General features: G+C 59.2%; 71 protein-coding genes, 1 rRNA gene, 2 pseudogenes and 1 riboswitch. Of the genes and pseudogenes, 23 read left to right on the top strand and 51 right to left on the bottom strand.

Annotated features, from left to right (window positions below; genetic code table 11):
• From BR71_RS14485 to flgB, 14 genes are all read right to left on the bottom strand, one after another.
• Positions 1-130, bottom strand: a 16S ribosomal RNA gene (locus BR71_RS14485); the annotation flags it as partial.
• 285 nt (positions 131-415) lie between these two features.
• The gene (locus BR71_RS14490; protein WP_043638877.1) at positions 416-1,321 is read right to left on the bottom strand and encodes an ion channel; all 906 of its coding nucleotides are present in this window, start codon (positions 1,319-1,321) and stop codon (positions 416-418) included.
• Between the two features lie 158 nt (positions 1,322-1,479).
• Positions 1,480-2,517 (bottom strand): hypothetical protein, encoded by a 1,038-nt coding sequence (locus tag BR71_RS14495; RefSeq protein WP_043638881.1) that lies wholly within the window; start codon positions 2,515-2,517, stop codon positions 1,480-1,482.
• Positions 2,518-2,528: 11 nt separating this feature from the next.
• Positions 2,529-3,437: a flagellar hook-associated protein FlgL gene (gene flgL / locus BR71_RS14500; protein ID WP_043638884.1), complete on the bottom strand. Its 909-nt coding sequence runs from the start codon at positions 3,435-3,437 to the stop codon at positions 2,529-2,531.
• Between the two features lie 10 nt (positions 3,438-3,447).
• Positions 3,448-4,815, bottom strand: a complete 1,368-nt coding sequence (gene flgK, locus BR71_RS14505; protein ID WP_043638888.1) for a flagellar hook-associated protein FlgK — start codon at positions 4,813-4,815, stop codon at positions 3,448-3,450.
• Between the two features lie 8 nt (positions 4,816-4,823).
• A complete protein-coding gene (locus tag BR71_RS14510) occupies positions 4,824-5,270 on the bottom strand; it encodes a hypothetical protein (protein WP_043594405.1) in 447 nt (148 codons plus the stop codon).
• The gene (locus BR71_RS14515; protein WP_208854882.1) at positions 5,270-6,370 is read right to left on the bottom strand and encodes a flagellar basal body P-ring protein FlgI; all 1,101 of its coding nucleotides are present in this window, start codon (positions 6,368-6,370) and stop codon (positions 5,270-5,272) included. Before BR71_RS14515 ends, BR71_RS14510 begins: the two co-directional genes overlap by 1 nt.
• Before the next feature lie 119 nt (positions 6,371-6,489).
• Entirely contained in the window at positions 6,490-7,140 is a 651-nt protein-coding gene (gene flgH, locus BR71_RS14520) for a flagellar basal body L-ring protein FlgH (RefSeq protein WP_043638891.1), read from the bottom strand.
• Entirely contained in the window at positions 7,137-7,925 is a 789-nt protein-coding gene (flgG, locus tag BR71_RS14525) for a flagellar basal-body rod protein FlgG (protein WP_081862679.1), read from the bottom strand. The genes flgH and flgG overlap by 4 nt, the downstream gene beginning before the upstream one ends.
• Positions 7,926-7,989: 64 nt before the next feature.
• Positions 7,990-8,721 carry a flagellar basal body rod protein FlgF gene (locus tag BR71_RS14530; RefSeq protein WP_043638898.1) on the bottom strand — a complete coding sequence of 244 codons (732 nt, stop codon included), beginning with the start codon at positions 8,719-8,721 and terminating at the stop codon, positions 7,990-7,992.
• A gap of 16 nt (positions 8,722-8,737) precedes the next feature.
• Entirely contained in the window at positions 8,738-9,916 is a 1,179-nt protein-coding gene (locus BR71_RS14535) for a flagellar hook protein FlgE (protein ID WP_043638901.1), read from the bottom strand.
• A 37-nt stretch (positions 9,917-9,953) separates the two neighbouring features.
• Complete coding sequence (locus tag BR71_RS14540) at positions 9,954-10,640, bottom strand: flagellar hook capping FlgD N-terminal domain-containing protein (RefSeq protein ID WP_043638905.1); 687 nt, start codon at positions 10,638-10,640, stop codon at positions 9,954-9,956.
• Entirely contained in the window at positions 10,637-11,062 is a 426-nt protein-coding gene (gene flgC / locus BR71_RS14545) for a flagellar basal body rod protein FlgC (protein ID WP_019102950.1), read from the bottom strand. The genes BR71_RS14540 and flgC overlap by 4 nt, the downstream gene beginning before the upstream one ends.
• 3 nt (positions 11,063-11,065) lie before the next feature.
• Positions 11,066-11,425 carry a flagellar basal body rod protein FlgB gene (gene flgB, locus BR71_RS14550; protein ID WP_039755772.1) on the bottom strand — a complete coding sequence of 120 codons (360 nt, stop codon included), beginning with the start codon at positions 11,423-11,425 and terminating at the stop codon, positions 11,066-11,068.
• 135 nt (positions 11,426-11,560) lie between these two features.
• Here flgB and flgA point away from each other — a divergent pair, with 135 nt between their 5' ends.
• Positions 11,561-12,277, top strand: coding sequence for a flagellar basal body P-ring formation chaperone FlgA (flgA, locus tag BR71_RS14555; RefSeq protein ID WP_052370597.1), 717 nt, complete (start codon positions 11,561-11,563; stop codon positions 12,275-12,277).
• 61 nt (positions 12,278-12,338) lie between these two features.
• Here flgA and BR71_RS14560 read toward each other — a convergent pair whose 3' ends face one another.
• Positions 12,339-13,043, bottom strand: a complete 705-nt coding sequence (locus BR71_RS14560; RefSeq protein WP_043638908.1) for a glutathione S-transferase N-terminal domain-containing protein — start codon at positions 13,041-13,043, stop codon at positions 12,339-12,341.
• 270 nt (positions 13,044-13,313) lie between these two features.
• Here BR71_RS14560 and BR71_RS14565 point away from each other — a divergent pair, with 270 nt between their 5' ends.
• Both BR71_RS14565 and BR71_RS14570 read left to right on the top strand, forming a co-directional pair.
• Positions 13,314-14,642 carry a methyl-accepting chemotaxis protein gene (locus BR71_RS14565; protein WP_043639012.1) on the top strand — a complete coding sequence of 443 codons (1,329 nt, stop codon included), beginning with the start codon at positions 13,314-13,316 and terminating at the stop codon, positions 14,640-14,642.
• An 84-nt stretch (positions 14,643-14,726) separates the two neighbouring features.
• The gene (locus tag BR71_RS14570; RefSeq protein WP_052370599.1) at positions 14,727-15,926 is read left to right on the top strand and encodes an NnrS family protein; all 1,200 of its coding nucleotides are present in this window, start codon (positions 14,727-14,729) and stop codon (positions 15,924-15,926) included.
• A 9-nt stretch (positions 15,927-15,935) separates the two neighbouring features.
• Here BR71_RS14570 and BR71_RS14575 read toward each other — a convergent pair whose 3' ends face one another.
• Entirely contained in the window at positions 15,936-17,141 is a 1,206-nt protein-coding gene (locus BR71_RS14575) for an EAL domain-containing response regulator (RefSeq protein ID WP_081862680.1), read from the bottom strand.
• A 339-nt stretch (positions 17,142-17,480) separates the two neighbouring features.
• On the opposite strand from BR71_RS14575, the gene BR71_RS14580 reads away from it, so the two are divergent.
• From BR71_RS14580 to BR71_RS24220, 7 genes are all read left to right on the top strand, one after another.
• Positions 17,481-19,067, top strand: a complete 1,587-nt coding sequence (locus BR71_RS14580) for a methyl-accepting chemotaxis protein (protein WP_043638917.1) — start codon at positions 17,481-17,483, stop codon at positions 19,065-19,067.
• A 545-nt stretch (positions 19,068-19,612) separates the two neighbouring features.
• Positions 19,613-19,786: riboswitch (M-box (ykoK) riboswitch) on the top strand.
• An 82-nt stretch (positions 19,787-19,868) separates the two neighbouring features.
• Positions 19,869-20,891 (top strand): magnesium transporter, encoded by a 1,023-nt coding sequence (locus BR71_RS14585; RefSeq protein WP_043638919.1) that lies wholly within the window; start codon positions 19,869-19,871, stop codon positions 20,889-20,891.
• Positions 20,892-21,158: 267 nt separating this feature from the next.
• Entirely contained in the window at positions 21,159-22,019 is an 861-nt protein-coding gene (locus BR71_RS23020; protein WP_052370602.1) for a hypothetical protein, read from the top strand.
• Positions 22,020-22,670: 651 nt separating this feature from the next.
• The gene (locus tag BR71_RS14595; protein WP_162179220.1) at positions 22,671-22,928 is read left to right on the top strand and encodes an RNA-dependent RNA polymerase family protein; all 258 of its coding nucleotides are present in this window, start codon (positions 22,671-22,673) and stop codon (positions 22,926-22,928) included.
• A 60-nt stretch (positions 22,929-22,988) separates the two neighbouring features.
• Entirely contained in the window at positions 22,989-23,708 is a 720-nt protein-coding gene (locus BR71_RS14600) for a helix-turn-helix domain-containing protein (RefSeq protein ID WP_043638926.1), read from the top strand.
• A gap of 155 nt (positions 23,709-23,863) precedes the next feature.
• Positions 23,864-24,556 (top strand): Crp/Fnr family transcriptional regulator, encoded by a 693-nt coding sequence (locus tag BR71_RS14605; RefSeq protein ID WP_043638930.1) that lies wholly within the window; start codon positions 23,864-23,866, stop codon positions 24,554-24,556.
• A gap of 337 nt (positions 24,557-24,893) precedes the next feature.
• On the top strand, positions 24,894-25,100 hold the full coding sequence (locus tag BR71_RS24220; protein ID WP_156038993.1) for a hypothetical protein: 207 nt from the start codon (positions 24,894-24,896) through the stop codon (positions 25,098-25,100).
• A gap of 222 nt (positions 25,101-25,322) precedes the next feature.
• On the opposite strand, the gene galE is transcribed toward BR71_RS24220, so the two are convergent.
• The 9 genes from galE to BR71_RS14645 form a co-directional block, all read right to left on the bottom strand.
• Positions 25,323-26,339 (bottom strand): UDP-glucose 4-epimerase GalE, encoded by a 1,017-nt coding sequence (gene galE / locus BR71_RS23655; RefSeq protein ID WP_081862681.1) that lies wholly within the window; start codon positions 26,337-26,339, stop codon positions 25,323-25,325.
• 55 nt (positions 26,340-26,394) lie between these two features.
• A complete protein-coding gene (locus BR71_RS14610; RefSeq protein WP_156038994.1) occupies positions 26,395-27,237 on the bottom strand; it encodes an endo alpha-1,4 polygalactosaminidase in 843 nt (280 codons plus the stop codon).
• Positions 27,238-27,272: 35 nt separating this feature from the next.
• Positions 27,273-28,643: an exopolysaccharide Pel transporter PelG gene (gene pelG, locus BR71_RS14615; RefSeq protein ID WP_043638934.1), complete on the bottom strand. Its 1,371-nt coding sequence runs from the start codon at positions 28,641-28,643 to the stop codon at positions 27,273-27,275.
• A gap of 11 nt (positions 28,644-28,654) precedes the next feature.
• Positions 28,655-30,184 carry a GT4 family glycosyltransferase PelF gene (gene pelF / locus BR71_RS14620; protein WP_208854883.1) on the bottom strand — a complete coding sequence of 510 codons (1,530 nt, stop codon included), beginning with the start codon at positions 30,182-30,184 and terminating at the stop codon, positions 28,655-28,657.
• A gap of 8 nt (positions 30,185-30,192) precedes the next feature.
• Positions 30,193-31,254 carry a hypothetical protein gene (locus BR71_RS14625; protein ID WP_162179221.1) on the bottom strand — a complete coding sequence of 354 codons (1,062 nt, stop codon included), beginning with the start codon at positions 31,252-31,254 and terminating at the stop codon, positions 30,193-30,195.
• Positions 31,193-32,641, bottom strand: a complete 1,449-nt coding sequence (locus tag BR71_RS14630; protein ID WP_162179222.1) for a PelD GGDEF domain-containing protein — start codon at positions 32,639-32,641, stop codon at positions 31,193-31,195. The genes BR71_RS14625 and BR71_RS14630 overlap by 62 nt, the downstream gene beginning before the upstream one ends.
• 11 nt (positions 32,642-32,652) lie before the next feature.
• Positions 32,653-33,186, bottom strand: a complete 534-nt coding sequence (locus tag BR71_RS14635) for a hypothetical protein (RefSeq protein WP_052370608.1) — start codon at positions 33,184-33,186, stop codon at positions 32,653-32,655.
• A 73-nt stretch (positions 33,187-33,259) separates the two neighbouring features.
• Positions 33,260-37,156 (bottom strand): tetratricopeptide repeat protein, encoded by a 3,897-nt coding sequence (locus BR71_RS14640; protein ID WP_043638940.1) that lies wholly within the window; start codon positions 37,154-37,156, stop codon positions 33,260-33,262.
• Complete coding sequence (locus BR71_RS14645; RefSeq protein WP_156038996.1) at positions 37,149-39,911, bottom strand: bifunctional glycoside hydrolase/polysaccharide deacetylase family protein; 2,763 nt, start codon at positions 39,909-39,911, stop codon at positions 37,149-37,151. The genes BR71_RS14640 and BR71_RS14645 overlap by 8 nt, the downstream gene beginning before the upstream one ends.
• A 530-nt stretch (positions 39,912-40,441) precedes the next feature.
• Between BR71_RS14645 and BR71_RS23660 the strand changes: the two are divergent.
• Both BR71_RS23660 and BR71_RS14655 read left to right on the top strand, forming a co-directional pair.
• A pseudogene (locus BR71_RS23660) lies at positions 40,442-40,870 on the top strand (transposase); the annotation flags it as partial.
• A gap of 377 nt (positions 40,871-41,247) precedes the next feature.
• Positions 41,248-41,784: a ferritin-like domain-containing protein gene (locus BR71_RS14655; protein WP_043638943.1), complete on the top strand. Its 537-nt coding sequence runs from the start codon at positions 41,248-41,250 to the stop codon at positions 41,782-41,784.
• 71 nt (positions 41,785-41,855) lie between these two features.
• On the opposite strand, the gene BR71_RS14660 is transcribed toward BR71_RS14655, so the two are convergent.
• From BR71_RS14660 to BR71_RS14680, 5 genes are all read right to left on the bottom strand, one after another.
• The gene (locus BR71_RS14660; protein ID WP_043638946.1) at positions 41,856-42,218 is read right to left on the bottom strand and encodes a hypothetical protein; all 363 of its coding nucleotides are present in this window, start codon (positions 42,216-42,218) and stop codon (positions 41,856-41,858) included.
• A gap of 96 nt (positions 42,219-42,314) precedes the next feature.
• Positions 42,315-43,514, bottom strand: coding sequence for an SAM-dependent methyltransferase (locus tag BR71_RS14665; protein ID WP_043638950.1), 1,200 nt, complete (start codon positions 43,512-43,514; stop codon positions 42,315-42,317).
• Positions 43,515-43,827: 313 nt separating this feature from the next.
• Positions 43,828-44,469 (bottom strand): hypothetical protein, encoded by a 642-nt coding sequence (locus BR71_RS24225; RefSeq protein ID WP_156038997.1) that lies wholly within the window; start codon positions 44,467-44,469, stop codon positions 43,828-43,830.
• Positions 44,470-44,512: 43 nt separating this feature from the next.
• Positions 44,513-45,355, bottom strand: coding sequence for a BON domain-containing protein (locus tag BR71_RS14675; RefSeq protein ID WP_043638959.1), 843 nt, complete (start codon positions 45,353-45,355; stop codon positions 44,513-44,515).
• A gap of 75 nt (positions 45,356-45,430) precedes the next feature.
• Positions 45,431-45,730 (bottom strand): CsbD family protein, encoded by a 300-nt coding sequence (locus BR71_RS14680; protein ID WP_081862684.1) that lies wholly within the window; start codon positions 45,728-45,730, stop codon positions 45,431-45,433.
• A 224-nt stretch (positions 45,731-45,954) separates the two neighbouring features.
• Between BR71_RS14680 and BR71_RS14685 the strand changes: the two genes are divergently transcribed.
• The 3 genes from BR71_RS14685 to BR71_RS14690 all read left to right on the top strand — a co-directional run bounded on the left by BR71_RS14685 (position 45,955) and on the right by BR71_RS14690 (position 46,963).
• The gene (locus BR71_RS14685; RefSeq protein ID WP_043638962.1) at positions 45,955-46,365 is read left to right on the top strand and encodes a PRC-barrel domain-containing protein; all 411 of its coding nucleotides are present in this window, start codon (positions 45,955-45,957) and stop codon (positions 46,363-46,365) included.
• A 191-nt stretch (positions 46,366-46,556) separates the two neighbouring features.
• Positions 46,557-46,655: a lmo0937 family membrane protein gene (locus tag BR71_RS24230; protein ID WP_244269642.1), complete on the top strand. Its 99-nt coding sequence runs from the start codon at positions 46,557-46,559 to the stop codon at positions 46,653-46,655.
• A gap of 104 nt (positions 46,656-46,759) precedes the next feature.
• Entirely contained in the window at positions 46,760-46,963 is a 204-nt protein-coding gene (locus tag BR71_RS14690) for a glycine zipper 2TM domain-containing protein (RefSeq protein WP_043638965.1), read from the top strand.
• A 111-nt stretch (positions 46,964-47,074) separates the two neighbouring features.
• Here BR71_RS14690 and BR71_RS24815 read toward each other — a convergent pair whose 3' ends face one another.
• Genes BR71_RS24815 through BR71_RS24825 form a run of 3 tightly spaced genes read right to left on the bottom strand, consistent with a single transcriptional unit; the run spans position 47,075 to position 49,780 of the window.
• Entirely contained in the window at positions 47,075-47,992 is a 918-nt protein-coding gene (locus BR71_RS24815; protein ID WP_244269643.1) for a hypothetical protein, read from the bottom strand.
• Between the two features lie 8 nt (positions 47,993-48,000).
• Entirely contained in the window at positions 48,001-48,294 is a 294-nt protein-coding gene (locus BR71_RS24820; RefSeq protein WP_425265947.1) for an aconitase family protein, read from the bottom strand.
• The gene (locus BR71_RS24825) at positions 48,185-49,780 is read right to left on the bottom strand and encodes an aconitase family protein (protein WP_244269644.1); all 1,596 of its coding nucleotides are present in this window, start codon (positions 49,778-49,780) and stop codon (positions 48,185-48,187) included. Before BR71_RS24825 ends, BR71_RS24820 begins: the two co-directional genes overlap by 110 nt.
• Positions 49,781-50,037: 257 nt before the next feature.
• On the opposite strand from BR71_RS24825, the gene BR71_RS14700 reads away from it, so the two are divergent.
• The gene (locus tag BR71_RS14700; RefSeq protein WP_208854884.1) at positions 50,038-50,694 is read left to right on the top strand and encodes a BON domain-containing protein; all 657 of its coding nucleotides are present in this window, start codon (positions 50,038-50,040) and stop codon (positions 50,692-50,694) included.
• A gap of 51 nt (positions 50,695-50,745) precedes the next feature.
• A complete protein-coding gene (locus BR71_RS14705) occupies positions 50,746-51,249 on the top strand; it encodes a hypothetical protein (protein WP_043638968.1) in 504 nt (167 codons plus the stop codon).
• Between the two features lie 688 nt (positions 51,250-51,937).
• Here the strand turns inward: BR71_RS14705 and BR71_RS14710 are convergent.
• Positions 51,938-54,796 carry an adenosylcobalamin-dependent ribonucleoside-diphosphate reductase gene (locus tag BR71_RS14710; RefSeq protein WP_043638973.1) on the bottom strand — a complete coding sequence of 953 codons (2,859 nt, stop codon included), beginning with the start codon at positions 54,794-54,796 and terminating at the stop codon, positions 51,938-51,940.
• Positions 54,797-55,037: 241 nt separating this feature from the next.
• Positions 55,038-58,358, bottom strand: coding sequence for a DUF748 domain-containing protein (locus BR71_RS14715; RefSeq protein ID WP_081862685.1), 3,321 nt, complete (start codon positions 58,356-58,358; stop codon positions 55,038-55,040).
• Between the two features lie 403 nt (positions 58,359-58,761).
• Here BR71_RS14715 and BR71_RS14720 point away from each other — a divergent pair, with 403 nt between their 5' ends.
• The gene (locus BR71_RS14720; protein WP_019103796.1) at positions 58,762-60,102 is read left to right on the top strand and encodes a glutamine synthetase family protein; all 1,341 of its coding nucleotides are present in this window, start codon (positions 58,762-58,764) and stop codon (positions 60,100-60,102) included.
• Between the two features lie 300 nt (positions 60,103-60,402).
• On the top strand, positions 60,403-61,134 hold the full coding sequence (locus BR71_RS14725) for a transglutaminase domain-containing protein (RefSeq protein WP_043638981.1): 732 nt from the start codon (positions 60,403-60,405) through the stop codon (positions 61,132-61,134).
• 17 nt (positions 61,135-61,151) lie between these two features.
• Here BR71_RS14725 and BR71_RS14730 read toward each other — a convergent pair whose 3' ends face one another.
• Positions 61,152-61,970: a class I SAM-dependent methyltransferase gene (locus BR71_RS14730; protein ID WP_043638984.1), complete on the bottom strand. Its 819-nt coding sequence runs from the start codon at positions 61,968-61,970 to the stop codon at positions 61,152-61,154.
• 336 nt (positions 61,971-62,306) lie between these two features.
• On the opposite strand from BR71_RS14730, the gene sph reads away from it, so the two are divergent.
• Positions 62,307-63,824 (top strand): sphingomyelin phosphodiesterase, encoded by a 1,518-nt coding sequence (gene sph / locus BR71_RS14740; protein WP_052370610.1) that lies wholly within the window; start codon positions 62,307-62,309, stop codon positions 63,822-63,824.
• A gap of 47 nt (positions 63,825-63,871) precedes the next feature.
• Here the strand turns inward: sph and BR71_RS14745 are convergent, their stop codons facing one another.
• The 5 genes from BR71_RS14745 to BR71_RS14765 form a co-directional block, all read right to left on the bottom strand.
• Positions 63,872-64,276, bottom strand: a complete 405-nt coding sequence (locus tag BR71_RS14745) for a DUF3995 domain-containing protein (RefSeq protein WP_043638989.1) — start codon at positions 64,274-64,276, stop codon at positions 63,872-63,874.
• A gap of 245 nt (positions 64,277-64,521) precedes the next feature.
• The gene (gene pta, locus BR71_RS14750) at positions 64,522-66,606 is read right to left on the bottom strand and encodes a phosphate acetyltransferase (protein ID WP_043638991.1); all 2,085 of its coding nucleotides are present in this window, start codon (positions 66,604-66,606) and stop codon (positions 64,522-64,524) included.
• A 115-nt stretch (positions 66,607-66,721) separates the two neighbouring features.
• A complete protein-coding gene (locus BR71_RS14755; protein ID WP_043638994.1) occupies positions 66,722-67,915 on the bottom strand; it encodes an acetate/propionate family kinase in 1,194 nt (397 codons plus the stop codon).
• A 92-nt stretch (positions 67,916-68,007) separates the two neighbouring features.
• Positions 68,008-68,799: a pyruvate formate-lyase-activating protein gene (gene pflA, locus BR71_RS14760; protein ID WP_081862687.1), complete on the bottom strand. Its 792-nt coding sequence runs from the start codon at positions 68,797-68,799 to the stop codon at positions 68,008-68,010.
• A gap of 631 nt (positions 68,800-69,430) precedes the next feature.
• Positions 69,431-70,105, bottom strand: a complete 675-nt coding sequence (locus BR71_RS14765; RefSeq protein WP_043638997.1) for a M24 family metallopeptidase — start codon at positions 70,103-70,105, stop codon at positions 69,431-69,433.
• 305 nt (positions 70,106-70,410) lie between these two features.
• Here BR71_RS14765 and BR71_RS25005 point away from each other — a divergent pair, with 305 nt between their 5' ends.
• Entirely contained in the window at positions 70,411-70,533 is a 123-nt protein-coding gene (locus tag BR71_RS25005) for a hypothetical protein (RefSeq protein WP_279625745.1), read from the top strand.
• 599 nt (positions 70,534-71,132) lie between these two features.
• On the opposite strand, the gene BR71_RS23665 is transcribed toward BR71_RS25005, so the two are convergent.
• The 5 genes from BR71_RS23665 to BR71_RS24235 all read right to left on the bottom strand — a co-directional run bounded on the left by BR71_RS23665 (position 71,133) and on the right by BR71_RS24235 (position 76,566).
• Positions 71,133-72,017 (bottom strand): ETX/MTX2 family pore-forming toxin, encoded by an 885-nt coding sequence (locus tag BR71_RS23665; protein WP_081862688.1) that lies wholly within the window; start codon positions 72,015-72,017, stop codon positions 71,133-71,135.
• A gap of 401 nt (positions 72,018-72,418) precedes the next feature.
• Positions 72,419-72,553, bottom strand: a complete 135-nt coding sequence (locus BR71_RS24830; RefSeq protein WP_219909614.1) for a VOC family protein — start codon at positions 72,551-72,553, stop codon at positions 72,419-72,421.
• Between the two features lie 194 nt (positions 72,554-72,747).
• Positions 72,748-75,006: a formate C-acetyltransferase gene (gene pflB / locus BR71_RS14770; protein WP_019102858.1), complete on the bottom strand. Its 2,259-nt coding sequence runs from the start codon at positions 75,004-75,006 to the stop codon at positions 72,748-72,750.
• A 227-nt stretch (positions 75,007-75,233) separates the two neighbouring features.
• Positions 75,234-76,061, bottom strand: a complete 828-nt coding sequence (locus BR71_RS14775) for a formate/nitrite transporter family protein (protein ID WP_052370612.1) — start codon at positions 76,059-76,061, stop codon at positions 75,234-75,236.
• Positions 76,062-76,374: 313 nt separating this feature from the next.
• Complete coding sequence (locus tag BR71_RS24235; RefSeq protein WP_156038998.1) at positions 76,375-76,566, bottom strand: hypothetical protein; 192 nt, start codon at positions 76,564-76,566, stop codon at positions 76,375-76,377.
• A 735-nt stretch (positions 76,567-77,301) separates the two neighbouring features.
• Between BR71_RS24235 and BR71_RS14780 the strand changes: the two genes are divergently transcribed.
• Both BR71_RS14780 and BR71_RS14785 read left to right on the top strand, forming a co-directional pair.
• On the top strand, positions 77,302-78,591 hold the full coding sequence (locus BR71_RS14780; protein ID WP_043639058.1) for an HAAAP family serine/threonine permease: 1,290 nt from the start codon (positions 77,302-77,304) through the stop codon (positions 78,589-78,591).
• A 73-nt stretch (positions 78,592-78,664) separates the two neighbouring features.
• Positions 78,665-80,065: an L-serine ammonia-lyase gene (locus BR71_RS14785; RefSeq protein ID WP_019102854.1), complete on the top strand. Its 1,401-nt coding sequence runs from the start codon at positions 78,665-78,667 to the stop codon at positions 80,063-80,065.
• Positions 80,066-80,133: 68 nt separating this feature from the next.
• On the opposite strand, the gene BR71_RS14790 is transcribed toward BR71_RS14785, so the two are convergent.
• The 5 genes and pseudogenes from BR71_RS14790 to BR71_RS14810 all read right to left on the bottom strand — a co-directional run.
• A complete protein-coding gene (locus tag BR71_RS14790) occupies positions 80,134-80,937 on the bottom strand; it encodes an anti-sigma factor family protein (protein WP_052370614.1) in 804 nt (267 codons plus the stop codon).
• Positions 80,934-81,452, bottom strand: a complete 519-nt coding sequence (locus tag BR71_RS14795) for an RNA polymerase sigma factor (RefSeq protein WP_052370616.1) — start codon at positions 81,450-81,452, stop codon at positions 80,934-80,936. Before BR71_RS14795 ends, BR71_RS14790 begins: the two co-directional genes overlap by 4 nt.
• Positions 81,449-82,435 carry a YncE family protein gene (locus BR71_RS14800; RefSeq protein WP_043638999.1) on the bottom strand — a complete coding sequence of 329 codons (987 nt, stop codon included), beginning with the start codon at positions 82,433-82,435 and terminating at the stop codon, positions 81,449-81,451. The genes BR71_RS14795 and BR71_RS14800 overlap by 4 nt, the downstream gene beginning before the upstream one ends.
• Complete coding sequence (locus tag BR71_RS14805) at positions 82,422-82,781, bottom strand: COG4315 family predicted lipoprotein (RefSeq protein WP_043639001.1); 360 nt, start codon at positions 82,779-82,781, stop codon at positions 82,422-82,424. Before BR71_RS14805 ends, BR71_RS14800 begins: the two co-directional genes overlap by 14 nt.
• 381 nt (positions 82,782-83,162) lie before the next feature.
• Positions 83,163-83,495 (bottom strand): annotated as a pseudogene (locus BR71_RS14810) (ABC transporter ATP-binding protein); the annotation flags it as partial.

Consider the following 83,495-nt stretch of genomic DNA (forward strand, 5'->3'; position numbering starts at 1 on the left):
GGTACATTCCGATGCATTACTCACCCGTTCGCCACTCGTCAGCGGTGCAAGCACCCTGTTACCGTTCGACTTGCATGTGTAAAGCATGCCGCCAGCGTTCAATCTGAGCCAGGATCAAACTCTTCAGTTCAATTCCAAGCAAATTTTCTGGCACGCAAGATCAAAGAAACATCGAGACATTTCTCGTCTTGCAGTGCAAGTGTTTGGTCATCGACCGAGCACTTACACCTATCGGTTATTCGTTCTGTTAAAGATCGGTGCGGACCGCTGCGTTTCGTTTCCGTCGCTGCGTTGTCTGCTGAGGAGGCGAACTATACGTCACGCCCCTAAACCCGTCAACACCTTTCTACACAAAAAACCACCGCTTTCAGCTAAGTCATTGAATCTCAATAACACCGCCAACAACTGCAAGCGCTCAGCCTGAGCCAAACCGGTCGGAACCCGGCGGCAGCGGCCTCACTTCCTGCAGCTTCTGGTAGTCAACATGATCGTTTTCTTCCGCGTCGGTATAGATCAGATCGGCGAAAGCATGGTTCCAGCGGATGTCCTGATGCGAAAAGGTATGGCGCGCCACCATCGGTTGGACGGTAGTTTCGTCGATCCCGTTGATGGACAGAATCAGCTGCGCGCGAACAGCCGCCAACGATTCGGCGTCGTGCCCATATAAGGGACTCCCCTCCTCCAGCTTGTGCACCAACGTCCAGCCGAGCACGAACATAGGATGCTCGTCTCGCACCAGCTCCAAGTCATGAAGCTTGCGGAAGCTCACGCCTTCTGCGCTGACTTCATGCTGCAACAAGCGCAAGCGGGCGCTGGCGTCGATGATCACATTATTTCTGGCATTGGCCGCGCGCAGCATCAGCGCGGGTTTGCCGTCCAACAAGCGCACAACTGGACTATGGGTAAAAACGATACGCGCCCTGGGCCGCGAAAAGCGGGCGAAGGTGACGCCGGTGATCAGCGCGATGCTCATCATGCCAATGAAGATTTCCAGCATCGAAACCCAGTGGGCGTACAGGCTTTGCGGATGCATATCGCCATAGCCCACAGTGGCCAGCGTTTCGACACTAAAGAAGAAGGCGCCAAGGAAACCCGGCGGATATTGATTAGCGATGCCGCCCGCCTTCGCCTGGTAGAGGCCGGCGAACAATAGATTCAGCGCGATGAAAGCAGCGGCGATGAAAAGATAGAAGCGCGGCCAGCTGATGGTCATGCAGAAATGGTAGAGGTCTTGCAGGGAGTGGCGGGGCACGCTGTGAAGATAGACGCTGCGGCCCCCTACCTCTACGCGCCGAGCCGGCTTGTTACCGCGGGAAGTCATGAATGGCCAACCCGTTCTTGAGGTGGGAATGGCTGATTGTGTGAAGATCGCGAACCGGAGTCAATGCCCCCGGCAATCGCCGGCGCCCTTGGAACGCGCGCTGTCCGCCGGGCATCGCCTCTATATATTGCCAAGCGCGGCGGACATGAAACGCTCCCCTAGCTCAGCGACAACAGGGACACCACCCGGTAGCGGCTGACGCCGATCAGGGCCGGCACCAACTCATAGAAGTTGCGATATCCATCCGGCTGATTCAGACGGGCGTTGAAGTCGGAAACGAACTGGCTAGCCCAGCTCTGTTCATTCATATGCGACAACTGCTCGATGGAGTGTTGCGCCTCTGCGATCGCGCCATTGATGGCCGCGCGGGTTTGCTGTAGTTGGCCGATGGAGCGCACCACGCTTTGCAAAGCCTGACGCACTTGGGCGTGATCGTTTACCTTCCAGCGCTCCGGCTGAAAAGCCTCGGCCTCGGGCTGTAGTTTAAGCCGCTGCGGAATGCCGCCGGGGAAACGAATGCCCCCGCCGCGCACGGTCATGCGCTCGCTGAGCGCCTCCCATTGCGATTCCGGCACACTGAACGCCAGTTGCCCATCTTCATTCAGCTCAGCGCGCACGCCGCTGGCGGCGAGACCGCGATTGAAGCGACGCAGAATATCTTCTTCGCCGGACGCTCCGCCCACTTGCACCGACGCCGGTGCTACACCGGACTCTCCGGTGGAGAAGACCAGGGTTTCCGCTTGCCCGCCGGACAAGGCCGCTAGTTCCAAGCCTTTGACGGTGAAGCTCTGGCGCGCGTCGGCGGCCAGATGGAAGCGCAACTGTCCGTCCAGGCTGCCGCCGCTAACGGTCTGGCGCTTGCGCCACTGTTCGTTGAGTTGCTCCAACTGGCGCTGCAAATCGCCTTGATTCAGCTGGCGCTGAGTCAGTTCGCGGCTGAGCCCGGACTTAACGCCTTCCAGCTGATCGATCAGACCATCGACAAAGGACAATGCCTGCTGCGCCGAGGTCAGCTGCTCGTTGAGCTGAGCGCTATAGCGCCAACCCGAGGCCGGTGCGCCGCGCACTTGCGCGGCCGGTTGCGCCTGCGACGCGGGCGCGCGTTCAATCACGCTGGCGGCGGCAACCGCGCCGGCGTCCTTGCCCCAGCGTTTGCCGCTTTGTTTGACGTTGACGGAGGAAATCGGAGTGTTCATGCCGCTCTCGATCAAATCACGTCAAACAAAGACAACTGGCTGACGCGGCCATAGGCTTTTTGGCTGGCTTGCAGCGCCATGGTGTAGCCGTTCATTTGAATGAAAGCGTCGGCGTAATCCAGGCTGCCCAACTTGGTCATGGTCTGTTTATTGGACAGGCTGACGTTATCGTGATTGAGCGCCAGCGTTTTCATGATGTTCTGCGTGCCGCCCAGTTGGGCGATCTTGCTGGAGATGCCTTCCAGCGCCTTGTCGCTGGCGTTCATCGCGCTGCGGATGTAAGCGGCGACGGTTGGATCCTTATTGTCCAGCGCGGGGTCTTCCAGCCGGCTTATGGTTTTGTCCAGCTGATTGAGGATGTCCGCCATGTTTTCCAGGGTGACGTTAGAGGCTTGGGTAATGCCGTCGCCCACCACCACTTGCTGCTTATCCGTGTTGCCGGTAAAGCTGTAGCGGCTGCCCGCCGGCTTAGTCTCGTCGTAAGCGAGGGCCGCCACAGCCGGCTTGGAGCCGGAGAACATGTAGCGGCCTTCGGCATCCTTGGTATTAGCCGAGTAGAACAGGCTTTCGCGCAGGCTGCGCAGCGGCGTCGCCATCGCCTTGAGATCGTCCTCCGGCGGGTTGTTGGCGGCCGCGGTCAGCAGGTCCTTGGCGTCGCGGATGTCCAGGCTAATGCTATCCAGGATGGATTCGTTCTTGGACAGCGCGGAGCTGAGCGCGCCGATGTTTTGCTGATACTGGTCCAGCGCGGCTTCTTCACGCTGCAAGCGCAACAGGCGCACGCTGGCGATGGGGTCGTCCGACGGGGCCAGCAGCCGATCGCCGCTGGACATGCGCTGCAGCAACTCGGCCAGCGCGGAGTTGCTGGTCTGCATCGCCAATTGCATGGTGGACAGGTATTGATTGCTGGAAACGCGCATGCTGTCTTCCTTACAAGATGGACAAGGTGCTTTCGAACAGCTGGTTCGCCACGCTGATCACCTTCATATTGGCCTGGTACATTTTCTGGAACTCCAGCAGGTTCATCGCCTCTTCATCGCGATTGACGCCGCTGGTATTGTGCCAACTCTTTTCCGCTTCGGCGCGGATCACCTTGGCGCTTTCCAGACCGGATTTGTTCTGTTTGCTGCTAACCGCCAACTTGCCCACCATTTGCGAGTAAGCGTCGCCAATGGTGACGGCGCCGACGCCGGGCATGGTGATCTTTTGCTGTTGCAGTCCGATCACCGCCAGCAGGTTGCTATTGTCGCCGGGCTTGGCCGGATCGCCGGAGAAGCCCAATTCGACGGAGGTGATGCCGCTGGTTTTCAAAATGCCGTTGACGCCGGAAGCGTCGTAGACGAATAGCGGCTTACCCGGTTGGCCGTTGCTGTCGTAGCCCAGCGCCAACTGGTCGTTGATGCGCTGAGCCACTTCGCTGGCCAGGGTTTTCACCTGGGCGCGCATCGGGCGCACCGTCTGCAGCTCGTATTGATTCAGCCCGCCCAGCTGGCCGCCGAGGCCGTCGCCGGCCAGGGTGTATTTGTCCTTGGCGAAGTTCAGCGTCAGCACTTGGCTGCCGTCCGGCTGGCTGGTATTGCTCAACGTGGCCGCCTGGGTGTCCGCCACCAGCGGCAGGCCGCTCTTCAGGCTGACGTTTTTGCTGCCGTCCGGCTGCGACACCACCCGCACTTCCACCAGAGTCGACAGCGCATCGATCTGACGGTCGCGCTCATCCTCCAAGCCGGAGGTATTGGTACCGACGGCCTTGCCGGCCGCGATCTTGGCGTTGAGATCGGCGATATTGGACGTTGAACTGTTGATCTGCGTGACCGTGGCGGAGCGTTGCTCAGCGATGGCGGCCAGTTGCGAGCCGAACACTTTATCCAGATTGTTGAAACGCTGAGCCAAGGCTTCGGCGCTTCGGATCACCGGGTCGCGCATCGCGTCGCCTGACAGGCTGGCGGCGCTGAGCGCCTGAAAAAACTGATCAAAGCCGGCGGACAGGCTGCTGCCGTCGCGGCCCATCACCTGCTCCAACTGGCCGAAGTAAGGATTCTGCGCCACCAGCTCGCCCTGATTGGAAGCCGCCTGCCAAAGTTGCAGGTTCTTGAAATCGTCGTTGAAGCGGCGCACCGCGTTGACCACCACGCCGGAGCCGGCGCTGTATGGGTCGCCGCTGCCGGGCATCAGCGCGGTCAAGACCACGCCCTGACGCGAGTAGCCCGGGGTCATCTGGTTGGCGATGTTCTGGCTGACGGCGTTCAGCGCGGCCTGGGAGGCGACGGCGCCGGTCAGCGCGTTGTCTATCATGCGCATGGCGGTTCTTACCTTTTATTCAGCGGCAGCAGGGGCGGAGCGAAAGCGGCCAGGCCCTGCGCGTCCGGCAGCGGGCCGGGGATCTGTTTATCGCTTGCGACCGGCGCGCCGCCGTTCTTAAGGTGAATATTGCCGCCCTGCTCCGGCAGCAGTTGCCGCAGGATGGCGTTGGCCACGCCGAACACTCGCTGTTTAGCCAACTGGTCCGCCACCGCGCCGTCGGCGAAATCCATCATGTCGCCGTTGATGGAGTTGGCGAAGATGCTGTCTTCGCCGGCGATCTCGCGCGTGGTTTTGCGGATCTGCTTGAACATCTCGCGGACAAACTGGGCCTCGAATTGCTCCGCTGCGGCGCCGGCCTTGCGACGATATTCCGGCGAGGCCGGCTGCACCGCCGGCTCGTCCTTGGCGTCGGCCGGCATCGCCAGCGCGGCTTGTATTTTGTTGCTTTCCATCAGATCACCACCAGTTCGCCGTCGATTGCGCCGGCCTGATCCAGCGCTTGCAGTATCGCCATGATGTCGTCCGGCGTGGCGCCGGTGCTGTTCACGGTGTCGATGATGGCACGCAGGCTGGCGCCGGCCGGCCACTGGAACATGCGGCCGGAGCCTTGATCCACGTTGACGGTGGAGTTGGGCACGGTCGTGGTCTGGCCGTTGCTGAACGGTCCGGGCTGGCTGACGCTGGGGCTTTCCGAGATCACCACGCGCAGGCTGCCGTGGGACACCGCCGCCGGACGCACGGTGACGCCCTGGCTGATCACCACGGTGCCGGTACGCGAGTTGAACACCACTCGCGGCACTTCGCTGCCCACGCCGACGTTCACTCGTTCCAGCCGCGCGACGAAGGCGACGCGCTCGGTGGGATCCAGCGGCGCGCGCACCTGGATGGTGGTGGCGTTGCGCGTGCTGGCCACCCGGCCGAAGCTGGCGTTGATGGCCTTGACGATATTGGTGGCGGTTTCGAAATTAGGCCGGCGCAGGCTGAGACGCACGCTGTCGCCTTCTTCGAAATCGCTGGGAATTTCGCGTTCGATCGACGCGCCGTTGGGGACGCGGCCGGAGGTGGGCGTGTTGACGGTGACGCTGGAACCGCTCTTGCCCTGGGCGGACACGCCGCCCACCACCACATTGCCCTGGGCCAAGGCGTAGATTTCACCGTTGGCCGCCTTCAGTTGGGTCAGCAGCAAGGTGCCGCCGCGCAGGCTCTTGGCGTCGCCTAGCGAGGATACGGTGACGTCTATGGTCTGGCCGCGCCCATAGCCCGGCGGCAGGCTGGCGCTAACCATCACCGCCGCCACGTTCTTGACCTTGGTATCGGTGCGTTCCGGCATTTTCAGGCCGAACTGCTTGAGCATATTGGCCACGGATTGGCCGGAGAATTTGACCTGGGAGTTGTCGCCGGTGCCGTCCAGACCCACCACGATGCCGTAGCCGATCAACTGGTTTTCGCGGATGCCCTCCACCGTCACCAGATTGCGCAAGGGCTGCGCCGTCGCCAGCGTCGCCGTCAGCAGCAGCGTCCATCCCATTATTTGCTTGATAAAACCGTGCATGATCCGCCCTGAATGATTCTGTGATTGCGCATGCTCGCCCCAAGGGCCGCACACGCGAACGGCGGACGCCTGTCAGCGCCCGCCTGTTGTCCCGCCCGGGCTGCTCGCCGCCCCGCCACTCAGAACGGCATCAGCGGGCTGGCGAAGAACTTCATCAACCAGCCGGGCTCGTTGGCGTCCGACAAGGCTCCGCGCCCGGAATAGCCGATGCGGGCGTTGGCGATGCGCAGCGAGGACACGCGGTTGTCGGTGTCTATGTCTTCCACCCGCACATAGCCGGCCAGACGCAGGAATTCCTCGCCCTGGTTCAGCACCAGCTGCTTTTCGCCCTTCACTTCCAGCAGACCGTTGCCCAGCACCTTGTGCACGACTACGGTCAGCGCGCCGGACAACATGTTCTGCTGAGTAGAGGTGGAGGAGCCGTTGAAGTCGCGGCCGGCGTCCACGCCTACTTGCGCGCGGAAGGTGGTATTGCCCAGCAGCGACGGTGCGATGTTGGCACCGGATTTCTTGCCGAAGCTGGTGCCGGCCTTCTTGCTGGCCTGAGTGGTTTCTTCCAGCACCACGGTCAGCACGTCGCCGGGACGGAAAGCCCGGCTGTCCGAAGTCAGCGATTGCGCGCCCGCCACGGTAAACACGCCGCCGCCCTTGCCGCGCTGCGGCTGCTGCAGCAATTCCGGCAAGGCGAATTCCTGCGTGGTCCGCGGCGGGATCGGCTGCGCGCAGCCGGCCAGCAGCAGCGCGAACAAGCTCAGGGCCAGCAGCTTCATCGGGCCGACTGCGCCAGGTACTGCATCATATTGTCGGCGGCGCTCAGCACCTTGGTGTTCATCTCGTAAGTGCGCTGCGCGGCGATCATGTCCACCATTTCCTCCACCACCTGGACGTTGGAACCCTCCAGCGAACCCTGCTTGAGCTTGCCCAAGGAGCCGGAGCCCGGCGCGTCGGTGGTGGCTTCGCCACTGGCGGCGGTTTTCTGGAACAGGTTATCGCCCAGCGCCAACAGGCCGGCCGGATTGACGAAGCTGGCCAGTTCGATCTGACCAGCGGTTTCCAGCGTGCTGCCGCTACCGCGGGTGTAGCTGACGGCGCCGGTTTCGCTGATGGTCACCGAGGAGGCGTCGGCCGGGATGGTGATGGACGGCTCCAGCGGCAGGCCCTGCGGGGTGACGATGGCGCCCTGGTCGTTGCGCTGCAGCTGGCCGGCGCGGGTGTAGCCGGTTTCGCCGTTGCTCATTTTCACTTGCAAAAAGCCCTGACCGACGATGGCCAGATCCAAGGACTGATTGGTTGTGGTCAGCGAGCCCGGGGTAAACACTTTTTGAGTGCCCACCAAGCGGGTGCCGTTACCCAGCTGCACGCCCAGCGGCGCGGTGTTGTCTTGGTCGGTCTTGCCGCCCGGCTGACGGTCCACTTGGTAGAACAGGTCTTCGAACACCATGCGGTCGCGCTTGAAGCCGACGGTGTTGACGTTGGCGAGGTTGTTGGCGATGGCGGTCAGACGCGCGTCCTGCGCCTGAATGCCGGTCTTGCTCACCCACATTGCTGGATTCATGTTTCGATTCCCCGATGGTTTGCCCCGTCGGCCTTGGCCGCGGCGCTGTTATTGGAATGCCGGATCAGGCGCGCACCAGGCGGTTGCCCGCCTCCACCATGTCGCTGGCGGAGTTGAACAAGCGCATCTGCATTTCAAAATTGCGGTTCAGCGTCATGGTGGCCACCATCTCCTCCACCGCGGACACATTGCTGCGCTCCAGATGCTCGCCCTGCACCTTGACGGTGTCGTCGGCGGCCAGCGCGCCACCCTGGCGGCTGACCACCAGGCCGTTGGCGTCCTTGGCGATGTCCTGCGGCAGCGGCTTGACCAGCTTGAGCTTGTCTATGGGCTGCATTTCGCTTTCGCCGGCGGCCAGTACCGAGATCACGCCGTCGCTGCCTATGTGCAACTTGACGTAGTCCGGCGGCAAGGTAATCTGCCCGCCGTCGCCCAGCACCGGATGGCCGTTGACGCTCAACTTGCCGTCCACATCCGCCACCATGGCGCCGGCGCGGGTGTAGGCCTCGTTGCCGTCCGGCCCCTGCACGGCGAAGAAACCGTCGCCCTTCACCGCCACGTCCAGATCGCGCCCCGTCTCCACCACCGCGCCGCTGCGCACATCCACCGCGTTGGCGCCGTTCTGGCTCAGGTGACGGGCGTCGTAGCCGTAGCCGGGCACGGTCTGACTGGTGCTGACGCCGATGTCGGCTCGGAAACCGCCGGTTTCGGCGTTGGCGATATTGTTGGCGTGAATCTGCTGCGCCTTGAGCATGCGGTCGGCGCCGCTCATCGCGGTGTAGATCAGTGCGTCCATTTACTCTTGCTCCGCCTTACACCGCCTGCATCAGCGCCTGAATGGTCTGGTTTTCGGTGGAAATCACCTTGGTGTTGGCCTGGTAATTGCGCTGCGCGGTCATCAGATCCACCAGTTCGGAGGTCATGTCCACATTGGACTGCTCCAGGGTGAAAGCCAGCAAATTGCCGGACAGGCCTGCGCCCGGGCGCGAGTAGACCGCGGTGCCGGAGCCGGCGGTTTCCACCCAGCTGGTCTGCGAGGTGGCTTGCAGCGCGGATTCGTTAGGGAAGTTGGCGATGGCCAAGGTGCCCACCACCTGCTTCTGGCCGTTGCTGTAAGCCGCCACCACGTCGCCGTTGTCGTTCAGGCTGGTGCCAGTCATCGAGCCGGACGCGTAGCCGTTGCTGGCGTTCAGGGTCTGGCTGCTTTCGCCGGCAAACTGGGTGGTGCCGGTGTAATCCAGGTTCACCGCCAGCGGGGAGGCGCCGGGAGGCGTCCCCAGGTCCAGCGCCACCGGCGCGGTGGGGCTGGTCAGCTTGCCGTCGGTGTCGAATGTGAGCGTTGCGGTGGTGGGCTGATCCTTGCCGTCCAGCGTGTAGTGCACGGTGATGGTGTTCGGCCCGGTCTTGCAGAAGTACTGGGTCAGGTTGAGCTTATTGCCCAGGGAATCGTAAACCGTGGACACCGCCGAGCTGTTGAAGGTGTTCTGCGACTTGTCGAACGGCACGGTCTGCACACTCCAACCGGCCGACATATTGCCGACGTATTGCAGCTTGTCGCTGGCCTTGGCCGGGATGTTGCCGTTGGGGATCTTGATGTCCCCAAAGGCGCCCAGCGCATTGCCGTCGGCCTTGCCGTAGCCCTGTACGCGACGGTTGAATCCGTCCACCAGGTAGCCATCCTTGTCCGCGGTGAAGATGCCGACGCGCGAATAAGCCATGCCGCCGTTCAGATCGCGGCTGACGAAGAAGCCGCGGCCGTCGATGGCGGCGTCCAACGGACGGCCGGTGCGCACGGTGTTGCCGTTGCGCGCCATGTTCTGACTGTGGCCGACCACTTCCACCCCCATCGGCTGCGCGCCGGCGTAGGCCGCGGAAAAACTGGTGCGGCTGGACTTGAAGCCGTAGGTGCCGGTGTTGGCGATGTTGTTACTGATATTGCCCAGTTGGTTGTTGACGGCGTTGATGCCGGACAAAGCAATGTCGAAACTCATGGTCGCTCCAAAGTTTTAGGTGTCTTGAATCGGCGCTTCAGGCCTGGGTCTTGCCCAGCAAACGAGTAATGGCGGAAGCGGGGAATTCGCCCAGGCCGGCCAGTGTCAGCGTAGGCTCGCCGCCGTTGATGGGCAGGCGCACGCCGGACACGGTAGCCTGCATTTCAAGCCCGGCCTTGGACTTGGACGCAGTGCGCACTTCCAGTTTGTAATCGCCGTCCACCAGGCCGTGCTTGCTTGGGTCCACGCTGAAATCGAACTCGCCTGCAGGACGCTTGCCCAGCTCGATCACGGTCTCCTTGCCCCCCGCATCGGTCAGCACCAGCGACACCTGCTGCTCTTCGCCGGACAGGGTCACGCGGCCGGACAAGGCGTCCTTGCCGCTCAGGTGCGCCTGATCGGCCTGCACCAGCACCTGGCGTCCCACTTGCGAGCCCAGCGACACGCCCTGCAGCTCGCGCAACATCAGCGCGTTGCCCTGCAGTTGCTTGAGCATGTCGGCGGAGCTCTTCATCTGGCTCATCTGCGCCAGTTGGCTGACGAACTGCGAAGCGTCGGTGGGGTCCAGCGGGTTCTGGTTCTGGATCTGAGCCAGCAGCAGCTTCATGAACATATCGTCCATGCCGGGATTTTGTCCGGCGGCCGGCGCCACGCCCGGAGGATTGGCGCCGTTGGAGGCGGCGGACTGGTTCTGCTGTCCGTTTTGCGCGGCGTTCACGCTCATGCGTTGTCTCCCAGTTTCAGCAGGTCCTGCTGCATGCCCTTGACTCGGGCCAGCACTTCCACATTGGTCTGGAACGCGCGCGAGGCCGACAGCATGTCGGTCATCTCTTCCACCGCGTTCACATTGGAATAGAAAACATTGCCGTCGGCGTCGGCCAGCGGATTGCCCGGTTCGTGCGCCTTGCGCACCGGCTCCTGGTTCTGCACCACGTCCAACACCCCCACGCTGGCGCCTCGCCAGCCGTCGAAGCCGTCGCCGCCGCGGTACTGAGTGGCGAACACCGGCTTGCGGGAACGATAGGCGGCCTGCTCGCTGCCGGCGGCGGTATCTGCGTTGGCCAGGTTGCTGGCCACCGTGTTGAGACGCACCGTCTGCGCCGTCATGGCGGAGCCGGCGATGCGGGAAATATCGCGAAAGGACATGGCTTACTGACCTGCTATCACTTTGGCCAGCCCGCGGAACTTCATGTTCAGGAAGGCGAGGCTGGTCTGGAATTCGGAAACGTTCTGCGCGAACTCGGCCTGCTCCACGCCCAGTTCCACGGTATTGCCGTCGCGCGCGGGATGGTTGGGCAGCCGGTATTGCAATTCACCGGACGGCGAATCCAGCGGAAACGCCGCGTCGTCCGCCGAAGCGGCCAAGGCTGTTTTGAAGTCGATGTCTCGCGCCTGATAGCCGGGCGTGTTCTCGTTGGCGATGTTGGACGCCAGAATGCGGGTGCGCTCCGCCCTCAACTGCAAGGCAGCAGGGTGGACGCTCAATGCCTTATCAAGGTGCAAACCCATTGCCTAGACCCATGCGGTTCTCTACCATGTTTAAACATCGGCTATCTAATTCACATTAAATGGCCGCTCGATTGAAAAGCGATACTAATAACCGCACCCTCTCGCGTATACGGGATAATTACCAAGTCATCTTTAATGGGAATTTTCACACCCCCTCGGCATCAAGCCGCGCCGCTATTGGCTGCGCTGCTCATTCTGACCAGCGTTCCGGCGCTGGCGACCCCCTATCCGGCCGCCGCCGCGGTGGAGCAGACCGCGCGCGCGCTGCTGCTGAAAAAACTGGAAAAAGCCGGCCTGGAAGCGGCCCGCGTCAACGTCAAAGCACTGCCGCCGCGCGGCTTCAACGCCCCGCCCTGCCCCGAACCGGTGCGCGTCGCCGCGCTGGATGAACGCGCGCCCAGCCGCATGCGGCTGCAGGCGCGCTGCGACGCCGCCGGCTGGGACGCGGAATTCATCGTCCGCGCCGAGATCAGCGCCCGCGTGGCGGTGGCGGCGCGCGACATCCCGGCGCGCAGCCTGCTGGACGCCGGCGACATAGAATGGCAGGAGCGCCCGGTGCTGGACCCGGCCGACATGGTGGGCGCCAAGACCAAGCTGGAAGGCTTGAGCAACCGCACCGCGCTGCGCCAGGGCCAGCCGCTGCGGCTCAAGGCGCTGGAAGCCAGCCTGCTGGTCAAGCGCGGCGAAGAAGTGCGCATCGTGGCGCGCCATAGCGGCATCGAGGTAGTCGCCGCCGGCGAGGCGCTGGGCAACGGCCGCCAGGGCGAAATCATCCGCGTGCGCAACAGCGCCACCGGCAAGGTGATCCGCGCCCGCGCCAGTCAGCCGGGCGAGGTCAACCCGGTGGACTAAACACGAGAAAAGCCCCAAACAGGGGCTTTTTCTTGCGAGGGCGAACGCCCCTGGAAACGGCTTACGATCTTGCAGGAATCGTCAGCCCGCGCTGCACCGCCGGCCGCGCCAGGAAGGCGTCCAATACGCGCGTTACCTGCGGGAAGTCCGCAATCGACACCAGTTCGCCGGCCTCGTAAAAACCAATCAGATTGCGCACCCAGGGGAAGATGGCGATGTCGGCGATGCCGTACTCCTCGCCCATCACCCACTGGCGGCCGCTCAAGCGTTGATCCAGCACCGCCAGCAGGCGGCGTGCCTCGTTCACGTAACGGTCGCGCGGACGTTTGTCTTCGTAATCCTTGCCGGCGAACTTATGAAAGAAGCCCACCTGTCCAAACATCGGACCAATCCCGCCCATCTGGAACATCAGCCACTGTATGGCCTCGTAGCGCGCGGCGGGATCGGATGGCAACAGCCGGCCGCTCTTCTCCGCCAGATACAGCAGGATGGCGCCGGATTCGAACAAGGCTAGCGGCTTTCCGCCCGGGCCGGCCGGATCGAGAATGGCGGGAATCTTGTTATTGGGGTTCAGCGACAGGAATTCCGGCGACAACTGATCGTTGCTGTCGAAGCTGACCAGATGCGCCTCGTAAGGCAGGCCGGTTTCTTCCAGCATGATGGACGCCTTGACTCCGTTGGGCGTGGTCAGCGAATACAGTTGGATACGGTCCGGATATTGCGCCGGCCATTTTCGGGTAATGGGAAAGGCGGATAAATCACTCATACGCGCTCCATGAGTTGGCGGGTGGCTTGCGCGCCCATGATAAGCCCGGTTTTTGCATTTGTCTTAAATCAGCCATTAATCAATGGCGAGACCTTGTTGACGCCACGGCTGGATACACCGTTCATCCGTGTCCATGGCTAACGCCGCCCAGCGATAAAACATTCATGCAAAAATAAATTTCTCTTCCAAATGATATGGAATGTATTAGTTTGAAATGAGCTTGGCGTGCTCCACTGGCACTCCTGGATGGCAATTACTATGGAGGCAGCCATGCCCTTTTTTTCTGGAAAACTCAAGGAGCAGCTCAACGAGCTGACCGGCCAGCTGGACGACCTGCGCGGCATGCTGTCCGCCATCGACCGTTCGATGGCGATGATACAGTTCACTCCCGACGGCATCGTCACCAACGTCAACGAGAACTTCCTGCGCACCATGGCTTACCAGCGCGAGGAAGTCATCGGCAAGCACCATCGGATATTCTGCGACAAGAACTACGTATCCAGTCCCGCTTACGCCGAGTTCTGGCAAAAACTGAAGCGCGGCGAACCGGTCAACGGCCGCTTCAGCCGCTTTGCGAAGAACGGCGAGGAAATCTGGCTGGAAGCCAGCTACACACCGATACTGTCCAGCGACGGCCAGGTCTGCGGCGTGGTCAAGGTGGCGTCCGATATCTCCGAACAAGTGCACAGAGAGCAAAACGATCAGGCCATCCGCCTGGCCATCAGCCGCTCCATGGCTCAGATCGAGTTTGATCTGGACGGCAACATCCAGGACGCCAACGAGAATTTCCTCAACACCTTCGGTTATACGCTGGCTGAAATCCGCGGCAGGCACCACCGCATGCTCTGCGACGCCGACTACGCCGCCAGCCCCGACTACGCGGAGTTCTGGCGCCAGTTGCGCCAGGGCAAGTTTTTCCAGGGCCAGTTCAAGCGCCTGAGCAAAAACGGGCAAACCATCTGGCTGGAGGCGACTTACAACCCGGTATACGACCTTAACGGCAAGCCGGTGCGGGTGGTCAAGTTCGCCCAGGACATCACCCGTCGGGTACAGCAACTGCAGGCCCAGGCGGAAAACGCTCAATCGGCGGTGGAAGTCTCGGTCAACACCGAACAACTATCGGTCAAGGGCAGCGCGGTGCTGGAACAGGCCGCCACCGAAATCACCAAAGTGGCGTCCAGCGTGGAAAGCTCCTCCATCATCATCACCAAGCTGGGCGACAGCTCCGGTCAGATCGGCACCATCATCAGCACCATCAGCGAGATCGCCGACCAAACCAATCTCTTGGCCTTGAACGCGGCGATCGAGGCGGCGCGCGCCGGCGAGATGGGCCGCGGCTTCGCCGTGGTGGCCGATGAGGTGCGCAAGCTGGCCGAGCGCACCAGCCAATCCACCGGCGAGATATCCGGCATCGTGCGCAGCATCCAGGAGGACTCCAAGTCCGCCATTTCCTCCATGCAACAGGTGCGCGGCCTGGCCGACACCAGCCTGCAGTTGTCCGAACAGGCGCGCGATTCCATCGCCGAGATCCGCGCCGGCGCCAAGGAAGTGGTGCAAGTGGTGCGCGATGTATCGGAGCTGCTGCAGCAGCGGGCTTGAGCCGGGAAAGCCTTGATCCAAATCATGTCCGCGCCGGCCCCGGCGCGGCGATACTGAGGCGCCCACGCCTTTCCCGAGTTCGCGATGAAACACCCCCGCCCCGCGGCGATGCTGGTTCAGGCGCCGCATCGCGCCGCCTTCCTCCCCGGCATGCTGTTCGCCATCCTGCTGTTGGCCGCCTGGAGCGCCGAACTGGTCAGCCGCCTGCTCGGCGTCCACGCCGCGCTGGCGGTGCCCTCTTCGCTTGCCCACGGCTTCCTGATGCTGTTCGGTTTCTTCCCGCTGTTCATGACGGGCTTTCTCTTCACCGCCGGCCCGCGCTGGCTGGGCGTGGAACAGCCCGGCCGCATCGTCTTCGTCGGCGTGCCGGCGCTGATGGTCGGCGGGCTGCTGTTGTGGTTGGCCGGACTGTGGCGGGGCATGGCCTGGACGCTGACCGGGCACGCCTTGTACACACTGGGCTTCAGCGGCCTGGCGCTGACTTTCGCTTGCCTGCTGCTGGCCAGCCCGCAGCAGGACCGCCGCCACGCCTGCGCGGTGCTGGCCGCCCTGCTCTGCGGCACCCTGGCGTTGCTGGCCGGCGCTTACTGGCTGATCTTTCAGGATGGTCAGGCCTGGCTGTGGATGTGCAATCTGGCCTTGTGGGGTTTTCTGTTGCCCGTGTTCCTCACCGTCTGCCACCGCATGCTGCCCTTCTTCTCCGCCAACGCGTTGCCGCAGCATCAGCCCTGGCGGCCGGGCTGGCTGCTAGCCGCCATGCTGGCCGGCTCCCTGGGCCATGGCCTGCTGGACGGCTTCGGCCTGCCCAGTTGGCCGCTGGACGCGGCGCTGGCCGTACTGTTCGCCTATGTCAGCTGGCGTTGGCGGCTGGCGGCCGCGCTGCGGGTGCGGCTGCTGGGCATGTTACATCTGGCTTTCGCCTGGCTGCCTATCGCTTTCGGCCTGTACGCGCTCAACGGCTGGCTGGCTTCCCCGCGCCTGGCGCTGGCGGCGTTGCACGCCGTCACCGTCGGCTTCTTTCTGACCATGATGATCGCCTTTGTGTCGCGCGTGACGCTGGGCCACTCCGGCCAGCCTTTGCAAGCCGGCCCCGGCTTGTGGCGGCTCTATCTGGCCGCGCACTGGTTGGCGCTGACCCGGGTAGCCACTGAAATGCTGCCCGGCGTCTGGTCCGGCTGGCTGTACGGCGCGGCGGCCATGGGCTGGCTGTTGACGCTGGCGGCCTGGGGCCGCGCTTTCATGCCCAGCTACTGGCGGCGGCGAGCCGACGGCAAACCGGGTTGATCCTCTGAACTAACCTTGTCCGCGTCGACGCAAATACTCGGGCACTTCGTCTGCCGGCATCGGCCAGCCCAGCAGATAGCCCTGTACGTAATCCACCCCCAAGCGCAGCATCAATCGCAAATCCGTCTCTTCGCCAATGCCTTCCGCCACAACTTGGATATTGCGGTCCTTGGCCAGCCGGATGGTGGATTCAAGGATTTCTCTCGCCACGCTGTCGCCGGCAGCGCCGGCCACCAGCGCGCGGTCTATCTTGATCGTGCTGACCGGCAGCTCGCGCAGATATTCCAAACCGTTGTAACCGCAGCCCACATCGTCCAAGGAAACGCGAAAACCGGCCATGCGCAGCCGTATCACGTTTTCCAGCGCCTGATAGATGTTTTTGAGCCGCTGGGTTTCAGTCAGCTCCAGCGTCAACAAGGCCGGGGCCATGCCCAATTCTTCGGCCGCCTCGGCCAGGCTGGACGGTAGTTCAGGGTTACAGAACTGGCTGGCGGTGAGGTTGATCGAGACCCTCAAACCGGACAAGGCCATTTGCCCGCTCCAACGACGATAATCTTCCGCCGCCAAGCGGAAAATAGCGAAAAACAAGTCCTCGTCCAGGCCATAATGCTCCAGACCGGGCAAAAACGCGGACGGCTCCAGCAAGCCCAACTCGGGATGATGCCAGCGCGCCAGCGCCTCCACCCCCATCACTCTCAACAAACCCGGGTCCGCCTGCGGCTGATACCAGGGCAGGATTTCTCCACGCCGCAGCGCCCGCTCCAGCTCCTGCCGATCAAACCTCGGCGTAACGCCGTCCCATGCAGGCTTCCGCGCCACCGTCTGCCACAGCTTGCATAATTGCTCCATGGACAAAGGGGTGTTCAAGCTGCCTATCACCGGCAGATTGTGAAACGCCGCCACGCGATAAGCGCCCATCAGCATGTCCTTGGACAGCGAGCTGTTGAACACGATGGGCGGCACCGCTTGCAAGTCGGCCAGATGACGCAGCAGCAGGATGCCGTCCATTCCCGGCATGTTGAGGTCGCTGATCATCAAATCATAGCGATGCCGCTTGAGCTGTTCGAGCGCGCCGGCGCCGTCGCACGCCTCATCGATGCGCTCGATTCCCACATGGCGCAAAGCCTGGCTCAGGGCGCAGCGTTGCACGTCGTGATCGTCCACGATCAAGACCCGCATCGGCGCCGGGCAGGGTTTGGAGCTTATAGATTCCATGGCATGTTCTCTGTCCCAGTTGGAGCGCTATTCTCCTCAGCCGGCTCCAGCGAAAGAAATAGGAAGATGCTGAATCTGCCATGAAATTTTCAGACATGGATTTTCACTTTTATCAAAACCGCATCAAACTTTGCCGCATGACGCTGCGCTTTTGTTCTATATCACCATTGGGGGCCACCAAGGCGAAACTTCATCTCAATCAATCAAATAGCGCGGCGAAGAACGGATTTCGCCTGGGTTGACCCGAATTGAATGATCACCACCGGCGCCGCTGGCGGACCGTCACGCCGACCCGCCTCCCGCGCCGTTTTCCGGCTACGTCAAGCAGGAGGTCCGGCAATGAGAAGCAACCTTCCCGTGGATGGCACCGAGGTATTCTTGCTGCCCCACCGTCCCATCGTCACCAAGACCGATCTAAAAGGCCAGATCACTTACGCCAATCGCGCCTTCATCGACATTAGCGGTTTCAGCGAAGAAGAGCTGATTGGGCAGCCGCACAATATCGTGCGCCACCCGGACATGCCTCAAGCCGCTTTCGACGACTTATGGACCACCATCAAGTCCGGCCGCCCATGGAAGGGACTGGTCAAGAATCGCACCAAGCAAGGGCATTTCTACTGGGTGGAAGCCTACGTCACGCCGATCTGCGAAGGCGGCCGGCCAGTGGGTTATATGTCGGTGCGCAGCGCGCCGTCCAAACAACAGACCATCGACGCCGAACAACTTTACGCCCGTGTCCGCGAGCGCCGCCAAGCGTTTCCAGAAACTCGTCACGCCGCCCCGCCGGCAACCGCCTGGCTTTTACTATGCGCGCAATTGCCCTCCGCGGCCCTGATCCTGAGCGGCGCGGCTAGCGACGGCGCCTTGCGCCTGACGCTGCTGGCGCTGGCGGCGGCATGGACCTTGGCCGCCGCCTACTTGGCCGGGCGTTGGCTGGCACGGCCGATAGACGCGGCGCGGCACGCGCTGATGCGGCTGGCCGAAGGCGACTTCAGTACCCAGATACCGGCCTCCGGCCCGCGCGAACCCCGCGCGGTGCTGGATGAAATGGAAACCTTGCGCATCCATTTGCGCGCCATTCTCGCCGATGTCGTCGCCGGCGCCGAGGACGTCAGCGAGGCCGCCACAGCCACCCACGCCGAAGCCGAATCGTTGAACGCCCGCGGTGAAACCACTTTGGAGGGCATCACCCGGGTGGCGGCCGCCTTGCAGCAGCTGTCCGTGTCGGTCAACGAGATTTCGCAGTCCACCCGCACCGGCGCCGAGTTCGCAGACCAAGCAACCGAGCTGGCCAGCCAGGGCGAAGCTCAGATGAGCGACACCCGTCAGGCGGCTCAGGCGGTGGTCAGCGAGGTGTCCTGCACGCGCGACATCATCATCAAGCTGGAGCAATCGGTGGAATCGATCAACACCGTCACCGGCGTGATCAAGGACATCGCCAACCAGACCAATCTATTAGCCTTGAACGCGGCGATAGAAGCGGCGCGCGCCGGCGAGCAAGGCCGCGGTTTCGCCGTGGTGGCCGACGAAGTGCGCAAGCTGGCGGAACGCACCGCCGGCAACACGCTGGAGATCGAACAATCGGTGTCCTTCCTGCGCGAACGCTCGCAGGAGGCGCTGGAAGAAGTGAAGGCCGCGGTGAACAAAGTCCACACCGCCGAGGAAACCATACAAGCGGCCGCCCAAGGGCTGGAGGCAATCCGCAACGCCAATGAGAAGGTGGCGGAGTCGTCCTCCAGCGTGGCCAATATGCTGCAACAACAGTCGTCCGCTTCCACCGAAGTGGCTCAGAACATGGAAACCATGAGCACGCTCACCGAACAAAACAGCCACAGCATTGCCGCTACCCTGCAAGTGGCGCAGAAGCTGCAGACCACCGCCAGCGATTTGCGCCGCCTGGTCAGCCAATTTGAAAAACACATGTAATTGGCATCAGACCTGCGGCCGCATGGCATGTTTGTGGAAAATTTCCATGCAAACCAGTTTTATTACACAAACTGTGAAAAATTACGGAACTACTTGATAACCATTCTTTCATAACCGTTATTCGTCGCGGCGCTATTGCACTGCACCATGACACCCGTCGCGACGAAGACGGCGCAGGCAGGCGGCGCACGCCGCCCGCCCGCGCTCCCTATAAAGCATGTTCAAAGTCTCTTGAGCAGGAACGAGATAAGGCAATGTGGCTGAAGAAGCGGAATGTACATGCGGTACATCAGCATTTCGGTCTCACCGTGCCATGTCTCACGAAGCGCGGCTGGCATTGAACAGGTTCTAAACCGTGGTTCTACAAAACAGGGAGGTGATCATCCAGTAAAACCGCGCCCAACGCGACGCGCCGCCACTAGAGCGGTGTCGAGTCCGGCGCAGGAACCGCCCGGCAGCAAGCCCGGCCTTCCATTCAGAGCCGCATACATGATCCAGCCCAAGCCGCCACACGGCCTGCGGGCAAAAATCAACGGTTCTCAGATGCAGTGTCTCGTTCGGCGAGGCTCCTATGCAAACACAGGTCACTGATCTGACGACGTCGAGAGACGCCCAAGGTTAGGACAGGCTTTATCGGATTAAGGTATAGCCCAAAGTGACTTCCCGCATGCAAGCGGGATACGTTGCATAGTGCCAAAACTTAGACGCGGAGATAGCTTTTCTGCACTCTCTCTTCTGGTTTACGCCCCCATTGTGACAACTGTTTGTGGTTATAAAACAGCTAACGGGGAATACCTCAAAATGTCTTTTGCAAGCATCACCCTGCCTACCGCTCAGGCAAACGAAGTCAATCTGAAAGAAACCGTCGCCTCCTACATGAGCGACTCGCTGATCACCCTCAGCCGCGACATGAAAGTCAGCGAAGCGCGCGAGCACATGCTCAAACAGCTGCGCGACGAAGACATTCCCGCCCAGATTTTCGTCATAGACGGCAGCCGCTTCCTGCATGGTCAGCTCTCGGTCAAGCGCCTGCTGACCGAAACGGACCTGAATCTGTCGGTTTCCGCGCTGATGGGCCCCACCTCCTTTGTCGTCGAGCCTAACCAACAGCGCCGCGACATCGTGCCGGAGCTGATAGACAAGGGCGTGGATCTCGCGCCGGTGGTCAGCGGCGGCAAACTGCTGGGCGCCCTCTACGAAAAGGAAATCGCCGCGCTGATCCGCGACGAAGGCACCGACGACGCTCAACGCCAGGGCGCCAGCCTGCCGCTGGAAACCTCCTACCTGGAAAGCTCCCCATGGAGCTTGTGGAAAAAGCGCCTGCCCTGGCTGTTGCTGCTGTTCTTCGCGGAAGCCTACACCAGCACCATCCTGCAAGTGTTTGAAGAACAGCTGGAAGCCGCCATCGCGCTGGCCTTCTTCATCCCGCTACTGATCGGCACCGGCGGCAACAGCGGTACCCAGATCACCTCCACCCTGGTGCGCGCGATGGCGATGGGCGAAGTCAGCCTGCGCAACATCGGCACGGTATTGCGCAAAGAGGTGACCACGTCCTTCATGATCGCGCTGGCCATCGGCATGGTGGCCTGGATACGGGCCTGGATGCTGGGGGTGGGCAACGAAGTGGCCTTGGTGGTGTGTCTGACGCTAATCGCCATCACCATCTGGAGCGCCATCGTCTCCTCCATCATTCCGATGCTGCTGAAGAAAATGCGCATCGACCCGGCCGTGGTGTCGGCGCCTTTCATCGCCACCTTCATCGACGGCACCGGTCTGGTGATTTACTTCAACATCGCCATGCTGGTGATTTCCGACCTGGCCTAAGCGCCCCCCTTCCGGCGCGCTACCACGCGCCGCCGCAAACCGCGCCCGCCAAGCCCATCCTCTGGATGAGGACTTGCCGGGCGCGCACCGTATGTGCGCGAGACTTTGAACACGCACTTAGGCCAGTTTGTCCGCTTCGTGGTTTTTATCACGCTGCCGCCAAGTTGTTCTTAGCGATTCAGCATGCTAGTGTCCTGATAAATTTAAATAATCAAGGCATACGCCAGCACCTCATTTCATCGCAACGCCACTTAAACGGCCTCTTTCATGACCCATTCAAACCGTAACCGCTTCGCCGCCACGCTGGCGCTGGCTGCCGCGCTGCCGCTGGCGGTCCACGCCGAAACCTTCGACCTGGGCGCCATCCTCAAGGACGGCATCAAGAAGGCGCTGCAGAAAGACCCCGCCGCGGACGGCGCCGCAGTCCCGCTTACCCCCGGCGTCTACGACGGCTCCGACAAACAGTTCGAACGCACGCTGACCATACGCCCCAACGGCAAGTTCGAACTGGAAGTCATGCAAAAAGGCAAACCCGGCCAACTGCGCTCCGGTTCCGGCAGGGGGCAATTGCAGGCCAATGGCGGGCAGTGGCGCTATAGCGAGGGCATCTGCACGATGAGCGTGCAGCCCCAAACAGCCGCAGTGCAAGTGCAGATGGACCGCTGCGCCAGCACCTTTGGCGATGTGCCCTTCGACGGCGTTTATCGCCAGGCCAAAACCGCCGCTGGCGCCCAAGCCGGCGCCGGCAAGAACAAGGCCCTGGCGGCGCAGCTGAGCTGCCACAATCTCAATCTGAGCGACAACGGCGTCGCCAAACTGCTGGCCGCCGCCACCGGCTCAACGCCCAACCAGGTATGGGAACATGAGCTGGCCTTGCCCAGCGGCTATGACTACGGCGATTTGCCGATTCGCTCGGCGCAGTTGTCCGAGGCGGACGGCGGTTTCCTGGCCCTGTTCGTGGACGGCGACGCCGCCGCCATCAAGAGCGCGATCAAGAAAACCCAGCGCAAAAGCAGCAGCGCGGCGATGTTGAGCAAGGTGGGCGAAAGCTATCCCTTCCCGGGAAAACCCAACGGCCTGCCCTATGTGCTGTGCCGGAGCAAGGCGGTTCAACACGGGCTGTATTGACGCTTGCTCCAAACGACAATGGCCCCGGCAAACGCCGGGGCCATTTGTGGGTGACAGCATAAGCTGCGACTCAACACTTATAAAAATCAAAACCTTATGAACACCCTAACCAGCATAAGCTGCGACTAATTGCCGGCAAAAGCTGCGATTTTCACCTGCAATTTACGCATAAGTTGCGATTTTCCCCACAATATAGAGTGACACGCTCCAAAAATTCATAAGTCATTGATTTTACAAGTGTAATTTATGAAAAATATCCCTGTAACCGTCTTGGAGAGAATTCTAGTTACTAGCAATAGAAGGCAGGGCTACCTTTCTCGTACGGCCCAGGCAAGTATGCGCCCAACAAAACCTCACTCCCACTGGTAAGCGAGAATTGTATGTGGTGTCTCTTGATCTCAAATCCTTCTTTGACCAAGTCGATTCCGTAGCGCTAAGGCGCGAGCTCGTGCGGCTTGAAACAGCTCATCGGCTGAAATTTGGCCTGCCCGAACGATTGGCTCCGGACGAGCAGTTCTGGGAGTATGTTGAGCGTATCTTCAGTTGGCACTGGCGCCATGATGAACACGCGCATACGCCACTGATAAAGGAAACCAATCAGAGAATGGCCTGCCACTGGGTTTGCCGCAGGGCCTAGTTGCTTCAGGATTCTTGGCCAACGCCTACCTGATTGGATTGGACCAACGCCTGAACCAGGTTTCGCTCGACGGTGAAATGCTCGATGGAGAAATTAAGCTCGTAGACTATTGTCGCTATGTCGATGATATCCGTTTAGTAGTAGAGGCACCGAGCCGCTACAACGGACAAGCGCCTGATCTCCTCCTGAAGAGTGTTTGCGAATATGTGCAGACGCATCTGCAGGCCCAGTATGTTCGACAGCGTACAGATGTCAAGCCTGAAAAGTTATAACCTCAAATAACATGGCATGACACCATCCGCACATTCAAGAGCCATTTGCCGGAGATGCTGATGATTAGCACGTCAAATCCGCGAGGGAATCTATTGTTGGCCTCCTTGCCCGAAGCGGAGTGGTTACGCTGGGAGCACAAGCTGGAACCCATCGCTATGCCTCTGGGCCTAGTGCTGTACGAATCCGGGAGAACCATGACCCACGTCTACTTCCCCTGCTCCTCCATCGTGTCGCTGCTGTTTGTGACCGAGAGTGGCGCGTCGGCGGAAATTGCCGTTGTCGGCAACGAGGGCATTATCGGCATCTCTCTATTCATGGGCGGAGAATCCACGCCGAGTCGAGCAGTGGTGCAAAGCGCAGGAGAAGGGTACCGGCTCAAAGCACAGGCCATGAAAGAAGAATTCGACCTCGGCGGTCCGGTGTTGCACTTGCTGCTGCGCTACACTCAGGCCCTGATTACCCAAATGACCCAAACAGCAGTTTGCAACCGCCACCACTCGCTTGACCAGCAACTGTGCCGCTGGCTCCTGCTTAGCCTGGACCGCTTGCAAGGCAATGAATTGATTATGACTCAGGAACTGATCGCAAACATGCTGGGAGTCCGTCGCGAGGGGGTTACCGAAGCCGCGCTCAAACTACAACATGCCGGATTGATTCGCTATACCCGTGGCCATATCACGATTCTCGACCGGGCCGGGCTGGAGGGCCGTACCTGCGAATGCTATGCCGTGGTCAAAAATGAGTATGACCGCCTGCTGCCCAATTGCCTCGCCACCTGAACTACGCAGAATGTTCTCTTGAGTACGCTGGCAGACAGTCGGCCAACACTGCGAGCGGTAGCCTCGGTATCTTGATGCGCAGGAAACGTTAGCCATACGCACCATCGGTCAGCACTCGTCGGCAAGAGGGTGTCCATCATGCACCGGAGCACGCCGTGCCAGCTATCCAGAACCACTTAATAGAGTTATTGCCACGTACTGATCAGTTGCATCTGCTTGAACATTGCAAACTAGTCGAGCTGACGCTATCTGAAATCCTATGCGCCGCTGGCGACAAAACCCGCTACGTCTACTTCCCTACTGGGTGCTTCATTTCCCAGGTGGCTCAGGTTGAGGGACAATTGCGGCTGGAAGTGGGCATGGTGGGCACGGAAGGCATGCTCGGTTCGCAACTGGCACTGGGTCAGGTTACCGAACCTCTGCATGCCTTAGTGCAAGGGTCGGGAGCAGTGCTACGCATGAGTGCCAGTGCATTCAGCCAGGAGTTGCTGCGCAGCAAGGCACTACAGCGCATGCTTAACCGTTACCTATATGTACAGATGCTGCAATTGGCCACCTCGTCTAGTTGCATGCGCTTTCATCAGATCGACCAGCGTCTGGCCCGTTGGTTGCTCATGAGCCAGGACCGCGTGCATTCGGATAGTTTTCATGTAACCCATGAATTTCTTTCCATCATGCTTGGTGTACGCCGGGTCGGCGTCACCATGGCAGCCGGCTTGTTGCAGCGGAGCGGACTGATCGAGTACCACCGTGGTACGCTGACGGTACGTGATCGCAGCGGACTGGAGGCTTCAGCCTGCAGTTGCTACGCGAGAAATTGCCACACCTATCAAAGCATCATGCATTAGCCCCTCCGCAATCTTGTGTGCGTCTGCGTACAGAAACTGATGCCTGATGACATAAGACTCCTTAACGGTGAGACTGAGTATTCGCATTAACTCAGTGAGTTCTGGCATTATTTAATAGGGCAGGATTGCCTACAGAAGCGGGGACAGTCCAAGCATCTATAGCCAAGCATTCAATCAGTCATAATTTTTGAATCTATTTTTATTTCTAATTCAGAATTATGTTAGCCAGAGTACAGAGGTGGTGCGGGAATAGAGCAATACTGTTTAGGTGCTGAACTCAGATCGCCATCGATGTGTTTTTGGTACAACCTTCTTTTACCACGCCAAAGGAATTATCATGTCACCCGAAAATACCAACCCCAGCAATGCCCACAAGGCTGCAGCAACAGAGCATAAGGCTTGCGCAGACCTTCATCTGAAGGCTGCCGACCATCATGACAGTAAAAAATTGGATGAGGCAAAAGCCAATTCTGCCAAAGCTTTGCAAAGTAGTGAGCTGGCACACAAACAATCCAAGAACGCTAGCGACTGCTCCACAAAATGATGTCATTTTTTTAATGACATAATTTCTGACTGATTCAGTCTTTAAAAAGCCCGCACTTGCGGGCTTTTTACTTGTATATTTATTTTGCCATGGATGCAGCATTAACACGAACCCCTGACGACCCTCAAAGCCAAGCAGATGCCTTGCAGCCGGAGCGCCTGCAAGAAATTGCTTTTTTCCACAGGGTAGGTTTTCAGCCCCTCCCTAACCATTTGCAGATCATCAATCCAGATAACCAGACGGATTATCCTGCTGCCAACGCCAGCTGTCCCGACACATTTCCTCTAGATTACGCTCGGCTTTCCAACCAAGGCGCTGCTCTGCAGCCGCAGGATTGGCATAACAACAAGCAATATCACCACTACGCCTCTCAACTATGCGATAAGGAATGTTACGACCGCAAGCTTTGGAAAAAGCATGGATAGTTTGCAAGACCGAATAACCCTGCCCAGTACCTAGGTTGAGGGTAACAACTTCTGGCTCGCCAGTGAATATATCTAGGGCCTTGACATGAGCAATTGCTAAGTCCACGACATGAATATAGTCACGCACTCCTGTGCCATCAATAGTAGGATAGTCGTCACCATAGACCTTGAGTTCAGCTAAATTCCCCACAGCTACTTGGCTAATATATGGCATCAGATTATTTGGGACACCATTGGGATCCTCGCCAATCATTCCACTCTCATGCGCACCGACAGGATTGAAGTAGCGTAAAAGGGCAACTCGCCAGCCTACTTCGCTCCTCGCCACATCACGCAAAATATTCTCCACCATTAGCTTACTCTGGCCATACGGATTGCCCGGTCCTAGAGGGCAATCCTCCAACAAGGCCACACCACCGGCATCTTTGTACACGGTTGCCGAAGAACTAAACACTATACAATGTACACCCGCAGTCTGCATCGACTCTAGCAGGCTCAGTGTGCCACTAACATTATTTTGATAGTAACGCAAAGGATTCGATATCGACTCGCTCACTGATTTGAGCGCAGCAAAATGGATTACTCCATCAATTGAATGACTAGAAAAAATTTTCTGCAATACTGCCTTGTCAGCAATGTCCGCATGATAAAATTGAATTTTGTGACCCGATATCTGCTCAACGCGTTTAAGGGCTTCGAGTTTACTATTTATCAAGTTATCAATAGCAATAACCTGATGGCCTGCCGAAAATAATTCCACCATGGTGTGAGATCCAATATATCCAGCAGCACCAGTAACAAGAATATTAGCCATTAATAATTATCCAAAAGAAATTCGTCATCAGATACTATAAAAACCATCATTAACACTAGGGTAACGACGCCGGATTTATCACCCTAAGCCCACCGTCCGTCACATAAGGAATCAGGCCCAACTTACGTATCTGAAGTATAGTCAATTTTGCACAAGACACATCCGCAGGTGGACAATAGTCAATAGCAATCACCGGCACTCCGTAGCTTTTCACCATCTTGACCTGCGCCAATAACCATTCCCTGCCGTCAGCCGGCACATCGACATAACTCTGCTTTGCTTCGCTCCAGCCTTTGAATAAGGACTCGAATGCAACGGCGTAGACTTGCTCATGCACCTTGGGCAGCAGCTCAAAGCCACGATTCAAAATCAGCCTGGCTTGCGGGTAGTTGCGATGAATCGACTGTATGATCGCTACCAAACCCTGCTGATAGCGCTGCCTATCTTCATCATTTCTCGAAACCAGTTGATAGGAGTCCAGCGTGTCGAGAAAAAAACCTTGATAGCCCGCTCGCCACAAAGGCGCAATGATGCGGCTGACAATGAACTCTGCCCACCCTACAGCGCTGCTATCAATGACTTCCGACTGCCATTCCTGATTACGCCCTACAATCCAACTTTTAGGAATATCCCGGAAGTAAGGCCGTGAATGCATCACCTCCCCCACGCTGACATAAGCCAGCCATCGTGTGCTACCGGCATCGCCTCTGGGATCAAAACCATTATCTGGTTCAATAACAGCCATATCAAAACGAGACAGCAATGCGGTTTGAGGAGCTTTGCCGTAGTAAAAGGCAATGCTCCATGGCGGCGCATCAGACTCGGCGGCTTGACATAACCCAGCACACATCAAGCCAATAGCGCCGGACAAGCAACGCAGAAATAAGTTATTTTTCATCAGATAGATACAAAAGATATGTCTTATCAAATATACTACTGCTTCATATAAGTCTCGTACTCCAGTGAATCAAAACAATGATCCAATAGATGCACAGACACCAATACCACCAAAAGCAAGGCAGCCGCAAAACCGTAGCCATAGGCATTGGGGCCAATCAACAAAGTTAGCCATGTAAATAGCCCGTTCATCAATACGAATGATGCAACCAAAAAAAACACCACTAAGCGTTTGTCTAGATAAAAGAAGATATTCAGGATCCCGAGAAAAAGCACTTGCAAACTGGCTGATATCACGTCAATTCGCATAAGCGGCACATACAACACAGAAATACCAAGAAATTGCAACAACTTATCGCCAAATGAAAAAATCAGCAGCGTCACCAGCGCCTGTATCTTCAATATTTCGTATAAGCCAGTACGCACACTGTTCACCATCATATCTCGACACTCATGAATGCGTTTAAGCGTGCCGCCATTGCGCACTGAGTTATAAAAATCATCATAATGTTCAACGAAATCAGTTTCGATTCTGAGTAGAAAAACCGCCATACCCGGAATAACGCACAAGTAGGAAATGAATACCGGCATATCATATATCACCGACTCGTACAAAGGGCCGATCACCCTTTGGCCGGTTGCCGGCGCATACCAGAACATGATTTTATCCAGCCAGATGCCGAGATTGAACAAGACGCCGACAAACATCAGGCTAGGATAGGAGAACTGACGGTCAAATACTTGCCAAGAGAGATAATCCGTTGCTGTGTAATTGCGATGAATTAGGCAGACCATGCCGACAAGCAATACCGCATGACCAGCAACAAAGCCTGCAAGCAAACCTTCCAGGCCAAAAGCGCTTAGCCGCAAGGCCAGCAAAACGACAATAGCATAGCCAATAAAGAAAATTACCAGAATTGCCTTGTATTGCTTGATACTGGTCAGGAAAATGACACTAATCCAGAGATTGCTGATAATGACAAAGCCAATCAGCATCAGCAGCCTATACAAAACAGATTCGCCGCGAAATAGCGTGAGCGCCAATGCCAGACCTATTAATCCAGTCGCTATCGTTGTCAAAAATGTCACGGCATTGAAGTTCGGCAAGACAGCATTGAACTGTCTTTCGAACAAACGATCAGACACAAAGCGGGTAAACGATAACTGCAACACACCGGTAACGATCAAACTAAATGCTATCAGATAAGTGACCGACATCTGGAACTGCACAATTTGCACATGTGATCGAGCCATGCTCAGGCTGAATATCCCGATCAGCAGCATGCCTATCGTTGAGAGGATTAGTGGTCCTGCGCTGATAGCGCCCGCATAAGCATAAGCGGCCAAAGTGCTGCTCAAATTATCGTGCCGCAATATTTTCCGCAGCTCAAAACCTATCCCGGCCATACTTGATCTCCTTATTCATCAACCGCATCCGGAAGAGCGAGTAATCGATGATAAAGCTGGCGATAACTTTCCTCCATCAAAGCACTGGTGTAATAGCGCTCCGTTCGAGCAATGCCTGCTTGTTGAGCGCTTTTCCACTCCTGCGGCTGATTCAATAATTCCAAGATGGCTTGAGCAAGCTGCTCAGGATTCGCGATCTGCACTACGCGACCGGCCCGGCCAAGCGCGCGATCCTCTTCGGACAGTCCTTCAATCAGCTGCCGGCAAGATCCGACATCTGTACTGATTACCGGCACACCCGCGGCATAGGCTTCCAAAATAACCAATGGCAAAGCTTCGCTAATCGAACTAAGCGCTACCAACCCTATCTTCGGCAACAATTCGTCCACATTGCAAAAACCCATAAATTTCAGATTTTTCTCCATACCAAGACTGCTCACCAAATCGCGACACTCTTGAGCGTATTCAGGATCTTCGCTTTCAGGTCCAACAATCCACCCTTGCAATTGTGGAAGCTGACGGCTTGCAATAAAAACCGCACGAATAAAGGTCTTGATATCCTTGATGGGTACCACCCTGCCGATGAGTGCCACCACAAAAGGCACGCTTGAGGGTCGCAAATCGCGCAAAGGAGAAAATCGCTCAACCGGTATCCCATTCGGAATATTTCGGGTCTTGTACTCCGGAGCGCCATCCGCCAGCTGGCGCAATCTGTTTCCCTCGTACAGCGCCGTAATTTCAGAAGCCGCGTCGTAACACACTCGCCCCAAGGCATGAAAGAATTGAATCCACAAATCCTGAAAATAACCGACTTGAGAGATGTCTTTTTCGAACACGCCGCGATTGTCCCGAATCCACTCGCTTTGCAGCAAGTCAATTTTTCGCTCTTTAGTGTAAATCCCATGCTCAGATACCAATAATGGGCGATGCGAGCGATGGTGCAACAATGCTCCCAAAAAGCCGGCGTATCCGGTCGAGACCGTATGATATATACGCGCAGGTATTAAATTTTCACATATGCGAGCCAGCTGCCATATCGGCTTATGCATAATGCGCACAGTCCAGAAATAATCCGTAAATGATGGATCACGGCAGTGTTTTTCATAGCTAGCCGAGATATATTCCCAAGAATGGCGGCCACGCAGAAATTGTTGCTCGCTCAGCGCTCTGCTCTCAGAGAGCATTGGAATAATCTGGCGCACCATTTTTCCGATGTAGGCCAAATTATGATTATTCCTGAATGCATCATGCATTTTAGAAAGCTGGGCATTATCCAAGGCTTCCTCCCCCATGCCATGCAACAGCGCTGGCTGAACAAAGTCGTAGAGGTAGTGTTCCTCGAAGTGAACAACATTATCTGGCAGCTTGTAATATTGCTGACCATAATCGCTGCGCTGACTGCCAATAAAAACAATGGCGAAGGTAAACTCTGGATAAGCTCGAATGATCTGATTTACCCACGCCGATACGCCTCCCCTGACGTAGGGGAATGTGCCTTCGAGCAGCAGGGCGATATCGGCAGACTTGGCTGTTGGTTGCATATTTACACTCATGTTAACCAGTACCGTGACACATGCTGAATGGAGGTCATATTGATTCCTTCACCCAGCATATTTAATAGATTTCTCAACTGAGCATAATCCTGTTTCAAATATGCAACTTCCGCCTGCCAAGGCAACAAGCGACTTTCCGGGAAATTATTTCGAAGTGCCTGAGCAAAACAAACCTTGCTCTCTTCAATATTACTGTGCAGCAATGCGCAACGCCCTAGCAAATACCACATAGCCGCAATTTCTTGGCTATACTGCAAAGCCAAACGGGCGTATCTTTCCACGCATTCCAGCGTGAAGCTACGCACTTCGCCCCTTACTAAATTCTGATAAATTAACTCCCAGTACAGCTCAGCCAATCGTGTACAAATATCGGCTCTCAAACCATCTTCGTCGGCCTGATCCAACTGCCCCCGGGCAGCAACTATTTTCCGCGTAATGCTTTTCTCTGCGCTATCGACCACGCCGTAAGCAAGCAAGCGCACTTCTTCAACGGGATCCGATAGCAAATCATGCTGTAGATCGCCGATAATATAAGACGGCATGAATTGCATCGAAACCAACGCGGACAAGCGGTCCTCATCCGAAACATCTGTATTTTTCAGACGAGATCTCAGGTGACTGCCGGAGCCATGATTGACACTGGAGGCCAAGTGACTGATGTATTCGGCTGGCTCCACCTGGTCCAGGCTAACAGAGTGCGAAAATTGCTTGAATAGTGCAGGCACTAGAAAATAGGCGAAAAAAAACAGCAAGACGCCCACTATGGGCATGAACAAGCAAAGAGAAAATACATGTAAAAATTGTTGTATCCTGTACCCAGTGAAATCAATGGGCATAGCAAAAACCACGCTGCCAGCAGAAAGCGATGCCGCTAATATCTGCCATAAAACAATCATCAACAGACTATTTGGCATATCCGACGAGGTAATGGACAGCACAATAACGTGCCATTGCACAAAAATAGCCAACAGCCCGAATAAAAGAGCAAAGATAAACTTAACCATGATGCTGGCAATGCTGGAGAAGTTTCTGCAGACCATGCCCGGGATCATCACCATCAACCATTTTGCTGCGTATAATCAACGCGTTATCCAGATCAATAGCAAACTGCTCTTTCAATACATCCCGAAAACGCTCCAAATACCCTTCCACACCCTCTGCAGGCGTTAATGGCATCAACACGATCATTACGTGGCGACCTTCGATCTCGGGAGTCCAGATTGAATCAAGCGCGCGCCGTAAACGCATGGCTTGGTTAAACAATAGTTCACCTTCATCGCCGGATGGAAACGCCAGCCCCAGCATCGCGCTTTGTATTCCATACAGGCTTTTTAAGCGGCTCAGACGCCCCAACTCCAGCGAAAACGAATAAGGGCAGTCAGGTAATAAGTTGCGCACCACGTCCACCGTCGCTTTGTGGTTAACGCCAAAAGCATAGTAGTTCAGTAGGGCTAATAATAATTGCAAGTTATCGAAATTAAGCGCAAGAAAAGGCATCCTGGAGATGACCAGTACACCAAGCATCTGTTCAGAGGCATCGACGATAGGGGCGCAAGCCAAATATTGATCTTTTGCTTCTTCATCTTCCAAGTCTTTAAGATGCGATAACTCCTGATAAACCAGGCAATGACGCAACACTGGCGAATACGAATCCAGCTCAAAATCATGGCCGACATACGCGACAGACTGAGCAACGATCATGCCATCTCGCACGGGATAGATCGCCGCGACTTCAATTTGACAAGTCAACGCGACAAACTCAAGCATGCTCTGTGCATTAGGCAGCAGCTGTTGCTCCGCATCACTGGCTGGCGCGGCCAGTGCACGAAGGTGCTCAATGGCATCACGGAAGGTGGTAGGCCTGGACAGAAAATCATTCTCCAGCTTGGCATGTGAAATCCGGAGCAAGTAGTGATTATTGGTAATGGAAACCAGCCTATCCCGCAGATAGGCATTTATGCTTTTTTCGCTAATCGCGCGGCTTGCCCACAAATCGCAAAAGTGACCCACCACCACCACTTGCGTGAATCCGCCAACAAAAAGCATGGTCGGGAAAGCGCCTCCCGCATGTTGCCGGTAGAAAAACTCCCACGCCGCAAAAAGGCATATTCCCGATACCACGCCTAATAAGGCCCCGTAGCGCAGCGCCACGATGGTCGGCAACAACCATATCCACGGAAACGGGTTATCCAACAGCAAGGGATCGCCTGGCTGAAGAATATAAAACAGGCCAATAACCAGCAGCATGATCAAGACAACCTCAAACAGCAGCGCAGGCCGCCCAGCATGAGGAATCAGCAGCCGACCAAACAAGCGGGAAATACCCTGCGGATCCGATTGCCTGGCATTCCGCTTGCCCACCCAGCCAGCGCTTGACGGTGTCTTGCGATCCGAGAGTTCCGCCGGCCCCGGCGACCTGTCTTGTGACTTGGCTTCTGTTAGCACGTTCGCCACTCCTATTTCTGCGCGAGCGGCGCCAACAGTTGCTGGATCAGCGTCTGCCCTACCCCAGCCAGGCTGGAGCGGCTCCATCCACTACGACTGCCCGTCGCGCTCCAGACCACCTTGCCGCTGTTCAGGTCAAGCACGTCAAAGGTCACGCCAGCAACCGGCTCGCCGTCCACACCCACCTTGTAGCGCCACTCTTGCACCGCCCCGCCAAGGGCGTAGCGAGCCCCGCTCTTGCGAGCCCAGTCCAGCGACTGAGCTCGGGCCTGCCGGCGGTCGGTGTCGGATTCAATATCCGCGGTATCCACCTCCGCCTCATAATTTCTTAAATCAACAAATCCCTGCTGGAGCATAATGCTCTGGGCGATGCTGCTCGCTCGGGCGCCGGCATCGGGCGTTTCCGTAAAATTCGCCATGGGCAGCAACACCCACGACTGTCCTTTGGCAAACGTTGGAACTTGACTGGTGTTGATCGTGGAACATCCTGCCAACACCAGTACCACCAGGGATAACACCCGCTTCCACATAAATGCAATTTTCATAGCCTTGCCCTTCGTTCACTCGACGATGTTCGAATACACCTGAAGACGGCGACTTAATCTCGCCACGCCACACTTAGTAAAACATCCGGTACGACACGCCCACCTGTGTCGATGCCGCATTTCTTCCAACCGCCGGCTCATGGGAAAAGTACAGCCTTGCCTGATCATTGCCCGCCACAGGGCCCGACATGCCGATGCTGGCCTCGGGACGCCAGCCCACCGCGCTCTGATGCACGATGCCGGCATCCATGAAGGGCCGCCAGCTGCGCCAATATGGGTGGGGCTCATCCCTTGGGTTGTGGGCCGTCATGAGTTGATCCAGCCCCAAACCCATCATCAAGCCGAACTGCGTGGCATTAGTAGGCATGAAATAAGAAGTCTGCGGCGCGCGGCCTGGGGGCAACAATACGGACAGCGAAGGAATCTGACTGTCGCTAGACGCGTATGCGCTGCGTTCGCCAACCAGACGGATGCTCCAATCTGGATAAGTGCTTCTGATCCGATAACCGACATTGCCGGACAAAGTCCACCCTGTGCCCAGGAAGCTGCCGTCTTGGGCATGGAAGCGGTCCAACTCATAACTGCCACTCCAGAACCATCTGGCATCCTTGCTCATATCCAAGCCCAGCCGCAGCATGTCCTTGGTGCCTGCGGCATTCAGTTCAGCCGAATTGTTGGCGTATTGCCGGATGCCGGCATTGAACGTGATGCCCAACGCGCCGTCGCGGTTGAACTCGCCATAAAGACTGGCGGTGCCAAACGAATTCAGCGCTTGTCTTGTGCCGAGCGTTATGGCGAGTCGGCGTTCAGACGTCACATCGCTGACGGTCAGATTCAACATCCGATCGTGAGAAGGAATCCAGGCTAGCTGGGTCGCGCTACTGAGATGTTGCGCACTGTCCGTGGCTTTGAGCCCCAGCCCATAGCGAGAAGTGAGTGGAACACTGCCGATCAGGACGTAATCCAGAGAATCCACCGGGCTATGCTTAGCGGCGATGATGTCCGCGCCGAACGACGGGGGGTCCCTCAGCAACAGATCCGACATGGTCTGATGTGCGGCATCATTATCCGGAGCGCCCTCATGGGCATCGAAGGCCAACGTTTGCGCCTGCGGGACGCGCCCGATCCGATCCAGTGCCTCGATGGCACTTCTTATCGGAATGGATCCATCGCCGCCATCCAGAATACGCGATAGCGTGTCCCGGTCATTATCCGCAATGGCCAGCGTTGCCCTGGCATCCGCCGGCCGCAGCAACCAGCGAGCGTATTGCCGCGTGAGCCAGGCGCGGGCAAGTTCGTTGTATTCCCCGCTTACCGCCCACGCCAACATCGTCTCCCTGGCAACTGCTCTCAGGGCAGGCTTTCGCGGTGCAGCGTCGGCTGGCGGCGCGCCTTTTTCGTTTTCCTCCGACCCCAAGGCCTGTATCAGCGTACTGTCCAGCAGGGTTTCAGCCAATTGAGCGGGCTGCCCGCCATCCCGTTTCAGCAAACTAGCCAGCAGATTCCGAGAATAGTCTCCTCCAGCAAAGCTCTGCGACAGCCGCACCCGGGCGGCCTGCGTCTCCAGCTGCGCCGCCGGCTTTGGCGGGGTTTTGCCGTCATCACCGGCATATCCCTGCTGATCGATGTTTGGCTTGTCACCGGAGGCGCCATCGCGGCTTTTCGCTTGCAGTTCGCGCCAGACTTTGCTCCGGAGCGTCCATGCCACCATGGAATGGCCCGCAGCGTCCTCAGCCTCAGCCAACGACAGCGTCCACAAAGGATCGTCATCCGCCAGCGTCGACTGCCGACGCAAGAAGCTCAGCGCGCTGGCCGCATGACCAAGCCGCAATTCGCCGGCACCATACGCTCCCCAGTAGGTGGAGTCCTCCTGGGCCTGCCCCCGCCAGCGATGTAATGCTGCAGTCAATTCATCGTTGCGTCCAAAATCTACCAACATCCACAGGTATTGCACTCGGATTTCATCGGTCACGTCCGCTTGCCGCACGGCTCTCCGCAAATCAGCCAGCGCGCCTTTCCAGTATTGACGCTGGCGATAATACTCGGCCCGCGCCGCCAGCAAGGCGCTTGAATGACTCAGCATGGACGCTTGCTCCAGCGTCAGCTTGTGCAACAGGTTTCGAATGCGCGGCCACGCCGCCGCCGCCGTATAGTTTGTCAATGCCAAGAGCAAAGCGGCTTCAGAGCCATTCTTCCGGAACTCCAACTCGGCGATGCGTCCGGCATCCAGAGGATAATCTTGATAGGAATAGATCATCCCGTGCAGGTCGGCATCTGTGGCCAGCCCGGTGGCTATCAGTCGCTCATTGCCCAAATCGACATCCTGCCTGCGCTGCGTCAGTTGGGCCAATTGAGCGTAGGTGCGCCAAAAAGCGGCCGCATCCGCCTTCTCCTGCTTGATATCCCGCGCCGCAGTCAGCGCATCTAGCGCTGCGGAAAAATCGCCATGCCGGTATTCTAGATTTGCGATATGCATGGCGTAGCCCGGAGTCGGGCCAAACTCGGACTGCAGCGTCTGGTAGGTCGCCAGCGCCTTGCCATCCTGCCCAACGCGCTCGGCCACTTCGGCCAGCTTCTCCAGCATAGGTCTGCGCATGGAGCCAGCTGCGTTCTGCTGCAGATATGTCAAGGCTTCGTCAGGCCTGCCCAAGCGCTCTAGAGTGTCTACCACAGCAACTTTCTGCGACAAATCCGCCGATTTGGCCCTCGCCGCGTGCATTTGCGCAGCCAAATAAGCCTGGTCGTCATGCAATTGCGGAGCCAGAGTCAATACATTTTGCCAAGCGGCATCATTGTCTGTGCCGCGAGCAACCTGCAGCCAGGCGCGTAGAGCCAAGTCGGGATGATTGTTCCATTGTGCGACCTGCGCCAGACGCTTTGTCCACACCTCCATGTTGAAATGGCGCCCCAAGGCTTGCTGAGCGATGCTTTGGGCATCGTTAAGCTGGCCGCTTTCAATAAATGCCTGGTATGCCAGTTCAAGGTCGCTTTCAAGCCCGCCGGTTTGCTGCGCAGGCGCCGCCGAAGGGGACGGAGTCGGCCTCTTGGCCGTGCCCAGCTTATGGGCGCTTTGCGCACGCTGGGCTGGCTCGGCCTCGCGCCGGGGCGTCGCTGCGCCGCCGGTATGCAATACCAATTGCGTCAAAGCCTTAGCGTAACGCGTGGACAAGTCCGGGCGACCGCATTGACGGGCCTGATCCAGCAACACGCGCAAGCTTGCAGGATCATTCATCATGGCTGCGCCGCGACGATCACCTTCCGCGCACGCTTGGGCGATTTTCCCAGCCGATGCCAGCACTTTCAGCCCGGCGATGAAATTGCGACGCTTATCTTCCAGTGTCGCCGCATGTTCAAATGCGGCAAAAAAAGCCTGGGCGGACTGCTCATACGCGCGTTGCGATAAGGCCAGCTTGCCTATTTTTTCCTGCCACAGCATCGCATGGCCAGGATCCCGCCCCGCCAGGCGATGGTAATAGGTCAGCATCACATCCGCGGCGCCGGCGGCAGTCGCCTGGGTGGCAAGCCTCGTCATAACCTGCGCATCCCATTCATAGCGCAGAGTGCGCTGCAATAGCACGCGGTATGACGCCATATACATTTCGCGGCGCTTGTCCTGCGGCGATACGGCATAAGCCATTTGTTCTGCGGCATCTACTTGCAGCAATAGCGCCCGTTGACGTTCTTCGCCGCTGCCGACCCGGGCTAGATTGTTTGCCGCGCTCATGGCGGCCTCCCAACGCCCCAGTCGCAAATGCTGCGAGGCCAGCAGCTCAAGATAGGATGGCTCGTCCGGCCTGACCCGCAACCAGGCTTCCAAATAAGCCACCGACAGCTCGCTGGGCGGACGGGACATCAAATCATAGGCCCGCACACCGCCGCGCGGATATGCGGCCACTAGCGCCAAGATCACGCCCACGCCGATGAAAATGGACAACCAGAGTGGGCAAAGCCGCTCTCGCTTGCTACTCATGCGTCACCCTGATTAAATGATAAGAAACCGGATGCGCCGGCGCAGCCGCCACGGAAAATCGCAGCTGGCCGTTTTTGTCCAGTCTGGTTTTGACTGGCTGGCCGTCCACTAAGACCTTGCAACCCGCAGCATTGGCCACCACGACATCCGCTTTGTAGTAACCCCCGAACTCAAATTGGATTCCATGGGCATCGCGCTGGAATCCCCGCACAAAACCTGCGGCTGCGCTAATGTAAGGAGCCTTGCCCGCTCCATTCAGAACAAACCGGGCCTCATCACTTGCCATGTGCACATAAAGCCCTCCCGGACCTGGCACATAACCGCTGACGCCAGATGCTGTCAGCACATCGGGTGCCCCCTTTCCCGGCCAGCGCAGCTGGCGCAAACTTGAACCTGAACGCACTAACCAGCCGTCGCCATCGCGGGCAACAACCACTCGTCTCCAGTCCAGAACCCGCCGGATATAGTCCGTAGTGTAAATCGGAAAAACTGCCTGCTTCAGCGCCCCTTCATACACATTGATCAAGGCCTTGAGCGATGCCAACTTGGTGCCTGAATACATGTGGTAGTAAATATTGATGGCCTTGAAGCGCAACGGGCTATCCGTGAGCGAAAAGGTTTCAAGCACCCGATCGAAGCCGTAGAAAGGACCGCGCCAATCGTTGGTATAAACATTTTCATCCATGATTGCAGCATAGACCTGAAACTCATCAGGACCATTGCCCTTGGCCACCCCATACGGCGCGATATTGGACCAACTCTTATTGCTGTGAGTGATGTTGGTATCGCCCCCGTTGATGTTTAACGCGCCAGCCTGATGAGCAAGGCGCAATGCGAAAGGGGACGCCGCCGCATTGCCCGGCCACTGAACGACCGCCACGCGTTTTCCACTCGGGGCAAGGTTGCTGTTGATGTAATCGATGGAGCCCTGAATCTCCCTATTCAGATCAAATTCGTAGTGAGGGATATTCAACGCAAAATCGCCATCGCTGCCTTTCCCTTTGCCGTGGAGGCGCTTTCCGCGCTCATCGATCATTTCCATCATGAAAGGATGGGAAAAGGTATGCGTGCCAATTTCCACATTGGGCAAGGCGAACATATGGCGGGCGATTTGCTCCAGACGGGGAGATAAATTGGGGTACAAGCCCGCCTTGCCGACTTCACCTTCGATAACAGACAAAGTGGTAGGAATGGGAAACCTCTTGAACACCTGGTCGTACAATGCCTGCGCGCCATAATCCGGGCCGGGAAATTCGGCTCGGGAGGCGAAACCATCGCCATCCACATGCACAAACATCAGGCGACGGCCATTCTCCGTGGTGACATCCGGCATCGGCATCACGGGCAGCGACAAGGCCCGAGTCAAAAACTCAATAGGCTGAATCACCCAGCGCATCTGCTGATTATCAGGCAGACTGGCCAATCCATATGGATCAAGGGTGTATCCACCCCATGGCAGGATGGCCGCAGCGTCAACCGTGTAATTGCCCGCAGCTAGACGCAGCAGCGACTGGCCTTCCGCAAGCACGCGTATATTCGGCACATTGCGTATGTCCGCGGGCGGCATGATTTCAAACCCCAACATCGCGGCCTTACCGACAATGCGCGGCTGAACATCCAGAGGACGCGGCACGGCAACCAGCGCCAGGCCGAGTTTTTGCGCGCTGCGATGATCAACCACAAAACCGAACTGTCCCAGCACGGCCACCGGCATGCCTTCCGCCATCCGGGCCAGCAACCAGCGTCGCCACGCATCCGGCTTTTTGACGACATTGTCTATCCTCACCACGATGCCCGCATAGCGATCCGTGCCAATGCGACTAGGCAAGGGTTTGTTCACGTCGGCGTACTGGATGTCATACCCGAGGTAATTCAAAGGCATCGACACGTCCCGCACTGCCGCCACCCGGTCCAGCGGCTCCCCTTCCCCTGGGCTGTGCACGATCAGCACCTTGCGCGGCATCACTTCAAGGCGGCCCATCCCGACGATGGAAAAAGCGGGATCCGCGACGTAGGGCATCAGCCCTTCACGCCTGATCCGCTCAGCCGTCTCGCGGCGACAGGCCTTGTCCGCGGCACGGCAATAATCAATGACCACAATAGGCAAGCCGCTGCGGTTTTTCAGGGAATCGATGCGGGCGAGGAGATCGCTGCGCATCGGGTCCGCTACAGACAACGCTTGCGAACCCACATCGCTCGGGCGGTACAAGCCATCGACAACAAGAGCCTGCAATTTGCCCGGCAGGCGTTCTGCGAGCGCAAGATGGTTTTTCAGAACCAGACGGACGTCCGGATAATTCTGGAGAATGGCGTCGACCAGCCGTTCCAGACGGACATCCGCGGCATCAGAGGCATCAGAGGCAGCGGACAGCGCGGCGCCATCATCCAGTAGAAAACCCCGATAGCCTTTTTGCCACAAGGGTTGCAGTTGCTGCCGCAGCCATTGCTCATCTGGTTGAGATGAATCCGTGGCCAAGCTGCGCAAATCAAGCCTGGCAAACCAGACAGTATGAGGTGCAAGATCTTGCGCCGGAATGGGCGACCTCTGTGGATCAATTACAACGACATCAAATGCCTGCAGTTCGTCAACAGGTACATCAGCACCGTAGTACAACGCCATATTTAATGATTTCGTACTCAGATTTTCAGATATTGCCGTTTCAGACAAAAATGGCCCTAAAACCATAAATAAAGCAAAGGTTTTAAAATAACCCAAGTATCGGTGCAGACTAAATTTTGTGGCGTAATCAACCATGAATCACTTCTCTCCCATCTGCGTCCTTGTTCACATCCAACTCATCATTGGATACGGCTACCGATCACGTACCCTACACGGGGGGTTTTTCATACATGAACTTTAGTTCCGCTTTATATCAAAACCCAGTTTGCCATTGACATATTTTTGCAAGGCCCGTCATGCCAATGTTTGCAAAAATGAGCAAATATTGTTCTTCTTCAGAAAGAATAGACCAAGCTTTATGTTTGGAAAGCAAACTACCATCAAACAACACATTGTGTAAAGTTAATTAATTGTTTCTTTACAATAGAACACCAGGACCAATTTCTCAAGAAAATGCTTTATGGGTACTCAGGAGAAGGGAAGGGAGGAACAAGTTTCCGCCTTCTCGTAAGTTGGATTCATCCCTGATCTATCCAGGACACCACATAGGCCCCCATCAAGCCGGTTTTGACGGACTGCCAGATCAGCGTCCTGGACTCCCCCGGCAGACTTACCCGGCTCCTGTAGGCATTCCCATCTTATAAATTGAGTATATAAAGATGCCAATGGACACACCGCGTTTCACCCCAGAATTTAAAGAAGAAGCCGTCAAACAAGTCACCGAGCGCGGCTACTCGGTGGCCGAGATTTCCGCTTGGCTTGGGGTTTCCCGCCATAGCCTGTACAAGTGGGTGAAAGCCGTCACCCCGGACAACTCGGAGAGGCAAGCGACGGAACTGATCAAGGCCAAGAGCGAGATCCTTTGCCTGAAGGCGCATGCCAAAAAAGACGCCAGGTTACTGACACTTCGCGACTCCTGGCGGGCTAGTGGAGGGTGTATGGATCGCACCGGATGCTGGGTTGGTCTGTGCGAAATCGGCAAGGCGTGTGGCAAGCACCGTGTCGCCAGAATCATGAGGCAACACCGAATCAAGGCTCAGCGCGGCCATAAAGCCCCACGGCCCATTACAGGGCACCCCTCTTTGTTGGCCCCAACCATCCGAACCGTGAATTCACAACATCACAGCCTGACCAAGCCTGGGTGACGGACATTAGTGTGCCGCAGCAAGCGGCGTAAGAGATGAGAGTACGCCCCCTCGCCATCGGCTTACAGGAGCGGGTGGCAAACCACCATGAGCGGCTTGGGTCACAACCCACGGTCGTGAGCGTCATGGAAAAGGCGTCGTAAAGACGTCAGGTCTGGATTATGGAAGACGAACAACCGTGAACTGCCGTTCAAGTGTCGAAAGTACTCATATGACATCAGAAGCGGGGGTGATGTTGCCCCGCGATCAGTCAGGATGACTATTTATCATTTCACTAACCAGACCGTTGCAAAGGTTTTTGATCTGATAATCAAGGAGTTTTGCTGATGAAAAACGAAAAAGACAACTCCACCAGCAGTGCCGAACAAGACATGAGCAGCAATGCTGCCAAAAAAATGACTGATGGTGCGGTAACACAAGGCTATCGAGGTGAGCGTCACAAATTGATTGCCTTGCTCAATGCCGCCCTGGCCTCCGAGCTGGTCTGCTTTCTTCGCTATACCCGCTTCTATTACACGGTGGGTGGATTATCCAATACCGCATTGAAAGCCGAGTTCATGCAGCATGCCCGGGAAGAGATGCCGCATGCCAACATGCTGGCAGAGCGTATTGTTCAGCTCAATGGCAAGCCTGATTTTGATCCGGAAAACCTACTGAATAATGCGCATAGCCAGTATAATGACACCGACAAGATCCAGGCCATGATCAAGGCCAATCTGGTGGCAGAACGCATTGCCATCGAATCCTATCGCAAAATGATTCAGGAATTGAAGGACAGCGATCCCACCACCAGCTTGTTGCTGACAACGATTCTGTCGCAGGAAGAAGAGCATGCAGAAGAAATGCGCAGCCTGCTGGATTGACAACATGATGCCGTATCAAGATAAAAGTCCGCGCCATGCGGACTTTTATCTTGATACAAGGTGGAGATGCTTCAGCAACGGCGATGAAAATAAGCAGGCACACCGTGTTGATTAGCCGGTGAGGCCGGCTGCGTCACCAACTGGTCAAACAGCATGCATACTCCGCGGGTAGCACCGCTCTCGTGGGCAAGCATGATCTGAAACAGCTGGACAATTGTCTCCTCACTTAGCTTGCCAATGTGCCGGGATGCGACACCCGCACTGATGCAATGAAAAATGGCGCGGCCATTGCCATCCAGCTCCCGAACATCATCAATGGTAAAGCGCATGGGTACATGGGCTGAACCCATCATCAGCCAGTAACCGGCTAGCGTTACGCCTTGGTGGCTGCCTTTCAGGGTCAGAATCTGGTGCAGGATTTCATCTTCAGACATGGTCGCTCCCGTTTCGCTAAAGGGTCATGTTTGGCTGCAGCATGCTGTAACGCTAACTAGCCGCGCAGGGCTGTGGTCGTATTGTTGCAAAGACACTCATTCGTACATGTACTGGCGGGACCACGCCAAGGTATCGGCAGGACGTCCTGCGGGCTGACACAGAATCTGGTAAATGCTGACTACATCGTTACGGAAGGCATAGGCACACCCGGCCAGATAAATGCGCCAGATACGGTAGCGTTCCTCGCCGATTTCCTGGCGGATGCTGCTGCTGTTCTTCTCGTAATTCTGCGACCACAGGCTGAGGGTCAAGGCATAGTGACGGCGCAGGTTTTCTACATCCAGCACCTCCAGACCGCCCTGCTGCATGGAGCTTAGCGTGGTGCCGATATGGGGCAGCTGACCGCCGGGGAAAACATATTTGTCGATGAAATTGCCGGCACCGAATGGTGCATCCCGCTGACGGGTGCTGACCGAGGTGATGCCGTGGTTCAGTGCCAGCCCATCAGGACTGAGCAGATTCACTATCTGCCGGAAGTAGTCGGCCAGCCCCTTGATGCCGACGTGTTCAAACATCCCGACACTGGTAATCCGGTCAAAACTGCCGGATACATCGCGATAATCCATCAGCCTGATTTCTACCCTATCCTGCACGCCGGCCTGGTTTACCCGGTGCGTGGCTTCTTCAAACTGCTGTTGTGACAGGGTAACACCCAGGCACCTGGCACCGAATTGCCGTGCCGCCCGGATGACCAGCGCACCCCAGCCACAGCCGATATCCAGCAAGGTATGCCCGCTTTGCAGCCTCACCTTGGTGAGGATATGGTCGATTTTCTTGATTTGTGCTGCCGCCAGTGTTTCATCACCTTCGGGAAAATAAGCGCAGGAGTACACCATTTCCGGTTCCAGCCACTGTGCGTAAAAGTGGTTGGACACGTCGTAGTGGTACTGAATGGCCTGGCGATCGGCCCAACGATTATGCTGAAACAGCAGCCCGGCCAGCCGCTGCAAGGGATAGGGCTTGCCACGGCGGGCCAGGGAATGCGCCATCTTAATGATGTCCTCCAGTTTGCCGTCGATGTCGACCAGGCCCCGGACATACGCTTCGCCCAGATGGTCCAGCCGCGGGGAAAGCAAGTAGCGCAAGCCGGCGGCCTTACGGATGTGCATGGTCACCAATGGCTGCTCGAACTGGCCGAAATCAATGGCCTGGCCATTGCAGACCAGGCGCGCCGGCAAGGGGCTGTGCTGCCGTAGCTGGCAGGCCAGGCGTTCTATGCGTTGTTGCCAGATCATGCTGTATGTCCTTGCAGAAGGAGCTGGCCTACTCGGCCAGCCAGGGTTGCGAGATGCAAAGCGACCGGCCTGCGGCAGCAGCAAGCCGTGCTGGATTCAGGGTTCTGCACCTGGGCGATGCCTGAGCTCATCCGTTGTGGGCGGCCGCTGCGGGAGCATGGCATGTTCCGGCTTGTCTGGCACAGCAGCTGCACCGGCCTGCCCGGCGGGTTTGCGTATGGGTTCGGCATGGCCATCAGCGGGTCTGGCCGGGTGTGGGGGCGGCTCCGCAGAGCGGGCACGATTTGGCTGATCCGCGTTCATCGGGTGCTTGTTATCCGGCATGGCTGGCGCTGCATGGCGCGCAGTGTCTGGCATGGGCCGGAGCGACGGACGCGGCTGCGCATCGGGAGTGGCGAGTCCGGGAGGATCGCGGTCGGTACCGTGCTGTCTTGCTTGCTGATGCTCCAGCGTTGACTGCTGCTTGAGCGAATGCGGATAGCGGTTGCCGCCATACTGTTTCTGATAGTCGGGCAGCGGACTGGCTGGCTGGCGGTACAGATTTCCTGTTCCACTGCTGCCAATCCGGGTGTTTGCGACTCCAGCCGGCCCCCCAGTGCTGGTCCCAGGGCGGCGCTTCATTGGCGCTCCTGCCCTGAAAATAGGCCGGGCGATGATGGTAATAACGCAAGGGAATGCGCCAGATGAACACGGGCACCCGGTCTGCCGCCATCGGTGTCCATGGCCCGTTATACCAGTTGCTGTAATACCAGCCATCTTCATGGAACACCCAGTAACGGCCGCCATAGAAAAAGTAGTTGAGCTGCTGCGCAGGGTCGTAATACACCGGGTAACCCGGAATGAGGATCAGGGAAGGATAACTGCTGATGCTGATGTCAAGACGGGTTTGCGCTTGCAGGGTGGTACTGGGCCCAAGCAGCAGCGACAGGGAAATGCCAACCAGTATGTAGCGCATGGTGTTTGCTCCTGATCCCGTCCCGGCGATCCGATGATGATGGCTATTGACCAGACAAAGACAAGGCGGACGCATCTACCTGCCTGACGCCGCGCACGTTCTTGCTTAGTTCAATCGCCAGCGCGCGCTCGGCTTTGCTGCCCAGCCGGCCGCTCAGTGCCACCACGCCATGACGTGTCTTGACGTTGATGCTGGAGCTTTCAACATGGCTGGAGTACAGCAGGCTGGATTTCACCTTGGTGGTGATCCAGCTGTCCGAGATGCTTTGCTCGGCATGCTGGCTGGAATTTTTCACTGACTCGGCCAGCGTAGGTTTGACAGTGCTGATCTGTAGCTGATTGTCTACCGACACCACACCACGGGTGCTGCTTGCCATGCGGCTGGCCGCCTGGCTGGCACTGGCGCTATTGGCTGTTCCCTGCAAGCTGACCTTGCCCAGCTTGGTATGCACCGTCACAGCAAGCCCATCGGCGTACTTGCTCCACAGCAGTTTGGATCTGACTGCTGCGGAAATGGTGGCATCGTCGGTCAATTCGCCATAGCTGCGGGCGGCGCTGGACTTGCTCGGCACAAAATCGCTGTTGACTTGCAGTTGGTTGTCCACGCTGGTGACGCCAGCGACAGCCAGGGCAATTTCTTTGGCCAGCTCCTTTTTCACCCCTTCCTCCACCGTACCGGTCAGCGTGACCTTGCCTTCATGCACCAGCACCCGGATGTCCTGATCGCGCAGCGATGGATTCAGGGTGTAAGTAGTGGATAGCTGGCTTTCCTGGCGTGCATCTTTTAAGTCCTGATTGCTTGCTGCCGCCTGAGCCGGGTTGTAGTTAAGCAGCGCAAGGCAGGCGACCAGGGTGGCGGGCAGCATCTGGCGGGGTAGGGTTTTCATGGTGCAGTTCTCCGGTATCGGTAGTGGCAAGACAAAGGCCAGGCACAGCGCGGCCGTGAAAATGACATCCCGCGCCTATTTGAGCTTGTCCAGAAAATGCTTTACCTGACGCTCGGCTTCTTCACGCGTAATGGCATAGCGCTGCTGGATCAGCCCGATCAATTTCTGCGCCTGGCCTTCGGCACGCAGCAGTTCGTCGTCGGTCAATTTGCCCCAGACAACCTTGGCCGCACCCACATGCTCCTTCCATTTGCCTTTCAGTTCATCGACGCTGGGGAAATGAAAGCTAGCGTCCTGCTTACTGATCTCGACCGAGACCTCTACCGCGCTCTGTTTGGCGGCAAGGGTTTTGTCCTGCTCGGCTGACTTGTCCATGAAACTCTCCTTGGTGATGGGTCTGCAGCCAGACTAGGACTTGCCCGCCAGGCCGATCTGTACGCCAGCGCACACCTCGGCAATATGTTGTGCCGGTGGATTTATCGGTCTTCGGTGTGCTGCCGAACAGTGCAGTGCTAATGGCTGGCGTAAACCGGAGCAGTAGCCAGCAATCCCTTTGGCTACGACAGAAGCAAGCCGTGCTTCGGTTTAAGGAGAAGGTGATGAACCAGATGCAGCTCAATACGGATGGCAGCAATCGCACCAGCAGCAACACCGGCGGGCCAGGACCCTATCTGATGGGTGCAAACACGCTGATAGGTGACGCTGTTTTGAATCAACAAGGCGAGGGGCTGGGTGACATCAAGGAAATCATGCTGAATGTCAGCAGCGGCCAGGTGGCGTATGCCGTGCTGGCGTTTGGCGGCTTCATGGGGCTGGGCGAAAAGCTGTTTGCCGTGCCGTGGCAAGCGCTGGTGCTGGACCCCATCAACAAGCGTTTCATGCTCAACATCAGCAAGGAGCGCTTTATCCACGCGCCAGGCTTTGATAAGGACCAGTGGCCAGACATGGCCGACCCGGCCTGGTCCAGTATCGTCCATGACTTCTACGGTACCGACCTGTACAGCGAATAAGAGCGGCTAACAAAATAGCGTAGTACCCCTGAAGCCAGGCGCGCCGACGCAGCAGGGGTTTTGTTAGCGGACCCAAGTACTGGCAGGTGTGGGTCTGGCGGGTGCATTGCCATCCGCCTTGTGCCGCCTGCCTGTTTGCAGGAGTGTCATCATGTTGGAAACAATTGCAGTGATTCTGTTTTTGCCTGGGCATGGTCACTTCCTACACCATGGGTGGGCTGATCCACCTGTTGTTGCTGTTGATGCTGATCGTGGTGGTGGCGCGTATCTTGCAAGGGCGTCGCATCTAGCCTTGCTACATCAAAGCCCCCACCAACGGGTGGAGGGCTGATGCCAGAGCCAGCCGACGCCAGCAACTGCGCGTTGCCGGCAGAGCGGGCTCAAGGAGAGATTCATGCGTGCAGTGCGAAACGGATTTTGCGCAGTCATGCTGCTGGCCGGACTGGCTGGCTGTTCTTCAATGTCGGAACGCGGCAAGGATACGGCCATCGGTGCCGGCGTGGGCGCTGGCGTGGGTGCCATCCTTACCGGTGGCAGTGCGGCGGGCACGGTGGGTGGTGCTGCCGTAGGTGGCGTGATTGGCCATGAGGTGAAGTGAAAGCACTGCCGGCACGGGCTGATCGCTGCTTGTGCTGATGGCACGTCACTTCATCCACCATCCGCCTACCCCATGGGCAAGCTTGCTATGCGTTGCCGAGGCCCGGAGTCTCTACAAGGGTTTGTCAGCGGCTCTTAACAGGCTGCGCAACACGAAGGGCATCCCGCCATGGCGGCAGTAGTCCACTTCGGTTGCGGTATCTACCCGCAACAACAAAGTACAGCGTCGGCAAGTACCATCGGGGTAGTCGATATACAGTTGTACCGGCTGTGCCGGAAGCAGTGTATTTTCCAGCCCCTCCAGCGTGAACAATTCCCTGCCAGTCAGCCCAAGCGACGCGATGCAGTCCCCTGCCATGAATTGCAGCGGCAACACCCCCATGCCCACCAGATTGGCACGGTGGATGCGCTCGAAGCATTCTGCAATGACCGCACGCACACCAGGCAGTGCCGTTCCTGTCGCCGCCCAGTCCCGGCTTGACCCGCTACCATATTCCTTGCCGGCAATAATCAGCAATGCCACCTGCTCCGCCTGATAACGCCGGGCAATATCATGGATGAAGCCTTGCTGGCCATCCGGCTGGTGCAGGGTCATGCCACCGGTGACCGGCCTGCCGTCTGCAGCCGGTAGCAACATCAGGTTGCGTATCCTGATATTGGCAAAAGTGCCACGTACCATGACTTCGTGATTACCCCGGTGCGAGCCGTAGCTGTTGAAGTCTGCGGGCGTAATGCCCAGTTGCTGCAGATAGAGGACAGCACAGGAGTCTGTGGTAATACTGCCTGCCGGGCTGATGTGATCGGTGGTGACCGAATCACCAAACAGCGCCAGCACCCTGGCCTGCCGTATTGCCTGCCGTGGCGGCGGTACATCTAGCGCTACCGCATCAAGAAAGGGCGGACGGGCAATATAACTGGAAGGTGGCCAGCTGTAGGACTGCTGCGGGTTGAGCGGCAGCGCCTGCCACAAGGAGGCGTCAGGCACTTGATACAAGCGTGGATAGCTTGCCGGGTCTTCCGCATCACGCATGGCGCTGTCTATTTCCTGCTGGCTTGGCCACAGCATGGACAAATAGACGGCATTGCTTGTGCGTCCTGGCCAAGTGGCTCGCTGCCCAGGTCGATGCCTATCCGTCCGGCAAGGGAAAAAGCCACGACCAGCGGTGGACTCATCAGGAAGTTGGCGCGTAGCGCCGGATGAATACGCGCTTCGAAATTGCGATTACCGGACAACACGGCGGCACAGACAAGATCCCCCTGGACAATCTCCTGTTCCAGTACCGTGTCCAGCGGCCCCGAATTGCCAATGCAGGTGGTACAGCCATAGGCCACCAGTTGAAACCCCAGCTGCGCCAGTGGTTCCAGCAAGTCGGCGCGGTGCAGGTAGTCTGCGTACCACTTGCGAGCCGGGGGCCAGCGAGGTCTTGATGTGGCTCGGCACTTTCAAGCCCAGTGCCACCGCCTTGCGCGCCAGCAGGCCGGCCGTCAGCATGCTGCCTGGATGCGAGGTATTGGTGCAGGAGGTGATGGCAGCAATCACGATGTCGCCATGCGTCAGTTGCCTGGTTTGCGCCGGGTGCGGCGACCTATCGCTGGCCACCCCGCCCTTGCCAAACCCACCCTGCTCGACTGGGGCAAACAGCGTGCTCATGAAACTTTGCTTCAACTGACGCAGCGAGATGCGATCCTGCGGCCGGCGCGAGCCAGCCAAGCAGGGCTCGATGTCTGCCAGGTTGACGTTGATGATGCGGCTGTAGTCGATCTCGCCCAGGCATGGCATGCCGAACATCTGCTGCACCTGGAAATAGGCCTGAAAAGCAGCCACCTGCTCGCGGTCCCTGCCGGTGGCAATCAGGTAGGCCACGGTTTGATGATCGGGTGGGAAATACGCCACGGTGGCACCATACTCCGGGGCCATATTGGCAATAGTGGCGAGGTCCGGCACGGTGAGCCGAGCGGCCCCGTGCCCAAAGAATTCGACAAAAGCACCCACCACACCCGACTTGCGCAGCAGCGCGGTCAGGGTGAGAACCACATCCGTGGCAGTCACCCCCGCCGGCAAGTGTCCGTGCAGATGCACGCCCACCACGTCGGGCTGCAACAAGAACACCGGCAGTCCCAGCATGGCAGACTCCGCCTCGACCCCGCCTACACCCCAGCCCAGCACGCCCAGCCCGTTGATCATGGTGGTATGTGAATCGGTGCCAACCAGCGTATCGGGAAAGTAAATTCGATCATCTCGGCTCAGACCTGGTGCCAGATACTCCAGATTCACCTGATGAACAATGCCGCGTCCGGGTGGTGTGACCTGCAGATTGGCAAAGGCGTGCTGACTCCATTTGATGAAACGGTAGCGTTCGGCATTGCGCTGATATTCCAGCAGCAGGTTGCGCTGCAAGGCATCGGCTTCGCGGAAGAAATCCACCTGTACCGAATGATCCACCACCAGATGCACCGGTATCTTCGGCGTGATCAGCGCGGGCGACCTTCCCAGGCGAATGGTGGCATCGCGCATGGCCGCCAGATCGCACAGCAAGGGCAGGCCGGTGAAGTCCTGCAGCAGGATACGCGCCACCACGAAAGGGATTTCCGTATTACGCTCCACTTGCGGCTGCCAGCTGGCCAACTGGCGCACATGGGCCTCGGTCACCCGCCCGCCATCCAGATTACGCAGCAGCGATTCCAGCATGATCCGCAAGGACACCGGCAGCCGCGCGATGGCACCAAAGCCCTGCTGTTGCAGCAAAGGCAGGGCGTAGTACAAACCGACCTGCCCCTGTCCGAAGGAGAATTCGCGTAAATAGCTGGCACTGTGCATGGTGTGGCCTCCTGCAAGGAGTGTTGCGTTTCCATGCTGGCCGCCGGATGGCGCTGGCCAAGCAGGAAGTGGCATCGTGTCAGCTGCATGCCGCATATTCTGTGCGCAAGCATACATAGCCGACAGCCCCTGCCCTTGCAGCCCGGCGACCATTGGCCAGCACGGCATGCAAACGATGCCTCCTGTGTGCGCTAGCCAACAGACCGATCTGCGTGTTCGGCTCAGCCTTTACTCGTCTCATACAAAGGAGTGACGTCATGATCAAGAATGATTCCCAGTTGCAAAGTGATGTCCTGGCCGAACTGAAATGGGACCCAGCGGTCACCGCTACCCACATCGGAGTGGAAGCCAATCAGGGCGTCATTACCCTGAGCGGCCATGTCGCCAACTTTGCCGAGAAGTGGGCCGCTGAAAAAGCCACCCAGCGTGTGGTTGGTGTGCAGGCGATTGCAGTAGAGATCGCCGTTGATCTGCCCGGATCGGACAAACGCAGTGATGCCGATGTATCGCGCGCAGCAGCCAATGCCTTGCAGTTGATGGAAGGAAGCTGCGGCAAATCCATCAAGGTGATGGTGGAGAACGGCTGGGTCACCTTATCCGGTGATGTGGAGTGGGACTTCCAGCGCAAGGCCGCCATCCGCTTGCTCCGGCATGTCAGCGGAGTGACTGGAGTCAGCAGCACCATCAACATCCGCCCGAAGCTGCAGATGCTAGCGGTGAAAGACGAAGTGGAAGCGGCACTGAAGCGCCGCGCCATTGCCGACATCAACAGCATTACCGTCAGTATCGATGGCCCGGACATCACCCTGGGCGGCACAGTCCATAGCTGGTCTGAACGCGCACTGGCCAATCATGCTGCAGCCTGCCTGCCAGGGGTGCGGAATGTCATCGACAACATCCGCGTTGTCATCTGAACCCACCAACGGCGGCATTGTCTTGTTGCCCGGCCATGGAGGACATGCATCATGGAACATGAAAAATCATCGGTTTATGTTTACAACACCCACCAGGAGGCGGAGGAGGCCATCCGAGTTCTCAGTCGTTCTGGTTTTGATGTGAAAAAGCTTTCTTTGATCGGAAAGGGTTATCACAGCGAGGAATTCCCGGTCGGGTTTTATAGCACCGGCGACAAAATCAAAACCTGGGGCGGCATCGGTGCGTTCTGGGGAGGTTTGTGGAGCTTGTTGCTGGCACCGGCTGTGTTCATGATCCCGGGGCTGGGCCTGCTGGCCATGGCCGGGCCGGTGGTGACCGCGCTAGTTGGCGGGGTGGAAGGTGCCGTCATCATTGGCGGATTGTCCGCCGTGGGCGCTGCGCTCACCCGCATCGGTGTCAGCGGCGAGGAAGCTATCAAGTATGAGTCAGCGCTCAAGGCAGACAAGTATGTGTTGATGGTACATGGCTCGCTGGAAGACATTGCCAAGGCGCACTCTGTTCTGGCGAATCAGACGAGTTGGCAAACTGCCTGAAACAAGCATTAACCGTATGCCTTGCGCTCCAGTGGTACTGGCCGCAGGGCATTTCTTGCTTTCGCCCAATGCCGACTCATGGTCGTGCAAACTAGCCTGATCCTATGCAGCTCACCATCGGCAGCCCGCCCACTTTATTCCTTCCCCTTGTGACAGGAGTAGCAGTTCCAGGTGCAATACTTCTGCCAGTACCTTGCTGCATTCTTTGGACAACAGAGCCTGCAGGCACCATTGAAGGCATAAGAAAAAATATTCTCGCGACTCCTTGAGTTGAGCAGAAAGCCAACATCCGCATTTCCTCCAGCCTCACGGCCGTCCTCGGATACCGTGGGCGAATAATGAAGTCCTGCTTAACTAGGCATACTATCTGGACCAGCAATACATTTTTGTAACATCAAAGAAAACATTTTCTCATGATGATCAACACATACCGGTCCGGTTGGACATCAAGAAGAGCGCAACAACAACCAATCATCTCCTTGAGCATCTTGGCAACAAGGCTACCTTTTTTTGGCATGGCGCACCTTGTCAACTAGCCACGAGTGGAAAAGCCTACCTCATCAAACCGGGTTCCAATCCCCAATACACTGGAGTTACAGTTCGGGAAGGACATTTATCTCCTTAAGTGGCAAAGTCGCAGCTTATGCTGTCACTCACAACCATTGTCGTCAATCAACCCGTCTCAAGCTCAACCGCAAGCGCCTACGTGACCGCAGGCGGTGCAAAACTCGCAGCCATCCTTCTTGATCAAGGCGTGGTTGCCGCACTCCGGGCAGGGCTTGCCCGGCACCTGTTTCAAGGCGGCGCTGGCTTCCGGGCTGAACAGGTCGCTTTGCTCAGGCACCATCACTCCCATCTCTTCCAGCGGCACGCCCTCCTCGGTCAACACCCCCAGCATCGCGTAGCGATGGATGATCAGTTGCGCCAGATAGGCGACGGTGGACGGCCAGCTCTGCGACTTCTCCACGCCGGGGATGCGGGCGAAGAAATCGCCCTGCGGCTCGGCGTAGCTCAGCAGCTTCCGCAACTTGAGGCCGATCCAGGCCGGGTCTATCACCCGCATGTCCAGGCTCAGCATCTTGCACAGGCCGTCCAGCTCTCGCGGGTAAGCGCCGGCCAGCCACATCGAATACGGTCGGCGCTGGCCGTTGGGCAGCACCAGTTCCTTGATGAAGAGCACAAAGTCGTCGCCGGTTTGCGGGTTGCTGACGTCCACCGACCAACTCATGGTGCCGTCGGTTCCGGATTTAGGCTCCTTGCGCGCGAACAGCGCGTCCATCACCGGCGTCGGCTCGTTTTGATCCGCCGGCAACGCCCCTAGTTGCTCGACGCGGTGGCGCACCACCTGGCCCAGGGCCGCCGAGGCCGAGGTGGCGTAGACGGTGCGCTCGCCCAGATCGAACACATAGCGTTTGTCGCCGTTGGTGTGCGACAACGCATCCAGCTTGGCGGCCAGCCAGCCGTGATCGCGGCAACGCATGTCCATGGATAGGGTTTTAGCCACCGCGCCCAGCCCGCGTTGTTCCTCGGTGGCGTTGACCCAGCATTCAAACGGCGACACTCGGCCGTTCTCCACATGGCCCACCACCACGGCGAAGTCGCCGGCGTCCCCTTCCACCATGAACGTCCACGACGGGTTGCCTTCCTTTAGCTTGGGCCGGTTAGGCCACTTCAAGCTGGACAAGGCCGGCGTCGGCGCGGTGTTGAGCACCACGCGGCGGTCCGGATCGCCGTCGCCGCTGCCGGACAAGTCCTGCGGCGTGGCGGCGCTGGGCTTGGCCGGCTCCACCGACAACACCGAACCCAGCACGCTGTTGGGCCGGTAGGTGGTAATCCCTTTCAGTCCGGCGCGCCAGGCTTCCAGATACAGGCTTTCGAAATCGTCGAACGGATAATCGCCCGGCACGTTCACCGTCTTGGAGATGGCGGTGTCGATATAGGGCGCCACCGCCGCCACCATGCGCATATGGTCCAGCGCGCTCATTTCCAACGCGGAGACGAAGTAGTCCGGCAGGGCGTTGGTGTCCCCGCCCTGCATCCGGTAGACGCGGTAGGCGTGGTCTTCCACCAGATATTCCTGCTGGCTGCCGTCGGCCATGCGCTTCTTGCGGGTGTAGAACCAGGAGAACGGCGGCTCGATGCCGTTCGAGGCATTGTCGGCGAAGGCCAGCGAAATGGTGCCGGTGGGCGCGATGGACAAGAGGTGCGAGTTGCGAATGCCATGCTTGCGGATGCGCGCCTTGATCGCCTCCGGCAAGCGGCTGGCGCAGTGCGGAGCGGCCAGGTAAGCGTCGGCGTCGAACAGCGGAAAACCGCCTTTCTCGATGGCGAGATCGACGGAGGCGTCGTAGGCGGCGTCGCGCATCGCCTCGGAAATGCGGCTGGCGAAACGGCGGCCCTCCTCGCTGTCATAGCGTATTTTCAGCATGATCAGCGCGTCGCCCAGGCCGGTGAAGCCCAGGCCGACGCGGCGCTTGGCCTGGGCCTCGCGCTGCTGCTCCTCCAGCGGCCACACGGTCAGGTCCAGCACATTGTCCAGCATGCGCACCGACATGCGCACCACTTTCTCGAAGCTCTTGAAATCAAAGCTGGGCTTATCGCCAAACGGCTGGCGCACATGGCGGCACAAATTGATGGAGCCCAGGTCGCAGCAGCCGTAATCCGGCAGCGGCTGCTCGCCGCAGGGGTTGGTGGACTCAATCACCTCGCAATAGGACAGATTGTTGTCCTGGTTGATGCGGGTCATGAACAGCACGCCCGGCTCGGCGTGGTCGTAGGTGGAAGCCATGATCTGCCGCCACAGCTCACGCGCCGGCACGGCGCGGTAGACCCACAGGCCGTCCTCGCGCTGGTAGCTGCCGGGGAAGGCGTCGGACGAGGGCTCCACCGCGTGGGTCAGTTCCCAGGCGGCGTCCGCTTCCACGGCGCGCATGAAGTCGTCGGACACGCCCACCGAGATGTTGAAATTGCGCAAATCGCCCTGGTCCTTGGCGTGGATGAATTCCTCCACGTCCGGATGAGAAATATCCAGCACCCCCATCTGCGCGCCGCGACGCGCGCCGGCGGACTCCACCGTCTCGCAGCTGCGGTCGAACACCCGCATATAGGACACCGGGCCGGACGCGCGGCTGTTGGTGCCCTTGACCCGCGCGCCCTTGGGGCGGATGCGCGAGAAGTTGTAGCCGACGCCGCCGCCGCGGCGCATGGTTTCCGCGGCCTGCAGCAGCGCCTCGTAAATGCCCACCTTGCCGTTTTCGGTTTCGGACACCGAATCGCCCACCGGCTGCACAAAGCAATTGATCAAGGTGGCGCGCAAATCGGTGCCGGCGGCGGAATTGATGCGGCCGCCGGGAATAAAGCCGTTTTCCAGCGCTTGATAGAACAGCGGCTCGAAACGCGCAGGGTCGCTTTCCAGCGCCGCCAGCGCCTTGGCCACGCGCAGGCGCACTTCGCTCACGCTGTGTTCGCCGTTCTTGGCGTATTTTTCCAGCAATACCTCGCGGGAGATATCCTGCTCGGTCATGGCGGCGATGTTTTCCTGCTTCATGGTTCCCGGTTCCTCTTGAATTGCGGCCTGCGGCGGCCAGGGCGGCCCCCTTCCAGCATGCAATGGACCGTGTGAGCCGCAAAAGGTTTCGACACGTCCAATACGCAACATCTGGAAAAGAAAAACGGCGTATTACACTATATGTAGTTACGCCGTTCGTTGACACATATCAAGCGCTATTCCACCCCGCCGCCGTTTTTCCCTATTGTCATGGGCAAAAACACGACGCGCGGCCGTCGCCTCACGGCGTCTTCAGTTTCACCTCCAGCGGCACGCCGTCGCGGCCGGCGGAGACCTTGACCGGCTCGCCCAACTGGATGCGTTCCTGCAGGGCCGGGTCGGTCTTGATCATGGCCGCGCGCGCATTGGCGGCGCGTTGCTTGGCCAATTGCTGCAGGCTGGCGTCGGTGATGTTCTGCGCGGCGATCAACTCGTCCCGCAGCAGCTTGCCCAAGGCCGCTCCGGACGGTCCGCCCGGCTTCAGCGTGTGGCCCAGCAGCTTGAAACGGCCGATCTGCTTGCCGTACACCGATTTCACCGCGGACAGGATTTCGCCGTCCTGCATGTCCGGCTGCGGCAGCGGCTCGCCGGCGCCCAGCTGATGACCGGCGGCGGCGAAGATCGCCAGATCGGTTTGCGCGCGCGCCATCTCCTTGCGGTCCGCGTTGGCGTTGTAGCCGCCGCTGATCGACAGCATCAGCTTGGGCCGCTTCACCATCAGCCCGGCCACCTTGACCAGCTTCTCGCGCTCCGGCGGCGTCACATTGGCCTCACCGGCCACGAAGCGGATATCGTCGAAGCCCTCGCCGCCCAGCAAGGCGCCCAATGCGCGGAACGGCGCGGTCACCACCTTGGTCACCACGTTGACGATGGTTTTCCAGATGATCTTGCCGTAGCTGAACTGCGGATCGTCCAGGCTGCCGGCCACCGGCAAATCCAGATCGATGCGTTTATCGCTGTCCTCCAAAATAGCCACCGCCAGCCGCAACGGCAGCCGCGGGCCCTTGTACTCGCTGTCCGGCAGCTCGTCGCCCAGTTGCAGGGAATCAATCACCACCCGGTTCTCGCCCTTGAGCTGGCGTTGCTCCAGCAGGTAGCGCAGATCCACCGACAAGCGGCCGTCCTTGACCTGCCAGCCGGCGAAGTTCATCGAATACGGGTTCAGCGTGCCCATGGAGATATTGCGGAAGGCCAGCGTGATGTCGGTGTTGTCGGTGGGCGCCAGCGGCGACAGCGCGCCGCGCACCTTGACGTCGCCAAACTGGTCCACGTCGCCGTCCAGCGTGATGTTGCCGCGCCGATTGGCGCGGGTGGACAGGTTCTGGATGGAGCCTCGCAGATTGTGCATATCGGTGGCGAAGTCCGGTTTCATGCCGTGGTCGGCGAACTGCACCCGGCCTCCCTGCACGTGAATGGACTTCACCTCCACCAACGGCAGCGGCCCCGGCTTAGCCTTGGGCGCGGCCGGCTTGGCGCCCCCTTGGCCGGCAAACAGCCGGGCCACGTTGAGCTCGCGTTTCTCGTCCAGCACTAGTCGCCCCGCCGGCGCTTGCAGCCGCACATCGTTAATCGCCACTTTCAGCGGCATGCCTTGGGCGCTGAGGCCGCGTACTTGCAGATCGCGCCAGCCCAGCAAGGGCAATTTTTCGCCCGGCTCGTACACCGCCAGCCGCGCCACGCCGGCTGAGCCGCCGACACGCCAGCCGCGGGCGCCAAAATCCAGGTTCAAATCCGCCGACAGCGCGCCGCCGCCAAAACGCAGCGGCGTGCCGCTCAAGGCGTAGGGCGCCAACGGCGCCAGCTGCACCCCGTCAGCGCGCAACTTGCCCTTGAGCGCTCCGGCGGAGGCGTCGATATCGGCCTTGGCCGCCAGCTTGCCGCCGTTGAGCTTGCCGGCCAGGTCCACCGCCAGCCGCTGGCCGTCGTCCACTTCCACCATGCCGCCCAGGCCGGACAAGGCCACGCTCACCGGCTTGGGCAGGCCGCGGTCGGTCCAGCTCAACTGGCTGTCGCGCAACTCCATTTCCGGATAAGAGAATTTCCAGGCCGGCGCCGCCTCGCTCTGAGCGCGCGTCGGCGCGGGGACCGGTTTGGCACGGCTGGCGGACTCGAACAAGCGGGCCAGATTGATCTGGCCGGCGCGGTCGCGCTCCACCTTGGCCTCAAGGCCGCTCAGCGTCAGCTTGCCCGGCTCGATGCGGCGGCCTTGTTGCAATAACTGGCTGGACGCCAGTTCCGCGCTGGCCAGGCTCAAAACCGGTTCCGCGCCTTGCGCGCCCAGCTTGAGCTCGTCCAGCCGCGCCAGCATGCCCGTCAGCGCGAAGCCATGGTCCGGCGACAAGGCGAAGCGGCCGGACAACAGCGGCAGCTTGGCCTCCAGCGCCAGCGGCTGGCGGAAACCCTGATCGGCGTAGCTCACGCGCCAGTTGCGCAGCTTAATCGCCTCGATGTTCACCAACCACGGCAGCGGCGCTTCCGCCGGCTGAGGCTTGGCGACGGCCGGCGCGGCCGGAATCGCCTTTTGCCAATCCACCGTTCCGTCGCGGTCGCGCCCGGCCATCGCCAGGCCTTGGTCCAGCTCGATGGACTGCACTTTCAACATTGAACGCGCCAAGTCCAGCGCGCCGCCTTCGACGCGGACTTCCGGAATCGTCAGTTCGCTGCGGCCGCCCGGCGCTTTCAACGCGAAGCGCAGCAGGCTGGCGCGGAACGGCGACACCGTCAGCTCCGGCGTTTTGCCGGACATTTCAAAATGGTAGCGCGCCGACACGGACAAACGGCCTTCCGGCGCGGCGGTGTTGAAATGCGGCTGCACATAAGGCCAGATCGAGGCCAGCGGCAGCTCCGCCATCTGCGCCTCGCCGTCGGACTTCAGCGGTTGCAGATTGATGCTGCCCTTCCAGTTGAAACGGGTGCCGTCGGTCAAGGCCGCCTGCATCGTGTAGCTGCCGTTTTCCGGCAGCGTGGACAGGTCCACCAGCGATAGATTGAGCGGCACCATGGTAAAGCGCTCGTCGCCGCCCAGCCGGTCCGACAACTGCGCCTGGCCGTTGCGGATGTTCAAGGCCTTGATCAACAGCCGCGGCAGCTTGTCCGATCCGCCTTCGGGCTTGGCCGGCCCGGCGGCGTCGGCGACGAAATGGGCCCAGTTCCACTGACCGGCACGGTTGCGCGCCAAGGCCAGCCTCGGTTCGTCCAAGGAAAACTCCTGAGCCTGCCAGCGGCCGATCAGTAGCATGGACGGGTCCAGGTTCAGATACGCCCGCTTCACCGCGAACAGCGGCCGGCCGTCGCCCTCGCTCAGCTTGAGATCCCTCACCTCCAGCGACATGTCCCAAGGTGTGATCTTCACCTTGCCCATGCTCAGGGTGCGGCCTATGCCCTGCGCCCATTTGGAGGCCGCGTCGCTGATCATGCCCGGCGCCAGCCAGCCCAGGAACCCCCAGAACAAGGCCAACAACACAATGGGGACCGCCGCCCAGCGCAGCCAGCGGCGGCGCGGTTTCGGCGATGGCGAGTTGGAATCTGAAGCGGGTCTTATCTGTTCGGTATCGTTTTCCATATCGTCTAATTCTAATACTCATAAAGAGGTCTTAACAGTCCCCGTGGCAGATTTCCCTGTTGCCGCAAACCAACAGCTGGCCAACATTCAGTCAATAATCATTGCGAATGTCCACGCGCCGGTACTAGCATGCATTCGTTCAAAATATTGAACATTTCGAACCAAGAACGATCAATCCCATTCAAACCGGCATTGGCCGTTTTATCAAATCAGAGAGGAGCACCCGGATTGCCGATCCATCAATGGGCCCGATTCCAGCCCCGTCCCGCCTGCCCGCGCAGCCCCGGCTGCCGCACACTGGACCGTAGATTATTTTTAGTACAAGCGCAGCGGCCGCATACCTTGCGGCACAACGCCCAGCGCGACAGCAGCTCGGGCGCGCACACATGACAACAGAGGGTTTATGAATAACGCAGAACAAATCAACAAATGGTTGGACGACAATCGCATCACCGAAGTGGAATGCCTGATCCCGGACATGACCGGGCTCGCCCGCGGCAAAATCGTGCCGCGCCATAAATACAATCCGGCCGAAGGCCTGCGCCTGCCGGAAGCCGTGCTCTCCATGACCGTGACCGGGGATTACCCGGACCAGGACTTCACCTCCATCGCCGATCCCGACATGCGGCTGATCCCGGACGCCAGCACGCTGCGCCCAGTGCCGTGGAACCTGGAGCCCACCGCCCAGATCATCCACGATTGCGCCTTTTTCGACGGCCGCCCGGTGGACCTGGCGCCGCGCAACGTGCTCAAGCGCATCCTCAAACTGTACGAAGACGAAGGCCTCAAAGCCGTGGTGGCGCCGGAAATGGAGTTCTACCTAGTGGAAATCCAGCCGGACGAAGACATCCCGCTGCGCCCGCCGGTAGGCCGCACCAAACGCACCGAAGCGGGCATGCAGAGCTTCTCCATCGACGCTGTCAACGAATACGACGGCATCTTCGACGTGATGTACGACTGGTGCGAGGCCCAGGGGCTGGCACTGGACACTCTGATCCACGAAATGGGCACCGCCCAGATGGAAATCAATCTGGACCACGGCGACCCGCTGGCGCTGGCGGACCAGGTCTTCCTGTTCAAACGCACCGTGCGCGAAGTGGCGATCCGCAACAATATGTACGCCACCTTCATGGCCAAGCCGATGCAGGGCCAGCCCGGCAGCGCCATGCACCTGCACCAGAGCGTGGTGGACAAGGACAGCGGCAAAAACATCTTCAGCCTGAAGGACGGCCAGCCCTCGCAGAAATTCTTCCATTTCATCGGCGGTCTGCAAAACTATCTGCCGCCGGCCATGCCCTTCTTCGCGCCCTATGTGAACTCCTACCGCCGGCTGAGCCGCTACACCTCGGCGCCGATCAACCTGTCCTGGGGCTACGACAACCGCACCTGCGGTCTGCGCGTGCCGCACTCGGACCCTCAGGCGCGGCGGGTGGAAAACCGTCTGGCCGGCGTCGACGTCAACCCCTATCTGGCCATCGCCGCCAGCCTGGCTTGCGGTTACCTGGGCATGAAACAGGGCTTGATGCCGTCCGAACCGCTGACCGGCAGCGCCTACGAGCAGCCTCACCAACTTCCGCGCCACCTGGACGACGCCATCGACATGCTGCTCAAGTGCGAACCGCTGACCAACCTGTTCGGCGAACACTTCATCCGCACTTACAGCGCCATCAAGGAAGCCGAGTACCGGGAGTACTTTGACGTGATCAGCCCGTGGGAGCGTCGCTTCCTGCTGCTGCACGTTTGATCGGCGCTTAGCGCGTTTCTTAGAGCCTGTTCTAAAGTCTCGCGAGCAAGGGCGAGACAAGGCGAAAACCGCTGAGAAAGCGGAATGGTCAAGTGGTACATGAGCATTTCGAAGCGGCACTCACCGTGTCACGCCTCACGAAGCGCAGCAGATTATGAACAGACTCTTAGGCGCAGAACGCTCGCCGCCGGCCTCTCTTCCGGGCTGGCGGCTTTTCCGCCCCGGCGTCATCAAACTGTGCATTGACAATCCCCGCCCCAGAATATTCAATATGGCTAACCTAGGCCGATAGAGCATTCCATGCACCCAAGCCACCAGCCAGACCCCGTCCGCCCAGCGCCTCGCACCGGGCTGAGCCTGAGCGAAACCCTGCGCCAGGTGCAACGCGACGCCTCCCCCGACAACGACCACGACTACTGCCGCGCCTTGCACGACTTCGTGCGCGGCCATGTGCGCTTCGGCTTCACCAGCCAGTTTGAAACCGTCACGCCGGAGCGCACGCTGGCCTTGGGACGCGGCCATTGCAACGCCCAGGGCGACCTGCTGCGCGCGCTGCTGACCACTGCCGGCATCCCGGCGCGGCTGCGCTTCGTGCGGCTGGACAAACGCATCCTCCGCCACGCCGTGCCCGCCCCGGTCTACCTGTGCCTGCCGGAACACCTGTTCCACGGCCTGGTGCAAGCGCGGCTGGACGGCCGCTGGCTGCACAGCGACAGCTATCTGTTCGATCCCGATGGCTTCGAGCGTCAATACGCGCGCCTGCTCGCCTCCGGCCTGCCGCGCGGCTATGGACTGCGCCTGGGCGCGGACTGCCGCTGGAACGCGAACGCCGACAGCTTCTCCCAAGCCAGCGCCGACGACCTCCACGACGACGACCCGGTCTACGACAGCCTGGCCATCGCGCTACAGGAAGAAGCCGGCAACAACACCTTGCTGGGCCTGCATTTCAACCAATGGCTGAAACTGGCGCCCCCGCCGCTGCGCCGCCGCGGCGAACGCTATCTGAACAGCCGGCTGCACCCCGCCGGGTAATCCGGCCGGCGCGGCCGCTATGACGACACGCCGCCCGCGGCCTCCGGCTTGCTCGCCCAAGTAGCGATGAAGGCCGGCAGATAACCGTCGATGACGAAGCGCGGCGTCGGCTGCATCTCCTCGTGGAAACCCGCCAACAAAAAACCGGACTCCAACTGGCCGCCTATCTGCTCGGCCAGACTATGGCCGAACACCAGCGCCTCGCCGCCAGCCCGTTTGGCGGCCAACGCCGCCGGCTCCAGATCGCGCAGATCGGAATACGGCGCTGGGTAGCGCGGCCGAATCAGACCCTGACGCGCATACGCCGGGTCGCGGTCGCCGATAAAAGCCGCCGGATTGAAAAAACTACTGAGCAAGCGCCCGCCCGGGCACAACACCCTGAAGCACTCGCGCCACACCGGACGCACGTCCGGCACGTAGAGATTGGAAATCGGGTGGAACACGCAGTCGAAGCCGGCGTCGGCGAAGCGCGACAAATCGCGCATATCGCCCTGCTCCGTCGTCAGCGTCAGCCCTTCGCGCCGCGCCACCAACCGATCGCGCTCCAGTTGCTGCTCGGAGGCGTCGAACACTGTGACCACCGCCCCTGCCGCCGCCAATAGCGGGCCCTGCTGACCGCCGCCGCTGGCCAGGCACAGAATACGCCAGCCGGTCACCTGATCCAGCCAGCCGGCTGGCAGCGGTCCCGGCGTCAGCCGCGCCTGATGATCGCCGGCGCGCGCGGCGGCGATGGCGGCGGCGTCCACTGGTTGCGACCACGGGCCGGCCTGCTCGGCCTGGCGATCCCAGGCGGCCTGATTATGCGAAAAAATATCGAGGGAAGCGTGTTCCAACATGGGGAATCCTGTTCTATTCAGAGCATTGGAAACACCCAGCCAAAGCCGCATCCATAAGGAAATGGACGGCTCCCATGGGGGAGCGAAGACGAAGCATGACAACGAAAGAAACGGCAATGCGGCAAACGGCCCAGGCTGGGCAAACGATTGACGGGCATTACAGCTTCATTCCGGCGCGCTCCTATCGGGAAAGGGGAAGACTCGCATCCGCGCAAACGGACGGACGCCGAAGTGTCGGCGCGGTGGAGATTCTACGCCAGATCAAATTTAAATGACATAGCAATTCCGTAAACCAGGCCATTCAAGCTTTGCGCTCCCCCACCCCTTGGAGACATGATGAACGCTTGTCTGGCACTTTGCGCCGCGCTGCTGGCCGCTCCCGCGCTCGCCGCCTACCCCGACGATCTCAAGCTGACCACCTGGAACGCCATGTTGCTGCCGCAGTCGCTCTATCCCAACTACGGCCAGGAACAACGCGCACGCCTGATCGCCGCCGCGCCCATCCTGCGGCAGCAGGACGTGGCGGTGTTTCAGGAGCTTCAGGACAACAGCAGTTCCGAGGCGCTGCTGCAAGGCCTGAAAGCGCGATTCCCGCACCAAACCCCGGTGATAGGCCGCAGCCAAAACGGCTGGGACGGCACCGAGGGCTGGGACGGCGCCAGGCCGGAAGACGGCGGCGTCGCCATCGTCAGCCGCTGGCCCATCGTGGAAAAGCGGCAGTATTTGTTCCGCAACGCCGGCTGCAGCTGGGATCAATACGCACTCAAGGGCTTCGCCTACGCCAAGCTGCAAGTGGGCGGCCAGTACTATCACGTACTGGGCACTCATCTTCAATCGGAGGACAGCGGCTGCAAAGACCACGCCGCCGTGCGCCAGGCCCAGCTGCGCGAAATCGCCGATTGGCTGCGCGCGCGGCGGCTGCCCAAGGACGAAATGGTGTTGATAGCCGGCGACATGAACGTGGACCGCCGCAAGCCGGCGGAATACCGCGCGATGCTGGACATCCTGCAGGCCAATGAACCCCGCTACGCCGGCGTCGCAGACAGCTTCGACACTGCCCGCAACGGCTTGGCGCTGGAACGCTATGGCGCGCGCGGCGGCGACGCGCCGGAATACCTGGACTACATCCTGACGCTGAAAGCCCACCGCCAGCCGGCGGCCTGGCACAATCTGGCGCTGGACGCGCCGTCACCGCAGTGGACGGTGCAATCCGTCGGCAAGCACACCTATGCCTATACCGACTACAGCGACCACTACCCGGTGCAAGCCTTTGCCTGGGCGGACGCCGCCACCCCCACGCAATCCTATACCGACCAGGCAGGCAGCTACCGCCAGGTGGGCTTGCAAAGCCTGGGCAACGGCCAATGGCTGCAAAGCGCCGCCTCCAACGACGGCTGGCTGAAGGCCAGCCCCGGCAATGGCCCCACAGCGCGCTTCAACCTATCCAACAACTTCGCCATGCGCGACAACGGCTGCCTGCGCTCCGGCGACTACCTGCGGGTGGAGCGGGCGGACCGCCCCGGGTGGTTCTGGACCTGGTGGGGCGGCCTGGACGCCAATCAATACGCCTATTACACCAAGCAAGGCCCGCTCAATGCCTCCTCGGAGCTGCGCTTGCAGATCCAGGATCGGCCGGACGGCTGCCTGCGGGACGGCGATATTGTCAGCTTCAAGGACTGGGCGAGGCAGAACGACTACTATCTGACCGCCTGGAACGGCGGCGCCCACGATGGACAACTGTATTTATGGCAGCCCAATATCGGCCCGCGAGAACGCTTCCGCGTCAGCATCACGCGCCAGCCGCAGCGGCAGGACTGGAAAGCGCAGCTGCTTTATAAAAACAGCAAGCGCTGATGAGAACCACGGATAGCGGGCGGCTCGCGCCGCCCGCTTTTCACTGCTTACCAGGCCAGGAACAGCAAGGACGCGCCCAGCAGCAGGCACAAGGGGGAATAGAAACGAGTGTCGTTGCGGGCGAAGCGGCTATCGCGAACGCTCTTGAACAAACCGACATAGCGGAATTCGCCGATGCCGCGCAACAGCAATGCGGCCGCCAGCGCCAGCAAACCCCAACGCACGGTCTCCATTTGCCAGAAGCGGGTCAAATGACCATGCAGCGCAACCGCCAGCGCCGACAAGGCCAGTACGCCGGCCACCGCGAAAGTGCCGCCGCGGGAAGGCTGGAACAAGGGCTTGCCGTCCACCTCGGGCACGGCCGCGCCCATTCCTACAGTGCCCCCCAGGGCCCAGTAGCAATGGATCAGACTGATAATCAGAAAAACAGTAATCAAAAACAGGCTCAGCATAAGCAGGTTCCCTTTCTAATTAAATGTTTATCGGAAGTTCAACCTCCCTTTGATTATAACACAATCCCATCTGCATTGATCTACCGCCAAAAAACGGCAACGCCGGACAAAGCCCGCGCGCTCTCGATAAGCTTTAAACAAAACAGCCCCCGACGCAAAACGCCGGGGGCTGTTTTTGGATTACGCTCGGATCACGCGGGGCTGGAGCCGCTTAGCGCGTGTTGACTTAGCGCGTAAACAGGCTCTTACTGCGCCTCCGCCTGGATCGCCGTCAGGGCGATGGTGTAGACGATGTCGTCCACCAGCGCGCCGCGCGACAGATCGTTGACCGGCTTGCGCAGGCCTTGCAGCATCGGGCCCACCGACACCACGCCGGCGGAGCGCTGTACCGCCTTGTAAGTGGTGTTGCCGGTGTTGAGATCCGGGAACACGAAGACGTTGGCGCGGCCGGCCACTTCGCTGTCCGGCGCCTTTTGGCGGCCTACGGACTCCACGCTGGCGGCGTCGTACTGCATCGGGCCGTCAATCATCAGATCCGGGCGCTTTTCCTTGGCGATGCGGGTGGCTTCGCGCACTTTCTCCACGTCCGAACCGCTGCCGGAAGTGCCGGTGGAGTAAGAGATCATCGCCACGCGCGGGCTCAGGCCGAAGGCGCGAGCGGAATCGGCGGACTGGATGGCGATGTCCGCCAGCTGTTCCGCGTTCGGGTCCGGGTTCACCGCGCAATCGCCGTAAACCAGCACCTGATCCGGCATCAACATGAAGAAGATGCTGGACACGATGCTGGCGCCCGGCGCGGTCTTGATCAGTTGCAACGCCGGACGGATGGTGTTGGCGGTGGTGTGCACCGCGCCGGATACCAGGCCGTCCACCTCGTTCAGGGCCAGCATCATGGTGCCGATCACCACGCTGTCTTCCAGTTGCTCTTCCGCCTGCTGCGCGGTCAGCCCCTTGCTCTTGCGCATTTCCATCATCGGCGCCACGTAGCGGCCGGCGGCCTCTTTCGGGGCCAGGATTTCAATGTCGGCCGGCAGCGTCACGCCCTGGGCTTCCGCCACCTGACGGATGCGCTCCGGTTCGCCAATCAGCACGCAGCGGGCGATGCCCTTCTCGTGGCAGATGGCGGCGGCCTGGATGGTGCGCGGCTCGTCGCCTTCCGGCAGCACGATGCGCTTTTGCGAGCGGCGCGCGCTCTCGATCAGACGATGACGGAAGGCCGGCGGCGGCAGGCGCACTTCGCGCGGCTCGCCGATCTTCTGCACCAGCACCGCGGTGTCGATGCGCTCGGCCACGAAGTCGATCATCGCCTGCATGCGCTCGGCGTCTTCCATCGCCACGTGGCGGTCCAGATTGGCCAGCATGGTGCTGGTCTCATAGGTGTCGCGCTCGGTGGACAGAATGGTCAGGCCGGCTTGGCGCGCGGACTGGATCAGCGGCAGGATGCTGCCGGAAACCGGTTCGCCGCAGGTCAGCAGCAGGCCGGCCAGCGGCACGCCGCGCAGCATGGCCAGCGAGGTGGCCAACACCACGTCGCTGCGGTCGCCCGGCGTCACCACCAGGGTGCCCGGCAGCAGGCGTTCGGCCATCTTCTCCACGGTGCGGGCCGCCACCACGGTTTCGCGCATGCGCGCCTGCTCGATCTGGCCGGCGTGTTCAATCTTCAAGCCCAGCGCGCTGACCACGTCCAGCACGCGCGGCGCGTCAAGTTTGGCGTCGTACGGCACGCAACCCAGCAGCGGCGTGGCGCAGCCCAGCTCCGCCAGCTCGGCGCGCAGGCCGGCCAGATTGCCGCACTCCGCGCCGCGATTCAGCAGCAGGCCGGCCAGTTTGCCGTTGCCGTCTGCGCCAAACTGACGCTGCACCAGTTGCACGCATTCGGCGATGTCGCGCGCGCCGCGGCCGGCGCCGGACAGCACCAGCAGCAGTTCCGCGGACAGGCTGCCGGCCATTTCCGCGTTCAGGCGAATGGCGGTTTGCGCGTCGCTGTCCGGCACCAGGCCTTCAACGATCAGCACGTCGTGATTGTCGCGCGCCTGTTCCGCCAGGCGCACCACGTCCTCCATCAAGGTGGCCAGCTCGCCTTCGCGCAGCATGGCTTGAGCGCGGGCGAAGGGGATGGACGCCGGCGCGTCGATATTGCACAGCTGGCGGGCAAAGTGGCTGGACAGCTCGGCGCCCACGCTGGCGGGCTGTGCGATGGGCTTGACGAAGCCCACCTTGATGCCGTCGCGCTCCAGCGCGTGCACCAGGCCCAGGGTCATGGAGGTCAGCCCGGCGTCCGAACCATAGGAAGCCAGGAAAAACACTCGTTTCGGTTGTTGCGATGTCATGAGTTTTACTTTCGACGCGCGCGCCGCCGCAAGGCGGCCCGGCGTTCAGAATCAGGCGGCGGCCGACGGAGCGCCGGCCGCGCGATACAGACGCGGCTTGCGCCGCGAGACCCGATCAGATACCGGCCAGGTCGGCGGTATCCTTGGCGATCATCCACTCTTCGTTGGTGGCCATCACCAGCGCGGTGGTAGTGCCCGGCTGGCTGATCACGCCGGTGTTGCCGCGCACGGCGCGTTCGTTGGCGGCCGCATCCACGGCGAAGCCCAGCACCTTCATGTGGTTCAGGGTTTTTTCGCGCAGCAGGCTGGAGTTTTCGCCGATGCCGCCGGTGAACACCAGGGCGTCGATGCGGTCCAGCGAGGTGGCCAGGCCGCCCAGCAGGCGAGCCAGACGGTGGGCGAACATGTCCAGCGCCAGTTGCGCGTCCACATTGCCTTCCGCCGCCGCTTCTTCCAGAGCGCGGCAGTCGCTGGACACGCCGGAAATGCCCAACAGGCCGCTCTGCTTGTTCAGCAGATTGTCGATGCCGTCCAGATCCAGGCCTTCCTTGCGGGCGATGAACGTCACCGCGGCCGGGTCGATATCGCCGGAACGGGTGCCCATGATCAGGCCTTCCAGCGGGGTCATGCCCATGGTGGTGTCCATGCACTTGCCGTTCTTCACCGCGGAAGCGGAAGCGCCGTTGCCCAGGTGGGCGATCAGGATGCCGTGATTAGCCGGATCCAGCTTCAGCTCGGCCACGGTTTCGCCGGCGATGAAGCGGTGGCTGGTGCCGTGCATGCCGTAGCGGCGCACGCCGTATTCTTTGTAGAAACGCTGCGGCACGGCGTACATATAGGCCGGCTTGGGCATGGTCTGATGGAAGGCGGTGTCGAACACCACAACCTGCGGCAGCTTGGGGAAGGCTTTCTGCGCGGCGCGGATGCCCACCAGGTGGCCCGGATTGTGCAACGGCGCCAGCGCGCAGCATTCTTCGATGCCGGCCAGCACTTCGTCGGTGATCAGCGCGGACGCCTGGAAGCGCTCGCCGCCGTGAACGATGCGGTGGCCAATGGCAACCACGCTGTCCAGCCACTCATGCTCGCCCATGAAACGGGTCAGCGCTTCCATCGCCTCGGCGTGGCTGCCGCCGTTCAGCGACTCCGTCTTCTTGCCTTCCGCGGTTTTGAAAATGATGCGCGAATCCGCCAGACCCAGGCACTCGGCCAGGCCGGACAGCAGCGGCTCGCTGGAGCCCTTGGGCAGCAACGCGAACTTCAGCGAGGAACTGCCACAGTTGATCACCAGAATTTCAGAAGATGTCGTCATAATATATCAGCGATTCATGATAAATAATTCGATAAACAAGCAGCGCCGCTCCGGGCGACGCTGCCAGCCAAAAACCACAGGCCGGAAGGCGCTCAAGTCACCTTCAAACCTTTACAGGAAAACAACTCGCGGGCACGTTTGACCTGCTCCGGCGTGGGAATCGGCGTATCCGCCAACTGGTATTCCATGCCCAGCTTCTGCCATTTGTCCATGCCCAACTGATGGAAGGGCAACACCTCAACCCGCTCCACCACACTGCCCAGGCCGGCAACGAAATCCGCCAGCCTGCTGATGTCCTCGTCGCCGTCGGTCACACCCGGCACCAGCACGTAACGCACCCACATTTTCTTGCCCAGCCGTTGCAGGCGACGGGCAAAGTCCAGCGTCGGCTGCAAGGGCTGGCCTGTCAGCGCGTGATAGCGCTCCGGGTCCGAATGCTTGATGTCCAGCATCACCAGGTCCACCGCGTCGAACCACTCGTCGCTCACCCGCTCGTGCAAAAAGCCCTGAGTGTCCAAGGCCGTGTGCAGGCCGAAGCGGCGCTTGGCCTCGCGGAACAGCTCGCCCACGAAACCGTCTTGCATCAGCGGCTCGCCGCCGGACACCGTCACGCCGCCGGCGAACTTCAAAAAGCGCGCATACGGTTCCAGCTCCGCCATCGCCTGCTCCACCGTGACCTGGCGGCCGTTGTGCAGCTTCCAGGTATCCGGGTTATGGCAGTATAGGCAGCGGAACTGGCAGCCCGAGGTGAAGAAGACAAAGCGCATGCCAGGCCCGTCCACCCCGGCCCCGCTCTCCGTGGAATGCAGGTAACCCACCACGGATTCGGGAGACATGGCGTGTTCTTGCGGGACCGTGTCCACGGCGGTTTGGGTATCTGGCATGCGTTTGTGCTCCTATGGCCGACAGAGGCCGGCCCTTAACAGGCCGCCTTTTAAAGCATAGTGCGCGGTTCCGAACGGGGCCTATCCCCAAACGCCTAGAGCCGAACACAAATGTTATTTTACGAACACATTTTATATTCTAAAACGAAAATATGTGTTTGATACAGGTCAAAAGCGTACATTGTGATGTGCGCACGCCACATCGCCCCGCTCACCCTCCCCGGCAAACCCTTGATTTACGTGGAGTTCCAGTTAAAACAGTCGTTAGTTTTACCTTGCACTGCAATATTTCCGCTCGTTCGCGAACATCGTCATAACACCCCGTCAGCATAAACCCGGCCCAGCAAGCGCCGGACCGCAACTGAGCTGGATCAAACCACGGCCCGTTTTTGCAAATATCATTATCGGCAGCCGTCATACCAAAGACATGCCATGCCCGCCGGACAACCGCCATGGAGAGGCGCCAATGAAATGGCCGCCCCCAATTCGGTGTGGGGCGCCGGCATAGCGGAGGAAGAAATGCGTTATCCGGGAGCGCAGCGAGAGGAATAACGATTGGCGGGGGGGCGTTTGGGTGTTGAATCCGCAGCGCGGAGGCCAGAGTGGGCGGCTCGCCGCCGCCCGCCGTGGATCAGGACTCGATCACCAACAAGTCTTCATAGAACGCGCCAAACTCGCCGGACGGATCGGCAATCTGGATTTCCAGAATCCACAAACCCGTGTCCGGGCATTGGGCGAAATCGCCCAGGCTGCCAGCCTTATAAATGGAGTGCGGAAAGTCCGACACCCGGTGGCCCTTGATGTCCAGGTTCAGCCGCCAGCCCATCTGCTCCGCACGCTCCGCCGCGTACTGGTACAAGGCCGGGCCGGCCAGGCGCTCGCGCCGCCACTTGTCCGCCACCTCCTGCCACAGCTGGCGCGCCGCCCCGGCACAGGCCTGCTTGCGCGCATTATCGCCAATAACGAAGGTATCGCCGGCGTCGCCCTCGTGGCCATCCCAAACGATGCCCAAGTCGATGAAGAAGATATCGTCGTCCAGCAGCACATTGTCCGGATCGATCTGCTGCTTGAAGATTTTCAGCGTGCTGCGGCCAAAGCGGACGATGATGCCGTGCCAGATGCGGTCCATGCCCATGCTTTCCAGCTCCGCCTTGGCCAAATCCTTGGCCTGCTGTTCGGTCATGCCGGGGCGGATCTGCGCGGCGATGCGCCGCACCGCCGCCATGGTTTTGTCGCGAGCGGCGATCATTTTGTCCAGAGAGAAAGCGCTGCCCACCGCTTCCGGAGGGAGAGAAACTGAGGTCATGAGGAGTGCCCTATCTTGAGGTAAAGACCAAGAGACGAATGGGCAAAGGACTATACCGCAGCGCGGCCAAATAATGACATTCAAATCACAAACCTAATCAGCCCGCCCGCCGCTGCAAACCCGAACCACGCCGCCGACTGCGCCTATGGCCGCGAATGCGGCGCGCACTTCGTCCAATGGCGAAAAGACAACCCCGGCTACCGCGGCCAAAGCCTGCTGACACGCATCACCGGCGACATCAAATTCCGCAAGCCAGAACAGCCCGGCTACCGAGGGGTTTCTTCAACTATCTGGAAGCCATGCTCATGCTGGCCGCGCGCAAGGTAGACGTGTTCGAGCACGTTGACGAACTGCACCGTCAGCAACAGGCGCAGGTCAAACGCAAGAAAATGGAAAATCGCTTGAGGCGGCGAATAGAGAAGAAGTAAGGAAGAAGGAACCCCGGCTTTGGCCGGGGTTTGGTTTGGGGTGTCGGGTTTTGAGGATGATGCCTGATGGGCTTATACCGCTTACGACTCAAAGCAGAAATTACCCCATTGGAAAATGCGGACGTTCAGCAACGTTTAAGTTCAGCGGCTGCCAAAACGGGCTTCCCAGGCTTGCCCTATAGGTTGCTACATTGACCAGTTACGCCGCTTCTCCAAGACTTTCCTCCAGCATTTTTGCAATTATGCGCATGTTGGTGCACCCCAATGCGCCTGCCAGTACAGTTTTTAGCAGAGAAGCACTCTCCAGGCTTCCTTGGCTGTATATAGCCTTCTACAGAAGCCGTGTTTGATGAAGGACTGTAATTATCCCTAGCTGTTTGCTTGGTAGATAATGTACTTTCACCAACTTTAGTCATATTACCCGGTGATGCGCTGGCAAAACAGGATACCACAAGAAGAAATACGGAAAGAAAAGGAAACGCATGAAGTACTCTCATTATTAATGCTCCTTAATTTTAAATCCTAAGGCATTATTTTTGGATTACACCCAGCAGTTTTGGCTTTATTTTAAATTAAATTTCTGCCAATTTTAACTTGCTTTAGAAAGGTGAAGCTGGCGAGATTATTTCCACATGTCGCTTCGAATTACTTGCACCGGGATTAGCTGCGGAACGACGCTCAATTAGCACACCACTTGCATTTCTAGCCAAGTTAGTAACATCGCGAATCTCAACAAAAAAATCCATTCCTTGCGCCGCACTAAATGGTGCCCTGCCCGTATAATATATGCCTAACCCATGCTTTTCATCGTCAATTTTTACAAAACCTTTTTGGCAATCTTGAGTCTTTCTTTCTAGAGCCCTGTAAAATGATTGTTTATAAGTTTGAGTAGGCTGGGGCCTTTGACCCCAACGTGTTTCAATTCCATACAATTCAGCATCAAGTTTACTGTAACCAGAAACAGACACTTTTTTGAAATAATAATCAACACGATATGTTCTATTAGCAGGAACATTGACAAAGAAAGAAGGCAAGTCCCAGGTTTTGTTAACACTAATTGTTTTGGTTTTGTCAGTAGACATGTCATATTGCAAGCCAAGACTATGTGTTATCCCACCTGACGCAAACAATACATTGAAACTGGCATTTGCATTTAAATTATAACTAAATGTCCAACCCGAGCTGTTGGTTGTGCTTTTTTCTTCCGAATGAGAATAGCTAAAGCCTTTCACTGGAAGCTCCACATCATAAGGTAAACTATTTCTTAACGTATTGCTATCTACGGTTATTATTTCATCTGTAGTCTTTATGGTTGCGTCGATACCTCCTCCTTTAATAACAGCATTATTCACAAGGTGGCTTACATAATGATCGGCCGCCCAGTCTTGACATACGAGCATAGCTTTGAGCTTTACATCTATGTCTTCACTAGCCATTAAAGGCATGGGAGATACGCTCAATATCACGGCTAAAGACTTATTCATATAGTGTTTACCTTTATATATTGAATACTCATTTTCGTGGAAGGTTGAGTATTAAATTCAATATTCCCTCATAAAATACTCAAAACATTTTGTGTGGCACCCTAAATTTCTTGACTATTGACCCAGAGTGGTAACCACAAAAGAGCAAAACCCAATTAGCCCCACTTTCCATTTATGCTTTATGATTACAAAGACGGGTTAAAATATGCGACAGTTCAATTAATAAAATTAAATCATTCTCATTTTTTATTTAAAATATAAATATAAGCTCAACAAACAAGTGGCTTGTCAATAGATGAGGGAACCTGTTCTGGAGTAAGTACGGAGGGAAGACCTGAACAACCCACGCCACGGACTGAGATACCACAGACAGTCGGTTTCGGCCTGACCCTCGGTGGTCACTAGAAAGCAGAAAGCTTCGCTATACCTAAAGGCGAGCTGCCATTGAGACCCAGGTAGGGGAAGATGGCGACGTAGAAATGCGGGGTTTCTTCGGCGTTGTCTTCGTGCCACAGGAAGATAGTTCTCTTGCTCATAGGCCTCCCTCCTCCAGTCAGCTCGTATTTTGCTGGGGCCCCACCAATAAATGACAAACAAATCATTACATTTTGTAACACTACACAATTTGATAGCGACATTGCTGCAAAACAGCCGCGCATAAAAAAAGCCTCCCCAAAGGGAGGCTTGGCGCTGTGCCGGCTGGCCGTCGCGGTGGCCAGCGGCGTTACGCTTACATGCTGCCGTGGAAGGTGCGGTTGATCACGTCCAGCTGTTGCTCGCGCGTCAGCTTGACGAAGTTCACCGCATAGCCGGACACGCGGATGGTCAGTTGCGGGTACAGCTCCGGGTGCTCCATCGCGTCCATCAGGGTTTCGCGCTTGAACACGTTGACGTTGACGTGGAAACCGCCGGCGTCGGAGAAGCCGTCCAGGCAGTTGGCCAGGTTGGCAACGCGCTCTTCTTCGCTGTGGCCCAGCGCGTCCGGGGTGGCGGAGGCGGTCCAGCTGATGCCGTCCAGCGCGGCTTCATACGGCAGCTTGGCTACCGATGCGCCCGCGGCGACAAAGCCTTTCACGTCGCGGCCGTTCATCGGGTTGGCGCCCGGGGCGAACGGTTCGCCGGCGCGGCGGCCGCACGGGGTGTTGCCGGTTTTCTTGCCGTACACCACGTTGGAGGTGATGGTGAGCACGGATTGAGTCGGCATGGCGTTGCGGTAGAAGTGCGGCTGGGCCTTGATCTTCTCCATGAAGGTTTCGGTCAGCCATACCGCGATGCTGTCGGCGCGGTCGTCGTTGTTGCCGTAAGCCGGGTAGTCGCCTTCGATCTTGTAGTCCACCGCCAGGCCCGCTTCGTTGCGGATGATGTGCACTTTGGCGTACTTGATGGCGGACAGGGAGTCGGCGGCCACGGACAGGCCGGCGATGCCGCAAGCCATGGTGCGCAGGATGTCGCGGTCGTGCAGCGCCATTTCGATGCGTTCGTAGGCGTATTTGTCGTGCATGTAGTGGATGCAGTTCAGCGCCTTGACGTAAGTGGCGGCCAGCCAGTCCATCAGCAGGTCGAACTTGGGCATCAGTTCTTCGTAGGTCAGCACGTCGCTCTTGATCGGCTCGAAGCCCTTGGCCACTTGCACGCCGGATTTCTCATCCACGCCGCCGTTGATGGCGTAGAGCATGGCTTTGGCCAGGTTGGCGCGGGCGCCGAAGAACTGCATTTGCTTGCCGATGCGCATGGCGGACACGCAGCAGGCGATGCCGTAGTCGTCGCCCCAGTGCGGACGCATCAGGTCGTCGTTTTCGTACTGGATGGAGCTGGTGTCGATGGACACTTTGGCGCAGAAGTCCTTGAAGCCACGCGGCAGCTGGGTGGACCACAACACGGTCAGGTTGGGTTCCGGCGCCGGGCCCAGGTTGTACAGGGTGTTGAGGAAGCGGAAGCTGTTCTTGCTCACCAGGGTGCGGCCGTCCTCGCCCATGCCGCCGATGGATTCGGTTACCCAGGTCGGGTCGCCGGAGAACAGTTGATCATATTCCGGGGTGCGCAGGAAGCGCACGATGCGCAGCTTGATCACCAGGTCGTCGATCATTTCCTGGGCTTGTTCTTCAGTCAGCGCGCCGGAGGCCAGATCGCGTTCGATGTAGACGTCCAGGAAGGTGGCGACGCGGCCGAAGGACATGGCGGCGCCGTTTTGTTCTTTCACGGCGGCCAGGTAGGCGAAGTAGGTCCACTGCACCGCTTCGCGGGCGTTGACGGCCGGGCGGCTGATGTCGAAGCCGTACTTGGCGGCCATCTGCTTCAGTTCGTCCAGCGCGCGGAATTGTTCGGACAGTTCTTCGCGCAGGCGCAGCACGTCTTCGTTGAAAACAGCGTCGTCCAGCTCATGGAATACTTTTTGGCGTTCGGCGCGCAGGAAGTCGGTGCCGTACAGGGCCACGCGGCGGTAGTCGCCAATGATGCGGCCGCGGCCGTAGGCGTCGGGCAGGCCGGTGATCACGCCGGATTTACGCGCGGCCATGATGTCCGGGGTGTAGGTGTCGAACACGCCCTGGTTGTGGCTCTTGCGATAGTGGGTCCACACATCCTTGATGACCGGGTCCAGCTTGAAGCCGAAGGCTTCCAGGCCGTTCTCAACCATGCGCAGGCCGCCGTTGGGCATGATGGCGCGCTTGAGCGGAGCATCGGTTTGCAGGCCGACGATGACTTCGCTGGCTTGATCGATGTAGCCGGCGTCATGCGCGGTGATGGAGCTGCCGCGGTCCGCGGATACATCCAGCACGCCACGGGCGCGTTCTTCTTTCAGCAACTCGCTCAGGGTGTCCCACAGCTTTTGGGTACGCGCGGTAGCGGGCGCCAGGAAGCTGGCGTCGCCTTCATACGGCTTGTAGTTCAGCTGGATGAAGTTGCGGACATCCACCTTGCTTTGCCATTCACCACCGGTGAAATCGCGCCAGGGGTTGGCTTGAGTCGCGTCACGATTCAGAGCATCCATGTGTGCCTCCTAGTAACTATCAGTAAATGTTGAGTACTGAACATATTGTACATTCGGTTTCGAAAAAAATCGTTTGATAAAGATCAACTGCCGCAGACTAAAACGCAGTTGGCCCCACAAACGCAGCGCCCGTAAAAAACCAGGAAAAACGCTTTATTTTCAATACCATGAAAACCACATCAAACACGTCGTCATTGTAATCGGCGCGTTACATTCGAAAACGAACATCAAACACTACTTCCGAGCACCGTCGCGGCCGGTTTTGCGGCTTCGCGCCGCGCCGGCAGGGTGTGGCGCTCCAACAGGTAAACCACCAGGCCCACGCCCAGCGCGCCGCCGGCGATATTGCCCAAGGTGGCCGGAATCATATTGTGCAGGATGGCGGCGGCGTCCAGGCCTTGCATGCCGTGCAGCAGAGCCAGCGAGAAGAAGGCCATATTGGCGATGCTGTGCTCAAAGCCGGAGAAGAAGAACACGAAGACCAGCAGCAGGATCATCAGCATCTTGGCGGCGTCCCCGGCCATGCGCAGCGGCACCCACACCGCCAGACAGATCACCCAGTTGCACAGCGCGCCCTTCCAGAAAATTTCCCAACCGCCGGCGTGCACTTTGTGCGCGGCCACGTTGAACAGCAGGTGGTCGGCCGGCAGGTGGCCCATGCCGCCCGCTCCGGCGAACACCGCGGTGAACAGCAACACGCCCAGCAGATTGCCCAGGTAGACCATGGCCCAGCTGCGCAGCAGATTGCACACGCGGCAATCGCCGCTGAGCACGCCCACGCTGAAGTACATGACGTTGCTGGTAAACAGCTCCAGTTTGCAGACGATGATGCTGACCAGAGCCACGCCAAAGAAGCCGGCCACGGCGATGTAGTAGCCGGGGGAGCCGACGGCGAAGAAGACCTGGCCCAGCTTGAGGCTGACGCTGAGCACTACGGCGATCAGCGCGCCGGCCATGCCGGCGCTTAACAGGTAGCGCCCAGGGTGCTGTCGCAGCACGGTCTGTTTGGAGGCGGCTTCGGCCGCGACATAGGCGAGTGTGGAGGCGTGGTTCATATTTTTCATTTCGCGAGCTTGAGCAGAGCCGCCTGCGTGCGGGTCAACCTTATTAGGAAGCCTATCAACTGACTATGCCGTCTCTAAGGCTGCCCGGCGGAGAGGCCGGCTCAAGCCCAGTTGCTGCAATGCGTTTGTTGGCTGCCTGGGTGGTTGGTTCCCACGCGAACGGGTGCACGGATTGTTGGTTCACGAAAATTTTATGTTCGGAATGCTTCATTCTTGTTTGATAACCATCAAACCTAGGTCTTTCCGTCGCGCGCTCGGATTCACAACTTTCTCACTGCTCATCCACTACATGCTTTTTGACTACTCAAGATCCAGCTGCGCCACCTTTGTTTCCAGTAATACTCCATCGCCCGCCAAGTTTGCGCGATAAGCAACACAGACAATCCCCTTTAAAATCATAACTTTGCATAAAAAACAAACGTTTGAAAGCCATGAACATGTTAGAAAACAACCAAATATTGTTCGTTTTGAAATATTTTTGTTCGTTTTCGAACATATTTTATGCCTTAAATTTCATATTTTCATACTTCCCGGAGCGCCGCCCTCTATGCTGATATAGTGGTTTCCTTAAGGAAGCGCAGGCCGTTCCGCTGCTTGCAAGCCCCCCCTTCCCCAAGCTTCCCTCCCCAAGAAAAATCACAAAATATCCATTCATAGTCAACAGCTTAAACACAAAATCACAAGCAAAAAACCAGCCTGAACAGACAACGGCAAGGCCGCCTGCACACAAGAGCGAATATGCCATTGGAGTGTTCGAAAATGATGAAACTAGCCCGAACAACCCGTTATGGCATCGATTTTTCGACACCTCTACGCTCGAATCCATTCAGACATGAAAAGCAAAGCAACACGAAAGCAAGACAAATCGAAAATTGGCACACTTTTGAATCGAGCCATTTTTCTTGAAATAATCATGCATCAAACACAATTTTGCGCAATTTAATGCTAATAAAACGAAATCATCATGTTATTTGTAAGTCATGGGTTCTAAATAGTATTTGTTCGGATGTTCGTTTTGCTTCAAAATAAAGTTGATTAGAATCAACTGATGTTCTGAAATGTGTAACCACCGCAGTACAACTGCCTATACCATGCACATCAATGAAAGCCGGCAATCACTAATCAGCGGTTCCAGCTACTGACCAAAAGTCTAGCAAGAGATGAAAACGACGCGCCGCCGAGCGACGCGCCAAAACGATTACCCCATTTGTCTTTTATGAAGGCCAATATCATGTCTCAAGCCGTTTCCACCCCCCTGCCCAAATCAGGCGCTTCGTCCTCCTGGACCAAGCAAGATACCGTCTGGATGTTGGGCCTGTACGGCACCGCCATTGGCGCCGGCACCCTGTTCCTGCCCATCAACGCCGGCATCGGCGGCCTGTGGCCGTTGATCGTCATGGCACTGCTGGCCCTGCCGCTGACCTTTTTCGCTCACCGCGGCCTCACCCGTTTCGTGCTGTCCAGCTCCAAGCCGGGCGCGGACATCACTGAAGTAGTGGAAGAGCACTTCGGCGTGGGCGCCGGCAAGCTGATTACCCTGCTGTACTTCTTCGCCATCTACCCCATCTTGTTGGTGTACAGCGTGGCCATCACCAACACCGTGCAGTCCTTCATGGTCAACCAGTTGGGCGTATCCGCTCCGCCGCGCGCCATTCTGTCGCTGATCCTGATTCTGGGTCTGATGGCCATCGTGCGCCTGGGCGAGAAGATGATCGTCAAGGCCATGAGCGTGCTGGTTTACCCGTTTGTCGCCTGCCTGATGCTGCTGGCCCTGTACCTGGTTCCGGAATGGAACGGCGCGGCCATCCAGCAAGCCGGCAGCCTGGGCGACGCCCTGTCCCATGGCGCCTTCTACAAAACGCTGTGGCTGGCCATCCCGGTAATGGTGTTCTCCTTCAACCACTCGCCCATCATTTCTTCCTTCTCCGTTGACCAGCAGAAGCTGCATGGCGACGCCGCAGAACCGGCCGCCGGCCGCGTGCTGATCCGCGCTCACGTCATGATGGTGCTGTCCGTGATGTTCTTCGTGTTCAGCTGTGTATTCAGTCTGTCCCCGGCCGACCTGGCCGCCGCCAAAGCGCAGAACATTTCCATCCTGTCCTACCTGGCCAACCACTTCCGCAACCCGGTGATTGAATGGGTGGCTCCGCTGATCGCCATCGTCGCTATCAGCAAGTCCTTCCTGGGTCACTACCTGGGCGCCAAAGAAGGCTTCAACGGCCTGGTGATCAAGCAGCTGCGCCAGAGCGGCAAGTCCATCGAGACCGCCAAGCTGGACCGCTTCACCGCCGTGTTCATGATCATCACCACCTGGGCCGTGGCCACGTTCAACCCCAGCATCCTGGGCATGATCGAAACCCTGGGCGGCCCGGTCATCGCGATGCTGCTGTTCCTGATGCCGATGTACGCCATCGCCAAAGTGCCGTCCATGAAGAAATACTCCGGCGCTGCCAGCAACATCTTCGTGGTTCTGATCGGCCTGATCGCCATCTCCGCCATCTTCTACGATCTGTTCGCCTGATCGCACTCCTCTGACAGCCCGGCCGGTCACGGCCGGCCGGGTTCCTCAGCATCAAGCCAAGAGGTAACCAATCATGTTCAGCATGACTGATATCTACAAAATCGGCGTCGGCCCCTCCAGTTCCCACACCGTCGGCCCGATGAAAGCCGGCCACCAGTTCCTGGGCTCGCTCAAGGAAACCGGCCGCTTCAACCAAGTCACCCATGTCCACGTTGATTGCTACGGCTCGCTGGCCCTGACCGGCAAGGGCCATTGCACCGACCACGCCATCATCCTGGGCCTGGCCGGCAACCTGCCGGACACCGTGGACCCGGAACAAACCCCGGCCTTGATAGCCGATGTGGAAAAAACCCACCAACTGACGCTGGGCCGCACCCATCAGCGCGTGGGCTTTGATATGGACTTCCACACCGCCAACCTGCCGATGCACGAAAACGGCATGCAGATCCACGCCTTTGTTGGCGACGAATGCGTGCTGACCAAGACGTATTATTCGATCGGCGGCGGCTTCATCGTGGACGAGGAGCATTTCAACCAAAGCTCTTGCAGCGACACCCCGGTGCCGTATCACTTCCTCAGCGCGCAGCAGATGATGGATATGTGCGAGGAAACCGGCTTGTCCATTTCCGCGCTGGTGATGGAGAACGAAAAAGCCTTCCACGAAGCCAAGGATGTCGAACAGCATTTCGCCAAAGTGTGGGATGTGATGAAGACCAGCATAGACCGCGGCATGCGCACCGAGGGCAATCTGCCCGGCCCGATGCGGATTCCGCGCCGCGCGCCGGCGCTGCACCGCATGCTGACCAGCTCCTTGCAAGTGGCCAATGACCCGATGAGCGTCATGGACTGGGTCAATATGTACGCGATGGCAATGTCGGAAGAAAACGCGGCCGGCGGCCGCGTGGTCACCGCGCCCACCAACGGCGCCTGCGGCATCGTGCCGGCGGTGCTGGCCTACTACAACCACTTCATCCAACCGCTGGACGAAGACAGCTGCCTGCGCTTCTTCCTGTCTTCCGGCGCCATTGGCTGCCTGTTCAAGCTCAACGCATCGATCTCCGGCGCCGAGGTGGGCTGTCAGGGCGAGGTGGGCGTGGCTTGTTCCATGGCCGCGGCCGGCCTGACCGAGCTGATGGGCGGCAGCCCGTCTCAGGTGTGCATGGCGGCGGAAATCGCCATGGAGCACAACCTGGGCCTGACTTGCGACCCAGTGGGCGGCCAGGTGCAGATCCCCTGCATCGAGCGCAACGCCATCGCCGCGGTCAAGGCCATCAACGCCGCGCGCATGGCCATGCACCGTGTCAGCAGCCCCAAGGTGTCGCTGGACAAGGTAATTGCCGCCATGTACGAAACCGGCAAGGACATGGACGCCAAGTACCGTGAAACCTCCTGCGGCGGCCTGGCCCTGCAGATCGTGACCGAAAACAAGGTTGTGCCAACCCAGGCCATCCGCTGGGTGGACGACGCGGCCTGAGCTTAGGCCTGACGTCAAACGACAACGCCGCCGGGGCTAGCCGGCGGCGTTTTTTTGCGCCCAGCTCCTTAGGTGGGCCGCAACTGACGATGAGCCGCCTCCGCCAACCGCCCCAGTTCATCCCGCGCCAAGCCGGCCGACAAGGCATAGGCGAAGCGGCCGTCCCACCAATAAAACACATTCACCGGCCCCTGGCTGGCAAAGCGGAAGCCGACGTCGCGGCGCGGCTCGGCGGTGGTGGCTACGTACAAGGTCATGCGCTGCCCCGCGGCGTTGTGGTACATGAACTGGGCCACCGGCCCCTGCTCTCCCGGCAATAGCCGGCCGCCGATCAACTCATACCCTTGCGCACTCAACAGCGGCGGCTTCACCCGGCTTTGCAGACGCTTGGACAGCCAGGCCACTAACTGGTCCTGATGCTCGGCATCGATTTCCACCGGACGTTTCACATCCGGGCTGTACACCACATGCGCCATCGCCGCCAAGCTGGGCAGGCGCTCCTGGCTGTCCGCCGCGGCGACCAACTGCGCAGCCGGCGCTTGCTGCTGACCACGCAGCAGCCAGCCGCCGCCGCCGCCCAGCGCCAACATCAATAGCGACGCGGCCGCGCCCTGCCACCATGGCATGCTCCACCCTCGCCGCAGCGGGGCCGGCGGCGGCAGCGCGGCGGCCAGCAGGCGCGGCGGGACGGGCTCTCGCAAGGCCGGTTCGAACAAGGCGCCGATGTCGTCTTGCAAGCGACGGTAAGCCCGCAGCCGCTCCCGCGCCTCCGGGTTGTGTTCCAAATAGGCTTCCACCGCCGCGCGCCGCTCAAGCGGCAAGGCGTCGTCCAGATAAGCCTGCAATTCCTGTTCCGTGACCGTTTCCATCATGCCCCTCCTCCTGCGGCCGGCGCGGCGCCCGTCTCCATCAAACCGCGCAAGCGTTCGCGCCCGCGGCTTAGCCGCGACATCACCGTGCCCAGCGGAATATCCAGCGCCGTGGCGATTTGCTGGTAGCTCATGTCCTCCAGCGCCAACAACAGCAGAACGGCGCGTTGCTCCTCGGGCAGCCGAGCCAGATTGGCCGCCAGCTCTCGCAGCGCCAGGCCGCGCTCCTGCGGCGCGTCCACCGTCAGCTCGGCCATATCCTCCGCCAGCGGCTGCCGCCTGGCGCCGTAACGGCGAAAATCGTCGATGTGCAGCCGGTGCATGATGCCGAACAGCCAGGGGCGCAAATCGCGGTCATCCCGCCATTGCCGCCATTTGCGCCAGGCTTGCTCCAGCGTGTCCTGCACCAGATCGTCCGCCGCGCCGTGATCAAACACCAGGGCGCGGGCATAACGCCGCAAACGCGGAATGCAGTCCACCAATAAATGGTGGAAGCGCTGCTGGGCGGCCTCGCTCATCCAGCGGCGGGGGCCAGCACCCGGACAATGGCCTTGCGCGTCAAATCCACCTCCGCGATACCCAGGTCTTCGTTCAACACCCAGGCCTTGCCGCTGTCGCGGCTGAAGCTGATGGCCTGGCGCGGCCCGCTGAAGCCCGTGATTTCCCCCACCGCCTTGAACGCAGGCAAGGCCACCACGGTGAGCGAGTTGCTCTTGAGATTGCCGGAATACAAGAAGCGCCCGTCCGGCCGCAAGGCGGCGCCGTAAGGCTCCTGCCCCACTTTCACCGTCTTGATCACGGCCCGGCTGGCCACATCCACCCAGGACAGCGTGTCCGCGCCGCTATTGGCGGCGAACAGACTGCGGCCGTCGCCGCTGACGGAGATGGCGCGCAGCTTGTCGAAGCCGCCCACCTCGGCGCGAGCCTCCAGCTTGGCCGCGTCCACCAGGGTGATTTTGTCGCCCAGGAAGTTGGTGACGAACACGGTGCCGTCGTCCGGCGACACCTTGATGCCCTGGCGCGGCTGGGCGAAGCCCGTCAGCACTTTTTCCACCCTCCATTGCGGCAAGTTCACCACGGTCAGGCTGCCGGCGGCCTGATTATTGACATACAGCCGGCTGCCGTCGCGATTCAGCGCGGTGCCGAAGGCCCCCGGCCCGATCGCCAGGCTGGCTTCCCGCGTCCAACTGCCCGCGTGCCAGCGCTCCACCACGCCCTTGCTGCTGTCCGAGACGTAGAAGCGCTCCCCATCCGGGGAAAACACGATATTGCGCGGCGTAACGAAGCCCGGCAGCTCGCGCAGCAGCTTGCCGGCGCGCAAGTCATAGGCCAGCAGCGTGCCGCGGGAGCTGTTGCCGGCCAGCGCCAGGGTTTCCGCCGGGTTGACCGCCAGGGTGTTGTTGCGGATTTGCGGATCGAAAGCCGCCGGGTCCTGCGCCCAGGCCAAGGGCGCCGACAGCGCCGCCAACAGCAGCGCGGCCCGCATGTTAACGCGCCACATGCCACACCTCCTTGAAACCATCGCCCGCGCGCTCGCCCGGCTTACTGTCCTTGGCGAAGCGGTACAAGGGTTTGCCCTGATACGCCCACTGCGCCTGACCATCGTCGCGGCGTATCCGGCTGAAGCCCGCCGGCGCGCTGTCGTCGGCTGCCGCCAGCAAAGGCGGCCACAGCGCCGCGCACGCCTGATTGCACACGCTGCGGCCGTTGCCGGCCGCGTCCTTGTCGAAGACATACAGCGTCATGCCCTGCGCGTCCACCAGCGCGCCGTCGCGCATCGACGCCGCCTCTCCGGCCAACACGCCCGCGCTCAGCGCCATCAACGTCACCGCCATCCATGTTTTCATCGCAAATCCCTCCCGTTGTAGAACACACGGCGGCTGCCGGCCCAAATCTCAAGGCCCCGCGCCGCGGCGTTCCATCTTGGCGAAACCGCCGACCATTCGGCGTCCAGTACGGGGTATACGGATGGCGTGCGCGGTTTATTCCCGCCGCGCTGCGTTTTTTTTCAGTTCCTGCCGCCAAGCCATGAAAAAACCGCCGGTTTCCCGGCGGTTTTGTGCGAATGGCCGTCAGCGCTTAGAACGTGTTTACGATCTCGCGAGCTAAGGCGAGACAAGGCGAAAACGGCTGAAGAAGCGGAGTGTACATAGAGTGCATGAGCATTCTGAAGCCGGCACTCATCGCACAATGTCTCTACCGACGCGCAGCAGATCGTCAACAGGGTCTCAAGCCGGCGCCATTCCCACCCAGCCCTGCGGAATGGACTCCAACAGCTTCCGGGTATAGCTCTCACGCGGCTCGCGGTAGATCTGGTCCGCGTCCGCCTGCTCCACCACTTCCCCCTTGTTCATCACCATCACTTGGTCCGAGATGTGTTTCACCACCGCCAGGTCGTGCGAGATGAACAGATAGGACAGGCCGTATTCGTCCTGCAGGTCTTGCAGCAGGTTCAGCACTTGCGCCTGCACCGACACATCCAGCGCCGACACCGATTCGTCGCAGATCAGCACTTCCGGTTTCAAGGTCAGGCAGCGCGCGATGGCGATGCGCTGGCGCTG

Source organism: Chromobacterium haemolyticum DSM 19808 (assembly GCF_000711885.1).
Classification (GTDB): Bacteria; Pseudomonadota; Gammaproteobacteria; order Burkholderiales; family Chromobacteriaceae; genus Chromobacterium; species Chromobacterium haemolyticum.

Excerpts from the sequence above, each read along its gene's own strand:
- BR71_RS14490 (WP_043638877.1), bottom strand. The coding sequence starts at position 1,321 with ATGACTTCCCGCGGTAACAAGCCGGCTCGGCGCGTAGAGGTAGGGGGC.
- BR71_RS14495 (WP_043638881.1), bottom strand. The coding sequence starts at position 2,517 with ATGAACACTCCGATTTCCTCCGTCAACGTCAAACAAAGCGGCAAACGC.
- flgL (WP_043638884.1), bottom strand. The coding sequence starts at position 3,437 with ATGCGCGTTTCCAGCAATCAATACCTGTCCACCATGCAATTGGCGATG.
- flgK (WP_043638888.1), bottom strand. The coding sequence starts at position 4,815 with ATGCGCATGATAGACAACGCGCTGACCGGCGCCGTCGCCTCCCAGGCC.
- BR71_RS14510 (WP_043594405.1), bottom strand. The coding sequence starts at position 5,270 with ATGGAAAGCAACAAAATACAAGCCGCGCTGGCGATGCCGGCCGACGCC.
- BR71_RS14515 (WP_208854882.1), bottom strand. The coding sequence starts at position 6,370 with ATGCACGGTTTTATCAAGCAAATAATGGGATGGACGCTGCTGCTGACG.
- flgH (WP_043638891.1), bottom strand. The coding sequence starts at position 7,140 with ATGAAGCTGCTGGCCCTGAGCTTGTTCGCGCTGCTGCTGGCCGGCTGC.
- flgG (WP_081862679.1), bottom strand. The coding sequence starts at position 7,925 with ATGAATCCAGCAATGTGGGTGAGCAAGACCGGCATTCAGGCGCAGGAC.
- BR71_RS14530 (WP_043638898.1), bottom strand. The coding sequence starts at position 8,721 with ATGGACGCACTGATCTACACCGCGATGAGCGGCGCCGACCGCATGCTC.
- BR71_RS14535 (WP_043638901.1), bottom strand. The coding sequence starts at position 9,916 with ATGAGTTTCGACATTGCTTTGTCCGGCATCAACGCCGTCAACAACCAA.
- BR71_RS14540 (WP_043638905.1), bottom strand. The coding sequence starts at position 10,640 with ATGAGCGTGAACGCCGCGCAAAACGGACAGCAGAACCAGTCCGCCGCC.
- flgC (WP_019102950.1), bottom strand. The coding sequence starts at position 11,062 with ATGTCCTTTCGCGATATTTCCCGCATCGCCGGCTCCGCCATGACGGCG.
- flgB (WP_039755772.1), bottom strand. The coding sequence starts at position 11,425 with ATGGGTTTGCACCTTGATAAGGCATTGAGCGTCCACCCTGCTGCCTTG.
- flgA (WP_052370597.1), top strand. The coding sequence starts at position 11,561 with ATGGGAATTTTCACACCCCCTCGGCATCAAGCCGCGCCGCTATTGGCT.
- BR71_RS14560 (WP_043638908.1), bottom strand. The coding sequence starts at position 13,043 with ATGAGTGATTTATCCGCCTTTCCCATTACCCGAAAATGGCCGGCGCAA.
- BR71_RS14565 (WP_043639012.1), top strand. The coding sequence starts at position 13,314 with ATGCCCTTTTTTTCTGGAAAACTCAAGGAGCAGCTCAACGAGCTGACC.
- BR71_RS14570 (WP_052370599.1), top strand. The coding sequence starts at position 14,727 with ATGAAACACCCCCGCCCCGCGGCGATGCTGGTTCAGGCGCCGCATCGC.
- BR71_RS14575 (WP_081862680.1), bottom strand. The coding sequence starts at position 17,141 with ATGGAATCTATAAGCTCCAAACCCTGCCCGGCGCCGATGCGGGTCTTG.
- BR71_RS14580 (WP_043638917.1), top strand. The coding sequence starts at position 17,481 with ATGAGAAGCAACCTTCCCGTGGATGGCACCGAGGTATTCTTGCTGCCC.
- BR71_RS14585 (WP_043638919.1), top strand. The coding sequence starts at position 19,869 with ATGTCTTTTGCAAGCATCACCCTGCCTACCGCTCAGGCAAACGAAGTC.
- BR71_RS23020 (WP_052370602.1), top strand. The coding sequence starts at position 21,159 with ATGACCCATTCAAACCGTAACCGCTTCGCCGCCACGCTGGCGCTGGCT.
- BR71_RS14600 (WP_043638926.1), top strand. The coding sequence starts at position 22,989 with ATGATTAGCACGTCAAATCCGCGAGGGAATCTATTGTTGGCCTCCTTG.
- BR71_RS24220 (WP_156038993.1), top strand. The coding sequence starts at position 24,894 with ATGTCACCCGAAAATACCAACCCCAGCAATGCCCACAAGGCTGCAGCA.
- galE (WP_081862681.1), bottom strand. The coding sequence starts at position 26,339 with ATGGCTAATATTCTTGTTACTGGTGCTGCTGGATATATTGGATCTCAC.
- BR71_RS14610 (WP_156038994.1), bottom strand. The coding sequence starts at position 27,237 with ATGAAAAATAACTTATTTCTGCGTTGCTTGTCCGGCGCTATTGGCTTG.
- pelG (WP_043638934.1), bottom strand. The coding sequence starts at position 28,643 with ATGGCCGGGATAGGTTTTGAGCTGCGGAAAATATTGCGGCACGATAAT.
- pelF (WP_208854883.1), bottom strand. The coding sequence starts at position 30,184 with ATGCAACCAACAGCCAAGTCTGCCGATATCGCCCTGCTGCTCGAAGGC.
- BR71_RS14625 (WP_162179221.1), bottom strand. The coding sequence starts at position 31,254 with ATGGTGATGATCCCGGGCATGGTCTGCAGAAACTTCTCCAGCATTGCC.
- BR71_RS14635 (WP_052370608.1), bottom strand. The coding sequence starts at position 33,186 with ATGAAAATTGCATTTATGTGGAAGCGGGTGTTATCCCTGGTGGTACTG.
- BR71_RS14640 (WP_043638940.1), bottom strand. The coding sequence starts at position 37,156 with ATGAGTAGCAAGCGAGAGCGGCTTTGCCCACTCTGGTTGTCCATTTTC.
- BR71_RS14645 (WP_156038996.1), bottom strand. The coding sequence starts at position 39,911 with ATGGTTGATTACGCCACAAAATTTAGTCTGCACCGATACTTGGGTTAT.
- BR71_RS14655 (WP_043638943.1), top strand. The coding sequence starts at position 41,248 with ATGAAAAACGAAAAAGACAACTCCACCAGCAGTGCCGAACAAGACATG.
- BR71_RS14660 (WP_043638946.1), bottom strand. The coding sequence starts at position 42,218 with ATGTCTGAAGATGAAATCCTGCACCAGATTCTGACCCTGAAAGGCAGC.
- BR71_RS14665 (WP_043638950.1), bottom strand. The coding sequence starts at position 43,514 with ATGATCTGGCAACAACGCATAGAACGCCTGGCCTGCCAGCTACGGCAG.
- BR71_RS24225 (WP_156038997.1), bottom strand. The coding sequence starts at position 44,469 with ATGCGCTACATACTGGTTGGCATTTCCCTGTCGCTGCTGCTTGGGCCC.
- BR71_RS14675 (WP_043638959.1), bottom strand. The coding sequence starts at position 45,355 with ATGAAAACCCTACCCCGCCAGATGCTGCCCGCCACCCTGGTCGCCTGC.
- BR71_RS14680 (WP_081862684.1), bottom strand. The coding sequence starts at position 45,730 with ATGGACAAGTCAGCCGAGCAGGACAAAACCCTTGCCGCCAAACAGAGC.
- BR71_RS14685 (WP_043638962.1), top strand. The coding sequence starts at position 45,955 with ATGAACCAGATGCAGCTCAATACGGATGGCAGCAATCGCACCAGCAGC.
- BR71_RS24230 (WP_244269642.1), top strand. The coding sequence starts at position 46,557 with ATGGTCACTTCCTACACCATGGGTGGGCTGATCCACCTGTTGTTGCTG.
- BR71_RS14690 (WP_043638965.1), top strand. The coding sequence starts at position 46,760 with ATGCGTGCAGTGCGAAACGGATTTTGCGCAGTCATGCTGCTGGCCGGA.
- BR71_RS24815 (WP_244269643.1), bottom strand. The coding sequence starts at position 47,992 with ATGCGTGATGCGGAAGACCCGGCAAGCTATCCACGCTTGTATCAAGTG.
- BR71_RS24825 (WP_244269644.1), bottom strand. The coding sequence starts at position 49,780 with ATGCACAGTGCCAGCTATTTACGCGAATTCTCCTTCGGACAGGGGCAG.
- BR71_RS14700 (WP_208854884.1), top strand. The coding sequence starts at position 50,038 with ATGATCAAGAATGATTCCCAGTTGCAAAGTGATGTCCTGGCCGAACTG.
- BR71_RS14705 (WP_043638968.1), top strand. The coding sequence starts at position 50,746 with ATGGAACATGAAAAATCATCGGTTTATGTTTACAACACCCACCAGGAG.
- BR71_RS14710 (WP_043638973.1), bottom strand. The coding sequence starts at position 54,796 with ATGAAGCAGGAAAACATCGCCGCCATGACCGAGCAGGATATCTCCCGC.
- BR71_RS14715 (WP_081862685.1), bottom strand. The coding sequence starts at position 58,358 with ATGGAAAACGATACCGAACAGATAAGACCCGCTTCAGATTCCAACTCG.
- BR71_RS14720 (WP_019103796.1), top strand. The coding sequence starts at position 58,762 with ATGAATAACGCAGAACAAATCAACAAATGGTTGGACGACAATCGCATC.
- BR71_RS14725 (WP_043638981.1), top strand. The coding sequence starts at position 60,403 with ATGCACCCAAGCCACCAGCCAGACCCCGTCCGCCCAGCGCCTCGCACC.
- BR71_RS14730 (WP_043638984.1), bottom strand. The coding sequence starts at position 61,970 with ATGTTGGAACACGCTTCCCTCGATATTTTTTCGCATAATCAGGCCGCC.
- sph (WP_052370610.1), top strand. The coding sequence starts at position 62,307 with ATGAACGCTTGTCTGGCACTTTGCGCCGCGCTGCTGGCCGCTCCCGCG.
- BR71_RS14745 (WP_043638989.1), bottom strand. The coding sequence starts at position 64,276 with ATGCTGAGCCTGTTTTTGATTACTGTTTTTCTGATTATCAGTCTGATC.
- pta (WP_043638991.1), bottom strand. The coding sequence starts at position 66,606 with ATGACATCGCAACAACCGAAACGAGTGTTTTTCCTGGCTTCCTATGGT.
- BR71_RS14755 (WP_043638994.1), bottom strand. The coding sequence starts at position 67,915 with ATGACGACATCTTCTGAAATTCTGGTGATCAACTGTGGCAGTTCCTCG.
- pflA (WP_081862687.1), bottom strand. The coding sequence starts at position 68,799 with ATGCCAGATACCCAAACCGCCGTGGACACGGTCCCGCAAGAACACGCC.
- BR71_RS14765 (WP_043638997.1), bottom strand. The coding sequence starts at position 70,105 with ATGACCTCAGTTTCTCTCCCTCCGGAAGCGGTGGGCAGCGCTTTCTCT.
- BR71_RS25005 (WP_279625745.1), top strand. The coding sequence starts at position 70,411 with ATGCTGGCCGCGCGCAAGGTAGACGTGTTCGAGCACGTTGACGAACTG.
- BR71_RS23665 (WP_081862688.1), bottom strand. The coding sequence starts at position 72,017 with ATGAATAAGTCTTTAGCCGTGATATTGAGCGTATCTCCCATGCCTTTA.
- BR71_RS24830 (WP_219909614.1), bottom strand. The coding sequence starts at position 72,553 with ATGAGCAAGAGAACTATCTTCCTGTGGCACGAAGACAACGCCGAAGAA.
- pflB (WP_019102858.1), bottom strand. The coding sequence starts at position 75,006 with ATGGATGCTCTGAATCGTGACGCGACTCAAGCCAACCCCTGGCGCGAT.
- BR71_RS14775 (WP_052370612.1), bottom strand. The coding sequence starts at position 76,061 with ATGAACCACGCCTCCACACTCGCCTATGTCGCGGCCGAAGCCGCCTCC.
- BR71_RS24235 (WP_156038998.1), bottom strand. The coding sequence starts at position 76,566 with ATGTTCGAAAACGAACAAAAATATTTCAAAACGAACAATATTTGGTTG.
- BR71_RS14780 (WP_043639058.1), top strand. The coding sequence starts at position 77,302 with ATGTCTCAAGCCGTTTCCACCCCCCTGCCCAAATCAGGCGCTTCGTCC.
- BR71_RS14785 (WP_019102854.1), top strand. The coding sequence starts at position 78,665 with ATGTTCAGCATGACTGATATCTACAAAATCGGCGTCGGCCCCTCCAGT.
- BR71_RS14790 (WP_052370614.1), bottom strand. The coding sequence starts at position 80,937 with ATGATGGAAACGGTCACGGAACAGGAATTGCAGGCTTATCTGGACGAC.
- BR71_RS14795 (WP_052370616.1), bottom strand. The coding sequence starts at position 81,452 with ATGAGCGAGGCCGCCCAGCAGCGCTTCCACCATTTATTGGTGGACTGC.
- BR71_RS14800 (WP_043638999.1), bottom strand. The coding sequence starts at position 82,435 with ATGTGGCGCGTTAACATGCGGGCCGCGCTGCTGTTGGCGGCGCTGTCG.
- BR71_RS14805 (WP_043639001.1), bottom strand. The coding sequence starts at position 82,781 with ATGAAAACATGGATGGCGGTGACGTTGATGGCGCTGAGCGCGGGCGTG.